The organism is Paenisporosarcina sp. TG-14, assembly GCF_000297555.1.
Classification (GTDB): domain Bacteria; phylum Bacillota; class Bacilli; order Bacillales_A; family Planococcaceae; genus Paenisporosarcina; species Paenisporosarcina antarctica.
This window is the reverse complement of the sequence record NZ_AMGD01000040.1, coordinates 1-115,343: the sequence shown is the minus strand read 5'-3', so window position 1 is coordinate 115,343 and position 115,343 is coordinate 1. Positions and strand designations below refer to the sequence as shown.

At 38.0% G+C, this 115,343-nt stretch carries 115 protein-coding genes, 2 riboswitches and 3 other annotated features (1 of these 120 running past the window's edge); of the genes, 32 read left to right on the top strand and 83 right to left on the bottom strand.

Annotated elements, in window-relative coordinates; all coding sequences use genetic code 11:
- The 26 genes from rpsL to C406_RS0112595 all read right to left on the bottom strand — a co-directional run.
- Positions 1 to 2, bottom strand: partial view of a 30S ribosomal protein S12 gene (rpsL, locus tag C406_RS0112720; RefSeq protein WP_017381018.1) — a 2-nt sliver only. It extends 421 nt beyond the left edge of the window; a 2-nt sliver of its 423-nt coding sequence is all that appears in the window; the start codon is cut by the window's left edge — 2 of its three bases fall inside, at positions 1 to 2; its stop codon lies beyond the left edge, outside the window.
- A gap of 101 nt (positions 3 to 103) precedes the next feature.
- Positions 104 to 352: a ribosomal L7Ae/L30e/S12e/Gadd45 family protein gene (locus C406_RS0112715; protein ID WP_017381017.1), complete on the bottom strand. Its 249-nt coding sequence runs from the start codon at positions 350 to 352 to the stop codon at positions 104 to 106.
- Positions 353 to 489: 137 nt separating this feature from the next.
- Positions 490 to 4,092 carry a DNA-directed RNA polymerase subunit beta' gene (gene rpoC / locus C406_RS0112710; protein ID WP_017381016.1) on the bottom strand — a complete coding sequence of 1,201 codons (3,603 nt, stop codon included), beginning with the start codon at positions 4,090 to 4,092 and terminating at the stop codon, positions 490 to 492.
- Between the two features lie 144 nt (positions 4,093 to 4,236).
- On the bottom strand, positions 4,237 to 7,788 hold the full coding sequence (rpoB, locus tag C406_RS0112705; RefSeq protein WP_017381015.1) for a DNA-directed RNA polymerase subunit beta: 3,552 nt from the start codon (positions 7,786 to 7,788) through the stop codon (positions 4,237 to 4,239).
- A 235-nt stretch (positions 7,789 to 8,023) separates the two neighbouring features.
- Positions 8,024 to 8,629: a class I SAM-dependent methyltransferase gene (locus C406_RS0112700; RefSeq protein WP_017381014.1), complete on the bottom strand. Its 606-nt coding sequence runs from the start codon at positions 8,627 to 8,629 to the stop codon at positions 8,024 to 8,026.
- An 84-nt stretch (positions 8,630 to 8,713) separates the two neighbouring features.
- A complete protein-coding gene (gene rplL, locus C406_RS0112695; RefSeq protein WP_017381013.1) occupies positions 8,714 to 9,076 on the bottom strand; it encodes a 50S ribosomal protein L7/L12 in 363 nt (120 codons plus the stop codon).
- A gap of 77 nt (positions 9,077 to 9,153) precedes the next feature.
- Complete coding sequence (gene rplJ / locus C406_RS0112690; protein ID WP_017381012.1) at positions 9,154 to 9,654, bottom strand: 50S ribosomal protein L10; 501 nt, start codon at positions 9,652 to 9,654, stop codon at positions 9,154 to 9,156.
- Between the two features lie 33 nt (positions 9,655 to 9,687).
- Positions 9,688 to 9,830, bottom strand: a sequence feature (ribosomal protein L10 leader region).
- 47 nt (positions 9,831 to 9,877) lie between these two features.
- A complete protein-coding gene (gene rplA / locus C406_RS0112685; protein ID WP_017381011.1) occupies positions 9,878 to 10,579 on the bottom strand; it encodes a 50S ribosomal protein L1 in 702 nt (233 codons plus the stop codon).
- Positions 10,580 to 10,692: 113 nt separating this feature from the next.
- The gene (gene rplK / locus C406_RS0112680) at positions 10,693 to 11,118 is read right to left on the bottom strand and encodes a 50S ribosomal protein L11 (RefSeq protein WP_036654645.1); all 426 of its coding nucleotides are present in this window, start codon (positions 11,116 to 11,118) and stop codon (positions 10,693 to 10,695) included.
- A 172-nt stretch (positions 11,119 to 11,290) separates the two neighbouring features.
- Positions 11,291 to 11,824 (bottom strand): transcription termination/antitermination protein NusG, encoded by a 534-nt coding sequence (gene nusG / locus C406_RS0112675; RefSeq protein WP_017381009.1) that lies wholly within the window; start codon positions 11,822 to 11,824, stop codon positions 11,291 to 11,293.
- A gap of 104 nt (positions 11,825 to 11,928) precedes the next feature.
- Positions 11,929 to 12,114: a preprotein translocase subunit SecE gene (gene secE, locus C406_RS0112670; protein ID WP_017381008.1), complete on the bottom strand. Its 186-nt coding sequence runs from the start codon at positions 12,112 to 12,114 to the stop codon at positions 11,929 to 11,931.
- Positions 12,115 to 12,387: 273 nt separating this feature from the next.
- Positions 12,388 to 13,035 (bottom strand): RNA polymerase sporulation sigma factor SigH, encoded by a 648-nt coding sequence (gene sigH, locus C406_RS0112665; RefSeq protein WP_017381007.1) that lies wholly within the window; start codon positions 13,033 to 13,035, stop codon positions 12,388 to 12,390.
- A 71-nt stretch (positions 13,036 to 13,106) separates the two neighbouring features.
- On the bottom strand, positions 13,107 to 13,616 hold the full coding sequence (locus C406_RS0112660) for an NYN domain-containing protein (protein ID WP_017381006.1): 510 nt from the start codon (positions 13,614 to 13,616) through the stop codon (positions 13,107 to 13,109).
- A gap of 1 nt (position 13,617) precedes the next feature.
- Positions 13,618 to 14,370 (bottom strand): 23S rRNA (guanosine(2251)-2'-O)-methyltransferase RlmB, encoded by a 753-nt coding sequence (rlmB, locus tag C406_RS0112655; RefSeq protein WP_017381005.1) that lies wholly within the window; start codon positions 14,368 to 14,370, stop codon positions 13,618 to 13,620.
- On the bottom strand, positions 14,367 to 14,798 hold the full coding sequence (locus tag C406_RS0112650) for a Mini-ribonuclease 3 (protein ID WP_017381004.1): 432 nt from the start codon (positions 14,796 to 14,798) through the stop codon (positions 14,367 to 14,369). The genes rlmB and C406_RS0112650 overlap by 4 nt, the downstream gene beginning before the upstream one ends.
- Complete coding sequence (cysS, locus tag C406_RS0112645) at positions 14,795 to 16,195, bottom strand: cysteine--tRNA ligase (protein WP_017381003.1); 1,401 nt, start codon at positions 16,193 to 16,195, stop codon at positions 14,795 to 14,797. The genes C406_RS0112650 and cysS overlap by 4 nt, the downstream gene beginning before the upstream one ends.
- Positions 16,192 to 16,854: a serine O-acetyltransferase gene (cysE, locus tag C406_RS0112640; protein ID WP_017381002.1), complete on the bottom strand. Its 663-nt coding sequence runs from the start codon at positions 16,852 to 16,854 to the stop codon at positions 16,192 to 16,194. Before cysE ends, cysS begins: the two co-directional genes overlap by 4 nt.
- A 234-nt stretch (positions 16,855 to 17,088) precedes the next feature.
- Positions 17,089 to 17,311 (bottom strand) — a binding site (T-box leader).
- A 65-nt stretch (positions 17,312 to 17,376) separates the two neighbouring features.
- Complete coding sequence (gene gltX, locus C406_RS0112635; protein WP_017381001.1) at positions 17,377 to 18,840, bottom strand: glutamate--tRNA ligase; 1,464 nt, start codon at positions 18,838 to 18,840, stop codon at positions 17,377 to 17,379.
- Positions 18,841 to 18,896: 56 nt separating this feature from the next.
- Positions 18,897 to 19,373 carry a 2-C-methyl-D-erythritol 2,4-cyclodiphosphate synthase gene (gene ispF, locus C406_RS0112630; RefSeq protein ID WP_017381000.1) on the bottom strand — a complete coding sequence of 159 codons (477 nt, stop codon included), beginning with the start codon at positions 19,371 to 19,373 and terminating at the stop codon, positions 18,897 to 18,899.
- Positions 19,374 to 20,069, bottom strand: a complete 696-nt coding sequence (gene ispD, locus C406_RS0112625) for a 2-C-methyl-D-erythritol 4-phosphate cytidylyltransferase (RefSeq protein ID WP_017380999.1) — start codon at positions 20,067 to 20,069, stop codon at positions 19,374 to 19,376.
- A gap of 84 nt (positions 20,070 to 20,153) precedes the next feature.
- A complete protein-coding gene (locus tag C406_RS0112620) occupies positions 20,154 to 21,233 on the bottom strand; it encodes a PIN/TRAM domain-containing protein (RefSeq protein ID WP_017380998.1) in 1,080 nt (359 codons plus the stop codon).
- A 168-nt stretch (positions 21,234 to 21,401) separates the two neighbouring features.
- The gene (gene radA / locus C406_RS0112615; RefSeq protein ID WP_017380997.1) at positions 21,402 to 22,778 is read right to left on the bottom strand and encodes a DNA repair protein RadA; all 1,377 of its coding nucleotides are present in this window, start codon (positions 22,776 to 22,778) and stop codon (positions 21,402 to 21,404) included.
- Positions 22,779 to 22,839: 61 nt separating this feature from the next.
- A complete protein-coding gene (locus tag C406_RS0112610; protein ID WP_017380996.1) occupies positions 22,840 to 25,290 on the bottom strand; it encodes an ATP-dependent Clp protease ATP-binding subunit in 2,451 nt (816 codons plus the stop codon).
- The gene (locus tag C406_RS0112605) at positions 25,280 to 26,380 is read right to left on the bottom strand and encodes a protein arginine kinase (protein ID WP_017380995.1); all 1,101 of its coding nucleotides are present in this window, start codon (positions 26,378 to 26,380) and stop codon (positions 25,280 to 25,282) included. The genes C406_RS0112610 and C406_RS0112605 overlap by 11 nt, the downstream gene beginning before the upstream one ends.
- Positions 26,370 to 26,912 carry a UvrB/UvrC motif-containing protein gene (locus C406_RS0112600; protein WP_017380994.1) on the bottom strand — a complete coding sequence of 181 codons (543 nt, stop codon included), beginning with the start codon at positions 26,910 to 26,912 and terminating at the stop codon, positions 26,370 to 26,372. Before C406_RS0112600 ends, C406_RS0112605 begins: the two co-directional genes overlap by 11 nt.
- An 11-nt stretch (positions 26,913 to 26,923) precedes the next feature.
- Positions 26,924 to 27,394 carry a CtsR family transcriptional regulator gene (locus C406_RS0112595; protein ID WP_017380993.1) on the bottom strand — a complete coding sequence of 157 codons (471 nt, stop codon included), beginning with the start codon at positions 27,392 to 27,394 and terminating at the stop codon, positions 26,924 to 26,926.
- Between the two features lie 551 nt (positions 27,395 to 27,945).
- Between C406_RS0112595 and C406_RS0112585 the strand changes: the two genes are divergently transcribed.
- Entirely contained in the window at positions 27,946 to 28,182 is a 237-nt protein-coding gene (locus C406_RS0112585) for a hypothetical protein (protein ID WP_017380991.1), read from the top strand.
- Positions 28,183 to 28,377: 195 nt separating this feature from the next.
- Here C406_RS0112585 and C406_RS0112580 read toward each other — a convergent pair whose 3' ends face one another.
- Complete coding sequence (locus tag C406_RS0112580) at positions 28,378 to 29,343, bottom strand: nuclease-related domain-containing protein (protein WP_017380990.1); 966 nt, start codon at positions 29,341 to 29,343, stop codon at positions 28,378 to 28,380.
- Positions 29,344 to 29,535: 192 nt separating this feature from the next.
- On the opposite strand from C406_RS0112580, the gene C406_RS21065 reads away from it, so the two are divergent.
- From C406_RS21065 to C406_RS0112570, 3 genes are all read left to right on the top strand, one after another.
- Positions 29,536 to 29,727, top strand: coding sequence for a hypothetical protein (locus C406_RS21065; RefSeq protein WP_237740559.1), 192 nt, complete (start codon positions 29,536 to 29,538; stop codon positions 29,725 to 29,727).
- Between the two features lie 408 nt (positions 29,728 to 30,135).
- Positions 30,136 to 30,636: a hypothetical protein gene (locus C406_RS0112575; protein WP_017380989.1), complete on the top strand. Its 501-nt coding sequence runs from the start codon at positions 30,136 to 30,138 to the stop codon at positions 30,634 to 30,636.
- Between the two features lie 138 nt (positions 30,637 to 30,774).
- On the top strand, positions 30,775 to 31,335 hold the full coding sequence (locus C406_RS0112570) for a hypothetical protein (protein ID WP_017380988.1): 561 nt from the start codon (positions 30,775 to 30,777) through the stop codon (positions 31,333 to 31,335).
- Positions 31,336 to 32,153: 818 nt separating this feature from the next.
- Here the strand turns inward: C406_RS0112570 and C406_RS0112565 are convergent.
- The 9 genes from C406_RS0112565 to C406_RS0112525 form a co-directional block, all read right to left on the bottom strand.
- Entirely contained in the window at positions 32,154 to 33,110 is a 957-nt protein-coding gene (locus tag C406_RS0112565) for an agmatinase family protein (RefSeq protein ID WP_017380987.1), read from the bottom strand.
- A complete protein-coding gene (gene hutI, locus C406_RS0112560; RefSeq protein ID WP_017380986.1) occupies positions 33,111 to 34,364 on the bottom strand; it encodes an imidazolonepropionase in 1,254 nt (417 codons plus the stop codon).
- Positions 34,361 to 36,034, bottom strand: coding sequence for a urocanate hydratase (gene hutU, locus C406_RS0112555; protein ID WP_017380985.1), 1,674 nt, complete (start codon positions 36,032 to 36,034; stop codon positions 34,361 to 34,363). The genes hutI and hutU overlap by 4 nt, the downstream gene beginning before the upstream one ends.
- 259 nt (positions 36,035 to 36,293) lie before the next feature.
- On the bottom strand, positions 36,294 to 36,488 hold the full coding sequence (locus tag C406_RS0112550; RefSeq protein ID WP_017380984.1) for a DUF378 domain-containing protein: 195 nt from the start codon (positions 36,486 to 36,488) through the stop codon (positions 36,294 to 36,296).
- A 546-nt stretch (positions 36,489 to 37,034) separates the two neighbouring features.
- The gene (locus tag C406_RS0112545; RefSeq protein WP_017380983.1) at positions 37,035 to 37,313 is read right to left on the bottom strand and encodes a hypothetical protein; all 279 of its coding nucleotides are present in this window, start codon (positions 37,311 to 37,313) and stop codon (positions 37,035 to 37,037) included.
- 210 nt (positions 37,314 to 37,523) lie between these two features.
- Positions 37,524 to 38,969, bottom strand: a complete 1,446-nt coding sequence (locus C406_RS0112540) for a response regulator transcription factor (protein ID WP_017380982.1) — start codon at positions 38,967 to 38,969, stop codon at positions 37,524 to 37,526.
- An 18-nt stretch (positions 38,970 to 38,987) separates the two neighbouring features.
- Entirely contained in the window at positions 38,988 to 39,368 is a 381-nt protein-coding gene (locus C406_RS0112535; RefSeq protein WP_017380981.1) for a hypothetical protein, read from the bottom strand.
- Positions 39,365 to 39,574 (bottom strand): helix-turn-helix transcriptional regulator, encoded by a 210-nt coding sequence (locus C406_RS0112530; protein ID WP_017380980.1) that lies wholly within the window; start codon positions 39,572 to 39,574, stop codon positions 39,365 to 39,367. The genes C406_RS0112535 and C406_RS0112530 overlap by 4 nt, the downstream gene beginning before the upstream one ends.
- Positions 39,575 to 39,666: 92 nt before the next feature.
- A complete protein-coding gene (locus tag C406_RS0112525; protein WP_017380979.1) occupies positions 39,667 to 40,389 on the bottom strand; it encodes a hypothetical protein in 723 nt (240 codons plus the stop codon).
- A gap of 425 nt (positions 40,390 to 40,814) precedes the next feature.
- Between C406_RS0112525 and istA the strand changes: the two genes are divergently transcribed.
- Positions 40,815 to 42,230, top strand: a complete 1,416-nt coding sequence (istA, locus tag C406_RS0112515) for an IS21 family transposase (RefSeq protein ID WP_026045696.1) — start codon at positions 40,815 to 40,817, stop codon at positions 42,228 to 42,230.
- Positions 42,227 to 42,955 carry an IS21-like element helper ATPase IstB gene (gene istB, locus C406_RS0112510; protein WP_017380976.1) on the top strand — a complete coding sequence of 243 codons (729 nt, stop codon included), beginning with the start codon at positions 42,227 to 42,229 and terminating at the stop codon, positions 42,953 to 42,955. Before istA ends, istB begins: the two co-directional genes overlap by 4 nt.
- Here the strand turns inward: istB and C406_RS0112505 are convergent.
- From C406_RS0112505 to C406_RS0112490, 4 genes are all read right to left on the bottom strand, one after another.
- Positions 42,941 to 43,507 (bottom strand): hypothetical protein, encoded by a 567-nt coding sequence (locus C406_RS0112505; protein WP_017380975.1) that lies wholly within the window; start codon positions 43,505 to 43,507, stop codon positions 42,941 to 42,943. The genes istB and C406_RS0112505 overlap by 15 nt on opposite strands.
- Complete coding sequence (locus C406_RS0112500; RefSeq protein ID WP_017380974.1) at positions 43,488 to 44,375, bottom strand: ATP-binding cassette domain-containing protein; 888 nt, start codon at positions 44,373 to 44,375, stop codon at positions 43,488 to 43,490. The genes C406_RS0112505 and C406_RS0112500 overlap by 20 nt, the downstream gene beginning before the upstream one ends.
- Entirely contained in the window at positions 44,375 to 44,761 is a 387-nt protein-coding gene (locus tag C406_RS0112495) for a GntR family transcriptional regulator (protein WP_017380973.1), read from the bottom strand. The genes C406_RS0112500 and C406_RS0112495 overlap by 1 nt, the downstream gene beginning before the upstream one ends.
- Before the next feature lie 119 nt (positions 44,762 to 44,880).
- A complete protein-coding gene (locus tag C406_RS0112490) occupies positions 44,881 to 45,384 on the bottom strand; it encodes a DinB family protein (protein ID WP_017380972.1) in 504 nt (167 codons plus the stop codon).
- Between the two features lie 412 nt (positions 45,385 to 45,796).
- On the opposite strand from C406_RS0112490, the gene C406_RS0112485 reads away from it, so the two are divergent.
- Positions 45,797 to 46,168 (top strand): hypothetical protein, encoded by a 372-nt coding sequence (locus C406_RS0112485; protein ID WP_017380971.1) that lies wholly within the window; start codon positions 45,797 to 45,799, stop codon positions 46,166 to 46,168.
- A gap of 614 nt (positions 46,169 to 46,782) precedes the next feature.
- Here the strand turns inward: C406_RS0112485 and C406_RS21265 are convergent.
- Entirely contained in the window at positions 46,783 to 46,911 is a 129-nt protein-coding gene (locus tag C406_RS21265; RefSeq protein ID WP_272943007.1) for a hypothetical protein, read from the bottom strand.
- Positions 46,912 to 46,915: 4 nt separating this feature from the next.
- Positions 46,916 to 47,245 carry a hypothetical protein gene (locus tag C406_RS0112470; RefSeq protein ID WP_017380968.1) on the bottom strand — a complete coding sequence of 110 codons (330 nt, stop codon included), beginning with the start codon at positions 47,243 to 47,245 and terminating at the stop codon, positions 46,916 to 46,918.
- Positions 47,246 to 47,587: 342 nt separating this feature from the next.
- On the opposite strand from C406_RS0112470, the gene C406_RS0112465 reads away from it, so the two are divergent.
- From C406_RS0112465 to C406_RS20885, 3 genes are all read left to right on the top strand, one after another.
- Positions 47,588 to 48,175 (top strand): hypothetical protein, encoded by a 588-nt coding sequence (locus C406_RS0112465; protein WP_017380967.1) that lies wholly within the window; start codon positions 47,588 to 47,590, stop codon positions 48,173 to 48,175.
- Between the two features lie 447 nt (positions 48,176 to 48,622).
- Positions 48,623 to 48,961, top strand: a complete 339-nt coding sequence (locus C406_RS20890; RefSeq protein ID WP_202802082.1) for an NAD(P)-binding protein — start codon at positions 48,623 to 48,625, stop codon at positions 48,959 to 48,961.
- 114 nt (positions 48,962 to 49,075) lie between these two features.
- Entirely contained in the window at positions 49,076 to 49,720 is a 645-nt protein-coding gene (locus C406_RS20885) for a hypothetical protein (RefSeq protein ID WP_202802081.1), read from the top strand.
- A 605-nt stretch (positions 49,721 to 50,325) separates the two neighbouring features.
- On the opposite strand, the gene C406_RS0112455 is transcribed toward C406_RS20885, so the two are convergent.
- The 3 genes from C406_RS0112455 to C406_RS0112445 all read right to left on the bottom strand — a co-directional run bounded on the left by C406_RS0112455 (position 50,326) and on the right by C406_RS0112445 (position 54,836).
- Positions 50,326 to 52,926: an MMPL family transporter gene (locus tag C406_RS0112455; RefSeq protein WP_017380966.1), complete on the bottom strand. Its 2,601-nt coding sequence runs from the start codon at positions 52,924 to 52,926 to the stop codon at positions 50,326 to 50,328.
- A 3-nt stretch (positions 52,927 to 52,929) separates the two neighbouring features.
- Positions 52,930 to 53,373, bottom strand: coding sequence for a MarR family winged helix-turn-helix transcriptional regulator (locus C406_RS0112450; protein ID WP_017380965.1), 444 nt, complete (start codon positions 53,371 to 53,373; stop codon positions 52,930 to 52,932).
- A gap of 218 nt (positions 53,374 to 53,591) precedes the next feature.
- Entirely contained in the window at positions 53,592 to 54,836 is a 1,245-nt protein-coding gene (locus tag C406_RS0112445; protein WP_017380964.1) for a GGDEF domain-containing protein, read from the bottom strand.
- A gap of 222 nt (positions 54,837 to 55,058) precedes the next feature.
- Between C406_RS0112445 and C406_RS20235 the strand changes: the two genes are divergently transcribed.
- Entirely contained in the window at positions 55,059 to 55,163 is a 105-nt protein-coding gene (locus tag C406_RS20235; RefSeq protein ID WP_017380963.1) for a YjcZ family sporulation protein, read from the top strand.
- A 39-nt stretch (positions 55,164 to 55,202) separates the two neighbouring features.
- Positions 55,203 to 55,325 carry a YjcZ family sporulation protein gene (locus C406_RS20230; RefSeq protein ID WP_017380962.1) on the top strand — a complete coding sequence of 41 codons (123 nt, stop codon included), beginning with the start codon at positions 55,203 to 55,205 and terminating at the stop codon, positions 55,323 to 55,325.
- Positions 55,326 to 55,407: 82 nt separating this feature from the next.
- On the opposite strand, the gene C406_RS0112430 is transcribed toward C406_RS20230, so the two are convergent.
- Complete coding sequence (locus C406_RS0112430; protein WP_017380961.1) at positions 55,408 to 56,124, bottom strand: YwaF family protein; 717 nt, start codon at positions 56,122 to 56,124, stop codon at positions 55,408 to 55,410.
- A 206-nt stretch (positions 56,125 to 56,330) separates the two neighbouring features.
- Here C406_RS0112430 and C406_RS0112425 point away from each other — a divergent pair, with 206 nt between their 5' ends.
- Positions 56,331 to 57,005, top strand: coding sequence for a DNA alkylation repair protein (locus C406_RS0112425; RefSeq protein ID WP_017380960.1), 675 nt, complete (start codon positions 56,331 to 56,333; stop codon positions 57,003 to 57,005).
- An 807-nt stretch (positions 57,006 to 57,812) separates the two neighbouring features.
- Here the strand turns inward: C406_RS0112425 and C406_RS0112415 are convergent.
- From C406_RS0112415 to C406_RS0112355, 13 genes are all read right to left on the bottom strand, one after another.
- Positions 57,813 to 58,370, bottom strand: coding sequence for a hypothetical protein (locus C406_RS0112415; RefSeq protein WP_017380959.1), 558 nt, complete (start codon positions 58,368 to 58,370; stop codon positions 57,813 to 57,815).
- A gap of 3 nt (positions 58,371 to 58,373) precedes the next feature.
- Positions 58,374 to 59,006: an SCO family protein gene (locus C406_RS0112410; protein WP_017380958.1), complete on the bottom strand. Its 633-nt coding sequence runs from the start codon at positions 59,004 to 59,006 to the stop codon at positions 58,374 to 58,376.
- Positions 59,007 to 59,108: 102 nt separating this feature from the next.
- The gene (locus C406_RS0112405) at positions 59,109 to 60,788 is read right to left on the bottom strand and encodes a cbb3-type cytochrome c oxidase subunit I (RefSeq protein ID WP_017380957.1); all 1,680 of its coding nucleotides are present in this window, start codon (positions 60,786 to 60,788) and stop codon (positions 59,109 to 59,111) included.
- A gap of 14 nt (positions 60,789 to 60,802) precedes the next feature.
- On the bottom strand, positions 60,803 to 61,270 hold the full coding sequence (locus tag C406_RS0112400; protein ID WP_017380956.1) for a cytochrome c oxidase subunit II: 468 nt from the start codon (positions 61,268 to 61,270) through the stop codon (positions 60,803 to 60,805).
- Positions 61,271 to 61,281: 11 nt separating this feature from the next.
- On the bottom strand, positions 61,282 to 61,416 hold the full coding sequence (locus C406_RS20530; RefSeq protein ID WP_155966740.1) for a cytochrome c oxidase subunit 2A: 135 nt from the start codon (positions 61,414 to 61,416) through the stop codon (positions 61,282 to 61,284).
- Between the two features lie 286 nt (positions 61,417 to 61,702).
- On the bottom strand, positions 61,703 to 62,620 hold the full coding sequence (locus C406_RS0112390) for a DUF4349 domain-containing protein (protein ID WP_237740558.1): 918 nt from the start codon (positions 62,618 to 62,620) through the stop codon (positions 61,703 to 61,705).
- Between the two features lie 182 nt (positions 62,621 to 62,802).
- Positions 62,803 to 63,240: an RDD family protein gene (locus C406_RS0112385; RefSeq protein ID WP_017380953.1), complete on the bottom strand. Its 438-nt coding sequence runs from the start codon at positions 63,238 to 63,240 to the stop codon at positions 62,803 to 62,805.
- A gap of 107 nt (positions 63,241 to 63,347) precedes the next feature.
- Positions 63,348 to 65,012: an arginine--tRNA ligase gene (gene argS, locus C406_RS0112380; protein ID WP_017380952.1), complete on the bottom strand. Its 1,665-nt coding sequence runs from the start codon at positions 65,010 to 65,012 to the stop codon at positions 63,348 to 63,350.
- Between the two features lie 55 nt (positions 65,013 to 65,067).
- Positions 65,068 to 65,274, bottom strand: a binding site (T-box leader).
- Positions 65,275 to 65,877: 603 nt separating this feature from the next.
- Positions 65,878 to 66,633, bottom strand: a complete 756-nt coding sequence (locus C406_RS0112375; protein WP_017380951.1) for a hypothetical protein — start codon at positions 66,631 to 66,633, stop codon at positions 65,878 to 65,880.
- Positions 66,634 to 66,840: 207 nt separating this feature from the next.
- Positions 66,841 to 67,113 carry a hypothetical protein gene (locus tag C406_RS0112370; protein WP_017380950.1) on the bottom strand — a complete coding sequence of 91 codons (273 nt, stop codon included), beginning with the start codon at positions 67,111 to 67,113 and terminating at the stop codon, positions 66,841 to 66,843.
- 12 nt (positions 67,114 to 67,125) lie between these two features.
- Complete coding sequence (locus C406_RS19585) at positions 67,126 to 67,320, bottom strand: GNAT family N-acetyltransferase (protein WP_051005505.1); 195 nt, start codon at positions 67,318 to 67,320, stop codon at positions 67,126 to 67,128.
- Between the two features lie 10 nt (positions 67,321 to 67,330).
- Positions 67,331 to 70,228, bottom strand: coding sequence for a DUF3427 domain-containing protein (locus C406_RS0112360; protein ID WP_017380949.1), 2,898 nt, complete (start codon positions 70,226 to 70,228; stop codon positions 67,331 to 67,333).
- 17 nt (positions 70,229 to 70,245) lie between these two features.
- On the bottom strand, positions 70,246 to 70,647 hold the full coding sequence (locus C406_RS0112355) for a (deoxy)nucleoside triphosphate pyrophosphohydrolase (RefSeq protein ID WP_017380948.1): 402 nt from the start codon (positions 70,645 to 70,647) through the stop codon (positions 70,246 to 70,248).
- A gap of 625 nt (positions 70,648 to 71,272) precedes the next feature.
- Here C406_RS0112355 and C406_RS0112350 point away from each other — a divergent pair.
- A complete protein-coding gene (locus tag C406_RS0112350) occupies positions 71,273 to 72,367 on the top strand; it encodes an HRDC domain-containing protein (protein ID WP_017380947.1) in 1,095 nt (364 codons plus the stop codon).
- A 420-nt stretch (positions 72,368 to 72,787) separates the two neighbouring features.
- Here the strand turns inward: C406_RS0112350 and C406_RS0112345 are convergent, their stop codons facing one another.
- The 12 genes from C406_RS0112345 to C406_RS0112285 all read right to left on the bottom strand — a co-directional run bounded on the left by C406_RS0112345 (position 72,788) and on the right by C406_RS0112285 (position 82,696).
- Entirely contained in the window at positions 72,788 to 73,222 is a 435-nt protein-coding gene (locus C406_RS0112345; RefSeq protein WP_017380946.1) for a hypothetical protein, read from the bottom strand.
- 279 nt (positions 73,223 to 73,501) lie between these two features.
- Positions 73,502 to 74,242, bottom strand: coding sequence for a class I SAM-dependent methyltransferase (locus C406_RS0112340; protein WP_026045692.1), 741 nt, complete (start codon positions 74,240 to 74,242; stop codon positions 73,502 to 73,504).
- Positions 74,243 to 74,293: 51 nt separating this feature from the next.
- The gene (locus C406_RS0112335) at positions 74,294 to 75,022 is read right to left on the bottom strand and encodes an alpha/beta fold hydrolase (protein WP_017380944.1); all 729 of its coding nucleotides are present in this window, start codon (positions 75,020 to 75,022) and stop codon (positions 74,294 to 74,296) included.
- A 341-nt stretch (positions 75,023 to 75,363) separates the two neighbouring features.
- Positions 75,364 to 76,020 carry a Type 1 glutamine amidotransferase-like domain-containing protein gene (locus tag C406_RS0112330; protein WP_026045691.1) on the bottom strand — a complete coding sequence of 219 codons (657 nt, stop codon included), beginning with the start codon at positions 76,018 to 76,020 and terminating at the stop codon, positions 75,364 to 75,366.
- Positions 76,021 to 76,393: 373 nt separating this feature from the next.
- Positions 76,394 to 77,041, bottom strand: a complete 648-nt coding sequence (locus C406_RS0112325) for a 3'-5' exonuclease (RefSeq protein WP_017380942.1) — start codon at positions 77,039 to 77,041, stop codon at positions 76,394 to 76,396.
- A 30-nt stretch (positions 77,042 to 77,071) separates the two neighbouring features.
- A complete protein-coding gene (locus tag C406_RS0112320; protein ID WP_017380941.1) occupies positions 77,072 to 78,976 on the bottom strand; it encodes a DUF294 nucleotidyltransferase-like domain-containing protein in 1,905 nt (634 codons plus the stop codon).
- Positions 78,948 to 80,624 carry a sodium:solute symporter family protein gene (locus C406_RS0112315; protein WP_017380940.1) on the bottom strand — a complete coding sequence of 559 codons (1,677 nt, stop codon included), beginning with the start codon at positions 80,622 to 80,624 and terminating at the stop codon, positions 78,948 to 78,950. The genes C406_RS0112320 and C406_RS0112315 overlap by 29 nt, the downstream gene beginning before the upstream one ends.
- A 45-nt stretch (positions 80,625 to 80,669) precedes the next feature.
- Positions 80,670 to 80,972: a DUF4212 domain-containing protein gene (locus C406_RS0112310; RefSeq protein WP_017380939.1), complete on the bottom strand. Its 303-nt coding sequence runs from the start codon at positions 80,970 to 80,972 to the stop codon at positions 80,670 to 80,672.
- A gap of 22 nt (positions 80,973 to 80,994) precedes the next feature.
- The gene (locus C406_RS0112305) at positions 80,995 to 81,180 is read right to left on the bottom strand and encodes a hypothetical protein (protein ID WP_017380938.1); all 186 of its coding nucleotides are present in this window, start codon (positions 81,178 to 81,180) and stop codon (positions 80,995 to 80,997) included.
- Between the two features lie 552 nt (positions 81,181 to 81,732).
- A complete protein-coding gene (locus C406_RS19925; RefSeq protein ID WP_017380936.1) occupies positions 81,733 to 82,089 on the bottom strand; it encodes a YolD-like family protein in 357 nt (118 codons plus the stop codon).
- Complete coding sequence (locus C406_RS0112290; protein ID WP_017380935.1) at positions 82,086 to 82,313, bottom strand: hypothetical protein; 228 nt, start codon at positions 82,311 to 82,313, stop codon at positions 82,086 to 82,088. Before C406_RS0112290 ends, C406_RS19925 begins: the two co-directional genes overlap by 4 nt.
- A 194-nt stretch (positions 82,314 to 82,507) precedes the next feature.
- A complete protein-coding gene (locus C406_RS0112285) occupies positions 82,508 to 82,696 on the bottom strand; it encodes a hypothetical protein (RefSeq protein ID WP_017380934.1) in 189 nt (62 codons plus the stop codon).
- Between the two features lie 1,475 nt (positions 82,697 to 84,171).
- Between C406_RS0112285 and C406_RS0112275 the strand changes: the two genes are divergently transcribed.
- Positions 84,172 to 85,674 carry a sensor domain-containing diguanylate cyclase gene (locus tag C406_RS0112275; RefSeq protein ID WP_017380932.1) on the top strand — a complete coding sequence of 501 codons (1,503 nt, stop codon included), beginning with the start codon at positions 84,172 to 84,174 and terminating at the stop codon, positions 85,672 to 85,674.
- A 1,191-nt stretch (positions 85,675 to 86,865) separates the two neighbouring features.
- On the opposite strand, the gene C406_RS0112270 is transcribed toward C406_RS0112275, so the two are convergent.
- From C406_RS0112270 to C406_RS19575, 6 genes are all read right to left on the bottom strand, one after another.
- Complete coding sequence (locus C406_RS0112270) at positions 86,866 to 88,263, bottom strand: LLM class flavin-dependent oxidoreductase (RefSeq protein ID WP_017380931.1); 1,398 nt, start codon at positions 88,261 to 88,263, stop codon at positions 86,866 to 86,868.
- Between the two features lie 142 nt (positions 88,264 to 88,405).
- Positions 88,406 to 89,239 carry a MetQ/NlpA family ABC transporter substrate-binding protein gene (locus C406_RS0112265; RefSeq protein WP_017380930.1) on the bottom strand — a complete coding sequence of 278 codons (834 nt, stop codon included), beginning with the start codon at positions 89,237 to 89,239 and terminating at the stop codon, positions 88,406 to 88,408.
- 23 nt (positions 89,240 to 89,262) lie between these two features.
- On the bottom strand, positions 89,263 to 90,462 hold the full coding sequence (locus C406_RS0112260; protein WP_036654654.1) for an acyl-CoA dehydrogenase family protein: 1,200 nt from the start codon (positions 90,460 to 90,462) through the stop codon (positions 89,263 to 89,265).
- 4 nt (positions 90,463 to 90,466) lie between these two features.
- Positions 90,467 to 92,476, bottom strand: a complete 2,010-nt coding sequence (locus C406_RS0112255; protein ID WP_017380928.1) for an AMP-binding protein — start codon at positions 92,474 to 92,476, stop codon at positions 90,467 to 90,469.
- A complete protein-coding gene (locus C406_RS21060; RefSeq protein ID WP_017380927.1) occupies positions 92,476 to 92,835 on the bottom strand; it encodes a hypothetical protein in 360 nt (119 codons plus the stop codon). The genes C406_RS0112255 and C406_RS21060 overlap by 1 nt, the downstream gene beginning before the upstream one ends.
- On the bottom strand, positions 92,808 to 93,641 hold the full coding sequence (locus C406_RS19575) for a thiolase family protein (RefSeq protein ID WP_017380926.1): 834 nt from the start codon (positions 93,639 to 93,641) through the stop codon (positions 92,808 to 92,810). The genes C406_RS21060 and C406_RS19575 overlap by 28 nt, the downstream gene beginning before the upstream one ends.
- Before the next feature lie 161 nt (positions 93,642 to 93,802).
- Positions 93,803 to 93,907, bottom strand: a riboswitch (SAM riboswitch).
- A 268-nt stretch (positions 93,908 to 94,175) separates the two neighbouring features.
- Between C406_RS19575 and C406_RS0112245 the strand changes: the two genes are divergently transcribed.
- From C406_RS0112245 to C406_RS0112235, 3 genes are read left to right on the top strand one after another with little or no spacing between them, the layout of a single operon-like run.
- The gene (locus C406_RS0112245; RefSeq protein ID WP_017380925.1) at positions 94,176 to 95,534 is read left to right on the top strand and encodes a HAMP domain-containing sensor histidine kinase; all 1,359 of its coding nucleotides are present in this window, start codon (positions 94,176 to 94,178) and stop codon (positions 95,532 to 95,534) included.
- Between the two features lie 16 nt (positions 95,535 to 95,550).
- On the top strand, positions 95,551 to 96,222 hold the full coding sequence (locus C406_RS0112240) for a response regulator transcription factor (RefSeq protein WP_017380924.1): 672 nt from the start codon (positions 95,551 to 95,553) through the stop codon (positions 96,220 to 96,222).
- An 11-nt stretch (positions 96,223 to 96,233) separates the two neighbouring features.
- Entirely contained in the window at positions 96,234 to 97,163 is a 930-nt protein-coding gene (locus C406_RS0112235; protein WP_026045689.1) for a F510_1955 family glycosylhydrolase, read from the top strand.
- Positions 97,164 to 98,384: 1,221 nt separating this feature from the next.
- Here C406_RS0112235 and C406_RS0112225 read toward each other — a convergent pair.
- On the bottom strand, positions 98,385 to 99,647 hold the full coding sequence (locus C406_RS0112225) for a hypothetical protein (RefSeq protein WP_017380921.1): 1,263 nt from the start codon (positions 99,645 to 99,647) through the stop codon (positions 98,385 to 98,387).
- A gap of 151 nt (positions 99,648 to 99,798) precedes the next feature.
- Between C406_RS0112225 and C406_RS0112220 the strand changes: the two genes are divergently transcribed.
- Positions 99,799 to 100,356: a TVP38/TMEM64 family protein gene (locus tag C406_RS0112220; protein WP_017380920.1), complete on the top strand. Its 558-nt coding sequence runs from the start codon at positions 99,799 to 99,801 to the stop codon at positions 100,354 to 100,356.
- Between the two features lie 157 nt (positions 100,357 to 100,513).
- On the top strand, positions 100,514 to 100,606 hold the full coding sequence (locus C406_RS20225; RefSeq protein WP_017380919.1) for a YjcZ family sporulation protein: 93 nt from the start codon (positions 100,514 to 100,516) through the stop codon (positions 100,604 to 100,606).
- A 122-nt stretch (positions 100,607 to 100,728) separates the two neighbouring features.
- Here the strand turns inward: C406_RS20225 and C406_RS0112210 are convergent, their stop codons facing one another.
- Positions 100,729 to 101,316: a TVP38/TMEM64 family protein gene (locus C406_RS0112210; protein WP_237740557.1), complete on the bottom strand. Its 588-nt coding sequence runs from the start codon at positions 101,314 to 101,316 to the stop codon at positions 100,729 to 100,731.
- 299 nt (positions 101,317 to 101,615) lie between these two features.
- Between C406_RS0112210 and C406_RS0112205 the strand changes: the two genes are divergently transcribed.
- The 8 genes from C406_RS0112205 (at position 101,616) to C406_RS0112170 (ending at position 109,489) form a co-directional block, all read left to right on the top strand.
- Positions 101,616 to 102,257 (top strand): plasmid pRiA4b ORF-3 family protein, encoded by a 642-nt coding sequence (locus C406_RS0112205; protein ID WP_017380917.1) that lies wholly within the window; start codon positions 101,616 to 101,618, stop codon positions 102,255 to 102,257.
- Between the two features lie 124 nt (positions 102,258 to 102,381).
- On the top strand, positions 102,382 to 102,492 hold the full coding sequence (locus C406_RS20220) for a YjcZ family sporulation protein (RefSeq protein WP_407670273.1): 111 nt from the start codon (positions 102,382 to 102,384) through the stop codon (positions 102,490 to 102,492).
- Positions 102,493 to 102,755: 263 nt separating this feature from the next.
- Positions 102,756 to 103,490, top strand: a complete 735-nt coding sequence (locus C406_RS0112195) for an SDR family NAD(P)-dependent oxidoreductase (protein WP_017380915.1) — start codon at positions 102,756 to 102,758, stop codon at positions 103,488 to 103,490.
- A 280-nt stretch (positions 103,491 to 103,770) separates the two neighbouring features.
- Positions 103,771 to 104,529 carry a carotenoid biosynthesis protein gene (locus C406_RS0112190; RefSeq protein WP_017380914.1) on the top strand — a complete coding sequence of 253 codons (759 nt, stop codon included), beginning with the start codon at positions 103,771 to 103,773 and terminating at the stop codon, positions 104,527 to 104,529.
- Positions 104,526 to 105,188 (top strand): lysophospholipid acyltransferase family protein, encoded by a 663-nt coding sequence (locus C406_RS0112185; protein WP_017380913.1) that lies wholly within the window; start codon positions 104,526 to 104,528, stop codon positions 105,186 to 105,188. Before C406_RS0112190 ends, C406_RS0112185 begins: the two co-directional genes overlap by 4 nt.
- A gap of 12 nt (positions 105,189 to 105,200) precedes the next feature.
- A complete protein-coding gene (locus C406_RS0112180; protein WP_017380912.1) occupies positions 105,201 to 106,304 on the top strand; it encodes a glycosyltransferase in 1,104 nt (367 codons plus the stop codon).
- The gene (locus tag C406_RS0112175) at positions 106,301 to 107,776 is read left to right on the top strand and encodes a phytoene desaturase family protein (protein WP_017380911.1); all 1,476 of its coding nucleotides are present in this window, start codon (positions 106,301 to 106,303) and stop codon (positions 107,774 to 107,776) included. Before C406_RS0112180 ends, C406_RS0112175 begins: the two co-directional genes overlap by 4 nt.
- 189 nt (positions 107,777 to 107,965) lie before the next feature.
- Positions 107,966 to 109,489, top strand: a complete 1,524-nt coding sequence (locus tag C406_RS0112170; protein WP_017380910.1) for a phytoene desaturase family protein — start codon at positions 107,966 to 107,968, stop codon at positions 109,487 to 109,489.
- A 64-nt stretch (positions 109,490 to 109,553) separates the two neighbouring features.
- Here C406_RS0112170 and C406_RS0112165 read toward each other — a convergent pair whose 3' ends face one another.
- Entirely contained in the window at positions 109,554 to 109,868 is a 315-nt protein-coding gene (locus C406_RS0112165; RefSeq protein ID WP_017380909.1) for a DMT family transporter, read from the bottom strand.
- The gene (locus tag C406_RS0112160; protein WP_017380908.1) at positions 109,868 to 110,203 is read right to left on the bottom strand and encodes a DMT family transporter; all 336 of its coding nucleotides are present in this window, start codon (positions 110,201 to 110,203) and stop codon (positions 109,868 to 109,870) included. The genes C406_RS0112165 and C406_RS0112160 overlap by 1 nt, the downstream gene beginning before the upstream one ends.
- Positions 110,204 to 110,258: 55 nt before the next feature.
- Positions 110,259 to 110,360: riboswitch (guanidine-I (ykkC/yxkD leader) on the bottom strand.
- A gap of 911 nt (positions 110,361 to 111,271) precedes the next feature.
- On the opposite strand from C406_RS0112160, the gene C406_RS0112155 reads away from it, so the two are divergent.
- The 3 genes from C406_RS0112155 to C406_RS0112145 all read left to right on the top strand — a co-directional run bounded on the left by C406_RS0112155 (position 111,272) and on the right by C406_RS0112145 (position 112,795).
- On the top strand, positions 111,272 to 111,478 hold the full coding sequence (locus tag C406_RS0112155; RefSeq protein ID WP_017380907.1) for a hypothetical protein: 207 nt from the start codon (positions 111,272 to 111,274) through the stop codon (positions 111,476 to 111,478).
- Between the two features lie 169 nt (positions 111,479 to 111,647).
- Positions 111,648 to 112,214, top strand: coding sequence for a hypothetical protein (locus tag C406_RS19920; protein ID WP_017380906.1), 567 nt, complete (start codon positions 111,648 to 111,650; stop codon positions 112,212 to 112,214).
- A gap of 149 nt (positions 112,215 to 112,363) precedes the next feature.
- A complete protein-coding gene (locus C406_RS0112145) occupies positions 112,364 to 112,795 on the top strand; it encodes a hypothetical protein (RefSeq protein WP_017380905.1) in 432 nt (143 codons plus the stop codon).
- A gap of 60 nt (positions 112,796 to 112,855) precedes the next feature.
- On the opposite strand, the gene C406_RS21260 is transcribed toward C406_RS0112145, so the two are convergent.
- On the bottom strand, positions 112,856 to 112,978 hold the full coding sequence (locus tag C406_RS21260) for a hypothetical protein (protein WP_017380904.1): 123 nt from the start codon (positions 112,976 to 112,978) through the stop codon (positions 112,856 to 112,858).
- Positions 112,979 to 113,202: 224 nt separating this feature from the next.
- Between C406_RS21260 and corA the strand changes: the two genes are divergently transcribed.
- Entirely contained in the window at positions 113,203 to 114,165 is a 963-nt protein-coding gene (corA, locus tag C406_RS0112135) for a magnesium/cobalt transporter CorA (RefSeq protein WP_017380903.1), read from the top strand.
- 490 nt (positions 114,166 to 114,655) lie between these two features.
- On the opposite strand, the gene C406_RS0112130 is transcribed toward corA, so the two are convergent.
- Positions 114,656 to 115,165: a hypothetical protein gene (locus C406_RS0112130; protein ID WP_017380902.1), complete on the bottom strand. Its 510-nt coding sequence runs from the start codon at positions 115,163 to 115,165 to the stop codon at positions 114,656 to 114,658.
- Positions 115,166 to 115,343 lie beyond the last annotated feature (178 nt).

Genomic DNA, 115,343 nt, shown 5'->3' with positions numbered 1-115,343 from the left:
ATCGATTATTCCTCCCTTCATCTTATCCTTGTAATACCACACATCCAGGTGGTTCATTTTTGGGTAAAAAACAAAGTTCCTGTGTTTATATACACAAAAACTGTTACATAGTAATTGCAACAACTGACGCACCCACTTGGAGTCCGCAGGCTTTACCGAGTTCTATTTTAGACTCTACATAATCAATCTTCACACCATTTTCTTTTGCTGCTAGAAGAGCTGGTTGGGTGATTCGATTGTCTGCATCACGAGCCACGAGAATTTCTAGTACATGGCCACCATGAATTGCTTTTACTGTTTGCTTAGTACCTATGACGGTTTTCTTCGCCTGATTTACTTTTTCATAAGACATTTACCATATCCTCCAAAGACCCAGACCTTCAACTATCAACCTTGAATATGTTAACATTCAAATGTTTTTCTGTCAACCCTCTTACAGAAAAAATACCGGTGGGCGTGGAATTAAAATCCCACCGGAATGATTTGAATTTATTCAGCGTTAACTGTTATTTTAGAATCATTTTTCTTTTGATCAACAATCTTAATCTGACGGTAACGTTGCATACCGGTACCAGCTGGAACTAGTTTACCAATAATTACGTTTTCTTTCAAGCCCAGTAGTTCATCACGTTTCCCTTTAATTGCCGCGTCTGTTAATACACGCGTAGTTTCTTGGAATGATGCTGCTGATAAGAATGATTCTGTTTCAAGAGATGCTTTCGTTATACCAAGAATGACAGGACGACATGTAGCAGGGATTTTCCCACTTAACACGGCTTCCTTATTCGCTTCTGCAAATTGGTGAATATCGAGTAATGAACCAGGTAATAGCTCAGTTTCACCCGCCTCGATAACACGCACTTTACGAAGCATTTGGCGAACCATTACTTCGATATGTTTGTCACCGATTTCAACACCCTGCATACGATATACTTTTTGAACTTCTTTCAATAAGTATACTTGTACAGTTAATACATCTTTGACTTTCAACAATTCTTTCGGATCAATTGAACCTTCTGTTAATACTTCACCACGTTTAATTGGGTCATTTAGTTCAACTTTCAAACGACCATTATACGGAGCGAGGTATTTACGCGTTTCAACATCACCTTGAACTGTGATTTCTTTTTGACCTTCACGAATTTCTTCAATTGCAGAGATAACTCCTGTAATTTCTGAAATAACCGCTTGGCCTTTAGGATTACGAGATTCGAAAATCTCTTGGATACGTGGAAGACCTTGTGTAATATCATCCCCGGCTACCCCACCTGTATGGAAAGTACGCATCGTTAACTGAGTACCTGGCTCACCGATCGATTGGGCAGCAATAATACCAACTGCTTCTCCAACTTCAACATTTTCACCAGTCGCTAAGTTTGTACCATAACATTTTTTACATACGCCGTGTTTCGTGTTACATGTGAATGCAGAACGAATTGTAAGCTCTGTGAATCCAACATCTAAAATAACGCGGGCTACGTCTTCTGTAATTAAACCATCTTTTTCTAAAATAACTTTTTTAGTTACTGGATGGTAAATTGTTTTGCGAGTATGACGACCAGCAATACGCTCGTCAAATCCTTCAATAACTTCTGTGCCGTCCATTAATGCGCCAATCAATAAGCCACGGTCCGTTCCGCATTCATCTTCACGAACAATAACATCTTGAGCAACGTCAACTAATCGACGTGTTAAGTAACCTGAGTCAGCTGTTTTAAGTGCTGTATCCGCAAGACCTTTACGAGCACCATGCGTAGAGATGAAGTATTCAAGAACCGTTAAACCTTCACGGAATGATGATTTAATTGGAAGCTCGATAATACGACCGGCCGGATTGGCCATCAAACCACGCATACCTGCAAGTTGAGTAAAGTTAGATGCGTTACCACGCGCTCCAGAGTCACTCATCATGAAGATAGGGTTTAAATTATCTAGAGATTTCATTAGTTTTGCCTGAATAACGTCCTTCGCAGCACTCCAGTAAGAAATAACACGATCATAACGCTCTTCTTCTGTAATTAAACCACGACGGAATTGCTTCAGTACTTTATCAACTTTATCTTGAGCCTCTTCCAAAACTTCACCTTTGTCTGGAAGTACCACGATATCAGAAATACCAATTGTAATACCAGCTCTAGTAGAGTATTTGAAACCTAGATTTTTCATGCGATCAAGCATTTTCGACGTTTCAGTAATATGGAAACGTTTAAACACTTCAGCGATGATGTTTCCAAGAATCGGCTTTTTGAACGGTGATACAAGTTCCATGCCAGTAATATGTTCTCGTACATTTGTCGTTGTTGGAACAAAATATTTAGACGGTGTTTCAACTTGAAGGTTGAAGTCCGTTGGTTCGTTAATATACGGGAATGATTCAGGTAAAATCTCATTGAAAATAACTTTTCCGACTGTAGTCAATAACAACATCTTGTTTTGTTCTGCAGTGAATGTTTGGTTGTTCAATGAACCTGCTAAAATCCCAATACGTGTATGCAAATGCGCATTACCGTTTTGATAAGCAATCAACACTTCATTTGGTCCGTAGAATGATGAACCTTCTCCTGTTGCACCTTTACGCTCAAGCGTTAAGTAATAGTTACCTAAAACCATATCTTGAGATGGTGTAACAACTGGCTTACCATCTTTCGGGTTTAAAATGTTTTGTGCAGCTAGCATAAGTAAACGAGCTTCAGCTTGCGCTTCTGCTGATAAAGGTACGTGAACAGCCATTTGATCACCATCAAAGTCAGCGTTATAAGCTGTACATACAAGAGGGTGAAGACGAATCGCACGACCTTCTACTAATGTAGGTTCGAATGCTTGAATACCTAGTCTATGAAGCGTCGGTGCACGGTTTAATAAAACCGGATGCTCCTTAATGACGTCTTCTAATACATCCCAAACTTCCGAATGCATACGTTCAATTTTACGTTTCGCACTCTTAATGTTGTGAGCTAAGCCACGTTCAACAAGTTCCTTCATAACAAATGGTTTGAATAATTCTATTGCCATTTCTTTTGGAAGTCCACATTGATACATTTTTAAGTTTGGACCTACAACGATAACCGAACGACCAGAGTAGTCAACACGTTTACCAAGTAAGTTTTGACGGAAACGACCTTGTTTCCCTTTTAACATATGTGACAGTGATTTCAATGGACGATTACCTGGTCCTGTAACTGGACGACCACGACGACCATTATCAATCAAAGCATCAACAGCTTCTTGTAACATACGTTTTTCGTTTTGAACGATGATACTTGGAGCACCAAGGTCAAGTAAACGTTTTAAACGGTTGTTACGGTTGATAACTCGACGATACAAATCATTTAGATCTGAAGTAGCAAAACGGCCACCATCTAATTGAACCATTGGACGTATTTCTGGAGGTATTACTGGAAGGACGTCTAAAACCATCCAATCAGGTTTATTACCAGAGTTACGGAATGACTCAACTACTTCTAAACGCTTAATCGCACGAGTACGTCGTTGACCAGCTGCAGTTTTAAGTTCTTCCTTCAGCACTTCTGTTTCTTTTTCAAGATCAAGATCTTGAAGAAGACGTTTGATTGCTTCAGCACCCATTGCTGCATAAAATTTCTTGCCATATTTTTCACGATAAGCACGATATTCTTTTTCAGACAAAAGTTGCTTACGCTCAAGTGGCGTATTTGCAGGATCTACTACTACATAAGATGCAAAGTAAATCACTTCTTCTAAAGAACGAGGAGACATATCTAAAATTAGTCCCATTCGACTTGGAATACCTTTGAAATACCAAATATGTGTTACAGGAGCCGCTAATTCAATGTGACCCATGCGTTCACGACGAACTTTTGAACGTGTAACCTCTACGCCACAACGATCACAAACAACGCCTTTATAACGAACACGCTTATACTTACCACAATGACATTCCCAGTCTTTTGTTGGACCGAAAATGCGCTCACAGAACAAACCATCTTTTTCAGGTTTAAGTGTGCGGTAGTTAATCGTTTCAGGCTTCTTTACTTCACCATAAGACCAAGAACGAATCTTGTCTGGAGATGCTAAACCAATCTTCATGTACTCAAAATTATTAACGTCTATCAAGGAGCCTACCTCCCTTAGTCTGGGTCTTTTAAAGACTTTATCCACTTAGCTCAGGCGGATAACTTTTTAAAAATGGAAATTCGGGCAGGTAAGAAGGCCTGCCCTTATTTCTTTACTTGCATTTATATATACCAGATAGGCAACCTACTCGGCTGAACCTACTGGTGATTTCTCTGTCATTGGTAGAATATTAAGCGCGTCAGCTGGTTGAAGATCGTCTTCTTCGTCCAAATCACGCAATTCTATTTCTTCGTCGTCAATTGATAGCATCTTAACGTCCATACCTAAACTTTGAAGTTCTTTAATTAATACTTTGAAAGATTCCGGAACGCCTGGTTCTGGTACACTCTCACCTTTAACGATTGCTTCGTATGTTTTCACACGACCCACAACATCATCGGATTTAACAGTCAAGATTTCTTGAAGTGTGTAAGCAGCACCATATGCTTCAAGTGCCCATACTTCCATCTCTCCGAAACGCTGTCCACCAAATTGTGCTTTACCACCAAGTGGTTGTTGCGTAACAAGAGAGTAAGGTCCAGTTGAACGTGCATGTAACTTATCGTCAACCATGTGGGCTAACTTAATCATATACATGATACCTACAGATACACGGTTGTCGAATGGTTCGCCTGAGCGGCCATCATACAATGTAGTTTTACCGTCACGATTCATACCAGCTTCTTCCATCGTACCCCAAACGTCTGCTTCATTGGCACCATCAAATACTGGTGACGCCATATGAATGCCAAGTTTTCTAGAAGCCATACCTAAGTGTAGTTCCAATACTTGACCGATGTTCATACGAGATGGAACCCCAAGAGGGTTAAGCATTACATCTACAGGTGTGCCGTCTGGCATAAATGGCATATCTTCTTCTGGAAGAATACGTGAGATAACACCTTTGTTACCATGACGTCCAGCCATTTTATCCCCTACAGAGATTTTACGTTTTTGAACGATGTATGCACGAACGAGTTGATTCACACCAGGTGGAAGCTCGTCGCCGTCTTCACGATTAAACACTTTAACGTCCAAGATAATTCCGCTTGCACCATGAGGTACACGAAGAGAGGTATCACGAACTTCACGCGCTTTTTCACCAAAGATTGCATGTAACAGTCTCTCTTCAGCCGTTAACTCAGTAACCCCTTTAGGCGTTACTTTACCTACTAAGATATCGCCATCGCGAACTTCAGCACCGATGCGGATGATTCCACGCTCATCTAAGTTACGAAGCGCTTCTTCTCCAACGTTCGGAATGTCACGTGTGATTTCTTCAGGTCCAAGTTTCGTATCACGAGATTCTGATTCATATTCTTCAATATGAACAGATGTGTAAACATCATCTTTTACAAGACGTTCACTCATGATTACTGCATCTTCATAGTTGTAGCCGTCCCACGTCATGAATGCAACAAGTACATTACGTCCAAGTGCCATCTCTCCACGTTCCATAGAAGGACCGTCTGCAAGAATGTCAAGAGGTTTTACGCGTTCTCCCACTTGTACAAGTGGTCGTTGGTTATAGCTAGTCCCTTGGTTTGATCGAAGGAATTTTTGTAATTTATATTTAGTTAAATCGCCTTTAACTTCTTTGCCATCGATTTCTTCAATTCGACGAACTCGAATTTCTCTTGCTTCTACATGTTCAACAATCCCGACATACTTAGCAATTACGGCAGCTCCAGAATCACGCGCATTTACATGTTCCATACCTGTTCCCACGAAAGGAGCTTCAGGATTTAACAACGGAACTGCTTGACGTTGCATGTTCGCACCCATAAGGGCACGGTTGGAGTCATCGTTTTCTAAGAATGGGATACATGCAGTTGCAGCAGAGACTACTTGTTTCGGCGAAACATCCATATAATCGATTAACGTACGTTTGAATACCGTGTTATCTCCACGGAAACGGCCAACAACTTCCTCATCGATAAATTCACCTGTGTCAGATAGACGTGTGTTAGCTTGCGCTACTACATAGTTGTCTTCTTCATCAGCTGTTAAATAGTCAATGCGAGTTGTTACAACACCCTTCTCATGATCAACACGACGGTAAGGTGTTTCAATAAATCCGAATTTGTTCACTTTCGCGAAACTTGAAAGTGAGTTAATCAATCCAATGTTTGGACCCTCGGGCGTTTCAATTGGACACATACGACCATAGTGAGAGTAATGAACGTCACGCACTTCAAAGCCTGCGCGTTCACGCGTTAAACCACCGGGTCCTAGTGCCGATAGACGACGTTTGTGTGTCAATTCAGCAAGTGGATTTGTTTGATCCATGAACTGAGACAACTGAGAGCTACCAAAGAACTCTTTCATTGAAGCAATAACCGGACGGATATTGATCAATTGTTGTGGCACGATTGATTGTGTGTCATTGATAGACATACGCTCACGTACAACACGTTCCATACGAGAAAGACCAATACGGAATTGGTTTTGTAATAATTCACCTACTGAACGTAAACGACGGTTACCAAGATGATCAATGTCATCTGTGAAGCCGACTTTGTAAAGTAGGTTAAAGAAGTAACCAACAGAAGAAATAATGTCAGCAGGTGTGATGTTTTTAATAGCATCTTCTATATAAGCATTGCTGATAACATTAATTTCTTGTTGTGATTCATTATTTGGAGCATATATTTTAATTGATTGCAACGTGATGTCGCCATCTAAAACGCCACCGACTTGAGATATTGTGCGGAATCCTATTCCATTCTCAAGATGTGGAATTAAACGGTCGAGTAAACGACGATCAATTACTGCACCTTTTTCAGCTAAGATTTCACCAGTTTCAGGATCAACCAGTGTTTCAGCAAGCGTTTGGTTAAGCAAACGGTTTTTGATGTGCAGTTTTTTGTTCATTTTATAGCGACCAACGTTTGCTAAATCATAGCGTTTTGGGTCGAAGAAACGTGAGTACAACAGACTTTTCGCACTTTCAACTGTTGGCGGCTCACCCGGACGAAGACGTTCATAAATTTCGAGCAACGCTTTATCCGCGCTCTCTGTATGATCTTTTTCAAGCGTATTTTGAAGGTATTCATTATCACCAATAAGGTCGATAATTTCTTGATCAGAATCAAAACCAAGTGCACGTATAAGTACCGTTACAGGCAATTTACGTGTGCGATCGATACGCACATAGACTACGTCTTTTGCATCAATTTCATATTCTAACCATGCGCCACGGTTTGGAATAACCGTTGCTCCAAAACCTTTTTTACCATTTTTATCTGTCTTATCGTGGAAATAAACACTTGGTGAACGAACTAACTGTGAAACGATTACGCGCTCAGCACCGTTAATAACGAAAGTACCTGTTTCAGTCATAAGTGGGAAATCGCCCATGAAGACATCTTGTTCTTTCACTTCTTCTGATTCTTTATTATGAAGACGTACTTTTACGCGAAGTGGTGCTGCGTAAGTTACATCACGTTCTTTAGACTCATCGACCGGATACTTAGGATCACCTAATGTATAATCAATGAATTCTAGTGAAAGATTACCTGTGAAGTCCGTAATTGGAGAAATGTCTCGGAACATTTCACGCAAACCTTCTTCAAGGAACCATTCATAAGATGCTGTTTGAATTTCTATTAAATTCGGAAGCTCCAGCACCTCTTTAATACGCGCAAAACTTCTACGCTGGCGGTGTTGTCCATACTGAACTAGTTGACCTGCCAACTCATTCACCCCTCAATAAAGCAATATTAGGACTTTTCGATACAGCATATTTAGTGTATGATGTCGAAAAGACAAAAATAAAACGAGATCCATAAGAGCTCATTTTCGGTTAACTACATTTATTCTTGGTAAGTATACCCACATATAAATTAACTTTATACAAAAGGACATACGACCGCAAAATAATATTTCTGCATTTTGTTATAATATCATAGCGATTTTGTCAAGTCAATAATCAGTTGACTTTCTCAGCCTTCATGATCCAGTAACCTCTTACCTTATTAACTACTTCAACTTGACCGAAAATCTCTTCTAATCGATCGAAAGTTGATGGAGCTCCTTGTTTCTTCTGAATGACAACCCACAATTCTCCACCCACACATAATTTCGCATAGGCATCTATATAAAAACGAAAAATCGTTTGTTTTCCAGCACGAATCGGCGGGTTTGTTAAAATTGCCGCAAAGTCAGTTTCCGTAACGTCGGTTAAACCATCACTTTCATAGATTCGTACATTTTGTACCCCGTTACCTTCCGCATTTTTGCGCGAAAGTTCTACTGCACGTTCATTAATGTCCACCATGTGAATTGTACGATTTGTTTCGGTTTTGGCAATGGATAACCCAATGGGTCCATACCCACAACCCACATCTAGTACAGGTCCATCAATTACTGGCGTCACAAACGTATCAATTAAAACACGGGAGCCAAAATCTACCTCGCTTTTGCTAAAAACCCCTGTATCAGTTTCAAAATGAAATAGCTCACCACGTAGTGTGGAACTCCATGATTTGGGTTTACTTTGTGCTTGAGGTTTTTTTGAATAATAATGCTCAGCCATCGGGACACCCTCCAACCTGTTACATAAATGAAGAAAAAGCCCGCCGGTATTAAGTGACGGGCTTTCCAATACTAATTGTTAAAATTACTTAACTTCTACTGTAGCGCCAACTTCAGCAAGTTTAGTTTTGATTTCTTCTGCTTCTTCTTTAGTTACAGCTTCTTTAATAGCTTTAGGAGCGTTATCTACAACTTCTTTAGCTTCTTTAAGACCTAAACCAGTGATTTCACGAACTGCTTTGATTACTTTGATTTTTGCATCGCCGATTGCAGTAAGGATTACATCAAATTCAGTTTGCTCTTCTTCAACAGCAGCACCGCCACCAGCAGCCATAGCCATTGGTGCAGCAGCTGTTACGCCAAATTCTTCTTCGATTGCTTTTACTAAGTCGTTTAATTCAAGAACTGTCATACCTTTGATTGCTTCAAGGATTTGAGTGTTGTTCATTGTATGTTCCTCCTAATAGGAATAATTTTTTTGTTTGGGTTAAACCCAGGGATTAAAAAGCTAAGCCGTGTAACGAATTACGCGCCTTGCTCTTCTTTTTGTTCTGCAACAGCTTTTGTTGCAAGCGCGAAGTTGCGCATTGGAGCTTGAAGAACGCTTAATAGCATTGACAACAAACCTTCGCGAGAAGGAAGTTCTGCAAGTGCTTTAATATCGTCAGCAGTAGCGACTAAACCTTCAATCACACCAGCTTTAATTTCAAGCTTTTCGTGCTTTTTAGCGAAATCGTTAAGGATTTTCGCTGGCGCTACTACGTCTTCTGTTGAAAACGCAATTGCGTTTGGACCTGTAAGACTATCATTCAAGCCTTCAAGACCTGCAGCTTCAACCGCACGGCGAGTCATTGTGTTTTTGTACACTTTGAACTCAACACCTGCTTCACGAAGTTGTTTACGAAGTTCCGTGATTTGAGTAACGTTTAATCCACGGTAGTTAACTACTACAGCAGTTGCAGCACCATTGAATTTTTCAGTAATCTCTTCAACGCGAACTTGTTTAGATTCCATAACTTTGCTCATCTTGACACCTCCTAATTAGAATGAGTCATTTATACCGCCAAAAGAAAAGCCCCCGGACTATTAAATAGACCAGGGGCTGAAACGTCATCTTTAAAAAGATTCTGAATGCATGTCCTCGGTAGGATCATTATGCGACAAGTCGCCCCTACTGTCTACGGTACAAATTACAAATAATTATTTACAACAAAATATATCTTAACAAATATATTTTAAACTGTCAATCTTATTTGCTAACTTTTACACTTGAAGAATCCACTTTTACAGATGGACCCATCGTCGTTGTAACATTAACAGACTTCATGTATGTTCCTTTAGCTGCAGCTGGTTTAGCTTTTTGAACAACATCAAATACTGCTAAGAAGTTTTCAACTAACTTGTCATCTTCGAAAGAAACTTTACCGATTGGCGCGTGGATGATACCAGCTTTGTCAGCACGGTACTCAACTTTACCAGCCTTGATTTCTCCGATTGCTTTCGTTACGTCGAAAGTTACAGTTCCTGTTTTAGGGTTCGGCATTAAGCCTTTTGGTCCTAAAACACGACCTAATTTACCAACTTCACCCATCATGTCTGGAGTAGCTACGATTACATCGAAGTCAAACCATCCTTGTTGAATTTTGTTGATGTACTCTGTATCGCCAAAATAGTCAGCGCCAGCAGCTTCTGCTTCTTTTAATTTTTCGCCTTTAGCGAAAACTAAAACACGTTGAGTATTACCAGTTCCGTTTGGAAGCACAACTGCTCCACGGATTTGTTGGTCATTTTTACGTGTGTCGATACCTAATTTGAATGCTACTTCAACTGTTGCATCAAAGTTAACACCACTAGTTTTTTTAGCAAGTTCAATTGCTTCTGTAGCTGTGTAAGCTTTTGTGCGATCTATTAATTTCGTTGCTTCTTGTAACTTTTTACCTTTTTTCGCCATTGTAAAATGACCTCCTTATGTGGTTTTAACGGAATTACCCTCCCACGAATAAGGGTTGCGTGTCTAAAAGACAATCGCAACCCTCCAAAACTAATGCAATACAAGTGAAGGGATTAGTCTTCGATTGTAATACCCATGCTACGCGCAGTACCTTCAACCATCAACATTGCTGCTTCAACTGATGCTGCGTTTAGATCTGGCATTTTTTGTTCAGCGATTTCGCGAACTTTATCACGCTTCACCGTTGCAACTTTTTTGCGGTTTGGTTCACCAGAACCTGACTGAATTCCAGCCGCCACTTTAAGTAATACTGCTGCAGGTGGAGTTTTTGTAATGAATGTAAATGAACGGTCTTCAAATACAGAAATTTCAACTGGGATAATTAGTCCGGCTTGATCAGCCGTACGTGCATTGAACTCTTTACAGAATCCCATAATATTAACACCTGCTTGACCCAATGCTGGACCAACCGGCGGTGCTGGATTTGCTTTACCAGCAGGTATTTGTAATTTTACTACCTTAGTAACTTTTTTAGCCACGAGACACACCTCCTTAAGTCCGTGATGTGGTAATAGGGTTGCCCCTCCCACTCAATATCTGTGTCAGCTAGTAGCTGAACGTAAGCTAAATTTTTTCAGACTTTCACAAAATCAGTCTGACCTTTGAAATAATACCATTTTTCTAAAATTTAATCAAGTAGCTATCGCAAATTTATATTTTGGTAACTTGATCGAAGTCAAGTTCCATTTTTGTTTCACGACCAAACATATCAACAGAAACTTTCAACTTGCCCTTCGTCTCATCAATTTCTTCCACTTTTCCTTGGAAGTTTGCAAATGGCCCTTCTAAAACTTCAACCAATTCGCCTATTGTGTATTGACCTTCAAGTCTACGTTCTGTCATACCCATTTGTTTTAAGATGAATTCTACTTCTTCGTCTAATAATGGTGTTGGCTTCGCGCCGCCACCTGAAGAACCGATAAATCCAGTAACACCTGGAGTATTACGTACTACGTACCAAGAATCGTCCGTCATTATAATCTCAACTAGAACATATCCAGGGAACGTTTTACGCATAACTGTGCGTTTTTTACCATCTTTAAAATCCGTTTCTTCTTCTTCCGGGATAATGACGCGGAAGATCAAATCTGACATGCCCATAGTTTCGACACGCTTTTCAAGATTTGCTTTTACTTTGTTCTCGTACCCAGAATATGTGTGTACAACATACCAATTCTTTTCCATAAGTAGCAGGACTGTTCGTCCGTCCCTCCCTTTCTTAGACAAATGAAAAAACCCGTTCTCAGTTTCTGACGGGCTATTTTCAACAAGTACTATCTGTTATCAAATTATAGTGCAAGGAACCAGCGAAGTACACTTGAAATTCCCAAGTCAATTACAGAGAAATATAATGCCATAACAACGACCGTCGTAAGAACGATGACTGTATAACGTGTCAATTCTTTACGTTTAGGCCAGCTAACTTTTCTCATTTCTGAGACAACTTTACCAAGGAAACCACCGATATTAGCCATTCTGTTTTAACCCTCCGAGTAAAAATATCTATGTTTATTCTAACAACGTTTGCTTAAGAACTCTTTGCGCTTTGCAACTTTCACAAAACTTTATCGTTCTAGAACGCTCACTAGACACTTCTTCCGAAGCAGGAACTATATATTTCGCGAACCACGTTGCAAACAACCTAAGATGACTATTTCAGCCATTTTATCTTATTTATAATTAACATTTGTCTTTTTAAAGACTATCATCTACTGTTTGGACTGTCAACAACAGCCAAAAGTATGCTCCTAATGAACGCCTCCAATTTCAATGTGATGCTCTAGTTTGCGCTTCACTCGTTGTAATGCATTATCAATTGATTTTACATGACGATTTAATTCTTCAGAAATTTCGTGATATGACTGTCCATCTAAATACAATGCGAGAACTTGACGTTCCAATTCACTCAATATTTCATCCATCTTTTCTTCCATGTTATTGAAATCTTCTCGATTAATTAAGAGTTTTTCAGGATCGTCAATGGTTGAATTGGTTATCATATCCATTAAAGTGCGGTCTGATTCTTCATCAAAAATTGGTTTATCCAAAGATACATAAGAATTTAGCGGAATATGCTTTTGACGTGTAGCCGTTTTGATAGCGGTAATAATTTGGCGTGTAATGCAAAGTTCTGCAAATGCACGAAATGATGAAAGTTTATCTCCTCTAAAATCCCGAATCGATTTGTAAAGACCAATCATTCCTTCTTGAATGATATCTTCTTTATCAGCTCCGATTAAAAAGTAAGACCTTGCTTTCATGCGTACAAATGAACGATATTTGGTTATTAAAAAATCCAGAGCGTCCGTATCCCCATTGTGAACCAGTTCAACAAGCTCGTCGTCTAGTAATTTGTCAAATTGCAGCTTAACGTGTACATGGTTACTTTTTATCAACAGTATCACCTCGGCCGGTTTGCTTAGTTTAGTCCCTAGTATACAGGAAGTGGAAAACGAGCGTCAACGGCTCATTTTATTCCTCTCCGCCATTTTTCGAAAATTTCCGCAATTTCATCAGGAAGATTTATTTTCGAATACGGTCGTTGTCCTTGAATAGACTTGATTTGTTTGGTGATATTCGCTTGTACCAATTCCATTTCAATTTCTAGTTCGCGGGCTGATATTCTTAGCGCACCATGTGCAAAGATGACCCATTGTTCAGTCATATCTGATGTTGCGACATGTATTTGATCACGTCGTGTCTTGAGCTGATTTGTTAATTTTTCAATACGTTCATCTGCTGTTTCATTTTTTCCTGTGAAAATCACTTCTACATCGTATTGTTTTTTCTTTTTTTCAATACCTGGGACGAGATGCGCATCAAATACCACGATGACTCTCCATCCCGTATATGCTTTGTACTCCGCCATCATTTCAATTAGTCGGTCTCTTGCGTCTATGAGCTTGTCCGTCTTCAAAGCACGTAGCTCTTTCCATGCGCCGATAATGTTATACCCATCGACGAGTAAAATATCCATCTTAGCTTACTGGCTGACGGTTGCGTAACACTTCATACATCAAGATGGCAGCTGCAACAGATGCATTTAATGACGTCACTTTCCCAACCATAGGCATGTGATAGAGGAAGTCGCATTTTTCTGTTAAGAGTCGACTCATCCCTTTCCCTTCACTTCCAATGATAATGGCAAGTGGTAATTTTGCATCCATACGACGATAATCAGCTGATCCTTTTGCATCTGTTCCCGCAATCCATAAGCCACGTTTTTTCAAGTCTTCAACGGTTTGCACTAAATTCCCAACACGTACAACCGGAATATGCTCAATCGCACCTGTAGATGTTTTAGCAACAACCGCCGTTAGTCCAACTGCACGGCGTTTTGGAATAATGACCCCATGAACACCTGTCGCATCCGCTGTTCGCAATATTGATCCTAGGTTATGAGGATCCTCTAATTCATCTAATATCAAAAAGAATGGATCTTCATTGCGTGCAGCTGCAAGTTCGAAAATCTCGTCAATTTCTGCATACCGGTAAGCAGCAACTGATGCTGCGATTCCCTGGTGAGTTGCTCCGTCTGTCAGTTGATCTATTTTATTTTTCGGCACAAACTGGACGATAATACCTGCTTCTTTTGCTAGTTGTAATATCTCATCAATCCCCGTTTTTTTAACGCCTTCCGCAATCCAAACTTTGTTCATATCACGACCAGAGCGAAGTGCTTCTAATACTGGGTTTTTTCCTGATAAAATTTCATTATTTAATTCAGTCACGATGTTGTTTCTCCTTTCGGTTCTTCAATAATAGTAATGGTTTTTTCAATGATTTCACGAACACGATCGAAGTCTCCCGACAAGTATAGACTACCAAGAACCGCTTCATATGCTGTGCTAAATTTATACGTTAGCACGTCTGTATTTTTGGGAGTGGAGCCAGACTTTGCATTACGCCCTCGTCTAAGCACCGCTTCCTCTTCTTCCGTCAAAAATTTTTCAGAAAGTAACACACGTACAACTGACGCTTGTGCTTTTGCAGATACATATTTGGTCGATTCTTTGTGTAATGTATTTGGTCTGACTCGCCCTGAACGAATTAAGTGTTCTCGAACCGCTTGTTCAAGAACCGCGTCGCCCATATACGCAAGTGCGAGTGCGTTTAATTGTTTTACATCTTCAACGCGCAGTGAATAGTCCTTGTTCATCCGCGTTTCCAACGTATACCTTGCGCCGTGTCTTCCAATATTATGTTCAGTTCTTTTAATTGATCTCGAATGGCATCTGCTCGGGCGAAGTCTTTGTCTTTTCTCGCTTGTATTCTTTCTTCAATCAGCACGTCAATTTCTGCGTCTAGAACTACTGATTTTACTTCTACTTCAATACCTAAAATAAACGCAAGTTCTTTTAATGTGTCCATGAATACTGAAAGTACGCTTGCTTCTGTATGTTTTTCGATTAAATATAGATTTGCTAAGCCTGCTAGTTCAAATAACGCAGCAATTCCGTTAGCTGTATTAAAATCATCGTCCATTGACGTTATAAACTGCTTACGAACTTCTTCGATTTTGTTTACCCATATATCTTTGTGGTCACCAAGTTCAGGTGATGTATCAAGTCGATGTGATAAATTTGCATACGACGTCCGAATACGCGCTAAACCATTTTCAGCATTTTCTACAAGCTCTTGTGAGAAATTAATCGGGTGACGGTATTGAACCGACAACATAAAGAATCGCAACACTTGTGGGTCAATTTGTTGACGAATGTCTTTCACTAACACAAAGTTACCTAACGACTTCGACATTTTTTCATTATCAATATTAATATAGCCATTATGCATCCAGTAACGAGCAAACTTCTTACCTGTATAGGCTTCTGACTGCGCAATTTCATTCTCATGATGAGGGAACGTTAAATCTTGGCCACCTGCATGAATGTCAATGGTGTCGCCTAGTAGTTCTCGAGCCATTACAGAACATTCGATATGCCAACCCGGACGCCCTTTGCCCCAAGGACTTTCCCAGGAAATCTCACCTGGTTTTGCATCTTTCCATAAAGCAAAATCAAGTGCATCGTCTTTCTTTTCTCCAGTTTCAATGCGCGCGCCAATCTTCAAATCATCTACAGATTGATGAGACAATTTGCCGTAGCCATCAAACTTTCGTGTACGGTAATAGACGTCGCCTTGCGATTCATACGCATAGCCTTTTTCAATTAGTACTCCTATAAATTCAATAATGTCATCCATATGTTCAGTTACGCGTGGATGTGAATCTGCTTTTTGGCAACCAAGTGCTCCTATATCTTCATGGTAAGCGGCGATAAAACGGTCAGTCAATTCAGATACTTCTTCACCAAGTTCGTTTGCAGTTCTAATTATTTTATCGTCGACGTCTGTGAAATTTGAAACAAAATTAACTTCATATCCACGGTACGTTAAATAACGACGCACGGTATCATAAACGATGACTGGTCTTGAATTCCCAATGTGAATGTAATTGTAAACGGTTGGTCCACACACATACATTTTTACCTTACCCTCTTCAAGCGGGATAAATGGTTCTTTTTGGCGAGTTAAAGTGTTGTAAATATGAATGCTCATTCTACGTTTCGCTCCTTTTTAATCTGTTGATTTAAATGCGCAACTTGGTCTTGCAAAATCGCGATTTTCTCTTCTAGCATATTACATTTATCGCCAACTGGATCCGGCATATCTTGGTGGTCCCAGTTTCGATTCACTTTTATTCCATCCTGTACAACGACCGTCCCCGGAATTCCTACAACGGTAGAATTAGGTGGTACATTTTTTAAAACAACCGAGCCACCGCCGACTTTGCTGTTCTCGCCTATAGTAATCGCCCCGAGTACTTTTGCTCCTGATGCAACTAACACATTATCGTGTAATGTAGGATGTCGTTTGCCTCGTTGTTTCCCGGTTCCTCCGAGTGTTACCCCTTGGAAAATCGTCACGTTATTTCCTATTTCACATGTTTCACCAATGACCACACCCATTCCGTGGTCAATAAAGAAGCGACGTCCAATCTTTGCACCTGGATGAATTTCAATTCCAGTGAAAAAACGACTGACTTGTGATACGAAGCGTGCAAGGAAAAAGAATTTCCGTTTAAAAAGTGCATGTGCAATTCTATGTGACCAAACTGCGTGTAAGCCTGAATACGTCAATACCACTTCAAGCGTACGTCTTGCTGCGGGATCTTGCTCAAAAACAACTGCTATATCTTCTTTCATTCGACCGAACATCATCAGTCCTCCTATAGTTTAATATAACTAACTTCTACTACTTACTTTGTTTATTGTTGATATTTCGCCTGTGAAATATTTATCGCTCAAACTGACGATTTATCACTCAAACACCTCTCACACTCTAGTTAACATGTTGAGTTGACATTCTTTCAAGCATTTACGGCATAGCTGTGCATTTAGGGTTCAATCTTATTTTCTTGCACAAAATAAAAAGCGCCCCTGTCAGTAACTGACAGAGACGCTATAATGGCGCGGTTCCACTCTGATTGGAAGGGTATGTTGCGAACCTTCCCACTTGGCGTCTATAACGTGACGATACGGCTCGCTTACTACTTGGTTCAGCTGAGCGCTCAGAGGTGCATTTCCATAGTGCTTTTGCTCAGACCACTTTCAGCCAGTGGTGGTCCTCTCTAAAGAGCGCGCCTTATGTACTTCTCCTCATCAAAGCTTTTGAATGTCTTGTATATGCTTGATCAAATGATAGATTAATTCTTACACCATCATGTTTGAAAGTCAAACTTATTGTTTCGTGTATTTCTCAACACGTGCAATTACTTTTGCTTTACCAATCAACGCAATGGCGTTCGGTAAATCTGGACCATGTGTTTGACCAGTTGCTACAACACGAATTGGCATGAACAAGTTTTTGCCTTTATGTCCTGTTTCTTTTTGAACGGCTTTAATTGCTGCTTTAATTAGATCAGGTTCAAACGCTTCTAATTGTTCTAATTGTGTTTTGAATGATGCCATGACTTCCGGAACTTGCTCACCAGCTAAAATAGCAGACGCTTCCTCATCATATGTCAGTTCTTCTTTAAAGAATAGGTCAGTTAGCTCAGTAATTTCAGCACCGAAACTCATTTGCTCATGGTAAAGGGCGATAACGCCAGTAGCCCATTGCTTTTCTTCTGCAGTCAACGTTGCTGGTAAACGACCTGCTTTTTGTAGATGAGGCAATGCAAGATCAACCACTTCTTCAAGTGAAAGTTGCTTCACATATTGGTTATTCGTCCACATTAACTTCTGCTTATCAAACATCGATGGCGATTTAGATAACCGGTTTACATCATACAGACGAATAAGATCTTCTTTCGAGAAAATCTCATCTTCCCCTTCAGGAGACCACCCAAGAAGTGCAAAGAAATTGAACATTGCTTCAGGAATGTATCCTAAATCTTTATATTGCGCAACGAATTGAATAATGGACTCATCACGTTTTGATAGTTTTTTACGGTCTTCATTAATGATTAACGTCATATGACCATAGTGAGGTGCTTCCCAACCAAATGCTTGGAATACCATTATTTGTTTTGGTGTATTTGATAAATGTTCTTCTCCACGGAAAACATGTGAGATCTTCATGAAATGGTCATCTAATACAACCGCGTAGTTGTACGTTGGAATACCACTTGCTTTTACAAGCACCCAATCACCCACGTCTTTTGATTCAAATGTTACCGAACCACGAACTAAATCTTTAAATGTATACGTCACGTCAGACGGAACGCGCATACGAATTGTATACGAAAGTCCTGCAGCTTCTTTTTCAGCAACTTCTTCTTTAGTTAAATTACGGCACGCGCCATTGTACATCGGCGCAGCGATACCTTTAGCTTTTTGTGCATCTTTAACCACTTCCAACTCTTCAGTTGTACAGAAACATTTATATGCATGGCCATTTTCAAGCATTTCTTGTGCATGTTTTTTGTATATATCAAGACGCTCCATTTGACGGTATGGTGCATATGGTCCGCCGATATCAACCGACTCATCATAGTCAATGCCTAGCCATTTCAAATTCTCAAGTTGCGATAGTTCGCCACCTTCAATATTACGTTCAATGTCCGTATCTTCAATACGCACGATAAATTTGCCGCCGTGATGGCGTGCATATAAATAGTTAAATAATGCGGTGCGTGCTCCGCCAATATGTAAATTTCCTGTTGGACTTGGTGCGTAGCGTACGCGAACTTCTTGTGTCATATGTGGTTCCTCCTCGAATATGTGCTAAACTTTGTCCAGTTTAACACAGGTCATTGCTATTTTTGAATGAGTAAAATTGTCGCTTGGGCCGCAATGCCTTCTCCACGCCCTGTAAATCCGAGTTTTTCAGTCGTTGTTGCTTTAACATTTACTTGAGACGGTTCAGCATGTAATAGCTGTGCAATACGGTCACGCATTTGACTAATGTAGGGTGCCATTTTTGGTGCTTGGGCAATAATCGTGCAATCAACATTGCCTAATTTGTAGCCTTTTTCTTCAACGATGTTCCAAATGTACGCGAGTAGCTTCGCTGAATCAGCATCTTTAAATTCAGGGTCTGTATCTGGAAAATGGCGACCAATATCACCTTCACCAATTGCACCCAGAGCAGCATCCGTCACGGTATGTAATAAAACATCGGCATCTGAATGACCGATTAAACCTTTTTCATATGGAATCGTAACGCCACCAATAATAAGTGGACGATCCTCTGCAAATTCATGTACATCAAACCCTTGTCCAACTCGAAACATTTAGTTTTCCTCCTGCTGTCTTTTTTGTAAGATGGCCTCACCAATTAGTAAATCCTCTTGTGTCGTCATTTTCACATTGTCATACGTACTTTCCACTACATGCACCGCAATGTTCAGTCGCTCGACAAGCATAGATTCATCGGTACCAAGGAAACCATCTCGCGCCGCTTGTTGCTGCGCTTTTATCAATATGCTAGCACGGAATGCTTGTGGTGTTTGGATCATCCATAATTGTTCACGGTCTATCGTTTCTTCGATAATGTGATTACGCACTCGTTTCATGGTATCTTTCGCTTTCACACCCGCTATGGCTGCACCGGTTTCATATGCTCTAAGTGTTAACTTAGTAATAACAGATGGTTCTATGAAAGGCCTTGCTGCATCGTGGACGAGTATTAATCCCGTCGTAGCATCAGCTGCTAGCACGCAGGCATACACACTATGCTGACGTTCATCGCCACCTGCAGGCATACCTTTTACTTTCGTAATGTGATAGTTCTGCAACATGTTCTGAATGATTGTGCGCTCTTCAGGTTTTACTGCGAGCCAAATGGCCATGCAATTAGGATCTTGTTCAAAGACATCGAGCGTATGAATTAAAATTGGTTTACCACGTAATGTTAGGAATAATTTATTATGCCCAGCCTTCATTCGCTTGCCGCTACCTGCAGCTGGTAATACAACGATATACTTCATTTAGGTATTCGCCTCTTTCGTTATTGAAAAGAAGACTGCCTCAACTGTCATACATTGATGACAGAAATGGCAGCCTCTATTCATTTACTTCCTTTTTGCAAAGATCATACGTCCTGCAGATGTCTGAAGAACACTTGTAACAACGACATCAATGGCTTGTCCAATATTGGCTCTGCCATCCTCTACGACAATCATCGTGCCATCATCTAAGTAGGCGACGCCCTGATTTTGTTCTTTGCCATCTTTAATGACTACAATATGCATATTTTCTCCCGGAATGACGATTGGCTTCACCGCATTCGCAAGATCGTTAATATTTAACACAGGTACTTGATGTAACGCACACACCTTATTTAAGTTAAAATCATTCGTTACAACCACGCCGCCCATCTTCTTGGCAAGGCGCATTAGTTTTAAATCCACTTCTTGAACTTCATCAAAATCTTCTTCCGTAATCAATAAAGCTGAAGCGCGTTCCGTTTGAAGTCGCTTTAATATATCAAGACCACGGCGCCCACGCGTACGTTTTAACGTATCAGAGGAATCGGCGATATGTTGCAATTCAGTCAAGACAAACTGAGGAACGACAAGCACGCCTTCAATAAATCCCGTTGCCGAAATATCCGAAATCCGGCCATCAATAATAACACTTGTATCTAGTAATTTATAAGATGATTGTTGAAGCTCTTGAGGATTATTATCGTCTTGTTTCTTCTTATCTACAATAGCTCTGCTCGCAGTAAACATTTGTGAAATCTCATCACGCTTTTTAAAGCCGACTTGAAAACCAAGATAACCTAAAATAATCGTTAATAATACGGGTAAAATAGAATTAATTACCGGTAGTTGAATCGAATCTACAGCAAAACTCAGGAGAAATGCGACACTGAGCCCAATAATCAGACCGAGTGTGCCAAACATTAAATCACCGATCGGCGCATTCAGTAATCGATCTTCCATCCATTTTAAAAACTCAATAAGGTAATCAGTCATCAACATTGCAAGGACAAACAAAAGAACGGCCCCTATTAAAACAGACACATAGGGATTGTTCAACCACGGGTTAGAGGATAAATTAATAAGTTCGTATAATTGCGGTAATAAAAGTAACCCGAGCGTTCCACCAATCAAGATAAATGTAATTCGAATAACCCACTTTAACACAAGCCCACCTCCTTTTTTTAATTATACATCTTTTCACTTATGAACACCTTTTTGACGTGGTCTAATATGGAAAAACTTTTGCAATAAGTGTGATGACATGCCTTTTTAGACACAATGCCCTTAATGGGTTTCTTAATATAAATAGAGGAAAAACTTTCCCACTCACGATTACGTGTTTGGGAAAGCTATTTTTAATGCATCGCTTACGTTTTCGACACCGACTACCTGAATACCTTCTGGATAGTCCCATCCACCTAGGTTGGATGCAGGAACAATTGCACGTTTGAAACCAAGTTTCGCTGCTTCTTGCACGCGTTGTTCAACTCGTGACACGCGACGTACTTCGCCCGTTAATCCCACTTCACCCATAAAACAGTCATAGGCGCTTACTGCTAGATCTTTGTAACTTGAAACAATTGTCGTTAATACAGCCAAATCAATGGCTGGCTCGTCTAACTTTACTCCACCTGCAACTTTGATGTAGGCATCTTGCGTTTGCAACAATAGGCCAACTCGCTTCTCCAATACAGCCATTAACAGTTGGACACGATTTTGATCAATACCACTTGCCATCCGTTTTGGGTAGTTAAAACTAGTCGGAGTGATTAATGCCTGAATTTCGACCAGTATCGGTCGGGTGCCTTCCATCGAAGCTACAACAGTGGACCCTGCTGCTCCTTGTGAACGTTCCTGCAAAAACAACTCAGAAGGATTTAGCACTTCTTTTAAGCCACCTTGTAACATTTCAAATATAGCAATTTCATTTGTTGAGCCAAAACGGTTTTTCTGTGAACGTAAAATTCGGTATGTATGGTGACGTTCACCTTCGAAGTAAAGGACTGTATCAACCATATGTTCAAGTATTCTCGGCCCTGCAATTTGACCTTCTTTTGTTACGTGTCCTACTAAGAAAATAGCAATATTTTTCGTTTTAGCGATGCGCATTAACTCCGCTGTACATTCACGCACCTGAGTAACGCTACCAGGGGCAGAAGTGACATCTGGATGATGCACCGTTTGGATAGAATCGATAACGACAAACTTCGGTTCAACTTGATCAATTGCTTCGTTTACCAATTCCAAGTTAGTTTCGGCATATATATATAATTCAGAAGAGTCAACACCTAGTCGCTCTGCACGGAGTTTCGTTTGGCGAATAGACTCCTCCCCAGACATGTACAACACGCGCTGCCCTTTATTGGCAAGTAACGCGGAAACTTGAAGCAATAACGTGGATTTTCCAATACCTGGATCTCCACCAATTAATATTAGTGAACCTGGCACGATGCCTCCACCGAGTACACGATCAAACTCAGAAAGATCAATTTTCACACGTGGTTCGTCATCTGTTTCTATCGCTGTAATAGGCAAAGCTTTTTGTGAACTATTTTCAGAATGTTGGAAAGTCCGGCGAGGTCCTTTTACGACTACCTCTACCTCTTCCACCATCGTATTCCACTCGCTACAGCCAGGGCATCGCCCCATCCATTTCGCAGATTCATAGCCACATGAGTTACACATAAATTTCGTTTTACGTTTAGCCATAGTTCCTCCTATGTAGAAAAAAGGGCATCCCGAACAGTCTCGCCGGAATGCCCAAATTGTATTATTCTGCTACTGTTACTGCCTCTGCCTCTTTTGAACGAATAAAGAATTCATTATCTTTTACATCAAAAACTACTTTGTATCCAGTTAAAACTGTGCCTTTTAAGAGTTCTTCTGACAAGCGATCTTCTACATGCTTTTGAAGTGCGCGACGAAGTGGACGTGCTCCGTACTCTGGATCGTAGCCTTCAACAGCTATTTTATCTTGTGCTGCTTCAGTTAACTCTAGCTCGATTTCTTGTTCTTTTAAGCGTGTTGTCAATTGACCTGTCATCAATGTCACAATTTCTTTTAAGTGCTCTTTTTCTAGTGCATGGAACACTATCATTTCATCTACACGGTTTAAGAACTCTGGACGGAATGCTTTTTTCAATTCTTCAAGCATTCTGCCCTTCATGTCTTTATATTTTTGCTCGCCGTCTTGCAAGTTGAAGCCGACGTATTTGTTTTTTCTCAAAGCTTCCGCCCCAACGTTAGAGGTCATGATGACAATGGTATTACGGAAGTCGACTGTTCGCCCTTTTGAATCAGTTAAGCGTCCATCTTCTAATACTTGTAATAAAATATTGAAGACATCTGGATGTGCCTTCTCAATTTCATCTAACAAAATAACAGAGTATGGTTTACGACGAACTTTCTCCGTCAACTGACCGCCTTCTTCATGACCTACATAGCCAGGAGGTGAACCGACAAGACGTGAAGTCGAGTGTCTCTCCATGTATTCGGACATGTCGACACGAATCATTGCTTCTTCATCACCGAACATGCTTTCAGCTAAGGCACGAGCAAGTTCTGTTTTACCAACACCTGTTGGTCCTAAGAAAATGAATGAACCGATTGGGCGTTTTGGATCTTTTAATCCAGCACGTGCACGACGAACTGCGCGAGAAATGGCAGTGACTGCTTCATTTTGACCAATTACACGTTTGTGTAATGTACTTTCTAAATCTAATAATTTCGCAGACTCTGTTTGTGCCAGTTTCGAAACTGGAATTCCCGTCCACATGGATACAACGGCTGCGATATCTTCTACTGTTACTTCAGACTCTGCTTTGCCTTGTTCTTCTTTCCATGTTTTCTTCGTACTTTCAAGCTCTTCTTTCAGCTTTTGTTCCGTATCACGGAAGGAAGCTGCTTTTTCAAACTCTTGACTTTGTACCGCTGCATTTTTCTCCGAACGAATCGCTTCTAAACGCAGTTCTAATTCTTTCAAATTTGGTGGTGTTGTATACGAACGTAAACGAACTTTTGAACCCGCTTCGTCAATTAAGTCAATTGCTTTATCTGGTAAGAAACGATCAGAAATGTAACGGTCCGACATTTTGGCTGCTGCAACAATTGCTTCATCCGTAATTTTCACACGGTGATGTGCTTCGTAACGATCACGCAGACCTTGAATGATTTGAATGGACTCTTCAACTGATGGCTCTTCTACACGTATTGGTTGGAAGCGACGTTCTAAAGCGGCATCTTTTTCAATGTATTTACGATACTCATCAAGCGTCGTTGCACCAATACACTGAAGTTCTCCACGGGCAAGTGATGGTTTCAAGATATTCGAAGCATCAATTGCTCCTTCAGCACCACCAGCACCAATTAACGTATGAAGCTCGTCAATGAAAAGAATAATATTTCCTGCTTGGCGAATTTCATCCATCACTTTCTTCAAGCGATCCTCAAACTCACCACGGTATTTCGTACCCGCTACAACCGTACCCATATCTAATGTCATAACGCGTCGATCTCTTAAAATTTCAGGTACTTCATTTGAAATAATTTGTTGCGCTAAACCTTCAGCAATTGCCGTTTTACCAACACCTGGTTCTCCAATAAGAACAGGATTGTTTTTCGTACGACGAGATAACACTTCAATAACACGCGTGATTTCTTTGCTTCGTCCAATGACTGGATCCAAGCTACCTTCACGTGCAATTTGAGTTAAATCACGTGCCAAGCTATCAAGCGTTGGTGTATTCGCTGCAGGATTGGCCCCACCACTTGCTTGAACATGGTCGTTACTTCCTAACAGTTGCAATACTTGTTGACGTGCTTTGTTTAAGCTAACTCCTGAATTGTTTAGGACACGAGCTGCCACACCTTCACCTTCGCGAATTAATGCTAACAACAAATGCTCTGTGCCGATGTATGAATGTCCCAGTTTACGTGATTCGTCTACTGATAATTCAATAACTTTCTTAGCACGCGGTGTGTAGTGAACGATTGGACCTACGTCCCCAGTTCCCATTCCCACAAGCTCTTCAATGTTTTCTTCAATCATTTTAGTGCTTACTTCGATTGCTTCCATTGCTTTTGCAGCAATCCCGCCACCTTCACGGATTAAACCTAATAATATATGTTCAGTTCCAATGGACTCGTGTTTCATACGGATGGCTTCTTCTTGAGCTAATTGGAGCACTTTTTGTGCGCGTTGTGTAAATCGATTAAACATCATGAATTTCCTCTCCTTCATCGTCTATATTATTATTTACTTGCAACCGTTCTCTAAACAACTTTGCTCGAAATATATCACGTTCTTCAAGTTGCAAGGGAACCCCTGCATACTTTTGCAAAAAACCTGGTTGCATAAACATCATGCATTCATTCAAAATTGCAACTTTGACTCCTTTAATCAAGCCAAGATCAATGCCAAGACGCACATCAGATAAACAACGTCCTGCTTCTTCTGTCGTTAAAAGTCGTGCATACGTTAACACGCCAAGTGACCGGTACAAGCGATCTTCCAATACATTCGGTCTGGTATGTATTAAAGCCGCCCTTGCTTCACGTTCTTTTTTAATTATTTGTTCAGTAACACTTTGCAGATCAGTTAAAATATCTTCCTCTGATTTCCCAAGTGTCGTTTGGTTGGACATTTGATATATATTACCAAGAGCTTCGCTACCTTCTCCGTATATCCCACGCACGACCATACCTAGTCGTGTAATAGCTGTTACAATGCGATTCATTTGATTGGTCATCGTCAGCGCTGGTAAATGCATCATGACTGATGCACGTAGGCCAGTTCCCGTATTTGTTGGGCAACTCGTTAAATAGCCAAACTCTTCATCAAATGCATACGGCAATTGTTTTTCAAGGATGTCATCAATTTTATCCGCTTGACGCCATGCTTCGTGAAACTGTAGTCCTGGGTATATACATTGTATGCGAATATGATCTTCTTCATTGATCATTACACTCACTGATTCATCATTTGATAATAAAACGGAACCCACTATTTCCGAATTAGCAAGCTTAGGGCTAATTAAATGCTTTTCCACCAAAACTTGTCGGTTCAGCGTAGATACCTCTTTTATATCTATATACGAAAAGGTCGACTCAAGTTCCGCTTCTGCATCAAGTAAAACCGAAGAAATTGCTTGATCTACTTGTAACGCTTCATTTTCTGTAAAAGAAAGTGGAAAACGGAACCCCGTTAAATTTCGAGCGAGTCGGATTCGCGTACTCATTACAATATCTGAATGCTCGCCCTCCCCAGCCATCCAACTCGTCGCGGAGTTATTTAGAAAACGTTCAATTGTCATCGCGGTTTTCACCTCCGCTTTGTAGCTGTTCCTCTAAAGCACGTGCTTCGTCTCGAAGTAGTGCGGCCTCTTCAAAATTTTCAATCTCTATTGCCGTTCGCATCAATGTGCGCACAGACTCAATTTGCCTTTTTAATTTAAGGGTTTGACCAAATGTACTTGGCGCTTTCCCAACATGTTTGACGTTTCCATTATGCAATTTCTTAAAAACTTCTGGCAATTGTTCGTGAAAACTCTCATAACAATGTGCACAACCAAACTTCCCTTGTTTTAAAAACTGCCGGAAAGTCCATTCACACGAACTACAGCTAGTTGCTTCAGTTTGCTGCTTTTGCTGTAGCTGTTGGTTTTCTGGAATACCGAACCAATTTGATAATAATTGATGTAGTGAAAGTGGATCTTGTAAATCTAAGTGAAACGGATGGAAATCCTGTGCACATACATCACAATAATGACGTTGCACTTGTTCCCCATTAAGTATCTGCGTGACGGTTACTTTCGTCGGTCGCTGTTTACAATTTTCACATATCATCTGCGCTAGCCTCACTTTAACTGTTCATACTTGAGTGTTAAGAGCATCGCTTGCATGATGCGCGAACGCACTTCATCACGATGCGGCAAAGGTAATTTGAGCGTTGTCCGATCAAGCGCGGCGAGTATCATCTTCGCTTCACGCCTGGTCACTACATCCTCATCGATTAAACGGAACACAATGTCTTCCGTCATTGTTTGAGACGCTCCAAGCTCTAAACTCACTAAAATTGTTTCAATTAACTCCGCTTTCGTGTGTGCACGTACGCGAACAATCCGAATATAGCCTCCGCCCCCCCGCTTACTTTCAACAAGGTAGCCTCGGTCTGCAGTAAAACGTGTGTTAATTACATAATTTATTTGCGAAGGCACGCATTGAAATTGTTCAGCAATTTCGCTTCGTTTAATCTCAATATGCCCCTTACCATCTAATTCGATAACTTTCTTTAAATATCCTTCAATAATATCCGAAATATTCCGCATACAATCACCTCCTAAAAGATTAGATCTGAGTGCGAGTCACGATTAATACCTACAGCCAACTTAAGAAAACCCTGACTTTGACTATCTTTGACTTTATTATATAAGGGGGGATAAGAGTGTGCAATTTATATGCTTTTCCAAGTGAAAATGTTTGAAATGATCCTAGTTAATAAGGGGATTTCTATAAAACTTAAAAAACCATATGAATTCTTCACTAACAGAAAAAAGCCATGGAGTGATTAGCGACCATTTAGGTTCGTTTTGTTTCCGCTACGCTCCTGTTGAAAGAAGAAATCACCAAGGAGTGTTTCATCAGCAAGTCGACTTGGCTAGTGAGGCGGTTTTTGATGGTCTCTTTCGATGGTGAAATATTTATCGGCCACTTTGGGGTGTTTATCGGCCAAACTAGGGGTTTTATCGGCCAAAATTGACGATTTATCGGTCAATGACGTCTCATGGCCTAGTTAACTTGGTATAACAACTTCTGATAAAGTGAGCGTTTCGTTATGTAACCTTATCCCACAGTAAACAGCCATGGAGCGATTAGCGGAATGGTAACCATTCAAGGGTTTCCACTCTGTTTCGCAGAAGAATTAAATGGTTTTGGTTCCGCTACGCTCCTATTGAAAGAAGAAATCGCCAAAGAGTGTTTCACCAGCAAGTCGACTTGGTTAGTGAGACGGTTTTTGATGGTCTCTTTCGATGGTGAAAAGTTTATCGGCCAAACTAGGGGGTTTATCGACCATATTCGAGATTTATCGGCCAATTATGTCTCGCCGCCTAGTTAACTTGTTGAAACAATTCCTGATAAATTAAAGATTTTGTTACGAAATCGTCTCCCTCAGAAAACAGCCATGTAACGATTAGCGAAATGGGAACCATTTAGTTTTCCACGCTGTTTTGCAGAAGGATTGAATAGTTTTGGTTCCGCTACGCTCCCGTTGAAAGAAGAAATCGCCTAGTTTTTTTTATTAGGTAGTTAACTAAATGGGATGAGTTTTATGGATTAGCCACTTTCTGTTTTTATTACCCCCTATTCTTTCTGAATTACTTGCTCTTAACATTCTTTTCGTTGTGGTTTCCGAATTCATCCCTGTAAATTTCATCCATTCGCTGGTCGTTAGTTCCTCACTAAAAAGAATGCTATATTCTTGAAGTGTTGTTAAATGTGATTTTTCACTTTTATATTGGCATATAGAACAACGCCAATATTTGTTTTTATAATTCAGTTTCGTCATGACACAATCGGGACATAGGACCCCCATTGTAAGATCAGAAAAAACCGTAGTTGGGATATGGGAAGGTTTATTGGGTGTGAGCACTGGCTCGTTGAGAACAAAAAGTTGATGTGCTTTGCGATGATCAAATTGGGGGGAGTGTTGATCCGCATATGATTGATGTAACTTTTCTAATGCTCGATATAATCCTGATACATGTATAGCTACACTATTGGGAAATGGCTTTTCTAATATGGAGGAAGGGTTTGAAAAAACAATTATGCCATGAACTGGTATTGACATAGAATGCCGCTTTAATAAAGTTTTGACGAATCTCTCGCTACGTCGCAGCTGATTTTCTGGATCACCCATACTTTCAAGCGGGTCATTTTCCTTGCGTCGAGTTAATTGATGCGTTTCCTCATCGTATGATAATAGGCCAGGAATATTTTTCACTTCAATAATTAAAATGAATTTTGAATAGATAACTAGTGAATCAATTTGACAATAAGATGATTCGTTCCCTACTAATAAATTTTTCATTACGATGTACGAATCGAAAAACTTGCCTTCACTCAACTCACGATCAACCCGGAGTTCACCAGCATATCCTCCACCTTCTTTTCTTAACATTTTCTGAACAGTGGTCCAGAATGGATGGACTTTTGACAACCGTCTATCAAGCGCTTCATAGAATAAATATTTGTCCGATTTATTTCTATTATTGTTCAAACGAAACCTCCACTAAGTGACATATTTTCACTTTAATAGACTCGCTCACTTTAATCAAGAATATTCTGTTATTAGTGATTGGAATGGTAGATTTTTGTTACGCAATTTTATTAGTGAAACAATCCCTAATAAAGTGAGGGTTTCGTAACGAAACCTTCTCCCACAGAAAACAGCCATGCCGCGATTAGCGGAATGGTAACCATTCAAGGGTTTCCACTCTGTTTCGCAGAAGAATTAGATGGTTTTGGTTCCGCTAAGCTCCTATTGAAAGAAGAAATGGCTGAGACGGTTTTTGATGGTCTCTTTCGATGGCAAAAAGTTTATCGGCCACTTTGGGGTGTTTATCGGCCAATGACGTCTCATGGCCTATTTAACTTGGTGTAACAACTTCTGATAAAGTGAGCGTTTCGTTATGCAACCTTATCCCACAGTAAACAGCCATGGAGCGATTATGGATAGATACATTTTTCCAACAAAATAAAAAAAATAACATTTTTTATTATTTTTTTGTAGTGGATTTATTCATCGGATGGGAAAAGCGAAACCGCCAGAAGCCCGTCAACTCAACGATGTATATTTACTGTATAAAAGAGAATCGAACGAAAAGGCGAAGAAGTAAGGGCCTGTAAGGGATTGGGTGTGAGGAATAACTTCCTATTCGTGGTGTTATGTCAACCAAGGGTGTATACGTGATACATGCCGGTTAGCGCTTGGAATCCCCAGCCGGAAAATTCAAAACAATTAATTATATGGTAAAATGTTCTAAATGAATTAATTTTAAGGGGGAAAACAGTGAAAAGTTTTATTTTATTGATCACTTCTTTATTTATATTATCAAGTTGTTCAAATGAAAAAGTAAAAATAGATGAAACTGTAAAAGTAAATGAAGAAAATTGGGAAGAAAGTGCAACGTTGGTTAGAGAAGTTGTTGTCACAGATGATGGGCAAATAGGTGATTTTATCTTTCATATTGGAAATAATGGAAGACTTGGTTTTGGGGAGTATGGACCATTCATTGCAGGTGAAACACAGAAGTATATGTGGCATTTTTGGGATAATAAAGCTTCTTTAACAAAACCATTTAAAGTAATCGGAGTAAGTAAGGAAACAGGAGAAGAAATAATGGTTATTAAAAAACCAGCTAATAGTAATCTTTCACCTAAAACTGGACCGGACAATCCCCATCTTGTACCTTCATCAATGAAGTTACCTACTCCTGGATTATGGAGGTTGGAAGTTTATTTTGGTGAAGAAATTTTTGGGAATGTTGTTGTTAATGTAGAAGACAAATAGTCTTCTTCAATTGATCACTTCCTAGTCCGGTTGTTATGTCAACCTAGGATGTGTACGTGATACATCCAGTTGAGTAAGGCGGATCATTTGGTTTCTTGTTCAACTACCATGAAAATTAATCTGAATAGGAGGGAAGAATTGAAAAAACAATATTTTGTTCAATACTCCGATGATAGTACAATTAATTACTTTGCCATTCCAAAAGATATTTTCACATTTATTGATATTGGAATTAGAGATATAGGAACTGATTTTATTTCCACGTTGGTTCAAAATATGTTCAGCTTTCCAATTTTCTTTGTTTTGGAATCCGATATTTTTGAAAACGGGAAAAGTGTCATTTCGGAAAGGAATATCCCTGCCTATAAATTTTCTTCTGACGGTTTTATTATTAAAATCAACTCGGTTGATACATTGGAAGCAATCTGTGATATATCGGTTGATTTAGCTTTGAATGGAATAAGCGTATTTATTTTCTATGGAGAAGGGCTTTATGAGGAGGATTTAGTTCCATCGAGGCAATGGAATAAACCTGTTGAATTTAAAAATCTTGATTTTCAAAAGGTCGAAACCTTTATTGATGTGAGCGAGATTGGACTTATCTTATCTAGCAAAAACAATAAATTCAACTCCCCCAGAAAAGTTTCACACTTTATATCCGCTGCCTATTCACTTGATGTAGAGAACAGCGATATGTAACCAAACTTAGTTTAGTGTACGTAATTGAACATAGATTGTTGAACGAGTTCTTGAACATTAAAGAAAGAGTTAAACCTCAGAAAACACTGTACATATGGGGTGTTCATTAACTCCTAAGTTTTGTTACTCTTTAAAATAAAATTTTTATGTCAAATATTTTGTTTGAAAAGGGCATAGCAATCACGTCTGATAGCCTAGTTAACTTGGTGAAACAACTCCTGATAGAATGAGGGTTTCGTTAAGTAACCTTCTCTCACAGAAAACAGCATTGTAGCGATTAGCGAAATGGTAACCATTCAGGGTTTTCCACTCTGTTTCGCAGAGGGATTAAATAGTTTTTTTTTCGCTACGCTCCTATTGTAAGAAGAAATCGCCAGGGTTCATTTCATCAGCAAGTCGACCTAGTGAGATGGTTTTTGATGGTCTCTTTCGATGGCGAAAATTTTATCGGCCACTTTGGCGTGTTTATCGGCCAAACTAGGGGTTTTATCGGCCATATTCGAGATTTATCGGCCAAAACTGACGATTTATCGACCAAACACGTCTCTAAGCCTAGTTAACTTGGTGAAACAACTCCCGATAGAATGAGGGTTTCGTAACGAAACCCTCAAAAACAGAAAACAGCCTTGTAGCGATTAGCGGAATGGTAACCATTTAGGTTATTCACGCTGTTTCGCAGAAGGATTGAATAGGTTTGTTTCCGCTTCGCTCTAGTTGATAGAAGAATCTCTAAAATTTGTTTTACTAGGTAGGTAACTTGTTGTAACAACTCAAAAAAGCGCCACTTCTTATGAGCAGCGCTTCCTAACGATATTATTTTATAATTTCTCCCTTAAAACTCTCCCCGTGATAAATTCCAACCATGCATAAACGCCTGTTTTAACAGTGGCATTTGACGCAGCATCTCGCGTTGGATCTAGGCACACGAAATCGATGTGTCGAACGGCGTTATGTTGGCCGATGCGCAGTAAACTTTGGAACAATTCTTCTGCACTCATGCCCCCGGGTGTTGAAGCCGGTACACCCGGTGCAACCGCTATATCTAGCACATCCATATCGATTGTTACATACACTCTATCAACTTTTTCTGCCAATAGAGATAGTTTATTCATTACGCACTGAGCCACCCCTAGCTCACGTGCTTTTCGCAAAGTTACCATACGAATGCCTTGCTCTCTTGCATAAGCAACTAATGGCTTTGCATTAAAATATCCGTGTAATCCAATATTCACAACGTCTTCACCTCGAACAGTCCCACCATCAATGAGTTGACGAATCGGCGTGCCATTCGCTGGTCCTAATTCAACCGGATCACGTACGTCTAAATGTGTGTCGAGTTGCAAAATGCCTATGCGTTCAGTTGGAAAAGCACGTTTTACTCCTCTAACTGCACATGCGGTAACCGAATGATCTCCACCGATTAAACACGTGGTTGCCGTGTCAAATGCACTCACCAATTCACGAGTTGTTTCTTCAATTCGCTCATGTGAGAGTAAAATATCCGTTGTATGCATGGCGATATCTCCAGCATCACGAACAGCATACCCTGACAAATCCAAGTCCTCGTCCAAATTATAGCTAGAGAACCCTTTCCACATCTTGCGGAATTCCAGTGGATATAAGGAAGCCCCTGACACGCTAATAGAAGAGCGTGAAAGCGGCGCGCCATAAAGCACCATGTCTGCTGCATCTTCACCCAGTGGTTTAACCCATTGATGCACGAAATCTCCAGAAGCAGCACGCCAAGACAATTCAGGTTGCTGTAAATGTTTCATTTAACCCACCACCTGAACGCCTTTTTTCCATACACAACTAACGTGATTGACGCCGAATAAATATTGCAATTCTTGATAATTTGATACTTTCCACATCACGAGGTCCGCTTGCTTTCCTACTTCCAAAGAACCGACACGGTCTTGCATACCAATAGCACAAGCGGCATTCATAGTTGCTGCAACTAAAGCTTCTGCTGGTGTTAAACGCATGGAAATACATGCTAAGTTCATGACAAGTGGCATCGAAGTTGTTGGAGAAGATCCTGGGTTGCAATCCGTCGAAATGGCCACGGCAACTCCTGCATCAATCATGGCACGACCTTGCGCCGCTTCTTCTCTCAAATACAACGCTGTTGCAGGCAATAAACACGCGATAACGCCCGCTTCCGCCATTAAACGAATACCTTCGTCAGAGGCTTTTAGTAAATGCTCCGCTGAAATTGCACCAACTTTAGCAGCGAGTTCTGCACCACCATATGACTTAATTTCATCGGCGTGAATTTTCGGAATCAAGCCGAGTTTCTTTCCTGCCTCTAAAATTCTTTCAGATTGCTCGGGTGTGAATACGCCAACTTCACAAAATACATCATTAAAAACAGCGAGTCCCTCTTGCGCCACACGTGGCAACATCTCATTGACCAATACATCAATATATTCTTCTTCACGGCCTTTATATTCGACAGGTACTGCATGGCCACCCATAAACGTCGGCACTAAATCAATCGGGTGACTTTCATTCAGCCGCTTCATAACGCGAAGCTGTTTTAATTCCGTTTCTAAATCTAAGCCGTAGCCACTTTTACCCTCAACCGTTGTGACACCGTGTTGCAAGAAAGAGTCAAGGCGTCGCGTTGTTTGCCCCACCAATTCATCTTCTGTTGCTTCGCGAGTCATCCGTGAGGTCGCATGAATTCCGCCACCTGCATTCATGATTTCCATATAAGTTGAGCCTTCAAGACGCATTTCGAATTCACGTTCTCGGCTTCCACCGTAAGCAACATGCGTATGTGGATCAACTAAACCTGGCGTCACTAAACGCCCCGTTGCATCCACTACTTCTGCTTCATGAACACGTGCACCAAACAACGCTTCAATCTCTGAAGATGTACCCATAGCGATAATCTCTCCATTTTCGACCCACACACTGCCGTTTTCAATAATTCCAAGTTCCGACATTTCTTTTTTACGTCGAGGTCCATTTTCACCAGCTACCGTAACAAGTTGCGCGGCGTTCTTTATCCAAAGTGGTCTCATACTTTAGCGTCCTTTAGCATAGGAATATTTACGCCTTTTTCTCGCGCCGTCTCAATTGCCAAGTCATAACCTGCATCTACGTGACGAACGACACCCATACCTGGATCCGTTGTTAAGACACGCTCAATACGCGCTTCCGCTTCTTTTGTTCCATCTGCTAAAATAACCATTCCCGCGTGGATAGAGTAACCCATCCCAACGCCTCCGCCATGATGTACGGAAACCCATGTAGCGCCTCCAACAGCATTGACCATTGCGTTCAAAATCGGCCAATCTGCTACGACATCTGAGCCGTCTTTCATTGATTCTGTTTCACGGTTTGGTGAAGCAACAGAACCTGAATCTAAATGGTCACGTCCGATAACAATCGGTGCACTTAACTCACCACTTGCGACCATGTCGTTAATGATTTTCCCGAAACGAGCACGTTCGCCATATCCTAACCAACAAATACGTGAAGGTAGGCCTTGGAAATGAATTCTTTCTTGCGCCATTTTAATCCAGTTACATAAATGCTTGTTGTCACTAAACTCTCGTAAAATCACTTCGTCTGTTTTGAGAATATCTGCAGGATCACCAGACAGCGCTACCCAACGGAATGGTCCTTTTCCTTCGCAGAACTGAGGACGAATATAAGCAGGTACAAATCCAGGGAAATCAAACGCACGTTCAACCCCTTCATCTTTTGCGACCTGGCGAATGTTGTTTCCATAATCAAAAGTAACGGCACCTTTATCCATCATCTCAACCATTGCCGATACATGTGTTGCCATAGATGCTTTAGACAATTTCACGTATTCAACTGGATCTGCTTCGCGAAGTTTCGCTGCATCTTGTAATGACATCCCAGACGGTATATAGCCATTTAACGGGTCATGTGCTGACGTTTGATCTGTTAATACGTCCGGAATAAAGCCCCTAGCAATCATTTGTGGCAGGACATCAGATGCATTTCCAAGCAAGCCAATTGATAACGCTTTGCCTGCAGCCTTTGCTTCTTCAGCTAATCGAATCGCTTCATCTAAAGAATCAGTTTTGACATCTGTGTAACGTGTTTCAATGCGTCGGTCAATTCGCGTCTCATCCACTTCAATCCCGATACACACACCACCAACCATAGATACTGCTAACGGTTGAGCTCCACCCATCCCGCCAAGTCCAGCAGTTAACGTAATTGTGCCTTTTAGCGACTCGCCAAAATGTTGTTTTGCTAATTCTGCAAATGTTTCATACGTCCCTTGCACGATTCCTTGTGAACCAATGTAAATCCAGCTTCCTGCCGTCATTTGTCCATACATCATTAAACCCTTTTTATCTAACTCATGGAATGTTTCCCAGTTTGCATAGGCAGGAACAATATTGGAATTGGCAATTAACACACGTGGTGCATCCAAATGCGTTTTGAAAATAGCCACTGGTTTTCCAGATTGAACGAGCAACGTCTCGTCATTTTCTAACTCTTTCAAAGAACGCACAATCGCGTCAAAGCATTCCCAGTTACGCGCCGCTTTGCCGATTCCACCATAAACAACTAAATCCTCAGGACGCTCCGCCACATCTGGGTCTAAGTTATTCATAAGCATGCGAAGTGCCGCCTCTTGCTGCCATCCTTTTGTATTCAACGCTGTACCTCTATAACGGAATACTCGACCCTGTGTATTTGATTTCATTTTCAGTCATCCCCTTTATCAATATCTTTATTTATAACTTCATTGTAACTTGAAATTTCAGTTTATTAATTATAACTTAATTCATTATTTATGTTTTATTGACTTTTTTATTTATTTTATAAACTTTTTTATCATTTAGTTCATTTAATTAGTAGGATTACAATTAAATTAGAATTCTATATTTTTCACACAAAAAGAAGACCGATTAATTTCGCCGGTCTCCTTAAACTACTACTTATTAACTTAATTAGTTTACAATTTATGTTACTTTTTTGAACAATGTCAAAGAGTAGATTGCAGCAATTCCGACTAGTACATAAACTATACGAGCGAAAGCACTATCCATGCCGCCAAAAAGTCCGCCTACCAGATCCCATTGGAATAAACCAAATAGCAACCAGTTTAATCCACCAATAATGATTAATAAAAGTGCAATGGTATTTAAATTTTTCAACTTCTACAACTCCTTCTGTTTAATAGTTATCCTATTTTTTATAACTTTAAAGCTACTTTTATATCTAATTAATAACAACCATTAGTATGAGTCATTTGAAATAATTTATGCATCATAAGGACATCTTATGATTAATTGCTACAATAAACTCTTTTATGTCTTTTTAACTCATCATTTGACGACACTTTTTCTGCATGCATTAAAAAAAGACCGATTTTTTCGGTCTTTAAGGAATTTATTTATTTACCTTTTTTGCCTGTACATGTTCAAAAAGGACTATTCGTTTTGTTGCCACTGAAAAACTTCTCGTGAGTATATAAAATTTAAGAGAATGCGTAGAATATTTTAGAAAAGCATAGAAAATAGAATTACTATTTCAGCAGCTTCGATGGATATTGCTTGGTATTTCAATGAAATTTTCGGTGAGCGTTTGCTCAGTTGGAAATTTAGAGGTTCAAGTTGGAAAAATCACGCTCCAAGTTATAATAGATAACATTTGGAAATTAGAATGAAAAGGAAGGAAATTCTAGAGCAGTGACAAAAAAACTAAAATTTTAAAATAAATGGGAAAAGAATCCACAAAACAGCAAATCCAAAATTAATTAAGTAGAACTTTTTATCTACTTTTTGAAGATATGCTTCAAACCCGTCTACAAATGAAGATATCCCAGCTGCAATAAAAAGCCACTTTATGAAAAAGAAATCCATATCGTTGGTTATTGCCAAAATCAACAGAATGACCATTGTTACCACTATTAAAGCCCTGAAAACAGTAACTTTTTTTGAACTAGTCAATTTAGGAACTTTTTCAAAAAATATCCCCATTAATATAACACCACCTGCATATTATTTAATTTGTATAATCCATTACCGGATTGTACACTCACAAATTTCTACTATTCTTATTTCCACGCTATTTCCTATTTTACCATTAAATCTCTTATAATTGGGTTCTTTACCCAATTATAAGAGATTTCAAATAAGTATGCTGACACTTTTTTGAACGCCCTTTCAATATACTTTTCTGTATTCCATTTAATCAAATCGATACATAGAAGGTGTAATCCCTGTTGCAACTTTAAATTTCGCATTGAAATATGTTTGATGGGAGTAGCCAGCTAATCGCGAGACTTCTTCAAGAGATGCTGTCGTTTCTTTTAGTAATCGTTTAGCTTCTCGAATACGAATTTCTTGAAGAGTATCTCGAAATTTCTTTCCAGTATTATGAGAGAACTTACGACTCAGCGTGCTTTTATTCATTTGGAGTGTTTGCGCACAAGTCGCTAAATTCCATGAAGAATCCCAATAATTCGATTCCATCATCATACGGACTTTCTCTGAAAAATTGGAAGTTCCTTCTTCGGGAATACTCGTTTCTTTCATTAATTTGGAAGTGAAGTCACCTAACTTTTGAATAATAAGATACATGACAGGCTCACGAATAATGTCTTGAAATAAACGATGGTATTGTTGTTCGATTGACTCATTGCCAATTGACTTTGCCTTCATATATCTTCGCATTTGCGCAAGTACACTCGTTAAGCGAATACGTACCATTTCTGGATCTGGATACGGTGCCTCGAGCGTTAGAAAGTCTTGCTCAAACCAATTACGAATCGCATTCACATCTTGCTTTTCTAACATTTCAATCCATATGCGTTGCTCAAGTGGAGACAAGAATGGATCGAGGTCTCTCCATGTTAAGTCGGTCAATTCGAGCGACAAAATATCATATCCGTCATAAAAAATTCGCTCTTGGAAACGACGCATTTTTTGATACAATATTCGAGTACTTTTACCCTCCACAGATTCGTACAGATAAATGGATAGTAGCGCATCGGACTGACGTTTCCATGATGCAAAAAATGACCGGTAGGCATCTTGAAGGTCTTCCTGTTGAGATAATCGATGGACAACTAGAACAAACTGCGAGAAAGGGAACACGTCAAAAGTTGTCGGAAACGGGAACTCTTCTAATGCTCTTACTAGCTGCGACCCTTGTTCTCTATCGGAAGGCACAATCGCACTCATTAATAGTGGATAATTGGGGTACGTCTCAGCTAATAGCAAATCCTCATATGTAAGGATTGTTTCATGTACTGAATCGAGTTGAGTAGTGCTCTGCTTTTCATTACGAAAACGAAAGCGTGCTTGTTGCACATGCTTAACGAGATGTTCTGGTTGAAAAGGTCTGAATAACACATCTTCCGCTTTAAGTGTCAGCGCTCGGTAGGCTGTTTGAAACGTTCTCTCAGAAGAAATCCCAAGCCACTGAATATGTTGTGGCAGAAATGATTGCTCCTGTGATGACCATAAATCAAGATCCACAATTAAGAAATCACTGGCATGGTCTTTAATATGTTTTGAGAACTGTTGTACATCGTCCACTATATCCACATGGAGATCTCGGAGTTGTGAAGTGATGATCCACTTTAGTCCTTGTCCCTCCAGTGGGTCTTTTGTGAGAATCAAGATATTCATCGCAGCGACCTTCCTTTCTTAAAGCTTTCGGGCAATAAAAGAACCTAGAGTTAGTACCGCGAAGGCAATAGAGAAAAAGATAGCCAACATACCCACTTCAATCGACTCATAACCAAACATATAAAAAACGAAAATGATAAACCCAATAAAAAATAACAGCATGGTTGATCCATAGGCAAAGAAATTTCGCGTATTGTGGCTGGTACGTTCATCACTATCTGGCATTTTCGTACGACCCATGAAATATAAATAGATGCCCAAAAAGATCCCGTATGCGATATAACCTATTGCCACAGGCAAAACCGGCATTCCTTCTATTGAATAAACGATACCTATTCCAATCACCGCACCTACCATTAATGCGATCCACGACCACACTTTCAATCTTGTCTTATTCACTTGTCTTCCTCCTTCAATTCAAAAATTTCATCAATGGAGACATTAAAATATTTCACAAGCTTTAATGCCAACTCTAAACTTGGATTGTATTTATTATTTTCAATAGCTGTGATGGTTTGTCGCGTAATCTGCAAATCGATAGCCATTTGGACTTGTGTAAGTCCTCTCGCTGTTCGCATATATTTTATTTGATTTAGTACTGGCAACGTTCGCCCTCCTCATGTAAAGAGTTCTTTACATATATCATAATAAAAAACCCGATGCATGTAAAGGGTTCTTTACATGCATCGGGTTTCAATTATTCACTAATATAGGTCACAAATTTTTGATCCACATACAGTATGATTGATTTTGGCACTTCTAAATATAAGACTGGTGAATTTTGACTAAATTCACCGTAGCCAAAGTCGTCTTTCATGATTTTTTGAGTTATTGGTTCGTAATCATGAAATTTTAGATTGAGGTTCGTTATCTCTGGAGACTTGTTCCCAATTTCTAGCGTATCATTCTGCCATTCTACGTTAACTTGATCTAGGTTCGTCTGAATTTCGAATTGATTATACAGAACCATGCTTTGGTAGAGAGAAGCTTTAACGACCGATTCATTATCATCTGTCCTTTTAATAACGAGATTCAGTGGCATTTCTTCAGAACTTTTTGACGTAATTTTAAAAACTCCATCATTTATTGGATGTAACCATTCTTTAATGATACTGCTGTCATCCATTCCTTTAGCATTACCTGTAGTAAGTAAGCGATGATAATCTTGTTTCTTGTCAGTCATTTCTTTACTTGATAACGCCGTGACACTTTCAGAGGAGAACGGGAAAGCCCATGACCAAACTGTTGAGGCAAGTAAAACCATGACATAAATCATTAGTAACCGAATACTCACGCTTGATGATAGTATAGTTTTTCTAGTTTTCACGTTTGTATTATTAACACGTAGAACGGCGAATACAATGGAACCTAGTATTAATATTGGTATTAAAGAAGATAAAATAATAGCTACAATACTCATAAATGCACCTCCTGATTTTTATTCAAGAACCAAGATGCACTAAACGTAAGAATGCAAATGCTCGCTATTTTAATTATAAAAATTGGTATGGATTCTTCTGCTAAAATAAATTTGCCTATAGAATAAAAAAGATTCACTTGACTGTAACTATTAAATACTGCAATTAAAGCTACGATTGCTATCATTCCGAAGACAGTAAATACCTTATTAAATTGGAGGACAGACCCAATGAAGTAAGCTAAAATTCCCGACAATAAAATATATGTGTAATGCAGAATAGAAGTACAGAACTTTGCAACGAATTTGTACAGAGTTCTGCATGAGATTCTCATGTAAATAAAAAAGGACTTGCTAGCCACCCAAGTCAACCTCTACTGTTAAAGTGCGAACTCAAAACAGGTGGAGGTTAGAAAGGAATGCTAACAATGTCCGATATCAATTGTATCAAACACTTACGAAATGAAAAAGGTCTGGCGATCGACAAAATTGCTAATACGTTAAATATTAATTGGAGAACAGCTAAAAAGTATGCAGATGAAAGTGAACTCCCTTCATCAATCATCAAACCACGAAAAGGAATGATGTACGAAGAAAAATGGGGTACGATGGTTTCCGATTGGTTGTTCGAGGATGCGAAAGAAAAGAAAAAATTAAGAAGAACCAATCTGCAGCTTTTCAAAGAATTACAGATACATGATTTTCCTGGGTCCTATCGAACGTGTTGTAATTTTATCCAGGAATGGAGAATCCAACATGATAGTGAAGATCAAGACCGGGGAGCTGAACGATTGGAACACCCTGCGGGCGAAGCACAAGTGGACTTTGGCGTAATGGAAGCCGTAGAAGAAGGAAAATCACGGGACATTCGTTTACTTATCATGTCTTTCCCATTCAGTAATGTCGCCTTCTATGAACCAATGCCCTCTGAGAATCAAGAATGCTTCTTAGAAGGCCTGAAAAAGTTGTTTGACAAAGCCGGGATTATCCCCCGAAAAATCAGAATCGATAACTTGACGCCAGCCGTCAAAAAGACCCGAAGTAAAACGGAAGAAGCGCAATTAACCGATGAATTTTTAAGGTTCCAACTGTTTTACGGTTTCGAAACTCAGGTGTGCAATGTGCGCAAAGGAAATGAAAAAGGACATGTCGAGAAAAAAGTCGGTTATATCCGATACAATTTCTTTAGTGTCCCACCCGTTATTACGGGTTTGGAAGACCTTTCTGAAAAGCTATTGGCGTTCTCAATCGAAGACCAGTATCGGAAGCACTATCGGAAAGAAGTTGAAATACAAGCACTTTGGGAGGAAGAGAAGCTTACCTTAAAGAATATCCCGAATCCTGGATATCCAGTACGGAAAGAAGCGTTAATCAAAGTGAATGCTTACAACGAAATCAAATTGGATGACACGATCTTACATATTCCGAAAGGAAAGAATCACATCCAGCTGTTCCTGGTCTCAACATGGGAAAAATATCAAGTGATCACCCCTGACGGAGAAATTATTGCCGAAGGTCCACGACCTTATATGAACAAGAGGAAGGTGCTTCCTTGGAAAGAAACCTTCAAATCTTGGCTTTTAAAACCAAGAGTCGTCGAATACTCCAGATATCGTCAATATCTTCCAGGAAGAATAAAAGATTATCTCGATATTCCTTCTAATCACTTGCGAAAACAGCGGATTGAACAAGTGTTGGCCTTACTGACACGTTATCCATTAGAAGAAATTAATGAAGATTTTTACCAGCATATGATGGAAGATCAGCCTCTTGAACAAAATCATCCTTTCGATGTGAATTGGAACCATTATGACCAATTAGGGCATCAAGGAGGGATTGAATGATGACAGAGAACCTACGCGATTTGTGTAAGCAACTAAGACTAGCCTATGTGGCAGATTCGTTTGAAAACGCTGATTTTTCAACCCCTGAAGTTTTTCTAACAAATGTGTTGATACAGGAAATCGAGATGCGTGAGGTGGCGAAGGTTGAAAGGAATTTGAAGAAGGCGCGGTTTTTAGAAAACAAGTCGTTGGAATCTTATCATTGGGGAACTTCGATCCGTCTACCCCAAACTGTGACAAAAGACCAACTTGAAAACTTAGACTTTATCAGGGACCATCAGAATCTAGTGCTCGTCGGAGCACCTGGAACAGGTAAAACGCATTTGGCTTCTGCATTGGGAAGAAAAGCTTGTGAAAAGGGCTATGAAGTGAGGTTTTACCGAGTGTCTCATTTAGTAGAAGAGCTTGAAATCGCCCAACGAAATGGGAAATTAAGTGCCTTTCGAAAGAAATTTGATGGCATCCAGCTTTTAATTTTGGATGAAATGGGCTATGTGCCGTTCAGTAAAGAAAGTGCAGAGATTTTATTTCAGTTAATAACAGAGTTTTACGAGAAGAAGAGTTTGATAGTCACTTCGAATTTGGAATTCAGTCAATGGAACCGAATCTTCATTGATAGCAGGTTAACCGCAGCGTTAGTAGATCGACTTATTCATCACGCTCATGTCATTACCTATAGCGGAGAGAGTTATCGATTAACCAATGCATTATCACGTCTCAAGTGAATAAAATCTTTGGTGGCAACACTCTGTAAAAACTGTTGCAATTATCTGCACTTTTCTCTTGCAAAATACAATATATCCAAATATAGTAACCAGGCTAGCAAAATGTTCCATATAGGTGAAATTCATATCATACATTACTTCTATTAGAAGTGCTTGGTAAACAACCTTTATTACGTTAATTCCCATATAAGAAGTCAACGTGCCCAAGATTGCAAGAAATCCAATATAAACTCCATTTGCCAAATGTCTGCTCCATCTAGTAGACACGAATGTAAAATCATCATTTTTATATGCTGTTGTTGATATTAAAATACTATTCGTTATTATCCACAAAATGGTCATCACCATGATAGCTGTTCCACTAAAAAAAGTAATCGTATAGTTTAAGGTACCTGCGCTTCCACTCATCATTCCAGACCCCCCGCTCGCAACTAAAAATATCCCTATAATTTGGAGGACCATTAACGACTGTAGTATTCCTGTATACGATTTAACTTTATAAACAAACTGTTTCCTTACTACTTCATACAAACTAACATTCTGTAAAGACACGATCAATCCCTCCTTCTGATGGAGCAGTTAAGTTCACGAAAGCTTCGTTTGCTGAAAGATTCGTAAATGTTAAGTTGGGGTGTTTACTTTGGTGTACGTTCCCACTCATTTTGACGACAGCCATCACAAAACCTGGCATCGTTTCAGTGTATGAAAGTTTATCATGCATCAACATAAAGCTATCGACTGCATCTTTAGGTCCTTTAACTCCTATCACGCTTTCTTTCAAATCAGAAACAGTCATGTGCAAAAATGCATGCTGTTCATTAATAATCAGCACATCTTCAAGTAAGTCTTCAATTTCCTCTAAGTGGTGACTCGATAGTAAAATCGTTCTCGGAAAAGCTAGGTAATCTTTCAATAAAGCTCGATAAAAATCTTTGCGAACGGCTGCATCCATCCCTGTTGTAGGTTCATCATATATGGTCAATGGACATCTAGCAGCAAAGCCAATGATGGCATGAAATGTACTTCGCATTCCTTTTGATAAGTTCTGAATATACGTTTTCTGCGGCAGCTTAAAATACGTCATCAGTTCTTTGGCTAAAGGCTTATTCCAATTAGGATAAAACATAGCAAAAGAATCGAGTAGTTCCTCTAAATTTAATGATGTTGGAAAGCTCATTTGATCATCTATGAAAATCGTATTAGCGGATACCTTTAAACTAGTGAAAGGATTTTCCTTCATCACTTGAATTTCCCCAGTCGTTTTCTTTAAATATCCGGCAATTAATTTCATAAAGGTCGTCTTCCCTGCACCGTTTCTCCCTATTACACCTGTAATTGTATTTTCTTTAATAACGCAACTTAGGTTCGACAAAGCACTTGTAGAACGATACTTCTTCGATAAATCTTCGCATTTAATCACTAGACTTTCCCCCCTTCAGTCTTTAATTTCTCCCGCTTCAACATGTCGATTAATTCTTCAAGAGGCACTTCTAAACGCTCCGCTTCATCGACGATTCCCTTGACGAGAATCGATAATTTTTCGCTTTTTCGCCTGAATAAAATCGTACTTCGTGCAATTGAAGTAACGAACATGCCAAGCCCTCTTTTCTTATATAGAATGTCGTTGTCTAGTAAAATGGAAAGCCCTTTTCCGGCAGTTGCAGGATTTATGGTAAATAAATCAGCTAGCTGATACTGGGAATACATTTTGTCATCTGGCTTAAACTGGCCACGTAATATTTCATTTTCAAGCCATTCCGCTACTTGGATGTAAATAGGAAGATCTGAGTCATCATAGAACTTCACATAAGTGCCTCCTTCCCTTACCATTTTATAGTGCATTACTGTTGTAATGTACTATATTACATATTTTGAATTTTTGCAACAAAAAAACAACTTCTTTTTGGAAGTTGTTTTTTAAGTATTCATTTAGGTATTTCTCCACCATAGGAAGCCCATTCTTCACGCGATGGACCATAAACGCCAATCATTGGAAGTCCCGCTAGACGCATGAGCAACGTTAATTGACCACGATGATGTATTTGGTGTTTGACTAACACATTGAGTGTTGTAGCACTCGACCACATGTCGCCATACATATCGTGTTCATCAGAAAGATTGGCATCCTTCCATTGTGTGCGAATGGCTTCTGTAAAAGCCTGATTCGCTTTGCGATAGCCTCGAGCAATTTCGCTTGCTGCCGTTGGTAATTCTGCATCGTGGTGAGGTGCGGCAAATTCGAGACCGGCACGGGACATCATTTCATGCACAGAGACGACGATATGCCATGCTAAGAAACCTAACGAACGTTCTCCTTCTTTGACTCTTGTCCCTAACGAATCATCGTTTAATAAGTCCAATATTTGTTGAGTAGAGTCACTTTCGTAAGTCCATTCGGCTAAAAACTCTTCAATGGTATGGTACATCATCTTATGCCCCCTTAGAATAATTCACTCTCTATTTACTTTTCGCTAAAACGTTTGTAATCCCTGCTTAAGCTTAGATCAATGTTTCCTCTTTTCTTTAATTTTTGTAATTAAAACTCCCTATTCTAACTAACTCATGCATGACCTTTTCCACTTCGTTCACAATGTAAGATTGATTAGGATAGTCGTTTTCCGGGTATATAGTTGGGTGAACAGATTTTGTCGTAGCTAAACATTGATGACTAAATTATTGAGATGATGACCATATCTATCACTCCCTTGGCCAAGGAGCTACTCGAAGAAATTTCATTAATATTTATTTTGGGAATACAGTGAATTATTGGAACTTTCTATGAGATTATAGAGTCTAATGAATATGAGAATAAATTGTGTTTTGAACGGGGTGGTTTGAAAAGTGAAAAAGTGGATAATACCGATTGCTATATTATTAATTCTTTGCGTAAATCTCGTGCTTTCAACTAAAGTACATTACCCTGAACTTCCATTTACTAATAAAACTAAACTTGAAGTGGCAAACCTTGCTACGACTTCTAATTTGCCCCTTTCAAAAGTAACGCAAGAAGATGGCTATGTATGGTTTGTAACAAATGACCCTGAAGATGTTGCTCTGCAATCACTGAAGCAACGAATGACACAGAATGGCTGGGAATATGTAGAGGCAAACGGGTCTGGTTTCTTTTTTGAAAAGGATGAAGAAAAGGTCATGATCAAAAGTCAAAAATGGACGAACAACTATCTACTATTCCAATTGCCACTTGGATTATGAAAATAGTTACACTAAAATGGGCAGCATTAATATAGAACCTATTGATCAAATAGCTAGTATGTGACTCCGGAATTGTTCCGGGGTTATTTTTTTGGGTTATATTGATTACACTTAATCCGTTAATTCAATAATTAAAGCGCCCTGTATTGATATCCGGTTATTTGAGATACACAATTTTAAGTTCTATCGTCCTATTATCAAGGATTTACGTGAGACAAAGCCTCCACTTTGATTACAAACTAATAGTGTAATTCACATACACACCACCCTAAATCCATACTAAATAAGTCAGCCGTTTTAGTTGTTCTCATTGTTAAAATCTTGAGCAAAGTTCATATTCTACTCATTCTTTTTCACTTTTCTATATTCATTCCTTGATGAAAAGAAAAGGAGCGACATACCTATCAGTAAATAAATTGGTTGCATATCAAAAACATCTTTTATTAAGAGATTCTTCACAAAAACAAAGCCACCGTATACCATCCAGAAAGCCGTAAACCATATTGCTATAAACCAAATTTTTTTATAGAAGATATTATTCATGATATCCCTCTATTCTAAATTTCAATAATGATATTCGCTTATTCTTTCTATGATGAAATCTCTATTTTGTGTTATCTAATTAATATTGTATTAATCTCTTCCTCAGTATCTTTATTTATTAATTTTATTTCTCTTCCATCAAATCCTGTATCACTTTCAAAATACCAAATGTTCAAATCCTCTAATTGATGTTCTTTCACAACGCTAGGATCCAACATTATTTCTAAATTTAGTATAATAGTTTCGTTTATTCCCTATTGAGCTCCAAGTAAGCATTCCTGTCTTCCACCCAAAAATTCCTTCTTTAACAAACGTAGCTCCTAAATGATTCTTATCCTTAATGAAAAAGAAAAGAGCATCACCATTTATTTTATTGCCTGGAATTAACAGTAAATCTTTATCAAATGCTAATAAAGCCTCTTGAGGTTCTGAATAGGAATCCGATTTCTCAGGAATAAACCAAATAAGGAATATAAATATTAAAATGCCTATGAATACTGTTAGTGAAATTTTAGATATTGATCTTGTTTTCATTTATTCACCCACTTTAAATATATTTTGATGGGAAACTTGGTATACTGATGTACCTATACAGACAACCAGAACATCCTATTATGTTATGAAAACCATAATTGAATAAACCTATATTTACCATTTTACTAATAGTAAGCGCAACAAGCAAATTAATTTCAACGCCGCCGAACGTGATGGTATACCGCATACACTAGCAGTTCAAAAGACCAGTCCTAGAAAGTAATAGATGCATATATTTGATTTTGGACGCAACACACATTACCTAGGGGGATTAGTATGCATTATAAACAAATAAAAAAATTAGGAGGCATCTATTTTTTGATTAGCTAGTGTTTTCTGTTTGTGGGTTGTTCGGAAATAAAGCCTGAACTTCAAGAAGAAATGGTGGTTTCTACAGAAGATAAAAATCAAGAAGCTATTCGTGCTGTTCTTGAATCGGAATTCACAGTTCCTAATGAAGAATATTTGCTCATTGTAAAAAACATCGATAAAAAAATGGATGAAATAGGAAGCAGCACACCTGAAGCTAATGAAGTGAATGGAGTCGAAGAGACAGGGGTCTCAGATGAATGGCGTGCCTACGAGGACTTAGTGAAAAAAACATATGGACCTTACTTTATGGACGATGCTTATGATACCCTGATTCCTAAAGCTATTGCTTTTAATTACCACTATGGATATTTAGGATTTTACGAAAATGTTCGGTATGAAATGAAAGTTAACGATATACAAGTGACTCAAAGTAAAAACGTGTCGTCACCTAAGAATTATGACTTTATCGCTCAGGTAGAATATACAAACAACGCTGGGAAAGTTACACAACACGAAGTAAAAGGCATAACAATTCTTTCTGAACCAGGAAAAATTGGAAAGTTTGAAATACGGGAGGATGCTGGCTTAGGAGAAAAAGTATCGGTGGATCGACAATAACAATAAAATATTGTGATTTTGCACTGCCTTCGGGTGGTGCATTTTTAGATTCCAGTGAAAAAGCACCACTAAATGCGGGTCCTAATTTATTACTAAATGATATGCCATAACGGAGGTTATTTAGTTTTTTGTACCTCTAAAGAGAACCCGTTACCAGTTGACTTCTCTTTTTTTATTCTTTTTTGTTCTTCTTGTTTTAGGATGGGAGGAACTGAGTTGCAAAAGTAAACGCCATTTTTCGATGTATATGGATGTGATTTTACATGTATTAGAGGAATGTGGTGTTACCCATTATAACCTATTCAGATATTTAGAAAAAAATCCAAAAAAATATCTTCTTGAACTAAACTGTCGCAATTTATGCACTTTAACTTTCTTCACAAACTCAAATACTCATGTATAAACATATAACTGACGCACACACTATATGTTTAGGAGGTGAGTTACATGAAAGTCGCCATTATGGGAGCAGGAATTTCTGGACTTTGTTGCGCTATAACATTAGAGAGATATGGAATTACCCCAACAATTTTTGAAAATAGAAATAGTGTTGGGGATAGGTTTGTTAATGCAGAAGCCATATTCAGTATCTTTAATCGACCTAATAAAGACTCTTTATCTTACTTAGCAGAGAATTTCCATATAAATTTAAAACCTACCGCTGAAGTGGATAAATTATTTATTCATTCTAAAAATGAGGTTGGTTCAATTGATGGGAAAATTGGATACACGAATGTAAGAGGTAGACATGAGAATTCATATGAAGTCAATTGGAGAAACAAGTAAAATCTAAAATTAATTTTAACTCCACCTACGAATACGAAAAGTTATGTAAGGATTTTGAGTGTGTAGTATTAGCAACGGGAGATGGAGAATATGCTTCTCATTTAGGGAACTTTATTGAGTGACCTTACTTGTACGATAAAGGGAGCAACTGTTCAAGGAGATTTTGTAACGAGTAATCCTCATGTATGGTTTAATTACGAAATAATACCCAAAGGATATGCTTGGCTTATTCCTTTTTCAGAAAAAGAAGCAAATTTAGTTATTGGTTATCCAGATTATCCAGACAATATAAAATTAGATTTACATGATATGTGGGATAAATTCTATAATTTAGCCTGTGCGAAATTAGATCAAAATCTTAAAATAACCGATAACTTCGAAATTACAAGATATATGATGGGAGTATGTGGTAAACCTAAAATTGATAATACATATTTTGTTGGAAATTGTTTTGGGGGTATGACTCCAGGTCTTGGATTTGGCCAATATTCATCCATTTTATCAGGTGTTTTTTCGGGACTTGATATTTGTAAAGAAGGAAATTATGAAGAACTTACTAAACCTTTATTTGAAAATTATAACCATTCTCTTGCTTTAAGAAGATTTTTAGAGAATTTAACTGATGATCAAATTGATTTTGCCGTTAAAAATCTAGATAAGCAAATCATGAGTAAAGTTGCTAGTAAGATATTTAGTAAAAGTAGCAGTATAGATTTACTGAAATTATCAACTCCATTTATGAAATTATGGAGTAAGTAGCATGATCTTTTGCTCTTTGTTATACTTATCCATAGATTTAAACCTTCATTTACAGATGTACTGACTAATTGAATAAATGGTTCATCATCGCCAGTCGAGTGTGCGAGATCTAAAGTATCATCATATAGAGCGCGATCAGTGCATTTTTATTTCGGAGGGTAATCTAGCTGGATTCATCACCGTCAGAAATACCTTTCTTCACAAGGATTATTTCAATATCTTTTTATCAGCAAAACGTATTATTATTTACCATGTTTTACCTATTAAAACTTGGGACGTGATTCTTCCAACTTAGCCTCCCTTTTTTCCAACTTGGACACCAAATTTTCCAACTGAGCATTAACTCACACAAATATTCATTGAAAATCCCTCAATTACACGCAGCGCTACTGAATAAGCAACGCTATTTTAATCATTTCTCGCGTATAACACTTAAATAGCCTTTGCAATTACTTGAAAATGATATATTTTTGGTTCACAAGAAGGTTGTTACCGAATCTCGTATTAGTTTCGTCTGTCCTTGCTTCTTCTAGCAAGCTAACTTATTTACTAACAAAATAGAGGCTACCCATCAGCTAAATACTGATGGATAGCCTCTTTCTCAACTATTTTTTCTTTTTCATGCCGAATGGCCACCATACACCACGGTCAAACGATACCGTGATAGCTGGGATCAGCAATGGCAAGACAATTAATCCATAAAGCAGTAATCCAATTACGACGATTGATGCAATTTGCATTAAACTTAATACGCCTGAAGGCAACATTGCCCCAAATGTACCCGCTAAAATAATAGCGGCTGTGATGATGACAGTGCCCATTTTCTCCATCGAAATACGCATGGCTTCGCGCACAGTTATTCCTCTTGCCGCTTCTTCTCGGAAACGATCGAGTAAGAATATGGAGTAATCTACACCAAGCGCTACTAACATGACGAATCCAAAGAATGGTACTGCCCAGCTAATGCCGTCATAGCCTAATAGATTCACAAAAATTAACTCTGCTATTGCGATTGACGTAAAGTACGTTAATAACAACGAGCCAATCATGAATAATGGCATAATTATTGAACGGAACATAATCGCTAATACCACAAACAAACTAATCAACATAATCGTTACAGTACTCTTGAAATCACTTGAAGAAATGTCAGCTAAATCACTGTTGATACTTGAAATTCCGCCAAATGCAATATCGGCGTCTTCAAAAGGTGTTCCTTTTACTTCAGACGCCGCCGCTTCTTTCAAACGGTGAACCGTGTCGATGGCTTGAGGTGAATACGGATCATCGGATAAAACAACTTCCATTTTTATGCCGTTGCCATCTGCAAATGTGTAACGCTCTAACACTTGAGCGAAATCTTCATTTTCAAGCGTACCTGTTGGAATGAACAATCCTGTAGCACGCATACTGTCACTTTCACTCATCGCAGTCATCATGTCGCTAACTTCCGTTAAACCATCTGCAATTTGTGTAAGTCCTTCGCTTGATGCTGATAGTCCATCAGTTACTTGTGATAAACCTTCACCATCTCCACCTGCACTTGCAAGACCTTGTTGAATTAGACCAAGTTGTTCGTTAATTGCGGACAAGGCACCAACAGTTTGTTGTACATTGCCAGTTTGTTGCAACCCTTGAGTCGTTAGTGTTAATTGTTCATTTAATTGACCAAGACCTGCAGCTACTTCACCAAGTCCACCACTTTCACCAGCACTAGCTAAACCACCTTGAATTTGCTCTAATCCCGCTCCAATTTCAGTTAATCCTTCGCGAGCCTCGGTTAAACCATCTGCCATCAACCCAAGTTGACGATCAACATATAGATCATCAATGATTTCACCTGTTGGACGTGTAACGGTGCGGATCTTATCAACACCTTCAATTTGTTCAAAGCGCTGACTCAATCGTTCTACATATGGAATCATTTCTTCATTTGCTAGCTGTTCATCTGACTTGATAATTACTTGAACAGGCAATGAATTGCCTTTTCCAAAGCCATTCTCAATGGCACGTAATCCTTGAACTGATTCATAGTCATCCCCAATTTCATCCACCGTGTTAAACGATAATGAGTTGTTATATGTTAACAATAACGGCACCGTTATAACGGCCACTACTAGTATCGATACGACTGGGCGATTGACGGATAATTTACTCATCCAGCTCCATAATTTGCTATCATGATGCGCTGCTGATTTTTTTGATGGCCAAAATAGTTTCTCTTTTAACACCAACATTAACACAGGCACAATGGTAAACAGCACAAGCAATAACACCGCTATGCCGACTGCTACCGCTACCGCTGATTTAAATATCGGGAAATCGGCAAAACCAATGGCGAAAAATCCAATAAAGACGGCAAGACCACTAATGAACAAGGTGCGTCCCGCTGTTTTGTAGGTATTCACAATGGCATCTTCGACTGCGTGACCTGCCGATAATTCTTCTTTGTAGCGGCTCAACAGTAAAATACAATAATCCGTTCCAATCCCGAATAAAATGGCTACTAAGAAAATTTGAGTGTAGTTCGATACTGGGAAGCCAAACCAATCGATGAAAAATGCCACCAATGATTGGCTAAGTAAATACGTAATCCCCACTGCCACTAAAGGAACGAAGGGTGTTACAATGGAGCGAAAAACCGCAAGTAATAAACCGAAAATCAAAACGACTGTAATAATTTCCGTACGCTTTAAGCCATCTTGTGCGCTTTTATTGACGTCATTATTAATGATTGCTTCACCCGTTACATAAGCGATCATATCAGACGGAATCACAGTTTCACGAATGTCTTCCGCAACTTGATTTACTTCTTCATCGGTGCCATCTACAGTAATGGGAATGAGCACCGTTTGTTGATTTTCAGAAACGAGCTGACTTTCTAGCTCTTTGCTTTCCACCGGGTTTAATACACTTGTCACGGTGTCTGAAAGCGCTACGATATCCTTTGCCATAGTACTTAATTGGTCACGGACATCATCCGTTAATGCTTGATCAAGTTCCACTACGACGGAAATCGTTTGATCACTATCCCCTGCGTTCGCAAGCATTTGAGCGGCTTGTTGTGAAGATGCATCATCGGACAGTTGGAATGAGCCCGCTTCCTCAGCTTGTTTCGTTAAATCAGGTGCCATTAAAAATAAAGCAATCGTTACAATCAGTAAGGCAATCGTAATTGGCCATTTCAGTTTTAATATCGTACGCATTCTTTAAACTCCATTCATTTTCAAGATTTCTTTTAACTTGCGAAATGTCACTAAAAACTGTTCAATTTCCTGATCATCCACTTTATTAGTCATCAATTTTCCAATGTATTCGTGCAATACTGCGTCAGATTGTTTGATAACCGTTTCCCCTAGTGCAGTCAGAACAAGAATTTTCTCTCTCTTATCACCTGAAGGTTTAATACTAATGACTTCTTTTTCGATCAGTTTCTTTAAGCGATTGGAAATGGCACTCTTATGTACGCCTTGCAAAATGGCAAGTCTACCTGATGTAATTTCGCCTTCTTTATAAATCAGTTTCAACACTTGCATTTGTTCGGGTGAATATTCTCTCCATAGTGGATCATCCACGCTGCGAATCACACGTTCGGTACCGTATATTAGTACTTCTTCAAATAGTGAAACAGCTTCTTGTATTCTCTTATCCAAAATAGTTCACCCCCTAAACCAATAACGTTAGTTTAGGGGGTGAACTATTAAAAGTCAACCATTAATGTTCGTCAATATGTTGTCGTAATGGACACTGTAATTCATTTCATATCACACAAGTGACAAGTTACTTCTACTGTATGTTCATTTGAAATCAATCATACTATTAATTACAATAACAACAAAAAATCTCCTCAACAATGTCGAGGAGATGGTTATTATGAATAGACAAGTGATTGTTGGCCATTTCTGACTACCAGACGATCACGTCCGAGCTCTTTTGCTTCAAATAACAGTTGGTCTGCGTAATTATACGCACGCTCCATTGGTAAGTCTTCTGTCATTTTATTGAAATACAAGCCAAATGATGCACTATAGGAGATCGATGTTTCCTCTCCATTAAACTCAACCTCAACCGGATGGTCACTTACATTCAGACGCAGAGACTCAAGCAATTCCACGCATTCTTCATAACCACGACCTCGCAGGAAAAGTGTAAATTCTTCTCCTCCACTTCGAAAGACTAAATCTTCATCACTTGTACGAGATTTCAACATTCCGCCGAAATGTTGAATAACACAGTCACCAACGGAATGATTATAGTTGTCATTGATACGTTTAAATTTATCGATATCCGCAACCACAATACCTAGCAATTCACCCGTACCATTAATCTCACCCATTTGTTTATCCATCATCGCTCGATTTGACAAGCCCGTCATGAAATCGGTATAGGCCATTTCGCGGAAACGGTCACGTTCCAATTCATTTTTAACGCTTTCTTGTTTCGAAACAAATGACCTGCTTACAATATAATTTAAAGTAAACAAAATAATTAACATTTCCCACTGGTTTTCCATAACGAAATAATATAAAAGTCCATTCGTCAAAGCGACTTTTCCAATATCGAGTATACTTCTATTTTTAATGAATAAGACAACTTCATTCCAAGAGTGTAAATTTCCACTTAAATATAAAGAAAAGAGTAAAAGAGCATTAGCTTGTAGCATGATAATCAAGGCTGTAAAAAAGAATAAAATGGAATAACCAAAAGGAATCATTTGAAAGTAAGGATATAACACGATAAAGAAAATAAAGCCAACCGTATTATACAATGTGAAAGATCCAATATTATATAATGTATCGGTAAATTCATCTTCATCGGCCGTTTTCGCAACTTTCCGTTGAAAATAGATAGTAAAGCGATAGATAATTTCATAAATTAAAAGTCCAAATGGTCCAGCAAATAAAGCAAAAGATTGACTGTAGGAAACACCATAATCAAAGCTCCCAGTACCATTTCCTTGTGAAATTCTTAGATTAGAATAAATAGCAGAGAAAACAAGGTAAATAGATACCACGATTAAAAATTTCTTAACATCCACCTCTATAGGTGCAAACGATAATCCGACAATTATACTGGCCACAAACAGAAAAACATCAAAAATCTTGTGCTTCTTCATTTCGTGCACCTACTTAACTCTGAGTATTCAAATTATAGCACAGCAAAGAAAAATTGAATGTAAAATTTTGATAAATTTGCTATAACTTCAAAGATTAAAATAGGGTTACATTTAGAGAACCCATGCTGTAATTAAAATTCTTATTAAATATTGTGATAATGTCCCAAATCGTCAACTTTAACCTACATATACTAGTACTTAAGGCGATATGGAGGTGTTGGTATGAGTGGTGAAGCAGGATATGGTCATGATGCTGGTGGAGGATTTGCTTTAATTGTCGTGTTATTTATCCTACTTATTATTGTAGGAGCTGCTTTTGTTTGTTAATAAAGTAAAATAAAAATAAGTAATGTTAGGAGGATTTATATGTATGGTCCTGGGTATGGTGCTGCACCAGTTGCTGGTGTAGGACATGACGCTGGCAGTTCGTTTGTGTTAATCGTCGTATTATTTATACTGCTTATTATTGTCGGTGCCGCTTGGTGCTAAGTAATAAATAAAAAAAATTTAAAAACTAGAGGGTACTTAAGGTCGGATCAAAACGACTTAAGTCCCTCTTTTTTTATTCCATTTACCTCGTTTCAATCGGTACTTTCTTTTTTCTAAATAGTAACCACAAACATACGAAAATAATAAATGTCACGATTTCCAGTGATACTATGTACCACGGATAAGGACCTAACAAATCAAGTAGGCTTCCTTGTGTGGGCTTAGTTCGTAAAAACATATAGTTTCCCTGAATAACAACATTTATAGCAAATACAATGGGAAGCAATACGTTTAATGCAACCATTGTTTTAATGATTCCTTTAAAGGTAGGGCGGTATCCTTTCACCCAAGTAAAATAAAGAGCCGTGGAAATTATTCCAAAATGTGTATAAAAAAAGTGGAAGTATCTGAAGTGAGGAAAACTGAGATCTAAAACAGGTGTCGCTATAGCTTGAAGAGCTCCACCAATTCCTGCATAAAAGACGAAATCATAGACATGTTTATTGCCAGTCCAAAGAAGCACAATCGTCATAGCCAAACTAATACTGCATAATTCAAGCGGCAACGAGTTACTTAAGTTCCACCTGTCTGTTTGAAAGAGCCACACATAATAAATAGTATCTATGATTAATAACGTCAACGCAAAAAGACGTTCGTTTAACCGTTTGTTCTTCGGTTGAATGGACGACCATTTCTTTCTTACTATGAATAGCAGAAAGATGATTATGCATAACGCTACTACTGCGCCCATATGTGCTGTTGAAAACATAACAAAAGAGGGTCCGTCTTTTTCTATCATTTTTATCCCTCATTTCACATTCAACTCTATTATTTACTATTCGTTTTCTTGATACATAATTCCTTTTTATTTGAATTGATTTGAGTAGATTAATGATTGATCACACTTTAATATAACCCTTTTTTGAAAAAAAAAGGATGCGACTAGCTATTTGTCGAATAATAAATAGAGATCTAAAAATAGACAGATTGTGAGGTCATATCCAAATGAACACGACACTAGAGAAAGTCATGTCTCAACTCGAGGAACTCGGATCAGAGAATAGTAGAGCTAGTTACGAAAAGCTTGGAGCTGGCACGAAGCAATTTGGCGTCGGCGCTGTCAAAACAAGAGCGATTGCGAAGAAAATCAAAAAAGATCATCCACTAGCGTTGGAACTTTGGCAAACTGGAAATAGCGATGCACAGTTTTTAGCAGCGCTCATTATGAACCCAAGTGAGCTATCAAAACATCAAACCGAACAATTGGTGGATGAGATTTCCTACAGCAAACTACTAGATGAGGTTGTCGGCAAAGTCGTTATGAATACACCCTACGCAAAAGACTTTGCAAAGGAATGGATGAACGCACCAGAAGTATTCAAAGCACGTGCAGGTTGGCATATTCACATGATGTATGCGGTAAGAGTGAATCTGTCCAATGAGGAAATTGATTCACTACTTTATACCATCGAATCCGAAATGAAAGACGCACCACCATATAAACAAGAGACGATGAACAAATGCCTCGTTGAGATTGCTCTGCATCACGATTCATATACAGCTCGTTGCCTAGAAATTGGTGAAAGACTTGGTCAGTTAAGTGATAGAAAGGTCCACAAAGGGTGTACGTCTCCATACGCACCTGAATGGATTGCTGCTGTTTTAGCGAAGAGGTTATAGAGAGATTTCACAAGGTGCAAGGTGAAAATAGATGTATATGAAAAACCGGGCAAAGTACGCCCAGTCCTTTAAGAAAAGACCGCTGATTTAAGTATCAGTTTAAAGTGATATTCTATACAGTATCAACTTTGATTTCCATATCGCTTTGGACGGTAAACCTACTACACTATTACCTGACGAATAAGATTGCCTTCTATCTAAATATAGCGATTTTCGTTTCAGGCGGACGCGTTCCGCGGGGCGAGCAGACAAGCCTCCTCGTCCGCTATTCGCTCCCTGCGGGGTCTCGTCTGTCTCGCTTTTCCCGCTGGAGTCGCCGCCTTCCACTACAATCAATTACCTGCTTTATAAATCAACAGTGATAATAATAATTATAAAAAATCGTCCTATCTTGTAAAATGGAAACACCCATTCTCATATTTAGATAGGATGATTTTTTATGTGCAATCTAAATATTACTAAACAAGAATATATCATTTAACAAAATTCACTTAATCTGAGAGAAAACTTACGTTTCTAAAAAAGGAAATCACAACCTGAACACCGGGTTCTTAACACATCAATTTTATATACTTTCTTGTGTTTTAAAAAAAGGAGCTTCATATGCAAGCTGCTTTTTTGCGTTCATTTTTTTATGAGGACCTGGCTTCTTTTACTACACCGTATTTTAAAGAACTGCATATTTTCCATTTACGTTTTATGAAAAATAACTAGATTTTAAATTACAACTATTCTATCAGCTTTTTTTGTGAGAGTATTTTTCAATAAGCCAGAGGCACGTCTAGATTTAGACGTGTTTTTTAAAATCTATTCATATTTAGAACTGTCAGTAAAAGAGAGGTATATTAAGTAGAGACACATGCATATGGCTGTCGTTAGAAATCCCCAGCCAAGTGTTATTTGCTCAATGATTAAATAATTGTTACATAATTGTACAGGTGAAAATATATATAACCATCCAATACCAAAAAACATGATGATATAGCTACTAAAAATAACAGCTTTGCCGAATTTACTAAGTTTTTTCCAACTATCTCGTAAGGATATGCCAGCTAAAAATGGTAAACTAAAAAATTTAAATAATTCTACACTCTGTTCGGATAATGCTTCATCCATTGCCCTTGGTAACATCCAATATACTGATACAATGACAAATAAAATGATTCCTGGTACACCATTCCTATTCCACTTTTCGAAAAAGCGAGGAAATCGCATTTGTAAAAACCGTGCCATTAAACATCCCGATACAACTAACAAAGGCATTTGCATATGCATATGAATAATCATGATTGATTCCAATAAATTTGAAACAGGGGGAAGAATCAAGACAAGAAACAACAGTAAGCCATAAATGGATTGTTTCATAAATTAATCCCCCTCTTCATTTTCAAGAACTCTTACAATCTTTTGAGCAGCTTCATTAATCTCGGTATAGTCCATGACATCAACTAAACTACCCTTTGGATCAACTAAATAAAATGCTGAGTTATGGGTAAAATTTCCGTTTGTATCAGGAATAACAATGACACCAAACGCTTCTAACAACGCACTTAGTTCAGCTTGATTCGAAATTCTTGCCATCCTCCATGTTTCCCCATCACTATTAAAATAGTCTTTATACTTATCTAATGTAGCCGGGTCATCTTTAGTCGGATCAAAACTTATGCTTAAAAACATAATTTCTTCTCCAATATATTTACTTGGTAACAAATCATAAACTTCAGACATGTTCATTTCTAATTGAGGGCAAACAGTTGTACAGGATGTATAAATAAATGTAATCAATACATATTTACCTTTAAACTCAGAAATAGAATATGTTTGACTGTTACTATCCTCCAATGTAACGTCAGGGAATTGCGGCTTATTTTCCATAAGTTTATTCACCCTCGCAGTTTCTGCAGTAACTGAACTGAATCCATCGGTTCCTATATAGAACAATGCACACCCAAAGATTAAAACAAGAAAAAGCGAAAGTGTATTATACCAATTTTTAATCACGTGAATCACCTCCTAAACCTTATTTATTCAAGTTGTGATGTCCTTAAATAGACTAAAAAAGATAGCTCTAACGAAGAGCTATCTCCTTCTCTACTAAATTAATTACCATGTTTTGAATGGTGGTGATCCAGGTGGTGCATTCACTATAAATTCTACTAACGGGATAACATATCCCATTGCAACAAGCAGTAGCATTAATATAATCCAACGTCCCCAATGTTCTGTCCAATATGGCGTTTTAGTGGCATCATCTTCTGTTTCGGCAATAGGAAATTCGGTCTCTCCTTTTGGAGCAAAAAACATTAAATGGATGACTGCATACACTTGAATAATAACGCCGATCATTAATAGTGTTCCTCCAATAGCTATGAACATCAAGTATGGATCCCAACCTAATGCTGTTTCACTATCAAAGTAAGTTGTGTAAGAGGTTCTTCTAGGTGCACCTAGCAATCCAAGCCAATGCATAGCCCCAGACATAAATAACATACCCACTGTCCAAATAATAGTTTGAATAATGCCTATTTTATTCATTCTCGGTGTCAATACGCGTTTAGATAAATGTGGAACTAACCAATAACTTATACCGAAAAATGTAAGAATTACAGATGTACCTACTGTTAAATGGAAATGGCCTACAATCCATAAAGTATTATGGACCACTTGGTTTAATTGGTTTGTACTTTGAACAATCCCACCTGCACCAGCTGGGATAAAAGCAATCATTGCAATCATCGGAGCTAGAAAACGAACATCACCCCATGGCAGTTTTTTATACCAACCGAGTAATCCTTTTCCACCATTCTTTCTTGAGGTACGCTCAAATACTGCAAACATTGCGAACGCGGTCATTAACGAAGGGAATGCAATTGATAAACTCATAAACGCGTGTATAAATTTAACTTGTTCAGCAATTCCAGGATCGACAATTTGATGGTGAAAACCACCAGGAATATTAATAATAACTAATACAATTACAACTACTCGGGTTAACGTATCACTCCAACGTCTTCCGCCGATAACTTTCGGTACAATTACATACCATGCAGAAATTGCTGTTAAGTACCAAATATTTACTAAAGTATGTCCAAAAGCCCAAAATAACGTGCGGCTCACCATAACATTTATCGTATCAGTCCAACCGAATGACCAAGGAATAATGATAAAGACTTCAATCGCAACAGGGATACTACCGAAAAATAATAGAACAAATACACCAGTAGCAAAGAAAGATAGTATCGGTACATGCTGTCCTGGATTTTTCTTTCTCCAATTAGCGACATTTATAAATGCGCCAAATGCACACATCCAAATGCCCACTATGATTAATACTAAACCAATATAAAAATAGGGTGACGCTGCCATTGGTGGATAAAATGTATACATAACAGATGCTTCATTCATTAGGATTGGTACAACTGCAAATACGAATCCTACTATTTTTAATCCAAATCCAATCCATGCCATCTTTCTTACGATTGGAAGAAGTCCACCTAATGTATATGAAAGTGCCGCGTAAAAATAACCAATGGTAAAGAAGGCCGTTAACACTAGAACTAACAGCACACCATGTGCGGTTAATACTTGATAATAATTAAACCATGATGGTAATTCTAAAATTCCTGCACGACTTAATCCTTGCAACAACCCCAGAATTCCACCAAGAAGTAATGCTATAAATGCCACAAATAAATAGGTTTTCGATAATCTAGCATCTTCTATACTTATACCAAACGCTTTATTCGCTCTTTCTTTAAATGTTTGTGGTGTTACTGTTTCCACTTGAGCTTCCCCCCTTATTTAACAGTAATTGTTGTACTCATTAACTGGTGACCAGCACCACAATATTCATTACATAGAACTAAATATTCACCTGGTTTATCAAATTTCTGTTTGACCTTTTGAATATAGCCTGGCATAACCATGGCATTTAAATTTGTCCCTGCCACTTGGAATCCGTGTGTAATATCTTTTGAAGTCATCGTAAAATGTACAGTTGATCCAACTGGTACTTCAATATTATTTGGAGTAAAGCTAAATATTTCTAAAATCATGACAACTTCATATTCTTTTTCTCCAATTTTTGTAATACCTGGATTATCAAACGGTGCAGTTTCATTCACTTTTTGTGGATCTATTGTTTCTTTGTGACTTGGTGGTCCCATATCCAAGGCAAATGTTTGATAACCCGTTACAAGAAAAAATGTCATAATCATACCGAAACTTAAGATAAGCCATATTTTTTCATCACGATGCATGTTCATATCTTTCCCCCCTATACTCTAGCCATATATAGACCAAATACGATAATATACACAATAAGAATGACTGCTCCAACCACCCCTACGGAAATCCATGTTCCTATTAATGATGTTTCATTCTCTTTATCTAGCTTTTTAGATTTCATCAAAAACATCCTCCTTATATTTTTCTTTCAAAGTTTCAAATTATTATATAAAGGAAAGAATTTTAGGTTTATCAAGCCAACAAATTATAGTTGTATATTTTTTCCTTTTTAATTACCGTAGCTTAACCCCTTAGTAACCATACTTATGTCGCTGTTGTATTAGAACAAGCTTCTTCAACATCTTCAGCATATGTGGGCTTTTATTTCTATCGTCCAACTTACATGAGATGAAATTCATAGGAAATACAAAAAAGCAGCTCTTCAAGAGAGCTGCTTTTACATTCACTTATTATTTCTGATCAGGGCGAAACCTTCTTTTAATAAACATAAATACAATAGCTCCAATAACCGCCAAAATCAATAGTACTGGTAAATTCCCAATGAAAAATACGATTAATGCGGAGCCAGCTGCTAATATCGAGTTTGTGCTTGTAGCCAGTTGTTTTTTTGTTTTTTCCCATGTATTCAACTCTTTGCTATCTATCGCTGGAACAACCACACGATTTTCATACATCGTTAGTTCAATCGTCGAGAAAGACGTTTGGTTTTCAAGAAATTTCATATTGCCTACCATGACTTCAATTTCTTCTTGAACTTTTGCTAAATCTGCTGAGATTTTCAACAGATCCTCCGTTTTTTGTGCATTGCTCATAAACTCAAGCAAGCGTTCCTCTACTGCTCGTTTGGATTTCACGCGTGATTGCAAATCCACAAATTGTTCCGTGACATCCTGACCAGTCACATTGCGTTCTACTACATCAGCCGCTTCCCCTTCAGCATCTAACAGGAATGCTTGAAAATGTTTCTCAGGAATCCGAACAATCATCTTCCCACTGCTGGTATCATCATTTTCTTTATAGACACTTGATTCAACAATATAACCTTCATATTGCGCGACCTTTTTTTCAATATTACTCTGTGCTTTTTTTAACTCTTTTACGTTTACACTCATGCTCGCTTTGTGAATAATCATTCTCTCCGTTGTTGCTCCCGGAGATTTCTGTTCCACTTCATCTCGCTCTTCACTCACTACTTCACTTTCTTCTTCTTCTGCTGATTCATCAGAGTCTCCTGTCGCTTCATTCGAACTCGGTGCAACAGCTTTGTCTTCTGTAGTGTCATAAGAAGACTCGGAATCACCTGCACTACATGCTGCCAGGAGTATAAATAAACTTGAAAGTAGTAAAACAAAAATGATCTTTTTCATCATCGAATGTCCCCCTGTCTCTATACCTATTTATGACGAATGGAGGAGGAAAAATGTTACAGTTCGTTACATTATATTTTTGAAATAGATAATTAGGTAATATTTCTTAGTTAGAGTTCTTCTTTTAACTTGATATGATAAAACCCCCATGCAGCTTTCACATGGGGATTTACTAAATCTATTTATCGATATTCATTTACAACAAAGTCTTGCTCATCACCTGGAGGGTTATATGTAACGTATGTTCCTGCAATGAGATCATGTAAACCTCGTTTATCCTGTCTTAGACCGACCATAAACGCGGTGACAATCGCTCCGATTCCAAGAGTAACGATATAAATCAACGCTGCTACAACAACACGCATTAACATAGCTCCAATACCTAATTTACTGCCATCGACTTTAACAATTCGAATATTCATAATTCGTTTACCCACTGTATAACCGTACCAAAAAATAGGTACTATAATAGAATATAGCGTGATTAGAAGAGATGAAAAATTTTCATCTTCCCAATTGCCCGTTAAGAAGTAAAAGATAATGCCTAACGGTAAACTAATAATCAAACCATCCAATATAGCCGCTAAAAATCGTACCCAAAAACCTGCTGGATTTGTCATGATGTTCCTCTTTTCATATTGTACATATTAACTATATTACCAAATCAATCTTGATAAAGAACTAGTAATTCTATTTTTTTATTAAATCGCACGATAATTTTAGACAGTCACATTTCCTTTGGAGCTTTCATGCCTAGAAGTCTTAATGCTTGTTCTAACACAATAACCACACTCTGTACTAAAGAAACTCGGTACTCCATCAAACTAGAGTTAGTGACAATTTGAACGTTTCCGTAAAATGAATTGAATGCCTGTGCTAATTCCACCGCATATTTTGCCATTAAAGAAGGATCTAGCTCAGTTGTAGCTCGGTTGACGACAGCTGGGAATTGTTCTAGGTATTTGATTACTTCCCACTCATGATTATTGACTTCTTCAACGCTAAACTCACCCACCACTCCCGCTTTTCTCAAAATCGAGCATGCTCTAGCATATGTGTATTGCACATAAGGGCCAGTTTCACCTTCTGTTTGTAGCATTTTCTTCAAATCGAATTCGATGTCATGTTTTCGATGCTGTTTTAAATCACTGAAAATAATGGCACCTACTCCGATTGCTTTTGCTACTTCTTTTTTATTCAACAGGGAAGGATTCTTTTCGTCAATAGTGTCCTCAGCTAATTGAATGGCTTCTTTTAACACTTCTTCTAATAAAATAATTTTCCCTTTACGCGTCGATAATTTTTTTCCATCCTTCAAAATTAACCCAAATGGAATATGTTGAAGCGTATCCGCCCACTTATAGCCCATTTGGTGTAGTACCGACTTCAGCTGTACAAAATGCAAGCTCTGTTCATTTCCCACTACGTACAGTGATTTCACGAACTCGTGAGTGTTATGTCGATCTATTGCAGCCGTAATATCTCTCGTTGCATACAATGTCGCACCATCAGACTTTTTGATGATACAAGGGGGCATATGCTCTCCTACATTTACAACAAGTGCACCATCGGATTCGACTAACAAGTTCTTTTGTTGTAACTCTTCAACAATTGGATCCATTTTATCATTGTAATAGGCTTCACCTTTATACGAATCAAAGGTCACTCCTAACACATCATAAATTTTTTGAAATTCTTTTAAGGATTCTGTTCGAAACCATTTCCATAGTGCTAAGGCCTCCAGATCACCATCCTCCAAAGATTTAAAAGCAGCTCTCCCTTGGTCATTTAAAGAATCATCAAGTTCTGCTTCCTTGTGAAAACGAATGTAAAGTGCCAATAACGTTTGGATTGGCGCTTTCTGCACTTGTTGTTCATTGCCCCATAATCGATAAGCCACCAGTAACTTCCCAAACTGAGTTCCCCAGTCCCCAATATAGTTAATCTTCACTGGTTGATACCCACTCTTTTCAAGCAATAACGCAATGCAATTCCCAATGACTGTCGATCGCAAATGCCCCATTGAAAAAGGCTTCGCAATATTCGGGGAAGACATATCAATGGTTACTACGCCGCCTCCGCCGACGTTTGAAGAACCATAGTGGTTTACTTCATATAAAATTGTATTCATAATCGACTGCGTAAATCCCGTTCTCTTCATAAAAATATTTACATACCCATTAAGCGCTTCGACTTTTTCAATGGTCGCATCCTGAATGTTGCCTGCTATTTCTTCAGCAATCAACGTAGGAGACTTTTTCATTTTTTTCGCAAACTGAAAACAGGGCAGTGTAAAATCTCCTAGACGTGCATAAGCAGGTACGTCAATCATCTGTTTTTCAATTAACTCCGTTGTGTGTTTTTGAAGAATGTCTACAACTTTCTGTTTCATATGAACTCCTCCGATATGATAAAAATATATAAAAAAAGCCCTCGTCTCATCAAACACATGAGACGAAAGCTTAACTTCCGCGGTACCACTCAAATTACCCCATATAGGGCCACTTTCTCATAACGGTGAGTCACCGGCTTTTTCTACATTATTCGAAAAAGCATCTCCGAAGTGCGCTTCACAAATCTTCACAACCAGGCTCACACCATCCCCAGCTCGCTTGATGTTCAGTATTTGGTACTCTCTTCGTCTTGGATATTGTATTTGAATTTATCAAAATGAAAAGAGGAAGTCAAGTTATTATAGTAAAGGTTGATTTCCGTTTCAGACGGACGCTTTCCGCGGGCATGGCCTCAGTCTCCTCGTCGAGCAAGCTCTCCTGTGGGGTCTTCGGCTCATGCTAATTCCGCTGGAGTCGCCGTCTTCCACTACAATCACTAAAACGAACAGGATATATAGTAATATGGTGCAAAACAGCTTCGGCAACTGTTGTTACTCGTCGTTGGAAAGATTGCTCCTGTTGCTGTTTCTTCAATGCTTTGATGTCATATATCCAACAAATATAAATTGCATAGATAATTGACTACAGGCTTCACGTATAGGCATGGATATAATATTTCTTTTTGAATATTGATTATGTTGTTTAAAGCTCAGTATTCCCAAAGGTAAATCGGAAGAACATTTAAATCTCAAGTTGAAAAGATGATTGGTTACTGTACACATGGTAATTTTATCGATGAGAGAAAATCACCGACTTAAAAAAGAATAAACAACACTCAGCCATCTCTGAAAGGTGGTGGCTCGCTTCCTTGGTACGCAAGTGTCCCTCAAAATTAAGGCTACTCACTAAATGCATATAACGGAACTATCGATCCATGGCATCGTTAAATAAAGCCGTCACATATAAACGCTTTGTGGCACTTAAAATTGCTGCATATAACACACCAAATATATTCTTAACTCGCCCTCGTTTATAGGCATTGACCACGGATAGAATCGCGTTAATATAGTCTTCTTCATACTCCTCAAACGTCATAGATCGGTCTATTTTCGCTTTCGCTCGTAACATAATCCCATACACTTTATACATCGTATTCATGTCAAAGAAAGCACCCAAAATGCGTCCGATTCTTTCTGGTAATTTGGTAATTAATCCCTTCTTAATCGCATCCTCTGTATCATATGTATCTTGTATAAGATTATTAGAAAGAGCGGTTTGTTTCTCGATTTCAGGAGATTGAACGCTTACAGGCGTAACACTTTCGGTAGAACTGCGAGTGATCATAGTCGACTTGTCTTCAAAGGGTAAAATACGAAGAATGTTCGCACCATAGCCTTTTGAGACGCGACGGATAAACGATATTTTTTCGATAATTTGTAACTTCGCCAACTTACGAATAGCACGACGAATCGTCGCATCTGACTTCGATAATGCCTTCATGATCGTTTCTACTTTCAAATGAGCAGCACCTGGAAATTTACAAGAGTAGCGACTAAGTAATGATAGGACGTCTCGATCCGTTTGGATTAACTTATGATAATGGGCATTGGTATGCTGCTGAACATGCTTATCCATTTCTTTGACGCTAGTAAATGTTTGATACTCTGATAAATAATACATAGTCTGCTCCGATCGCCACTCTCTATTTGTTAAGTAGTGGGCGTTTATTTGTATGTTTGGATATTCAGGTATTTTGCCTTTATAGTCCTTACATAGAACAAACTGATCAGTGAGGAGACAATTTTTTTAAAAAGATTTTAAGATGAAAAAAACGCCTACTTTTTACGAATGATCGTAAAAGTAGGCGTTAATTTTTTCTATGTACTATTAAGTAAATTTCCGACGCGACTTTCGTAGCCTGCGAAACTGTGCAATTTCTTTAAATAAAAACTGCCAATAGGCAAAAGAGAACAGTAATAAAAATGCAATCTTAAAGCCCTGTCTCCATTCATTGAAATATACATAATAGCTAATCGCTGCGAACGCAGTCGTGTAGAAAATAATTCCCCATAAAAGCGACTCGCGTTTAATGTAGAATTTGATCACAAATAGCAACACACAAACGCCTAACAACACCCACTTTAATGTATCGAAATCCATATATTTCTCCCCTTACAATCCAGATTGTTTCCTATAATTCCTTAGATTCATTTCATGTGCCTGTTGCATCCCAAGCTTTTCATAATACCCTTGCAACTCTTCATCACACATTAAATCTATCATATACATATCACTCAGCAAATCCAACATTTTTTTCAACAGCTGCTGGCCTATACCATGTCCTTGATAAGTGGGGAGCACTTCCAAAGTGAATATATTAAACTATTGATTCAGATCTCAAATAATGATAAAGCTTATTATCTACTGGATGTTCAAATTGCATATTCATAGTTACAACTGGCAGGACTTTTCCATTCTTATCAGTCATTGTATCCTGAGCTATACTATTTGGATCCAGCGTCACTTCCCCTAAGTAGTAAAAATCATTGCCTTCACCATTATCTTTTTTCACAAATAAATGAATTTTTATATTGTCTTTTTCTGCGTTAATAATTTTATTTACTTCTTGTGAATGTAGAGTACGATTACTTCGTGTGTACCACTTAAACAAGTTTTGATCAATAAATTCATCACCGTAAGCTACACTCGATTCTACTTCATCATGTTTATGATAGGTAATAAATATAGGACATGTTTGATGCTTTATTTTATATCCATACATCGTTGAAGACTCATCTTGATCCCAATTCAACAGTTTACATGCGTCTTTTCTAGAGTATTTTTTAAACAATGTAAGTTTTTCTTGGCAGTCATAAATATGACTCTTTTCTAACCCACTATTAACAATATCAATCATTAACTGCTTAAAAAAGTTATTGGTAAATAAACTATTTCGAATATCCTTATTAAATATAATACTGTCATTCTCAATAGTGATTAATGGAATTGATCCATATTTCTTTGTATTCCCGCTAGTGTAAAATGATAAATCCAAAACACGATAAACAGATTTCAAAGTTTCATCATCATTATTACATTTATTTTGTAATAAGATTTTTTCGTAATTATCTATTGTTAAGTTCTCGTTTTTAATAAGCGCTTGAACTAATAATATTTCGTGCTTACGCTTCCCATTTAATACTTCTTGAGACAGCATTGTAAGGACTTGACCTTCATAGTTATTAATTTGTGGAACTTCTTGTTTAATCCTTTTAAGAAAAGCAAAATAATTATCATGTTGTGAAATAATTGCGACAGGATCCAAGGAATTGTTAATAACAAAATCGTGCAAATAAGGAACACGACCGATTCTGTTTTTCAAATTTTCGAATGCCTCTTTAAGTAAAACAAGATTTGTAAGGTTAGTATTATTAATAGATTTATATATTTGCTCTCTTGCAATCCCTTCGAAAATCACTGTAGAAACACCTTTTATATAGCTAGTGTCATTTAGTTTTCTTCGAATATTATCTTTGTTTTGCGATTGATCACCTGATAGAGCTACTGGAATGAGATAATTATTTTTATAGTTCCCGATAAAGTCGATAATAGCTACAAAATCCTTAGAATTATGTTTCCGCAAACCACGACCAAGCTGTTGAATAAATATAATACTCGATTGAGTTTGTCTTAGCATTACTACTTGATTAACACTAGGAATATCAATTCCTTCATTAAAAATATCTACTGTAAGAATATAATCAAGTTCACCTGCTTCAAGTTGCTCTACTCTTTTGATACGTTCTTCCTGAGTATTGTCTCCTGTTAAAGCTACGGTTCTATACCCTTTTTCATTTAATCGTTTAGACAGTTCTTTTGCCTCTTCTTTTCTACTACAGAACATCAATCCTCGAACCTTGCTTCCAGAATATCCGTAGTATTCAATTTTTTCGATAATGTGAGCTACTCTTTCATCAGTTACCAATCTCGAAAATTGCGCAGTATCATCAATTAAAACTCCGTCTATTTCTAGATCTGTCACACCAAAGTAATGAAAGGGACATAGCATGTCTTCCTCCAAAGCTTTTTGAAGTCTTATTTCGTAAGCAATATTAAAATCAAACAGCTCATAGATATTGAATGAGTCTGTTCTTTCAGGAGTTGCTGTCATTCCCATCAAAAATTTCGGCTTAAAGTGATTTATTACTTTGCGATAGGAAGCTGCACCTGCTTTATGGACTTCGTCAATCAGTATGTAATCGAATTCTTCTGGATCAAACTGAGATAAAGTATTATCTTTTGATAACGATTGGATTGTTGCAAATAAATATTTAGCACTATTTTCTCTTATAGTACCCGACAAAATTCCATATTCGTCGTCGTAGCCACCAAGTATTGTTTTGAAATCAGATTTTGCTTTTTGTAAAATCTGTTCTCTGTGCACAATAAATAGCATCTTTTTCGGAGCATATCTTCTAACGTCAAATGCAGATAAATAAGTCTTCCCTGTACCAGTTGCCGAAATAATTAATCCCTTATCCTTTTCATTTCGAAGAATCTCAATATTTTGTAGTGCTTCAACTTGCATCTTATTTGGTATTATCTGAAGTGCTTTTTCAATGTTATTAGTTTGATACTCACTAAAACCCTCTATCACTTTCTCCATCTTTTTCTTTTCAGCAGTTTCAACATATATTTTTTCGTATTCAGTTATCCATTCAAGTGATAACTCATGGGATTTCCCCCAGACATCTTCAAATTGATTCTTAAAATGGTGAATAATTTCTCCATTTTCATGAGTAGTTAGTTTTACATTCCACTCATAATTTACTTTTAGGGCATGGGAAGTTAGATTCGAACTCCCTACAATTAAAGAGTAATGTGTTGAGTGTTGGAAGATATAACCTTTTGAATGAAAACCTTTAATATCTGTTAGCCGAACTTTTACATTCTCAATTTTCAAAAGCTCTTTAAAAACTTTTGGCTGGTTAAATTGCAAGAAGGTAGATGTTAATATGCGTCCTTTGATACCTTTTAATTTCAAATCATGAAAATGAGCTTTTAACGTAGCAAGACCACTTTCAGTCACAAAAGCAACTGAAAATAAAAATGTTTCACAATGTTCTAGTTCATCTAATAAAGTTGATAATACCGTTTCATTTTCTGCAGTATTATTTACTAACAATTGTGGTTTATAAGAACCTGGTGTATTTAATTCTTTATTAATAAATCCTTTATGTAATGAATCTTCTAAATTACGAAGAAAATCCCCCATTTTACACCCGCTTCACTCTATATATTTTGTAAGTTCTTAATAGTTAGGACTGCAGGAATATCCGCAGGAGCCCACTCTAGATCTTTTAGTTTATCGATAGTTACCCATCTCAATTCTGCATGCTCAGTTGCTTTCATTTCACCAGAATTAATAGAAGCAAAATAAGAAGTAAGCTGAATGGTAAAATTCTCATATTCGAAGTAAGTATCTTCTACATTTTCACCAACTTCTATCTCGATATTAAGTTCTTCTTGGATCTCTCTAATTAAAGCTGTTTCATGACTTTCTCCTTCTTCAATTTTCCCACCCGGAAATTCCCATAAGTTCGGAAGTGCCATTACTGGGGAACGAAGCGCACATAGTATTTCATTTTGTTCATTATGTATTACTGCTGCTACAACATTTAAGTGTTTCTTCATTTATTGAGCTCCTTATACGCATATATTAAAACTTCTTCAGTTAATTTTCTTTTCACTTGGCCTCTGGTCTAAAAATATAAAATTTATGATTTTACCTTTATTGATTCACTAGCATGCAAATCATTCCGCTCTCATATTCTGGTAGATTTAGTATAACTGATCTCGTTCATAAGATCTCTATTTGCGAGAAAATTCCCACTATATATCAGAATATTAAAAGCGATATGATCACCATGATTTAAGACTTACCTATAGTTGGAGAGAATTATCAAACCTATTGCGAAAGAAAGAAAAAAACGACCGAAATTGCATCTTCGGTCGTTCCCTTTACAGAATACAAGGTGAAGATCTTTAGTAACCAAAAAATGCAGTTTAAAATGGATGCATAAAATTAAACTGCATCAAGTGAAATTGGCGCGATGGACAAAAAATAGTACCTGGACTGCCTGTTTATAAACTAGTAGTAATAAGATACCTGTGCACTTATTGTGAACAGGTATCTTATTTCTTTATACTATTTATATAAAATACTTACACAAAATCCATTATTATCTAGTATATCCGAGTTATTAGGCTATAATTATCTTATTAAATTATTTACGACAATCCAATTCGGAGGTAATACATGTCTTTTATCAGAAAAATAGTGAACAAAATAATGGATACCGAGGACCTCAAGAATCCTGTTACGTTACAGAATCGTACTGAAGAATCAACACTAATAAAAGAATTAGAATTACTTAAAAGCTTATCTGATCAAAGTTTAGATAGTAGACTTATAGATGAGCATTTAAAACTTGCTCGGATTGGTTTATCAGGAGAAAAGAATGTCATGTATGAGCTAAAACATTCATTTATACCAATGATCATTCTCCATGATGTTGAAATAAGTGTTGATGACTATCATGCACAATATGATTTTATTATACTTACACATCAGTTTATATTTGTTTTAGAAGTTAAGAAGTTTATTGGAAACATTATCGTTTCTGATAGTGGAGATTTTACACGTGTTGTAAAAAAGGGTACCCGTACGGTCTTTAGAGAAGGTGTTTATAGCCCCTTAAGACAAGCAAAAAGGCAACGAGATATATTAAATAAGTTCTTGAGAGAACATAATTTGATTAATAAGACCGAAATTATTAGTGGTGTGACATTTGCGAATGAACGAAACGAAATTGATTTGACTAATGCTCCTGAAGAAGTGAAATCAATGATCTGCAAAATTGATGGTCTTGTGTCTTTATTGGAAAAAGAACAAAGGAAATTACCAGACCGAAATGTATTACCTGCTTATTTATTCAAAACGGCACATTTTATTCTAAGTCACCAAACTCGCAAACCCTTTAGTAAACAGCGATATTTGGTTAAAACCGAGATTAATTCTAATATCAACACCAACACCAACACCAATGCCAATACCTATGCCAGTGCCAATTCCAGAACCAGTGCCAATGCCAATGCCAATGCTAATGCTAATACACCTATTAAAAGAACTCTCGCTAGTATTGAACTTATTGAACAAAAGCTGAGAGAGTTCAGAAAAAAAATTGCGAAAGAAAAAGGATATAAAGCATTTCACATATTTAGTGATGCCACTTTAAATGAACTCTTATTACATAGACCTGCTAACAAGGCAGAATTAATCAAGATAAAAGGAATTGGCAATCAGAAAGTAGACGATTTTGGAGATGAACTTTTAAATATTATTAACCTCTAGTATTAGAGTCTTATAAGTTCAAGTTGAGATAAGATATCAAGCTATCTCCGGTATCAACTTAGGATTACTTGTGAAAGAAAGAAAAAAACGACCGAAATTGTAGCTTCGGTCGTTCCCTTTATAGAATACAAGGTGACGATTCTTTAGTAACCAAAAAATGCAGTTTAAAATGGATGAATAAAAGTAAACTGCTTTAAGTGAAGTTGTACCCTGGACAAAAAATAGTATCTGGATGCCCTGTTTAAAAACTAGTAGTAATAAGATACCTGTGCGCAAAACCGCACAGGTATCTTATTTTTTCGTACTTATAAACAGGCAATGGCTAACCTATTTAAAGTCCTAAGTGCAACTGAAACTTAACGAAGCTGTCCCTTGTTTAAATTGTGGATGGACTGGTGAATACATTAACTCAACAAACATTTAGCTTTCTTTATTAAAAAAGCTCTTTAATTGATTTTCACTAGGCATCTGTATTGGGTAGTTAAGATTGATATCTCCCATATTTACAATATACGGACTCGTTGCTTCGATCACTTTGAATTTCCAATGAGGCGATTTTGATTTACTACTTGCCTGAGAACCATTAATCATCATTTGCTTTTGAAATGCTTGTAATTTAGCCATGAGAAACTTATCTTGGAATCGTATCAGTAAATAACCTTCTTGATTCTCCGGATCAAAGTTTTCCATCACTGATTCACTCACATCAAACCAATTCTTCTTATTTTGAACGGATGGTGAAATAATGAAGAATTCATCTTTTTGAAAAAGCGTTGTGTTTCTAACTTGATTTAAACCTAAATCATTTTTTAAAAAGGCTAAATTCACCTTAGACGATTCACTAGCAATAGACATGTAAATCAACCCTCTCATTATATGGTATATTCATTATACCGAAAATTTATCATTAAATACTAATTTGAGGGAAAATTCCCACTATATAATTACATATTTATACGAAAGCGAAGACCCTCCGGTATGCACTCTTATCAAGATACGATTAAACTCGTACAAATATGCCGGTTGGTGATTTCTCCCGCTTCATTGCGCAAAGGAATCGTCCATCGTCATCATCTAACAGGTTGGAATACTATTCCCGCCGTTACCCTTGATAAAAATTAAAATTTTTTAAGTCTATATTACACACTCAAATACATGAAATGAACTGCCTTCTCCGTATCCGTTAATAACTTCATGGAGAATAATTTCATCAAAGCCATTAGTTTTTAGAATATTTTCAAATTCGCCAGATTCATAAAGGCGAATAGGGAAATCCATTATTTCTGATTTCTCTATTTGCCCATCTTTAACTAATTGATATTTCAATTTTGTATTTAACGTCTTACTAGCTTGGTCATAATTTATTTTCTTATATTCAACAATCTCGTTGTTATCAAGGTAATGTCTATTCGTTTGAATCCAATCAGGAATATCTTCAACTGTACCTGTGTTTGTCATAACAGTTAAAAGTAATTTCCCATCTTCTTTTAAAATAGTTTTCATGTTAGCAAGACTTTCTTTCGCTAATTCATCTGGCAAAAGTGAAAAAGAACCAAACGGTATCATTATTAAATCATAATTTTTATCGCCTTTAAATTCTTCTATTCTGCCATAAGAAACATTTGGTTTAAGGTTTAATTTCTGACCTTTTAATTTACATACTCGCAACATTTCTTCTGAAATATCAAATCCCTCAATATCGATTCCTTTTTCCATAAAAGGAATCAGCATTCTACCGTTTCCACACATAGGTTCTAACACTTTTATCTTTTTGTCTTTGACAAAAGATAGAAAAAACTCAAGTTCTTTTCCATCTGCAATAGATTTATCTTTTTCGTATATCTGTGTGCAAAGTTCTCCATAATATTCATTCAACATAACATAATCCTCCCATGCTATTAGTTCTACAGTTGAATAAGATATATGTTAGGATTTTATTGTTTTAAAGAATAACTCGACTGTATTAATAAATTTTTCAAAGTTAGGTTCGAAAATATTATGGTCCGATTCTTCAAATACAACTAAATTTACATTTGGGATTTTCTCCAAATATTTTTTTCCATCATCTATTGATAATGCCGCCCCTTGTTTACCTCCACGGATAACAAGAACAGGACACTGTATAGAACTTAATTTATCCCAAAACAAAACCTGCTTAGAATCTGTTTGTAGTTCATTTAACACATGTGGTTTCATTCTTTCAGACAATGATTTTCCACGCCAAGGCGGTAAAGAGGAAAAAAATTCAACCCACTCAGAAGGAAGTTGCGAATGATAGGCTGGATAATCCCCCAATATCAAACCTTTAATTGAATCAGAATTGTTAAGAGCATAACCAATCGAATAGGTAACACCTCTCGAAAAACCCATGAGTATAAATTGATTTAATCCAAGATGTTTAATAACCACCTCAATATCGCTTATATGATCTTCCAATGTATAGCCCTTCTGGGGAGCATCGCTATTTCCTCTTCCACGGAGCGTTAATGCGATACAACGTCGAGGTAATGTCTTCAATAGAGGTAAATAATCCTCAGCAGATTCAGATAGTCCAGGGATTATTACTAAGGGTAATTCTTGCTTAGCGTCAAAATTACTGTCAATAAAGTGAATATTGGTGCCATTATTGTCTACCCAAACATTTTTATACTCCATTTTTCACCTCAACCTTCACTTCCCCACATTGCTTATTTGTTGTAAGTAACTTAACATTCATAACCGAATGCCTCCATAACTGTGATAAGAATATGTATTCGACTCTTTATCTTAATTTCCTTTTTAAATAAGTGATCTGTTCTTATTGAACTGAACTGCCGCTTTAGTTCAAGAAGAAAAAAGAGAGGCATATTCAACACTCGCGCCAGATTGCAGTAGACCGTTCTGCACATCTATGCTTTCCGGACAATCCTATTTTACCTAGTTCTCCTTCACTAAATTTAAAATAGAGGCCTTGCATAAAGAAATTAATTCAATTAAGAAATAGCCATTCACTACAACTAGAGCGTCTCATCCAATTTTTGAATCTTTGAGTGGGAAATTAAAAAAACATTGCCAAAAACGTCGATTTTGTCTCCCTTTACACGTACAGCGCAATCTTTGTTCGACGCATAAATATTTATTTCTTCCGATAGGAGAGATAGTTCGCTTTGCACCAGTGCAAAGTTATTTTCAAGATCAAAATGAGACAAGACGGAAAAATTGTCAAGACCGATTCCGTCGTAAACAGAGCTCATTTCAACTTTATATCCAAAGTTTTTCGAGCATAACCATTTAGCTGACATGTTAATTGCACCAGCGCTTGCTCCCATCACAACAGCGCTGCTTTTTTTAATCGAATCCGATAATTCATATTCCATCAAAAAAACATTTTGTTTAAGAGTATTCCCACCCAACAAGAAAATGACTGAAGCATTTTGAATTATCGTTTGGGCATCTTCCTTCTGTAAGCGATAATTTATTAAATGATATTCATCAAATATAATGCCAGCCTGGTCAAGCCACGAGCGTTCAATAGCACCATCATCTTCATAAATAGATGGATTCGACCTAATCATAGCAAGCGATTTTCTATCAGTTATATCCTCCTGTAACACCCTGCCCAGATTCTCTGGAAATAAATTGTTAAACCAACCTAAATAATAGTGAGTTTTCATAAGTACCCCCGTAGCAAAGTGTAAATTATATTTATTCCTTGCGTCACTCATTCTGTTTTCTTGTCACCAACAAAATACTCTCAATATGGCCCGATTGTTGAACACAAGTTAAACAACGCTCTTCAACTAACCTGCGGCATTAGTTCATTTAAAAAATCTCTTTTATTTATTATACTAACAATATCCATTTTACTTTTTAAAAATAAAACTTTCCGTTAATTATAAAAGCACCTCGAAATGAGGTGCTAATTTGGGTTATATTTTGCTGTTTTATTCAGAAAAAGTGATCCAAAATGGAACGGGTTAAGAAGCAATTTCGGTCGTTTTCTTTATGGAAAACAAGTATTCATTTTTGGACCATAACGGTTTCCTTCTATCTAACAGGACTAAGAGCTAGAAGGTCCCCCCATGTGTGCTTGCCTCGTTCTTTAACTCGCTCACATAGCTCACAAAACAAATAAGCAGTGGTTAACGCGTCTCCAAGAGCACTATGCCGTTCAAATATTCGTGTTTCAAACACAACAGCATAATATTCAAGGTCTTTTAATTCCCAGGTCGGCACTAAATAAGACAGCAAATCAAGCGTATCGACTGAAGGCGGTGGTTGAAATTTGATATCTGCACGACGAAGTTCATGTTTAAGCACTTGCATATCAAATGTTAGATAATGCCCAACCATGCTATGAGCACCATGCTCTTCGGCAAATGCAAATAAATCTTCAATCACTTGGAGTGAGTCAGGTGCATTCTCTACATCCTCATTTTTAATCGATGTCAAATCGGTAATAATTTCAGGAATCTCACGTTTAGGGTTCACATACGATTGAAAGGTTTTATTCTCGAGAACTTTTAAACCTACAATCGGCACAGCCCCAACTTCAATTAGTCGATCGTCCTTGCCAACTGCAAATCCTGTCGTCTCCGTATCTACAACCAGAAAACTCAACTCATCAAGTGGTGTTGAAAGGGGAATTTCACGGTTTATGCCATCTTGAAATACCCTCTTTGACCAAATTGCCATTCGTTCTCCCCCTCTTCACGTACCCAACTCCTATACACCCATATCTCGTAACACCGTCATCTGAAACTCGCGCAACACGGTCAAGGCTCTCGATAGTAATGCTTTTTCTCTTGATGTTAGCTTGTCAATTAGTACTTTAGAATTCCCTACTGCTAGTTTTTGTTGAAGGGTCACCATTAACACATAATCTGCGCTTTCCTTTAACTCTTCTAACGTACTATCATCAAAACGATTTAATTCACGCAGCGATTCAAGTTTTTCAAAGGTAGATCCATCCACAATTTTATTTTTCAAGCATATCAACTGAAGGGAGTGATGGAATGGGAATAATACGCGTAGCTTTAGATCAATTTCCTTTCCTTCTCGTAAAATAAAGGAAAGGATACGATGATCTAATGAAGGGATCATGGTCCCTTTAAGTTCTCTAGCCATTTGCAATAAAAGAATTCCCGACCGTTCAAGTTCCTCGTTAATCGCATTCATAAAGTCGTGATGTAGTGAGCGATCCCCGCTCACCCACCTCATCGCAAAGAAATTATAAGCGTACAATGTATTTTGTGTAGTGGTATTAATGGTCCAACGATGGATACGTTGTTGCCAGTCTGCAAGCGAACCTCTCCAAATTTTATTGCTAGCCATCATATCTCCATCACAACGTTTGAACCCGACCATTTCTAATAGGCGAACTATTTCATCTGCAAGTTTCTTGAAATAGTCGTCTATTGCCTTGGTTGATTTTTCATAGACTAAAAAATGATCCTGGTCCGTCATAAGAAGTTGTTCCCCACGGCCTGCGCTTCCCATTTGATAAAAAACAAATTCACAAGGTGTTGTGAGACCATTTTCTTTTAAAAGACGTTGTTGAGCGAGTTCGATACTTTTTTTAACAATTTCATCGTAGATCGGTGTCATTGTAGAAACAATTAATCGTATACTCTCTCTTTCTTCTAAAAGTTGACTACTCACTTGTTTTACTTTTTTTGATACTTCTTCTACCGATGACTCGTCCAAGTGATCGATATTTGCCATCACTTGTTGTATGGAGCGATGTCGCTGCTTTAGTACATCAGAAAGTGTCAGCATCCCAACTGGTGCTTCCATTTCATCTACAACGATTACATGTCGTAAAGTTGGATTCTTTTGAAAGATGGTTAACGCTTCATAATAATATGCGGAACGTTTGATTGTGATGCTTTCTTTACCGACAATCTCTAAAAGTTTCGTTGTCATAGGTTTATCTTGTGCAATCGCAGAGATGATTTCCCTCATCGATACGACCAGCGATTGTGAGGAAGAAGAGTCTAGACAAACGACAGCACTGAGTCCCTCTTTATACATAAATTGAATACCATCTAACATTGAACTTGATGGTGGCAGCATGAGCAAAGGGGAAGACATCATGTCTTGCACCCTTTGAAATACTTTTTTCTGACTATCCATCCAACTAGATTGCTGCAGCTGCTCAGTAAATGATTGATAGACATCTTGAAGTCTAAACACCACTTTTTCTAAAAAATAACGTTGAATTTCTGGTTCTTCCAACATTTCCTTGACTACATCGTAAGGAAGAAACAGCCCAAGCGTTGTTTCTAAGGCTTGAATTTCTACTGTATTTGGCGGCTTTTGCTGAATTTTCAACATATTACTCAAACTAGCTAATCCAATAATTCCACCTGGACCAGCTAATTCGAGCACTTCCCGTTCGTGTTGATAGCCTGCTGCATATACTTCCGCTAAACCTGAAGTGACGAGTAGTATTCCCTCTCTCTTCTTTCTAGCGTTCGCTATCAACACACCTTTATCATACTGACGCTCTTCACAACGACCATACAGCTGATCAAACTCTAGCTGATTTCGTCCTTTAAAAAGCGGCGTGTTTTTCACAAAATCTTTAATCGATTTTCCGTTACTTGGTTGGCGGAACGTCTTCTCCATTATCCAACCACACCTCTCCATCTCTATACGTCATCTGTTCTGGATAACGTAAATCCTGTACTTCTTCTTGGATTTTCTTAGATGGTGGCTTAGTAGCAAGAGACACGACAATATTTGTTATTAATGCTGCAGCTGTTCCAAAGACACCAGCTCCTGTATCAATAATTCCTAAAATCGTAAATCCGCCATATTTTGCAGCGAAAATGTATGTGAGTGTCACCGTTAAACCTACGAGCATACCCGAAATGACACCAGCTGCATTCGAACGCTTCCACCAAACTCCTAGTAGTAAAGCCGGGAAGAAGGATGAAGCGGCTAAAGCAAATGCCCATGCGACTATTTGTGTAATCGCGCCAGGTGGGTTAAGTGCTACAACACCTGCAACTAGAGAAGCGATAATAATTGACCAACGACCCACTGACAAACGTTTTTTATCTGTCGCTTGTGGATTGATTGAACGGAAATAAATATCATGTGATAACGAAGAAGAGATGGCCATCATTAGTCCACCAGCAGTAGACAATGCAGCAGCCATTGCTCCAGCCGCCATCAATCCAATAACAAAGATTCCTAAATTCGCAATTTCTGGTGTTGCCATAACTACGATATCATTTGAGATTTGTAATTCTGTCCATTGTAAAATTCCATCACCATTTGTATCCGCAACCAGAAGCTTGCCTGTATCTACCCAGGATTTTGTCCATTCAGGCAACGCATTTATTGGAGAATTCGCTACTTTCGTCATCAAGATGAAACGAGAAAATGCAGCGTATGCAGGTGCTGAAAGGTAAAGAAGTCCAATAAATAGAAGTGCCCATGCGCCACTCCATCGAGCAGCTTTCATTGTTGCAACCGTAAAGAATCTTACAATTACGTGAGGCAATCCAGCTGTACCAGCCATAAGAGTAAACATTAGAGCCATGAATTGCCACTTGGTCCCATTGGTGAATGGGGTTAAGTAATCCGAGATTCCGAGATCCGCGTCGAGAATTTTCATTTGTTCTAACACTTCACCATAAGATACCCATGGAAGTGGGTTATTTGTTAATTGAAGAGACATGAAAATTACGGGTATTAAATAGGCAGTGATCAACACAACATATTGAGCAACCTGAGTCCATGTAATCCCTTTCATCCCACCTAGAGAAGCATAGATCGCGATTAATACTGCCCCAATAATCGTACCAAGACGATAATCAATTTCTAGTAATCTACCAATAACAATACCTGAACCTGACATTTGACCAATCGAGTATGTAAAACTGATGATAATTGTTGCAACAGCAGCAATTAATCTAGCTACATTACTATCATAGCGATCTCCTATAAATTCTGGCACTGTGTATCGACCGTATTTTCGCAGTTGAGGAGCTAACAGGAATGTTAGTAATAAGTAACCGCCTGTCCAACCCATAATGTAACCAAGTCCGTCATAGCCCAAAATCATAACGGTACCGGCTAAACCAATGAAAGAAGCAGCACTCATCCAGTCTGCCCCGATGGCCATCCCGTTATAAATCGCTGGAACGCCTCGACCGGCAACATAGAAATCAGAAGCAACCTTTGCTTTATTGAAAATAGCGATCCCTACGTATAATCCAAATGTTGCTAGTATGAATGCAAATGACACAATAAATTGTGTTTCCATAGTATTTCCCTCCTTTAATCGATCTCTTTCTACAGTTACAATATTTTAGTGATCCATCGGTTTACCTTTACCAATTGTTTCATTTCGTGAATCATCAATGCCGTATTTTTTATCGATACGATCACTAATAATGGCGTTTAAAAATAATAAGATGATAAACGTTACGATTGCACCTTGTGCTCCCATGTAATAGTGAATTGGGATTCCCATAAACGTAACTTCAGTTAAAGATTCAGCGAACAATACAACACCAAATGACACAATAACTCCTATCCCCAAAAAGCTCATAATTAAAGTCGTACGTGTTTTAAAATAAGCATCTGCCACTTTTTTATCAATTCTCTTCACCGCATGTTCTCCCCTTTCATTTCTAGCCTTTTAAATCAAAGATAAATTGAATCGTTTCCCATAATGGTAAGGGAACTTTTATTATTTCTACTAAAAGCAAACTACCAACTGCTAATAGCGGTAATGCAAATAACCACTTTTTCTTTAGCTTTAATGCCAGAAACACAGAAACGATTGTAATAATTGCAAATACCCATACCGGAATCATTTTACCCCTCCGAACTTTAAGTGTTAGTTAAAAAGAATAGAATATAATGAAAATTCTAACTTTTCCTTATTATTCCTGTAATATCGCTTCCTGTCAACATTAAATTTCCATAGATTAGTAGGATAAATAACCTATTATCTTAAAAAGTTATCTACTCTACCACGATGTAAAAGCGCTCAAGCTCTGAATAATCTATAACAGTAATGATCCCTCTTGGGTATTACTACCCGTAACAGAAAAATATTTTGATTATTATAAATATGTACATTTTGTATCAATTTAAAGAAAAATGACCAAATTCCCAACTAAAAAAGGATTTTCCATACACTTTATCGACATAAACTTCCAAGTCGCTTCGGATTGCAAAGCTTTTCAAAAATAAAAGACGACGTGAAAGTGACTTTGTCACTTCCACGTCGTCTTTCATATAGGCATCTTGCGGTTACTCGTCGTATAGGTACACAGTGTTTTGAGTTTGGTATACGAAAAATAGAAACAGAATTTTTAGAAGCCGGCAGTTGAAGGTTAAATTTCGATCTTTACTAAAGAAAGTTACGTAAGGATCATCACACCGACGAGTTCTTCGAGTGGTAGTTGATGGATGCCGACTGGGTCTTCGTAGCGAAGATAGTGGTTGTTTGCTTCTTTGATGATGCCCTGATGATAGCAAAGTTTGTCTTTCTTCCATGAGGTGAGACGTGTTTCCATTCGGCTGATGAGTGCTCGCTCAATTTCTTCTTGCATGGTATCGTAATCAAATTCATCGAGTACAGGCTTTTTAACTTTATCTTGATCCTCTTGCCATTTGCGGAGTTCCATCACATGTTCTGGCAGCATCATGGCCGTCCATTTGATGTTTCCTCGATCTTTAAGGTCACCTTGGACTTTTAGGCCTCGGTTAATTTTCATGAAATGACGTCCTCCCTTTCTTTTCGAATGACAGGAACCACTGCGAGAACATGATCAAAGTAAAAAGTTCGCTTTGCCTGCTTTGTAAAACAGTACGCTTGAAACGTGTCTTCGTAGGCCTTGACGACTTTCACACGACGTTTTGTGATGTTCCCATTCTGTGCAAGATAAATCATTTCCACAATGTTTTGTCGCTTCATATATTTAATAATGGTGTCTTTCATTCGTGTTATCTCCTTTCCTTTTATTATATGCGAACATTTGTTCTTTTATCAAGAAATAATTGAAGGGTATATTTGGAAGCTGTCATGAGGGTGATCTATCTTTTTTCGAGGGGCTTTCAATGTACTTATTTAAAGAAAAATAAAAAAACAGCTCCAATAATAAATGAGCCGTTTCCTTTATCGTTTATTTTGGGCTAATAAAACATGTGTTTACTGTTTCTGCTCTTAAGATTTCTGTTCACTTCTTTTAATTGCTGGATTCTTCTTTCTAAATCATTCTTAGGCTTTGAATTTTTGGAAAAAACCACTACGATAATACCAATGATTAGCGCTGCTGTTACTATGAAAAGTAAGATCGGTAATAATCCAATAAGAGTATCCATATAATTTCCTCCTCTTCCTTATTGCATTTCCTCAAAATAAGCTTCTTAATTTGGATATTCCCACTTTCATAGTGAACATCTTCGGCATATGAGGGATTATTCTTTGCTCCTGCTTTTTTTAAGATTTCTGTTCTCTTCCTCTAATTCCTGAATTCTTCTTTGTGAATCATTCTTGGATTTTGAACTTTTTGAAAAAATCATTACGATAATACCAATAATCACTGCAACTACTATCAAAAAAAGTATGATTACTGTTAAACCCATAATAGAACTCGAACTAATTTCCTCCTTTTTCTTATTTTATCTAAAAATTCTAAATAATCCAGTAATATTTATAATTTTATATAATTATTTTTCTCATGACCTTCTCAAATGGCCTAATTGGATAGTTAACTTGGTTAACAAGAAGGTTCGAAATGGTGCTGAATGGATCTGTTTTCGCTACGCTCCTGTTTGAAAGAAGAAATCATCTGAGGTTCATCTCAACTTGTTTTATTGAGACACTATTTCAGCCATTTTTCGATTGCTAAAAATTTATCGGCCATTTTGTGGTGTTTATCGGCCACTTTGGAGATTTATCGGCCACTTCTGGAGTTTTATCGGCCAATCTCAGGATTTATCGGCCAAACTCATCTCACAGCCTAGTTAACTTGCTGAAACAACTACTAATATTTTATGAAGAAACCCTCACCAACAGAAATGGACATGTAGCTTAGCGAAATGGCTACCATTCAGGAGTTTCCAGTTTGATTCGACAAGTGCAGCTGAACGGATCTGTTTTCGCTACGCTCCTGTTTAAAAGAAGAAATCATCTGATGTTCATTTCAATTTGAAGTCAACTTGTTTTATTGAGACATTATTTCAGCCATTCTTCGATTGCTAAAAATTTATCGGCCATTTTCGGGTGTTTATCGGCCACTTCTGGAGTATTATCGGCCACTCTCAGGATTTATCGGCCAAACTCATCTCACAGCCTAGTTAACTTGCTGAAACATTCATTAAAGAAGGGTTCTTATCATCGCATCTTTTTCTCATTTAGTCTTATAAGTATTTATACATTTATTATGCGGATGATAATAATATTCGGTAGCTTTCCTCAATACAAGTTATACTTCACCATCTTTTTACTTTGCACTATTCACACTTTCTTCTTATTATAACTACCTCTTTATTTTTCTCTAATATCCTCAAAGCGGATTTAATCCAATCATGGTCAACAAAGAAGCCATTATTGAATTTCAATTAAATTATTTCAAATGAAATTAACGTTAAATTATTATTTCACTATGTAAAAATCCACCTAAATAATAGATTTCCAGATTTCGACTACATAATTGAAACATGGTTTCAAAACCCTTTTATGGAGGCATTTAGAAGTAATTATAAAATTATAATAACTTGGTTAGTTCTCTATTTTAATACCATGATTAGCAGTATACTATTATTAAGGTAATATTATACTGGAGTGAATCCACATGAAATTGAAAGTACAGACATTGTTCATTATTGGTATATCCATGGTTCTCTTTCTAGCTTTTCTAATGTTAGTCACCCGTCCACTATTAATTCGTGATGGAGATCACTTGGACCGTGAGCGATTAGAACTAAACCTGGACATGGTACATAATTATTTTGAATCCGAAAAAGAAGATTTGAACAGGATCTCCTTGGATTGGGCAATCTGGGACGATACCTTTGAGTTTATTGAAGGCAATGGTAGAAACTATGTCGAACGAAATTTAATGGATGCGACATTTGATAATCTAGAAATTACGTATATGCTATTTTACGATATGAATAATGAATATATAAACAGCTCAGGGATTGAACCCATCGATTCTTCTATGAAACAAACGATGCAAACCTTAATCGATAACACCAAACCTCAAGAACTCCCTTTTCTAGCAAGCACACCAAAAGGACTCGCTTTGATCGATATTGAAAAGGTTTACCCAAGTAATGGTAAGGGGCAATCGAACGGAAAAATGGTTATGATTCGTTTTATTGATCAATCATTTATTGAAACGTTAGAAATGAATTTATCCTTACAGCTAGAGAGCTTCACCCAAGTCACGAAACAGTCAGCACAGCTTAAGGACATTCAGATCATTAGTAATAAACAACTTCTAGGAACGCTTTATATAGAAGAGATAACCGATGGAAAGTACATTGAAGTTTCCATGTTGCAGAATCGGGACTACTTCATTCAAAAACTAGATAGTATAAATAACTTATTCATTACATTCATCGTGATGATTTTGATGATCGTTTTATTAATTTATATCTTGCTTGACCGACTTATTGTTTCACGCGTTACAACCTTGTCGGGACAACTACGTGATATTCAAGAATCAAAAGATGGGTCAACTCGTCTTGGGTACAGCCGAAAAAACAAAGACGAAATTTATGTCTTGGAACATACGGTCAACGACATGATGCAATCCCTTGAAGAATCCCATGAAGAAATTAAACGGCTCGCCTATCTCGATTTTTTAACAGGTCTTCCTAACCGTTTCCGCTTGCAGCGAGATTTTGAATCATTTGCTCAATCTTCAGAGCGACTAGGGACTCTATTCCTTGATTTGGATGGTTTCAAAGCAATAAACGATGTATATGGGCATGCAGCGGGAGATTCTCTTCTTCAAGCAGTCGCGTTCCGTTTAACAACCTTAATGCAAGATACTCCAGGCATGGTAGCTCGTATAGGTGGGGATGAATTCATTATTTTGGTGCAACATCAACAACAAGAAGAACTTGGCTCATTTGCCCGATTAATTACTGAAGCGATTAGCGAACCTTACGAAATACAAGGAAATTTAGTGCACATTACTTCAAGTTTGGGAATAAGTCAGCTACCAAAAGATGGTCATAAATTTTATGAATTGCTTAATCATGCAGACACAGCTATGTATATATCAAAGAAAAAAGGTAAAAATCAATTTACCTTCTATGAAAACAACTCAGAAAATTTGTCATGATACTTTTCATATTAATGTGCCTGGCACAAATACATTTTTCACCTATTAACTAAATTTCAGCGTTACGCTATTCAGAACGTAGTCCATAAAAAAACCAGTAGCCCTTGAGGTTACTGGTTTTTCCCGTTATAACGGTCTCATTGATAAAGTTTACTTGGTTAACGAGACCGTTCGAAGGGGGTGATACTTAGTAAAATTAAATTATCGATCATTATTACAGAGATTTATCAGTCAAACTCGTCTCACATACTAGGTAACTTGATGACACGCATCTTGATAAATTGAAAACTTTTTCAACAAACCTCACCAACAGAAAATGGCCATGTAGCCTAGCGAAATGGCTACCATTCAGGGCTTTCCAACTTGATTTGAAGTGAGCTGAATGGCTTTTTTTCCGCTCCTCTCCTGTTTGAAAGAAGAAATAGCCTGAGGTTCATCTCAATTTGAAGTCAACTTGTTTTATTGAGACACTGTTTCAGCCATTCTTTGATTACGAAATATTTATCGGCCATTTTGGGGTGTTTATCGGTCACTTTGGAAGATTTATCGGCCACTTCTGGAGTTTTATCGGCCACTCTCAGGATTTATCGGCCAAACTCATCTCACAGCCTAGTTAACTTGCTGAAACACCTAGTAATAAATTGAGACTTTTATGAAGAAACCGTCACCAACAAAAATGGCCATGTAGCTTAGCGAAATGGCTACCATTCAGAGGTTTCCAACTTGATTCGAAGTTGAGCTGAATGGCTCTTTTTCCGCTACGCTCCTGTTTGAAAGCTTAGTGACGCAATCTTTCTTTTCAATTTTGGAGGAATACAATACTATAAAAAAAGTAAGAAGCTGCCGAAATTGCATCTTCGGCCGCATGTTTTCTATGTAGTAAGTGCCTATTCTCTAGTAAACCAAAATCAAAGAACTGTGCACGTAATGGTTGTAGGCGAGCGACGGACGCACACCTGCCGCAAGATTGCCTTTGAAAAAGAAGAATTGCGATGTGACAACGTCACATCGCAATTCTTTTTACTCTATAGGTTATGGTGCTGCTAGTGTGCGGTCCATAGCGAACCGGAAACCATAGTCGATACAGAATGAAAGTCCTTTCGCTAAGGATTTCTAGTGTTAAAAGCACCCTTGAAGTGAATATCTCCACTCCAAGGATGCGCCTCAATTGTTTTTAAAGATCATTGTGATCTAAGCCCACACACTAATTGGTTTAGGTTTTCTATATTTGCTGCCAGGATGACTCTCTGGCAATAGGCTACTTTCATGGTCAAACAATTTTTCTCTTAATGTTCCTTCTTTATACTCCGTTTTGTAAAGTCCTCTTTCTTGTAAAACTGGAACGACTAAATCAATAAAGTCTTCCAAACTCGCCGGCGTCACCAAGTGGTTAAGATTAAATCCATCCACTCCTGATGCTTCAAATTGATATTGAATGGCATCTGCTACTTCGCTTGGATTGCCCACAATAATTGTTTCTCTGTCTAATTTCTCAAGTCGCTGTATTGCTTCTTTAATAGACAATTTTTTCTTGTAATCTGTAGTTAATGAAGCTGCTTTATAGTGGCCATGTTCTGTAGGCTTAAATTCAAAAGGCTGCTCCTGGTCTACTTCATCAAACTCAGCTAAGTCGTATCCACTTGCTCCGCCAAATTGAGCCATGGCAGCATCAGGACTCCACAGACTGTTGAACTCTTGGAATTTCAACTCCGCTAATTCTGTTGTTTCTGCCACTATGACAGTTAAGAATGAAAAAATCTTAATATGGTCTGGATTTCGACCAAATTGTTCGGCCCGACTTTTAATATCCTCTGTATAGTACTTGATTTTTTCAGGCGTCGGTCCACCCACAAAAACACATTCCGCATGCTTCGCAGCTAAAGCTCTTCCTTTTTCAGAAGTTCCTGCTTGGTAAATGACAGGTGTACGCTGTAAGGACGGCTCAGTTAAATGAGGACCTTCAACACTGAAATATTTACCAGAGTGATTGATTTCATGTACCTTTGAAGAGTCTATTAAAATATTATTCTCGGCATCGTCGATAACCGCTCCATCATCCCAGCTAGATTCCCAAAGCTTATACGAGACTTCGAGAAATTCTTCAGCAATATCATAGCGTTCATCATGCTTAATCATCTCATGAAGGCCAAAATTCTTCGCTGCATTCGGTAAATAGGAAGTGACTACATTCCAAGCCACTCGTCCTTTCGTTAAATGGTCTAGAGTGGAAAAACGTCTTGCAGTTCCGAAAGGCTGTTCGTATGTTGTGCTGACGGTAAAGGCAAAAGAAAGGTTTTCCGTCACACTTGCCATTACAGGAATAATTAATGCCGCGTCTAGTAAAGGTACTTGTAGACCATCACGGATAGATGGTTCCTTACTTTGTTTGAATGTATCATAGACGCCAAGTACATCAGCAAAGAAGATGGCATCGATCTTTCCTCGCTCCAAAAGTTTGGCCATTTTAATCCAATAATCCAGATCTTTATAGTTGCGTTGTCTCTTGCTATCCTTATGCTTCCACAATCCATGAGAATTGTGCATAGCACTAGCCATATCAAATGCATTTATTATAATTTGTTTAGTCATTGCTTAACCCCATTCCAATAGTTTCTGTTAGTTCCACAGGTCAGGCTGCAGGTCCCCTTCATAGGGCCAGAAAGGGGGAAAGTTCTCCTTTTCCCCTTCTAACGCCGATGTCAGGCTAACAAGGTTTACTGATTTTCTCTTTTTATTTCATCCAATCGGGCCAAACATAGCCTTGGTATTTCTCATTTTCTTCATTTAATTTCTTGAACTCCTCTGATTGGTAAGCCTCTATCAGGTCTTTTCCTAGTTGGCTGTCCTCATCTTCTCCTCTTAACGTAACCCCGATCATGTAAGAAGGCGGCGTTTTTTCTAATTCAACGGCTTCTGATAATTTTAAACCGGAAGATATGGCAAAGTTGCCATTAACAAATGCATAATCTACGCTTTCAAGTGCTCTTGGCGTTTGTGCAGGATCAAGTGGTTCAATTACTATTTTCTTTATATACTCAGCAATATCTTTTTCAGATGCTTTTGTTGGTTCAATTCCTTCTTTCAATTTGACCCAGCCAATCTGTTCAAGCATGATCAGTGCACGTGCTTGGTTTACTGGATCATTTGATGTAGCTACTGTATGACCATCTTCGACATCATCGATAGATTTGTGCTTTTTAGAATAAATACCAATTGGTGCTGTTGGTACCTTTATCAATTCAATCATGTCCATATCTCTTTCTTCAGCAAAATTCTTCAAATAATTAAAATTTTGGAATACATTGGCATCAATGTCCCCTTCGTTCAGTGCAACATTAGGCTGGATATAATCGTTGAATTCAACGACTTCTACTTCGTATCCTTTTTTCTCAAGATAGGGCTTGATGCCTTCGTTTAGCTGGTCCCCATAAGGTCCTGCGGTTGCACCAATTTTGATTTTCTTGTTGTCGGATTGAGCATTCGTTTTTTCAGTAGCTGAACATGCGGATAACATCGCCGATAGGATCAGAATGATAGTTATAGATATTATTTTATAAAATTTCAATAGTTTTTCCTCCTTGGTAGTGTTTATTTATAAGATTCAAAAGCCTGTCTCGCTAATAGTGAAATGACAACATCGTCCATTGGTGGGTTATGAAGACCCGCCCTCACATCTCGGTAATATCTCTGCAGTGGATTTGATCTTTGAAGGCTTTTTGCCCCTACGATCCTCATGGCTAAATCAACCACTACGTTGGCACTGTTTACTGCAACATGTTTTGCTGCTGCTAACTCTGCTGACATCTCTGAACGTTTAGACGGCTCTTCGTCCCATCGTTGTGCAATCGAGTAAAGAACATGCCTTGCCTTTAAAAGCTCTAGCTCCATTTCGCCAATTTTCCTCTGTACTTCGGGTACATCCTTAATTGGTCCTGGCAGGCTGTTCGGTTTATACTCTGAAGCAAATGAAACGGCATAATTTCTGGCAGCAATCGCCACTCCAAGATAACAAGCTGGAACATGTAGTAGCCAAGCCCTTGGTTGATTGTTTAAGTTTCCTGTTTCCGTTTCTACTAGAGCATCTAGAGCAAGTTCCACCTTACTTAAAACTAGATCATCACTTCTGGTACCACGCATTCCAACCATATCCCAGTTTTCCTCGACACTTACTCCTTGAAGTTTGTGATCAACTAAAAAGACACCAATTTCTCCCGTTTCCTCAATCGTTGCGGTTACCAGTGAATAATCGAGAGCAGGAGCCATCGAGGTAAAAGATTTTCTACCTGTAAGCGACCATTTACCATTGGTATTTACGGCAGTGGTTTGAGGCTTACCTCCCCTAGTCGGACTTCCTGTCGCTGGCTCAGTAGCCGCCCGATTAATTAACACCTGATTTTGAACCACTTCGTTGCATAGTTGTTCAAACTGTTTTTCCTTCCAGTTGCGCTTCTCACGAAGATCAAAAATTACGCCAACATGCCAACCAATACATAAGGCAGTAGAAGGATCCCCTTGACTGAGTCGTTCCTGCAACAGAAGAAATTCATATAATGAAATTTCCTTACCCCCATATTCTTTTGGAACAGATAGAGAAATATAGTGAGAATCTTTTAATTCTTGAAAGTTTTCAAATGCAAAGCGACCCGTTTCATCTATTTCAGCAGCTCTTGTACTGAAGCGATCTGCTAATACTGCAGTTTGTTGAAATAGTGTTTTGTGCTGTTCCGTTTTGAAAAATGGTCTTGATAAATCCTCGGACAACTTGGCGTGTTTAGTTTCATATTCCATAAACTCAGCCTCCTGTGGATTCACTTTTTTCTCTAAAAGTAGTTTCACTTTCCTGACCTCTTTCCTTTATTTCCTTCAGAACGGCGGTGTTCCTTAATGTCGATACATCTCCTGGATCCTCACCAAGATACAGAGCCTTAATCACGCGCCGGGCAATCTTCCCGCTTTGGGTATATGGAATATCGGAAACGATCATGACTCGTTGCGGTTTAAGTGCTTTTCCGAGTGAACGTTCAGCATGTTTCTGTAAATCGCTCTCTAACGGAACTACCTTTGCGTCATGCAAGACAGCGAAGACTACAGGCACCTCCCCTTTTACTTTATGGGGAATACCGATTGCCGCAGATTCCTTCACCAAGTCATGAGAAGTAACCGCTGCTTCAATCTCTGACGGGCCAATTCGTTTGCCCGCAACCTTCATTGTGTCATCGGACCGACCGAGTAAATACCAGAAACCGTGTTTGTCGATAGCAGCAAAGTCTCCATGTGCCCAAATTCCTTCCCACTTCGACCAGTAGGCACTTACATACCGTTCATCGTCATTCCAAAACGATTTTGTCATGCCAATAAACGGAACTGAAATGGTCAAATCACCAATGGAATTCTCAACTTTTTGTCCATTTTCATTAACGATTGTGGCTGCCATTCCTGGAATTGGCCCATGAAAACCACATGGCTTTATCGGAATAGTCGGGTATGTGCCAAGAATTCCCCCTGACACTTCAGTTCCTCCCGAATAATTTATGATCGGGCATCTGCCTTTTCCTACATGATCTAAAAACCAAAACCATGCTTCCGCGTTCCATGGTTCTCCTGTTGACCCTAGTATCCTTAAGGATGGAAGTTGTGGTACTTGCGCTTCTTTCGTCATGAGCGAACGGATTAAGGTAGGCGAAACTCCGAAAGTCGTAATTTGATGGCGTTCAATGAGTTCCCATAATCGACCTTCATGAGGAAAATCAGGGCTACCTTCGTAAAAAACAACCGTCGTACCGTGAACCGCTGCGCCTAAGAATAGCCAAGGCCCCATCATCCAACCAAAGTCCGACAGCCAAAAGATTCGGTCGTCTTTTTTTATATCAAAACAGAAGTAAAGGTCAATTGCGCTTTTTAAAGGAAATCCTGTATGAGTATGGACAGTACCCTTTGGTTTGCCAGTCGTGCCAGAGGTATACATAATCATGAATGGATCATCTGCACGCAGTCTCTCTGTCTCCACAGTTTGATCTACATGTTTGTCAGTCAAGTCATGTAACCAAATATCTATGTCTTGATTCCAGTTAATATCTTGGTTTGTGCGATTAGCTACCACGACATGCTCAATAGTCGGCGCAAGTTTAACTGCACGATCTGCTTCAGCTTTCGTGTTTATCACTTTTCCACGACGATAAAAACCGTCAGCTGTAATCAACATTTTCGCCTGACTATCGTTTAACCGTAACGCCACAGATTCCGACCCGTAACCTGAAAACACAGGGATCACTATCGCACCAATCTTTGCGCAGGCGAATAATGAAATAGGCGCTTCTGGTATTGGCGGCAAATAAATACCAATTCGGTCGCCCTTTACAATTCCTAATGATATAAGGCCAGCCGCTAGCTCATTAACTTTTTTATTAAGTTCGTTAAAGGTATAAGAAACAGTGCTTCCATCTTCACCTTCCCAAATAAAAGCAAGATGATCGCCTCTGCCGTTGATAATTTGTTTCTCAATCGTATAGTGGACAAGATTTGTTTTTCCCTTACTGAACCACTCCGGAAAAGCTATCCCATTTTGCGTATTCAGCAACTCGGTATAAGGCTCGTGCCACGTTACATCGAGTTCATTAAGCAGACTTTCATAAAACCATTGCGGATCGCTAATTGATTTCTTATGAAGTTCTTCAATATCAGCTAATCCGTGTTTACTATTGAATAAAGTGATGTTCGCATTGTTAATGAGCGTGTCATCTGGATACCATGCAAGCTCCTGATTATTTAATGTATTGAATGCTTCTTTTACGTTCATTGTCATTATTGCCACCCCTTAGGTACTTCCACTAAAACTGCGGTGCCTTGACCGCCTCCTCCACATAGGGTTGCGATTCCTTTTCCGCCTCCACGTCTTTTCAACTCATGGATAAGCGTTAGTAGCAAGCGAAATCCTGTGCCACCTAAAGGATGACCGAGTTCAATTGCCCCTCCGTTAATATTCACTTTTTCAAAGGGGATTTTTAGTTTCTTACAGCTTGCAATGGCAACACTCGCAAATGCTTCGTTTATTTCAAAGAGGTCAATTTCAGCTAGTGTGTGACCCGTTTTCTCAAGTACTTTTTCAATGGCTTGTGCTGGCTTTAAATGTAGGCTTACATCTGGACTGCAATATCTGCCCAACCAATGATTTTAGCAAGTGGCGTCTGGCCGATTTTGTTAGCAAACGACTCACTCGCAACAATCCCCACACTTGCTCCATCAGACATTTGAGAAGCATTGCCAGCTGTAATCGTTCCATCTTCAAGAAAAACGGGTCTTAATCTTGATAATGATTCAAAAGAAGAATTTGGGCGAATCCCTTCGTCTTCGGTTACAATTCCTGTTTTTGTTGTTACTGGTATGATCTCGTTTTCAAAATACCCTTTAGTCACCGCTTTATATGCACGCTGTTGTGAGGCAAGTGCATACTCATCTTGCTCGTAGCGCGTAATCCCTAACTCCTTGTTAATGGTATCTGTCAGAACGCCCATCGATTCATCAGACAAAGAGCACCACAGTCCATCGTCAAGCGTGTCGCTAAATACTTCTTTTCCAAGCGTGATGTTTTTCCGTAAATTGGCGACGTGTGGGGCATTGGTCATCGAATCATACCCGCCCACAATGTACAACTGCCCTTCGTGTAAGGCGATTCGTCTGGCTGCATCCGATACCGAAACCAAGCCTGCTAGACACACATTATTTAGCGTGATAGCTGGTACGGATAAATCTACTCCGGCATCCACCGCTACCTTTCTCGCAGGATTCTGACCTTGCCCCGCCTGAATAACCTGAGCAAGTATAACGCCATCTGCATTTCTCGATTGTGGAACCCTTCTTAGTAGTTCCTCAACAGCCGCAGTTCCCAACTGTTTTGCTGTGATGCCTGAAAGACTCCCTTTAAATTTCCCAAATGGTGTTCGAACTCCTTCTAAAATAACAACAGACATATTCTTTTCCCCTTTCAATTTTCACAAGTTACTCTTCACTTTCATTTATCGACTGACACGGAATCACCAGGTTAGGATTGACATTAATATCATACAGACCCTCTTTTTGGGTACAAAAAAGCCCCTTTCACTTTGAAAGAGGCTACGGTTTCTAATAAATCGCCTTATCTTCCAGAATGACATCATTCTGCAGGATTTAGCACCGTTCCATATAGGAGGTTGCTGGACTTCACAGGGCCTGTTCCCTCAGTCGCTCTTGATAAGTTTCTATTAAATTGGTTAAATATTCTTTGTAGTTAGAATATTAAATCGCTTAGGTGTTAATGTCAATCCTTGTTTTTACAGTTTTTACATTAGTAAACGCTTACATCATTGACACTACTGTAAAGAAATTATTTTCTACTTATTTATTCCTGCCAGCACTAAACTCGAAAGTTAACTCTTACATTTATAGGGAAATCAAGTGTGTTCTGCACAGTTTTTTCATATTTATCGTGTACAATTAAACGCAGTTAGTTGAGGATGGTGTAAGAGATGAATCGTATTTCGATGAAGTTAGCGGCGTATTTTTTGTTAGCTGTGTTGATCTTAGAGGGATTAATGATGATTTACTTGCATCGCACGATTGTTCATGCACAAGAAGATGCCCAGTTTTCGCAGTTGCTTGAACGTGGGGCGAACCATCGCGATGTGTTGCAAGATTCTTATTCACAAGAAACATTGATGCATATTGAGCTGATGGAGTCGAGTCCAGAACGGCAAGTTGCAATTTTAGATTTGGATCGTCAGTGGACTGCAGGTTCAGATAGTTCGAAGGCTTTAGTCGATAATTTCCAACAAAATTTAACAGTCGCTCCTGCTCGTGATTCAGTTATCATTAATGATTGGCAACAGTACAACTACATTGTTACGTTACATCCATTTGAAGCGGAAAATGGTCAACGAGGTTCAGTTGTCATGTTTGAATCAAGTGAGTCACTTCATTCCCTTATGGAAAGATTAAATATACACTTTAGAATTGCAGGCTTGGCTAGTTTACTCATTTTGTTTGTGGTGTACGTAGGATTATCTCGTATTATTACTCGACCACTTATTCGTATGAAAGAAGCGACGGAACGACTAAGTACCGGAGATTTCCGAGTCAAGTTAACTCACCAAAGTCGAGATGAACTAGGTGAATTGTCAAAGTCGATTCAAAAATTAGCGGATGATTTAGAGCATACCAAAAAAGAACGTATGGAGTTTCTTGCAGCTATTTCACATGAATTACGAACTCCTCTCACCTATTTATCGGGATATTCTTCTGTCTTAAAGCGAGATGACCTATCCGCACAAGACCGACAGCGCTATGTGTCGATTTTAGAAGAAGAATCGACTCGTTTGACTGAACTCGTAAAAAATTTATTTGACCTGGCACAAATGGGCGAAACAACATTCACCATTTCAAAAGAAAGCGTCCAATCAAGCCCCTTTTTCTCTAATGTATTGCAACGTGTCGAACCTTCTTTTCAATTAGAAGAAAAGTATTTGCAGCTGTCGATTCGAGAAGAATTTGAGATGTTTGTAGACCCGGTTCGTGTCGAACAAATCGTCATAAATTTGCTGGATAATGCCCGTAAATATTCGCCTATAGGATCGACCACAAGGATGGATGTCTTTTTGCAAGATGGACAAACGGTCATTCGAATAGAAGACGAAGGGATAGGCATCCATCCACATAATTTTGAATTGATTTTTGAAAAACTTGTTCGGGTAGAGAAGTCTCGTTCTAGAGAATATGGTGGCGCTGGTCTTGGGCTAGCTATTGTCAAAGAGCTCGTTGACGCACATGGAGGACGTATTGAAGTGATTAGTGATGTAGGGAAAGGCAGTGTTTTCACTGTCATTTTGTAAGAAATCAGGTGAGTGAATGACAACGATTCTGTGTATCGATGATGAAAAGAGAATGTTGGAATTACTAGATTTATTCTTAACACCAAACGGCTTTCAATGTCTGATTAGCAATGATGGGCAAAAAGGATTACAGCTCCTCGATCTACATTCAGTTGATTTAGTCCTTCTTGATGTGATGATGCCTTTTATGAATGGTTGGCAAGTGTGTGAAGCCATTCGTCAAAAGTCTGATGTGCCCATTATTATGTTGACAGCTAGATCCGACAAGAGTGACGTAGTAAAAGGATTGCAAGCAGGCGCTGATGACTATATTATTAAACCGTTCGATGAACAAGAGCTCGTGGCACGTATAAATGCTGTACTAAGACGTTCTTCTTCTACAGACTCACCCATCTTGATTCGAGATGGTTTCATTTTGGATTTAGCTGCGTATACTTTTCGTATAAACGACCAAACGCTTACGCTAACCTTAAAAGAATTTCAATTGTTGGAGACATTTATGACGCATCCCACTAGAACCTATACGCGCGAACAATTACTTGCTGTCGTGTGGCCTGACCGGTCTCTCACAGAATTGCGTACAGTCGATTCACATATTCGGAATTTGCGTGATAAACTTAAAACAGCTGGGTTTCCAACGTCAGACTACATCGTGACAGTTTGGGGAATTGGCTACAAATGGAAGTAAAGGTGGATTATATGCAGAAAAAATTGAAATTTTTAGTCATCCTTTTTGTACTATTTCTGATCAGTGCATGTTCGAAAGAAGAAACATCTAATTTTACTTATGAAGCTATCGATGATTCCAATGTAATTGATCATATTCATGGTATCGGGTATCCAGCAAATGGAGATATATTACTTGTCGCTACTCATCAAGGACCCATCACATTTGATGGTGATACTTGGAAAAAATCAAATTCACAGAAAAATGACTACATGGGTTTTCAAGCGGTCAGTAAAGGATTTTATTCTAGTGGTCATCCTGAACCCGATTCTTCGCTAGAAGATCCCCTCGGTTTAGTGAAGAGTACTGATTTGGGAGAGAATATTGAGCAACTCGCATTTTATGGCGAGATTGACTTTCATTATTTAGCTGCTGGTTATGATACAAATCGAGTATACGTAATTAATCCTATGCCTGTTAAAGGATTAGAACCAGGTTTACATTATACAGATGACGATGGTGAATCCTTTGTTCAAAAAGCGATGAACGGGTTTGACTCACAAAAAGCGTCGAACTTAGCTGCACATCCTGAGGATAAGGACTTGGTTATGATTGGGTCAGACACTGGTCTGTCCGTGTCAACAAATGCTGGAGAAGATTTTTCTTCTAAATTAGTCGGTTCTTATGTCACCTATGTGACTATAGGAAAAGAAGTTGGCTATGTATCGAGAATTGAAGAAGAAAAAGTTGAGCTTGTGGCATTTGATTTAGATAATTATGAGGAAAACATACTTTCATTGCCTGAAATAGAGGGTGACAATCCAATCACCTTTATCACTGTTCACCCAATGGATGAGCAGGAACTGTCCATTGTTACGTTGCAAAATGATATTTATGTAACAAAGGATGGCGGCAAATCATGGACAGCTATCATGGAAAAAGGCAAAGTGGTTCAACCGTAATATTGGCAGAGTATAAAGCCGTGACAAGCGTTATAACGGCGCTACGAAAACACAATTGAGGTAAGGTGCTAATACTGTCCTATTAAGAAAAACCGGGCAAACCACACTATAACCTGATGAATAAGACAGTCTTCTATATTAATCTAGTGATTTCCGTTACAGGCGGACGCTTTCCGCGGGGCGAGCGCCAAGCCTCCTCGTCCGCTTGCGCTACCTGCGGGGTCTCGTCTGTCTCGCTTTTCCCGCCGGAGTCGCCGCCTTTCACTACAATCATTCACCTTTTAAAAATAAACAGTGATAGCCATATAGTTTTAAAAATAAATATAAAAAAGCGTCCTATTTTAAAATGAAAGTACCCACACCCATATTTAGATAGGACGATTTATTATGTGCAATCAAGATTACTAAACAGAATATATCACTGAACAAAATTCACTTCACTTCCGCTGAGAGAAAACTTACGTTTCTAAAAAAAGAAATCACGACTTCACATTGATCGAATTAACGAGAGTCACATCAAAGAAATTCCGATTTAGCATGTTAGTCTACATATACTAGAAACACCATGAACACTGGTACTTTAAAGAAATTTTCAACTTTAAAAATAATTCTCCATACACTAATGTACTTGGGTTCCTATCACTATGTCTCGCAAAACTGCTGCACCATAACCTCAAGAATAAAAGACACCGATTGAAGTGACAGAGTCACTTTCAATCGGTGTCTTTCGTATAGGACTCCTGCGGCATGTGTCGTCACTCGCTTGCTTTAAAGTATGTGCAATTCCATTTTCTACAGACCTAGATAGCAGGGTTTTAGGTAGCGTAGCGAAAAAAAAACCATTTAACTCCTTCTGTAAAACAGAGTTGAAACACCTAATTGGTAGCCATTTCGCTAGCGCTACATGGCTTTTTTTCTGTGGGTGATTCTTTAAGAGCTTCAAGTTAACATGAATAACTTCCATAATTTTACTATTACAACGTGGATCACGATTTTTACAACGTGGAGGTCTTTTTTTACAACGTGAAAGCCAATAATTACAACTGAGCCACCGCTCGACATTAAATCCATATCTTTTTGGCGATTCGAGACACGTTATCGTGTGGCAAACCCCGTAAAGGAAAAAGACTAGCAATGTGACGCTGTCACATTGCTAGTCTTTTCCTTCTATAGGTTATGTAACCTCATTTTGTACTTTCATATTTTAGTTTCCGTTGCACCTCAGTGACCATTACCATCTTCTGGGACAATTTCAAGTTTCTCATCTAAGATTCCTTGTGTTTGATAAGAGATTGTCGCTTCGGAGCCAATCAAAAAACCATGATTATAAGGTCCTTTAGACGGTTCTTTTTTAAACGTAGGCTTAATAGTTGCAAGAAATTCATACATGTCAGCATTCACTTCCCCATCTTCTAGGAAAAGTAAGGGTGCATGTTTCCCTAAATGGGAGAAGGGTGCAGCACCAAGTGCCAGTTCAGGCGTTTTGGTTGAAATGAACGAAATACCATGTCCTGGTTCCGTTAATCCCCATCCAAAGCCTGTTTTTTTATCTTTAAATTGAGCAAATGCAATGCTATTTTCGGTAGGTGTTTCACCGCTAATACGCGTGACTTTTCCGTAATTTTTAAGTTCTTTTTCTACTTCAACTGAAATTACAGATTCCGGGCCAACTATGTAAACATGTGCATCTTTTCTTTTTGCTAGTGCTTGAGAAGTTGCTTCCGGTATTTCATCTTTAGCAACAAACAACACTGGTTCAGGCATATGTGCAATCCAGTTCACAGCAGGGAGCGAATAAAGTTGTGACTCATCTTCTAGTGCCGCAACGATTACACTTTGCGAATACTCTCCATCTGAAACATTAGCATAAGCTTCATCCACAAATGCTGCAAATACAGCGGGTTGTGTCGTGGCTATCTGGTCTACTTTATATTCAGCTAACTGAGATTTCATAGACTCACTGTACTCACCCATGACTAGGATTTGCGTTCCATCGACATTGCCGTTCGGGTTTAGACGATTAATTTCGTTTAAAACTTGTTGTGTCAATTGTCCTTGTTGTGTGAAAAGAATCGGTCCGTTATTTGGATGATGAATGAGATTTGCACTTGCCATTGTTAATTGCCAGTTTTCTACTGGAGCTAATATGACAGTCCCTGGTTGATTTTCTTTGTGTGTAGCTGGCCAAATCATCTGGGCAACCATTATAGAAGTATCAATAGGTACATCACTTATTAAACGTGTAACATTTTTAGTGTTTAGTGTAATTAAACCTTCACTCGCCTGACTATTGAATACCGTAGGGGCTTGTACATATGACTCCTTGTTACTAGAGGTCTTGCTATTATTGTTGTCATTTGAGTTACCGTGGTCCATTTCTTCCATATCATCGTCATCTTTATAATTGTTGTCGTCATTTGAACACCCCGCTACTAGTAGCAAAGATAATATGGTATACGCTGTTACTTTATGCCATTTATTCATGTAAATACCCTCCTGGACTTCTTTCATACTTTCAAGTATACCCAGTAATTATGGAATAACTATACAAAGGGCTTGTATTAAAAGAAATGTCGGTAAAGAGGAGGATTTTATGTTTTAATAAGAGGAAACCTGTTTAAGGAGCTTACTATAAATGGATGCTTTATTACTTTATTTACATACAATCCCACTTTCACTAGCGATAATGCTAAGTATTTGTCTAAATATAGGTATCGCAATTGTCGGTATCATTCCAAGTGTCTTTTTAACGGCTATAAATGTAACGGTTTTTGGTTTTTGGGGAGGCTTTTATGTATCTCTGATCGGAGAAGCAATCGGAAGTTTCGTTGCATTTTGGTTGTACAGAAAAGGATTTCGGAAATTTGTTGATCATAGATCCAAACATGCTCCCCGTCTGCAGAAGTTGCTGTATGCTTCTCCAAGGGAAGCGTTCCTATTTGTAATTGGCTTGCGCATGATGCCTTTTGTTCCGTCTGGATTAGTTACTCTTTATGCTTCAGTGGGTACAATGAGTTTTGGGTCGTTTGTAGTGGCCAGTAGCATAGGAAAAGTTCCAGCTTTATTAATGGAAGTTTCTTCAACTTACGCTATCGTGAAATGGACAAGCGCTGCACAATTTTTTGTCTTTGCATTAGCGATTGCTTTACTCATTTTTGTCTGGATAAAGGTGAAAAATCGCAAAAATGATTGAGTATTATTACATACACTAAACATTTACTAAGCAATTTAACCTAGGCAAAAGTATGTACAATTCTATTAGCTGTACTAGTATTGCGAACCATTTCCCCATTTGTAACATGTTGAATTGCATATAATACAACATCTTACTATAGAAGGTGGTGTTAGCTATGGGATACGAACATAAAGGTGGATCTTCTTTTGCTTTACTCGTGGTTCTTTTCATTTTATTGATTATTGTTGGAGCAGCTTTTCTTTACTAAAAAATAATCAAGAGGAAAAGAAAGCCACTCCTTCAGCACACTGGGGGCGCTTATTTGCGCTCTCTTCTTTATTTTAAATTTGTTAACAGCTTTTTTTATGAGCAAGCTCGTTTCTTAGCGTTTTAGGTAGACGAACTACGTTTTTTTACAATAAGTTTAATCAAATAGTACACCAATATAGCACCGACTAATATAACCCAAATGAAGGTTTCATTTATGGTATCCGATAATAGTCCTGCTGGAATAAGGGCAAGAACAAAAAAATAAATAAAGTTTCCGATAGTTGTTGCAAGTAAAAACGGCCAAAAGCGAACTGTGCTTAATCCTGCTAATATATTGACTAAACTTGTTGGAACCAGAGGGAATATCCTAGCTTGAAAGACATATGAAAAACCATTCGCATCGACTTTTTCAATTAACTTTTTTTTGAATTTTTCAATTAATCTTTCTTGAAATAAATAACGAACACTATAAAAAACGATAGTTGCCGCAATTAAACTTGAAATCCAGCTCCATAAGAATCCATTGATGAATCCAAACAACGTAATATTTATGGTAATCACGAGAAGTAAAGGAAATACCGTAAATGTATTTTGAATTATCATGATTACTAGCATAAATACATATGCATATAACAAATTCTCGATCAAAAACTCTCGAATAGCCAAAACGTCTCCATTTACAAGGTATGTAAGAATTTGACGATTCAATAGTAAAAACATGAACAATACAAAAAAGCTGCTCCAGATTAACCAATTCCTATATGTAACTTTCTTAATGATGTCTTTCATTTGTCACCTGCTCAACTTTTTTTAATACCTAGACATTAAATACCATGAAATTTCATTTATCATATCATGTTATCTAGGTGCATACTTCTAAAGTCTTTTCTTTCAAATATGTTGCTGTGACAATAACGTGACATTTAAGCCCTCTCTTAACATCGAACTAAGGAAAGATTAATGCTCCTATGTTATGATGAAAAAAACTCTATAGATGAGGTGGATATATGAAAGGCTATCAATTTTTAATTACGTTAAATTACGTTAAACCAAAAGTATGGCGCCGTATTGTGGTACCTGTAACACTAGATTTTTATGATTTACATTCCGTTATTCAAACGTCTACTGGTTGGACAAACAGTCATTTGTTTAATTTCTTCATTGAGGATTCAACAAACAACAAAACGATTGAGCTAGTTGGAGATGAAGAATCAGTTACAGAAAATTTTGGAATGGCTCAACACTATATGAAGAACCCGCCTGAAAAAGGGTCGTTTGCAGACGAGATGTATCAAAGATTCATCCGCGTTCAATTATTACTCGCTCGAGATGTGGATTTGACTCAATATGTAATTGACTCACCGGAATTCCGCTACATGTATGACTTTGGTGACGGCTGGGAACATGAAGTCATAATGGAAAAAGTCGTGGAAGATTACGAGTACGATTATCCTCAAGTACTTGAAGGCAAAGGGACTTGTCCTCCTGAAGACGTTGGGGGCCCACCCGGTTATGATGAATTTAAACGTGTCATGAAAGATAAAGAAGATCCCGAACACTCACATATGAAAGAATGGGCAAAAGAACAAGGATATATGAAGTTTAATTTATCAAAAGTGAATGAATATTTAAAAGAAGAATGGGTCTAAGAAAAACTAAAAGCACCGTCTAGTTCAATACTTAATGGATTCCCAAAGTTCTTATGAGTGAACAATGCTTTTTCCCGTGTCAGCTCAAAAAAAGTGCATATGCTAAAACATCCTTCTATATAAGGTGGTGTTTAGCATGGGATACGAATATAGTTCTGGCGGTGGTTCTACATTTACATTAATCGTTGTTCTCTTCATCTTATTAATTATCGTAGGTGCGAGTTTTCTATACTAATTAATTTTGGTCCTCAAACCCCATTATGATGCTCGACCCTTTCCCCCCATAACCGTGCAACATAACACACAAAAAACCTGACTTTTATAAGGCGGTCAGGTTTTTTTGTGTTTTTCCGGCATCCATAGTACCTTTCCCCAAACGATTAGACAGAAACTCTAGTATCATCTACATAATCTTTACAAATCTAATAATTGACTGATAGTTTGACAATACCTTACGATAGAGTGGAACAAAAATCCAATTTACTGGAGGTCTATTATTTGAGATTACATGACAAAGTAGCAATTGTTACAGGCGGAGCAAGTGGTATTGGCGAATTTACCGTACGTGAAATGGTCAATCAAGGTGCAAAAGTGGTTATTGCCGATTTTGATGATAGTCGTGGTCTAAACCTTGCTGAAGAACTCGGTGAACAGGTCTCTTTTATACATGTTGATGTTTCACAGGAAGACGAAGTAGAGGCAATGGTCAATCACACGGTTGAGACGTTTGGAAAAGTGGATATCTTATTTAGTAATGCTGGTGTCGGTTCAATTGGTTCTACTCATGAGTTAACACTTGAAGATTGGAATAAAACAATATCCATTAACTTATCTGGCGTATTTTTATGTGCCAAATATGCTTTAATTGAGATGGTCAAGCAAGGCAGTGGCAGCATTATTAATTGTGCTTCAATTTTAGGTCACGTTGGACAAGCTTCGACCGCTTCTTACACAGCTGCAAAAGGTGGCGTGGTCAATTTGACGAGAGCACTTGCCTTGGAATATGCTGCTCAAGGTATTCGTGTAAACGCTGTTTGTCCTGGATATATCAAAACCCCGTTGCTTGATCAATTGGAAGATGCCATGTTGCAACACTTGGAGTCACTACATCCACTAGGTCGTTTAGGTGAATCGCATGAAGTCGCAAACGCTGTCGTATTCCTTGCTTCAGACGAAGCTAGTTTTATCACAGGCGCGAACTTGATGGTTGATGGTGGATACACAGCTCAATAATAGCTGTTTCTTTCGTTTTTTCTTGTAAGTTATGATTAAACAATATCGCTAAGAGCCCACATCATGTGAGCTCTTTTTAAATGCGCTTCAATCTACTTCTTCGTTTACACTTCCATAACATGTCGTCACGGCGTGCATCAAACATTTATAAAATTAACAATCCCATTATTAATTTCCCTAAAAATTTAAGATAACTCTATTAATACAGTTTAAAAAGGAAAATTTACTACATTCGTTTTATACTTTGTATAATTCGACAAATAAGGATGTCTTGAGGTGCATGAAAATGAAAGTAGAGAATCTGTTATTTAAATTCTTTATTATTTGGTATATTTGTGGCGTGATTTTACTTAGTTTTGACTTGTTGCCCCCATGGCTTGAGTGGTCCAATGTGATGTTTCTCATTCTTGCAGGGTTATTGGCTTGTATCTACTTTCTCAAGCTTTTTGGCTGGAAATTTGGTATTGCGATTTGTAGCGTGATTTTTGTGTTTTCATTCTCAATTGAATATCTTGGCGCAGCTTTTGGTGTGTTGTTTGGCGACTATAGTTATACAGATCGATTTACGCCTAATTTATTCGATGTTCCAATTGCCATTGGTTTTGCGTGGCTTATGGTTATGGGAACCTCTCATGCAATCGCCACCAGAATCGTGCCAAAAGGAAACTTACTTCGCATAATTATCGGAGCTAGCATTGCTGTCGTAATTGATCTCATCATTGATCCGGTTGCTTTTAAAGTGAAACAATATTGGATTTGGGATGGTCCGGGAATGTATTACGATATTCCTTTTAGTAATTTTGTCGGTTGGTTTATTGTTGCCTTCATCCTTCATGTTGTCATTTTCCTTATTCAAAAACGGACTGGGAATATTCGTACAAACCCTATATGGGAAGGACGAATGATTTTGTTATTCGGGCTTATCGTTGCGATGTTTGTATTATTAGGTATAATCGGAAAACTTTGGCTTGCTAGTTCGCTCACTTCTTTACTAACCGTTGTGATTCTTATCATGGTGTACAAAAGGAGAATCATATGATTCCAGCTAAAAAAAATAAATACTTTGATTTTGTCTTTACGATTTATCTTAAGCGCATTTTAAAATCTTCTTTCGATAAAGTCTATTGGCATTCTAAAATTGATATTCCTTCTAGTCCTGTACTTTTTATCGCCAATCATAGTTCTTGGTGGGATGGACTTCTTTTTCACCACTTGAGTAGAACTGTATTTAAACATGACTTATATATGATGATGCACGAATCCGGATTAAAACAATATCCTTTTTTTAGAAGGTTAGGCGCATTTTCAGTCAATCGTTCTCATCCAAAAGACATTCTGCGATCTCTTCAATACGCGGAACAACTATTACAGGATGGGGAAACCGTTTGTTTATTTCCACAAGGCGATGAGTTCCATATAGAAAAGCGTCCCCTTCAATTTCAAACGGGTGCTGCGTATTTGGTCGAGCACCATCCTGAAATACCCATCGTACCATTAAGCTTCTATTATTCATTTGGCCATAACAAAAAGCCTGAAGTATGGATTCAAGCGGGTCGTCCACTTTACAACGCGGATTTATTCGGAAATCAACGCAAGGACAAAACACAATCACTTGAACAAATTTGTACATTGCAGTTAGACGAATTAAAAGGGCGAGTTGTTCATGAACAGCATGCCTTGTTTTCCAACTTAATTTAAAGGGGTCTTAATATGATAGCAGCGATTATTATTTGTTTACTTGTCTTTTTCCTGTGGACCATCATTAACTCCATGTTTCTTCCGAGTTTACCGAAAGAAGCTAAGCTTAACGCTTACCCTCTCATATCGGTATTGGTGCCGATGCGCAATGAAATGCGCAATGCACAAGCTTTTATTCACAATATACAGCAATTAACTTACCCCAACATGGAGGTAATTGTGTTAGACGATCAATCAACAGACCATACCAAATCCATCTTGTACAAATCCATTGGACTAGATCGTCGTTTTCGCATGATTTCTGGTAAACCACTCCCAGACGGTTGGGTTGGAAAAGTTCATGCTTGCGACCAACTGCAAAAACTGGCGAATGGAGACTATTTGCTGTTTATTGATGCGGATGTTCGTTTACAACCTCAAACAATAGAAAAGTCTCTGATGCTCCTTCAAACGAAACGGGCAAAACTATTAAGTGGGTTCCCTGCTTTTGAAGTTCCGACTCTTTTAAGTAAACTGCTTGTACCGATGCAACATTTTGTCGTGATGCTACACTTACCCATTGCGCTGGCTAATTGGACAATAACGCCAGCAACGACTGCCGTAAACGGTGCTTTTATGTTTTTTGAGCACGCTGCTTATCGGAAAATGGGTACTCATCGAGCCGTCCATTCATCATTAGTCGAGGATGTTCACATTGCACGAAAAATGAAGGAACAAGGCTATCGCGTGTTGCTTGCCAATATTACAAAAAACGTGTCGTGTCGAATGTATGCAACCAATGGAGAAACCTGGGAAGGGTTTTTAAAAAATATATTTGTTGGTGTAGGACGTTCGATACCCATCGTCATTTTTTTAACTATTTTTTATAGTGTTTTTTATATCCTTCCTATGTTTTTACTAGTTTATGGAGTTTTCACCTTTCAACCATTTTACGTGCTGCCTTATGTAATTTTGACGTTACAAAAAGCCTTTGTAGATTGGAAATCAAATCAGCAATTATATATATCCTGTTTGATGCCTTTATCCGCTACCGCACTTGTAGCTGTGCTATGGGGTTCAACTTGGAAAGCATGGAAAAAGCAGCCCTATAACTGGAAAGGAAGAAACTATTTATGAAAAAAGTTGTGATCATTGGAGGTGGATTAGGCGGATTATCTGCAGCCATCACACTCGCAAATGAAGGGTTTCATGTGGAATTGTTTGAAAAAAACAGTCATTTTGGTGGCAAACTTATGCCCGTCCAGCTCGGCGAGTACAATTTCGACTTTGGTCCTAATACCATTACGATGCCTTATGTCTTTCAACAAGTGATTGAACAAACGGGTGAACGTGCTGATCACTATTTCGACATGGTTAAACTACCTACTCATACCCAAAATATTTTTACAGATGGCACTCATCTTAATTTTTCTAGCGATCAACAGTATATGATTGAGCAACTTGAAACACTCGACCCTATGGGAGCTCGTAATTATCCTGCTTTTATCAAAGAAATTAGTCGTTTATTCGATTTATCCGAGCGCCATTTTCTACCTAAAACGTTTCAATCTTGGCGTGATTATGCATCGCCTACATTAGGCTCTGCTATGTTACAGGTACGCCCGTGGCAATCCTTACACAAATTTTTCTCCTCCTATTTTACAAATTCTAATATGCTAGATTCGTATAATCGGTATGCGACTTATATCGGTTCTTCCCCTTTCCAAGCCCCTGCAACGTTTGCTATGATCGCCTATTTAGAAATGGTCGAAGGCGTTTACTATGTTAAAGGAGGAAATAGTAAAATTGCAGAAGCGTTTACCACTTTAGCCCGAAAGTTAGGAGTTCGACTTCATCCAGAAACGGCAGTGAAGAAAATACTTGTGACTCATAAAAAAGCAACAGGTGTTGAATTACAAAATGGGGAAAGAATTGATGCCGATTATGTCATCATGAATGCCGACTTGTTAAAGGCATATCCTGAACTCGTCTCTGAAGATGAGCGACCTTCATTTAGTAATAAGAAAGTTCAACAGTTTGAGCCGTCAATTTCCGCATTCGTCATTTTAGCAGGTGTCAAAAAACGATTTTCTCAATTAAAACATCATAATGTCTTTTTTTCAGAGAATTATCAACAAGAGTTTACGGATTTATTTACTCATCAAACTTACAGCCATCACCCCACGATTTATGTGAGTAATTCTTCTTATACCGACCCAGCTTGTTCTCCAAGTGGGGATAATTTATTTATTTTAGTTAATGCACCAGCCTTGCTTCAAAATGGGGAGATGCAAGTAAATCCTTCAAGTTATAAAGACCAAATATACCAAATGCTTTCTTCTCATGGTCTGGATATTCAGGAGCATCTTGAAGTCGAGAAAACGTTCACTCCTATTGACATAAGTGAAAAATTTGGTGCCTATCGAGGAGCACTATACGGATTATCCGCAAATCGCAAAATAGATGCCTTCCTTCGACCACGTAATCGTAGTAGAGACATCCACAACTTGTTCTTTGTAGGAGGAAGTACACATCCTGGAGGTGGTTCTCCAATGGTCACACTTAGTGGACAAAATGTCGCAAAATTGATTATTTCACTCAATAAATAGCAGGAATGAATATGTATATTTGATTGAACGATTCACACTTTGAAAATCAAAGTGTGTTTTTTTATTACCTATTTTTTTGTTCACAAAACATTTTTATTAATTAGAACTAAAGTATTGGATTTATTTAAATATTTTTGTATAATACTTGTATAACCTTTGTACAGTAAAAAATTAAAGGAGTCGTTCAATATGTCGAAGCGTATGATTGTAATTGGGGCAGGTCCGGGAGGGTTAGCATCTGCCATGTTGTTAGCAAGTAAGGGGTACGATGTTACCGTATATGAAAAGCAGTCTTATATTGGGGGTAGAAATTCAGAAATTAGTTTAGGTGATTACAAGTTTGATATGGGCCCCACCTTTTTAAATATGCTCTATGTTATTGAAGAAGTCTTTCAAGCAGCGAAAAGAAACTTGCATGACTACGTGAAAGTGGTCGAGTTAGATCCTATGTATGAACTGATTTTTGAGGATAAAAAGTTTGTAATGACACGCGACAAAGAAAAAATGATTGAACAAATTGAAATACTATACCCTGGTAATGGAGATGGATATGAACGGTTTATGGAGGATACATCTAAAAAAATGGACGCCATTGCTCCACTTTTACAAACGAAGATGAATCGTTTTATCGACTTGTTTCAGCCAAAGGTTTTGAAAGCTATACCAGAGTTAGAAATCTCAAAATCTCTTGTACAAGTTTTGTCGAAGTATTTTAAAGAAGAAGAACTACAGCTTGCCTTTACATTCCAAGCGAAGTATTTAGGTATGTCTCCGTGGGAGTGCCCAGGTGCCTTTTCTATTTTGTCTTATATGGAACATGCGTATGGAGTTTACCATGTTGAAGGCGGCTTAAACAGATTATCGCAAGCGATGGGGAAAGTCGTTGAAGAACACGGCGGAAAAATCCATACAAGTACAGGTGTGAAAAAGCTATGGCTTGAAGGCAGAAAAGTAAAAGGCGTTTATTTAGAAAACGGGGAACGCGTAGAAGCGGATGAAGTCATTATTAATGGTGATTTTGGTCATGCTATGACAAACCTAGTAGATAAAGGTGTATTAAAAAAATATTCACCAGCAAAACTTGAAAAGAAAAAATATTCTTGTTCAACCTTTATGTTGTATTTAGGCCTCAATAAACGTTTTGATCTTCCTCACCATACCATCGTCTTCTCTAACGATTACAGAAAAAATGTAGAAGAAATTTCAAAAACGAAATTATTGTCTGAAGACCCATCCATATATATACAAAATGCCGTTGTGACTGACTCAACACTAGCACCAGAAGGCAAATCAACCCTCTATATTTTAGCACCAGTACCAAATAACTTTAGTGGCGTTGATTGGGAAAACGATCATCAAAAATTCCGAGAAGTGATTTTAAAAATAATTGAAGAAAAAACAGGCTTTAAAAATATCGAAGAACATATTGAAGTAGAAAAAATGATTACACCGCAAAATTGGGAAGAAGACATCTTTGTCTACAAAGGGGCAACGTTTAATCTAGGCCATCAATTGTCACAAATGATGATTTTTAGACCGCATAACCAGTTTGAAGAGCTTGATAATTGTTGGCTTGTTGGTGGAGGAACACATCCAGGTAGCGGCCTTCCAACCATATTCGAATCCGCTCGTATTACGGTAAATGGAATATTAGAACAAAATAATCATGATACCGTTCCAATTCGACCGCTACCTAGATTACAAGAAGTATAAACTTCAACGTAGAAAAGCATTTCTTAACGTTATAACGTAAAGAAATGCTTTTTTAATGATGATTTTAAGATACCAACTTTAATCCAACCGCAGCGCCTAGAACCATCAATATGAATACAATACGCAAAATGGTTTTTGATTCGCCGTAAAATAACATGCCCAGAATGGCACCACCAGAAGCGCCAATCCCTGTCCATACGGCATAAGCCGTTCCCATTGGCAATGTTTCCATAGCGAAAGCAAGGAATATAAAGCTCGCACCAAAGCTTGAGAACAATGCAGTGATCGATTTCCAATTACGATTTTTATGTACTTGGTTAATCATTACAACGCCTGTCATTTCAAATAGTCCCGCTATGATTAAAAATAACCATGCCATTATGATGCCACCTCTCCCTCTTCTTTTGTCACGAGCTTAAGTCCCAACACGCCCCCAAGTAACAATAGTATTAATCCGATTTTAATCAAGCTAAAATCTTCACCAAAAAACATACTATCAGCAAGGACTGTCCCTGCCGTACCGAGTCCCACAAACACTGCGTATACCGTACCAACCGGTAACGTTTTACCTGCCATTATCATTAAATAAAAACTAACCGCAATAGCAAGTGCCGTACCGATCCACGTCCAAACATCATCTGCATGTTTTAAACCGATAACCCAAAACACTTCAAAAAATGCAGCAATGACGACTTTGACCCATTCTCTATTCATCTTTTTCAACCTCCTTCAACAAAAATAAGCCTGAGAAATTAACGTAAAATACGTTATCTCCCAGGCTTTTATCCTTCCGTGTATCTTTGCATACGCAAAGCGTTTTCTCTTGGACCAGACCAAACCAGTTGTTTGCGGAACCCTAGAAAACTTGATCGTCATATGACTAAATGACGCTTTATGAAATTATCGTGTAACGCTAGATTATTATACAATAGACCATGAGTCAATAGAGGTGCTCATACCCATAATAGAAAATTAAAAATCAACTCTTGTATTTTATACCAACAAATGACATCATTAAATAAATATTCTGACAAGTATTTTAGTCATCAGCAATTAACCACTTAAGAAAAACAAGGCAAAGTACGCCCAGTCCTTTAAGAAAAGACAGCTGATTTAAGTATCAGTTTAAAGGGATATTCCATACAGTATCAACTTTGATTTCCGTTTCAGGCGGACGCGTTCCGCGGGGCGAGCGCCAAGCCTCCTCGTCCGCTATTCGCTCCCTGCGGGGTCTCGTCTGTCTCGCTTTTCCCGCCGGAGTCGCCGCCTTTCACTACAATCAATTACCTAATTAATATAGTTTTAAAAATGAATATAAAAAATCGTCCTATCTTGAGTAATCCAAAGATTACTAATCAAGAATAGACCACTGAACAAAATTCACTTCCGCTGAGAGAAAACTTACGTTTTAAAAAAGGAAATCACAACTTCACATTAATCGAATTAAAGAGTGTCACATCAAAGAAATTCCGATTTAGCACGTTAGTCTCCATATACTAAAAACACCATGAACACTGGGTTCTTAATGTGTTTTAAGAAAAACAGAAAGCGCCTTCTAGCTCATCACATGCGCTGAATACAACCGATTCATAAACTTGTTTTCGCATGATGGTCTAAAAGGCTAAATACGCAACTTCGTGTTGCTCCTGCGGTTACTCGTCGCAAAATACAGTGTCACCAGCTTTTGTAATGCCATTATGACCCATTTCAGCTTAGGTGTGAGTTAGACATAACAACTCTAAGTAAGAAGGCATTGCTCGAAAAATCTAAGGGGGTATCAAATTGAAATTCATTACCAATAAGATTATTATTCTTGTCATATCTGTCGTTATTTTTATTGGGTTTTTCCAGCTATTTGGATTCTTTAGTAATCTATATATGCCTACTTCATCCCTTGGGTCAATGATTAGCATGATTATCCTATTTATACTCATTCCGCTATCGTATTTGTCAGCTTATGGAGTTGTGAAAATCATTAAAGCTATGTAAAGAGACGCTCATAGTTTGGGCAACGTTTTCCCAAGCTCTATTAAACAACTGGATTGGCTATTAAACTAGACTGTTACAGCGTCATAACGCTTGAATAAATGAACAACTTCGCTACTTTTACGTCTATAATAAAAAGAGATTGAAAATATGAGTGTACGGAGGAGAAATTATGGCATCTTATAGTCCATCAGAGATTTCAGAATTGGTCGATGTAAAAGAATCCACATTAAGAAAGTACTCGTTACTCTTAGAAGGGTCTGGATATATATTTGATCGTAATGAGCAAAAACAACGCTGGTATAGCGATAAAGACGTGATAGCATTTCAAAAATTTATAGCATTAAAACAACACGCTGATATGACATTAAAATCATCTGCTGATGCTGTTTATTTGTGGTCAATAGGAGCTGAAAACGCAGAGGTTGCTAGCGGTACTCACAATGTAAAAGAACGATACAACAACGATATGACGCAGGAAATTCATGAGGAGTTGGTCAATTTGAGAGAATTGATAAGCATGCAGCATGATCAAATTAAATCCTTGCATGATCATCTTGAAAACGAAAAATACTATCAAGAAAAGCGTGATCAAGTACTCCTTGATAGCATCGGGCAATTACGACTTGATATTCAACTGCAACGGGAAAGACAAAAAGCAATGGAAGAACAGATTATGCTGCAAGCGCCTGAGGAAGGAAAACCTACTTTATGGAATCGATTATTTAAGAGTGAATAGCTTGAAAGAAAGTATCCTTTTACTAGCTGAATGCATACATTATTTGAGTTGGTTTTATTTCTCATACTTGATCAAACATCATAATGGGTATACAACGGTTTCAAATTAATCTCAGATTAGTAAGATTTACAATGGCAAGGGGTGATTAAATGATTGAAATAATTTATGACGTTGCTACCCTCGAAGACAGTTGTTATATTGAAATACTGCCAGATAAGTATAAAGATGAGTGTTGGAATACGTCTTCCATTTATTTTACCGAAGAAAACTTCTGTTATATTATGCCTACTTTTAGAAAGTGCTATAAAAAATTCGATTACTTTTCTTACAATGAAATAGAAGTTGATACTTGGAAGTTAATTTTGAAGGAATTGGAGAAAGTGAAGAATTATCTAACTAATAATCCTATCCCAGATACATTGAAGGATATTATAGGATTTCCATTCACCAATTCTGAGAAAGACTTTATGGAATACTATGATACAAACCTCAAGCAACTGATCTTGATGATTGACGACTTTCAAGTGTGGATTGAGGCAAAAAAAATCTCAACTAAGTATATTACTGTATTAGGGATGTAAATAGTAATTTCTATTCATTATTTCCACGCTGCAAATGAAAAATTTATTTTAACTAACCTTTTATCTTGCTTTCATCGGTATAGGTATACTAGATCGTTTCTGTACTGGGAATGCTACAAAGGTTCCTCCGATTGCAATAAATGAACAGATAGCAATAGAAAAATATTTCTTCTTTCTACTCATGTGAGACCTCCTCTAATTTGAACTTGCAAGTTTATTGTAGTGAATGAGTATGAAGAGGGTATGAACGACATGTTAAGATATTATTTAGAAGAATTATCCACATACCTCCCCTCTACTGACAAATTTCTCCCACTCGATGTGAACATGATCGACTACTTTGAAAGCGTGGTTTAGTTTCGTGGTACACTACATATAGATTTTTGACGTTGAAACGAGGGTTTACTATGATTCGAACATTTGGCGTTACCGATGACAGTCAATTAATAATTGATTTTCCTTTAGAAGACCTTCAAAAAAAACCGTTTGACTGGTATTGGGTTGATTTTGATAAACCCACTCCTGATGAATTGTCATTACTCGATTCTTTCTTTCATTTCCATCCTCTTTCTATTGAGGATTGTTTAGATCGTTTGCAGCGACCTAAAATTGATTATTACGATGGCTATCAATTTTTCGTTGTTCATACGATGAATGAGCAGACGTTAGAAGCTGAGGAACTAGATATATTCGTTGGCAAAAATTTTGTCGTTACGTTTCACCATTCTTCAGTAGAAGAGTTAGATGTAGTTCGCGAAAAACTACAACGTGATGCTTCATTTTGGGAACGTGGTGCCATTTACGCGACGTATCAAATTATTGATAAAGTGGTCGATTCTTATTTCCCTATTGTTCACAAGATTGAAGATCATCTAAATGAAATTGAAGAACAGATGACATTTGATATGAAGCACTTTTCAATGGATAAAGTATTTGAAATGCGTAGTGACTTGTTGTGGTTACGTCGAACGATTATGCCAATGCGTGATTTAATGTACCGCGTTTTGAATTCGAGTCGTTTTGACCTTCAACCGCACGAGCATACATACTTTGCGGATATTTCTGATCATCTTGTGAAACTGACGGAAATTGTCGAGTCAAACCGAGAACTTACTGCGGATATTCGCGACAGCTACACGGCAATGAACTCAAACCGTATGAACCGCATCATGATGATTTTAACGATTGTGTCTTCAATTTTCATTCCACTCACATTTATCGCAGGAGTTTACGGAATGAATTTTGAATACATGCCTGAACTTGAGATGAAATATGGTTACTTTATTGCGCTAGGTGCAATGATATTAATTGGTTTGTCCATGTTAGCTTGGTTCAAACACAAAGGCTGGATGAATTTATTTAAGCAATAATAATAGACAAAAGACCACCATCTGCACTTGCAGTTGCTGGTCTTTTCCTTTAATTTACTTATAATATGGAAATGTCTTTTACTATTCACTTCATCTCTTTTGCCATTGTTAATAGCTTGTTGATTGTTTTCCAGCGCGCGGCTGGTCTAACAGGGAATGTATATGTTAAATAGCCAGCTCCGTCAAAACCAGCTCGTTAAGCAAATAATGAATTTGTATTAAACCACAAGGTACTACCTACTTTTACTGTAGCTGAACACATGCAATCTAGATTGACATAATGCAACAAAACTTAGGAGTTAATGAACACCCCATATTTGCAGTGTTTTCTGAGGGTTAATTCCTTCATTAATGTTCAAGAACTCGTTCAATATTCTAAGTTCAGTAACCTGTACGAAATTAAGTATAGGTACACGGTTAAAATCTAGGCAAAAAGAAAAGCCGCCTTGTAAAGGCAGCCGGTTCTTCAAGCACCAGTTAGTTGAATTAACTATTTACAGTATTTAATACTGTTTGTTAGAACACTTGGTCCTAACTTATTTGTTTTGGAATTTGAGAGACGCACCTGAACTTCGACATTCTTCATTTCTGCTGTAATTAAATCAAATCGTCCAGCCCAACTTGGACCATTATCCTCTGGGGTTGGATAAAGCTTAAAACGCCAACTTATTTCTTCGGGAATAGACGCAAAGCCTTCATAGCTATCGAAGTCTCCATAAGAAGATGGTTCAGGAAGATGAACAGCAAGAATACTTATATTAGTTCTTGCAAAACTTGGTGGGTTTAATTGCACTTTATAGATTAATGCTACACCTTTTGCATTCGTCAGACTTTTATCAACAGATTCCAACGTTAGACTACAGGGCTCTGAAATCGCTTCTAATAATTGTTCACTTTCTTCATTTATTGCCTTTACTTTTGGTGATTTTTCCCAAGTTAGATATAACACCGTTGTTAGACTTAACAGCAATAGTAAAAATATTAATGATATTTTTTTCATCTAATCACCTACCTAATTTAAGGTAGTATTTCCTTCTGATAAGACAATATTCTTATTGAGCTGAATTTCCCAGTTAGTTGAACAAGAAACTGGATGATCCGTCCGTAAAACCTCGATTTAAGTACGTAACTGGCATAACACATACACATTAGGTTGACAATCGAGTAGGAGGGAGTGA

Bases quoted from the DNA above. Each gene is read 5' to 3' on its own strand.
- C406_RS0112245 (WP_017380925.1), top strand. From the start codon at position 94,176: ATGAATCGTATTTCGATGAAGTTAGCGGCGTATTTTTTGTTAGCTGTG.
- C406_RS0112335 (WP_017380944.1), bottom strand. From the start codon at position 75,022: ATGGAGTATAAAAATGTTTGGGTAGACAATAATGGCACCAATATTCAC.
- C406_RS0112490 (WP_017380972.1), bottom strand. From the start codon at position 45,384: ATGATGTACCATACCATTGAAGAGTTTTTAGCCGAATGGACTTACGAA.
- C406_RS0112545 (WP_017380983.1), bottom strand. From the start codon at position 37,313: ATGGGGATATTTTTTGAAAAAGTTCCTAAATTGACTAGTTCAAAAAAA.
- rplL (WP_017381013.1), bottom strand. From the start codon at position 9,076: ATGAACAACACTCAAATCCTTGAAGCAATCAAAGGTATGACAGTTCTT.
- C406_RS0112190 (WP_017380914.1), top strand. From the start codon at position 103,771: ATGAAAATGAAAGTAGAGAATCTGTTATTTAAATTCTTTATTATTTGG.
- C406_RS0112585 (WP_017380991.1), top strand. From the start codon at position 27,946: ATGGTAACCATTCAAGGGTTTCCACTCTGTTTCGCAGAAGAATTAAAT.
- C406_RS0112285 (WP_017380934.1), bottom strand. From the start codon at position 82,696: ATGGATACTCTTATTGGATTATTACCGATCTTACTTTTCATAGTAACA.
- ispF (WP_017381000.1), bottom strand. From the start codon at position 19,373: ATGTTTCGAGTTGGACAAGGGTTTGATGTACATGAATTTGCAGAGGAT.
- C406_RS0112565 (WP_017380987.1), bottom strand. From the start codon at position 33,110: ATGAAACATTTACAGCAACCTGAATTGTCTTGGCGTGCTGCTTCTGGA.
- corA (WP_017380903.1), top strand. From the start codon at position 113,203: ATGATTCGAACATTTGGCGTTACCGATGACAGTCAATTAATAATTGAT.
- C406_RS0112400 (WP_017380956.1), bottom strand. From the start codon at position 61,270: ATGAACATGCATCGTGATGAAAAAATATGGCTTATCTTAAGTTTCGGT.
- C406_RS0112595 (WP_017380993.1), bottom strand. From the start codon at position 27,394: ATGCGGAATATTTCGGATATTATTGAAGGATATTTAAAGAAAGTTATC.
- C406_RS0112205 (WP_017380917.1), top strand. From the start codon at position 101,616: ATGAAAGGCTATCAATTTTTAATTACGTTAAATTACGTTAAACCAAAA.
- argS (WP_017380952.1), bottom strand. From the start codon at position 65,012: ATGAAACAGAAAGTTGTAGACATTCTTCAAAAACACACAACGGAGTTA.
- radA (WP_017380997.1), bottom strand. From the start codon at position 22,778: ATGGCTAAACGTAAAACGAAATTTATGTGTAACTCATGTGGCTATGAA.
- hutI (WP_017380986.1), bottom strand. From the start codon at position 34,364: ATGAGACCACTTTGGATAAAGAACGCCGCGCAACTTGTTACGGTAGCT.
- C406_RS0112345 (WP_017380946.1), bottom strand. From the start codon at position 73,222: ATGTCTATTGCTAGTGAATCGTCTAAGGTGAATTTAGCCTTTTTAAAA.
- C406_RS0112165 (WP_017380909.1), bottom strand. From the start codon at position 109,868: ATGGCATGGTTATTTTTAATCATAGCGGGACTATTTGAAATGACAGGC.
- C406_RS0112525 (WP_017380979.1), bottom strand. From the start codon at position 40,389: ATGAGTATTGTAGCTATTATTTTATCTTCTTTAATACCAATATTAATA.
- C406_RS21260 (WP_017380904.1), bottom strand. From the start codon at position 112,978: ATGAGTAGAAAGAAGAAATATTTTTCTATTGCTATCTGTTCATTTATT.
- C406_RS21065 (WP_237740559.1), top strand. From the start codon at position 29,536: ATGGTAACCATTCAAGGGTTTCCACTCTGTTTCGCAGAAGAATTAGAT.
- cysS (WP_017381003.1), bottom strand. From the start codon at position 16,195: ATGAGCATTCATATTTACAACACTTTAACTCGCCAAAAAGAACCATTT.
- C406_RS0112130 (WP_017380902.1), bottom strand. From the start codon at position 115,165: ATGAAAAAAATATCATTAATATTTTTACTATTGCTGTTAAGTCTAACA.
- gltX (WP_017381001.1), bottom strand. From the start codon at position 18,840: ATGACACAAGAAGTTCGCGTACGCTACGCACCAAGTCCAACAGGAAAT.
- C406_RS0112320 (WP_017380941.1), bottom strand. From the start codon at position 78,976: ATGGAGAAGACGTTCCGCCAACCAAGTAACGGAAAATCGATTAAAGAT.
- C406_RS0112270 (WP_017380931.1), bottom strand. From the start codon at position 88,263: ATGACTAAACAAATTATAATAAATGCATTTGATATGGCTAGTGCTATG.
- ispD (WP_017380999.1), bottom strand. From the start codon at position 20,069: ATGAAGTATATCGTTGTATTACCAGCTGCAGGTAGCGGCAAGCGAATG.
- C406_RS19920 (WP_017380906.1), top strand. From the start codon at position 111,648: ATGGCATCTTATAGTCCATCAGAGATTTCAGAATTGGTCGATGTAAAA.
- C406_RS0112370 (WP_017380950.1), bottom strand. From the start codon at position 67,113: ATGGATTTCGATACATTAAAGTGGGTGTTGTTAGGCGTTTGTGTGTTG.
- C406_RS0112610 (WP_017380996.1), bottom strand. From the start codon at position 25,290: ATGATGTTTAATCGATTTACACAACGCGCACAAAAAGTGCTCCAATTA.
- C406_RS0112715 (WP_017381017.1), bottom strand. From the start codon at position 352: ATGTCTTATGAAAAAGTAAATCAGGCGAAGAAAACCGTCATAGGTACT.
- C406_RS0112455 (WP_017380966.1), bottom strand. From the start codon at position 52,926: ATGCGTACGATATTAAAACTGAAATGGCCAATTACGATTGCCTTACTG.
- istA (WP_026045696.1), top strand. From the start codon at position 40,815: ATGTCCGATATCAATTGTATCAAACACTTACGAAATGAAAAAGGTCTG.
- C406_RS0112290 (WP_017380935.1), bottom strand. From the start codon at position 82,313: ATGAAAGACACCATTATTAAATATATGAAGCGACAAAACATTGTGGAA.
- C406_RS0112360 (WP_017380949.1), bottom strand. From the start codon at position 70,228: ATGGGGGATTTTCTTCGTAATTTAGAAGATTCATTACATAAAGGATTT.
- istB (WP_017380976.1), top strand. From the start codon at position 42,227: ATGATGACAGAGAACCTACGCGATTTGTGTAAGCAACTAAGACTAGCC.
- secE (WP_017381008.1), bottom strand. From the start codon at position 12,114: ATGGCTAATATCGGTGGTTTCCTTGGTAAAGTTGTCTCAGAAATGAGA.
- C406_RS0112540 (WP_017380982.1), bottom strand. From the start codon at position 38,969: ATGAATATCTTGATTCTCACAAAAGACCCACTGGAGGGACAAGGACTA.
- C406_RS20225 (WP_017380919.1), top strand. From the start codon at position 100,514: ATGGGATACGAACATAAAGGTGGATCTTCTTTTGCTTTACTCGTGGTT.
- C406_RS0112375 (WP_017380951.1), bottom strand. From the start codon at position 66,633: ATGTATTATTTATCAGAGTATCAAACATTTACTAGCGTCAAAGAAATG.
- C406_RS0112180 (WP_017380912.1), top strand. From the start codon at position 105,201: ATGATAGCAGCGATTATTATTTGTTTACTTGTCTTTTTCCTGTGGACC.
- C406_RS0112700 (WP_017381014.1), bottom strand. From the start codon at position 8,629: ATGGCTGAGCATTATTATTCAAAAAAACCTCAAGCACAAAGTAAACCC.
- cysE (WP_017381002.1), bottom strand. From the start codon at position 16,854: ATGTTCGGTCGAATGAAAGAAGATATAGCAGTTGTTTTTGAGCAAGAT.
- C406_RS0112445 (WP_017380964.1), bottom strand. From the start codon at position 54,836: ATGAAGAAGCACAAGATTTTTGATGTTTTTCTGTTTGTGGCCAGTATA.
- C406_RS0112390 (WP_237740558.1), bottom strand. From the start codon at position 62,620: ATGAAAAAGATCATTTTTGTTTTACTACTTTCAAGTTTATTTATACTC.
- rplA (WP_017381011.1), bottom strand. From the start codon at position 10,579: ATGGCGAAAAAAGGTAAAAAGTTACAAGAAGCAACGAAATTAATAGAT.
- C406_RS0112240 (WP_017380924.1), top strand. From the start codon at position 95,551: ATGACAACGATTCTGTGTATCGATGATGAAAAGAGAATGTTGGAATTA.
- nusG (WP_017381009.1), bottom strand. From the start codon at position 11,824: ATGGAAAAGAATTGGTATGTTGTACACACATATTCTGGGTACGAGAAC.
- rplJ (WP_017381012.1), bottom strand. From the start codon at position 9,654: ATGAGCAAAGTTATGGAATCTAAACAAGTTCGCGTTGAAGAGATTACT.
- C406_RS19575 (WP_017380926.1), bottom strand. From the start codon at position 93,641: ATGTCTGTTGTTATTTTAGAAGGAGTTCGAACACCATTTGGGAAATTT.
- hutU (WP_017380985.1), bottom strand. From the start codon at position 36,034: ATGAAATCAAATACACAGGGTCGAGTATTCCGTTATAGAGGTACAGCG.
- C406_RS0112170 (WP_017380910.1), top strand. From the start codon at position 107,966: ATGTCGAAGCGTATGATTGTAATTGGGGCAGGTCCGGGAGGGTTAGCA.
- C406_RS20890 (WP_202802082.1), top strand. From the start codon at position 48,623: ATGAAAGTCGCCATTATGGGAGCAGGAATTTCTGGACTTTGTTGCGCT.
- C406_RS0112430 (WP_017380961.1), bottom strand. From the start codon at position 56,124: ATGATAGAAAAAGACGGACCCTCTTTTGTTATGTTTTCAACAGCACAT.
- C406_RS0112660 (WP_017381006.1), bottom strand. From the start codon at position 13,616: ATGGATATTTTACTCGTCGATGGGTATAACATTATCGGCGCATGGAAA.
- C406_RS0112415 (WP_017380959.1), bottom strand. From the start codon at position 58,370: ATGAAACAATCCATTTATGGCTTACTGTTGTTTCTTGTCTTGATTCTT.
- C406_RS0112425 (WP_017380960.1), top strand. From the start codon at position 56,331: ATGAACACGACACTAGAGAAAGTCATGTCTCAACTCGAGGAACTCGGA.
- C406_RS0112225 (WP_017380921.1), bottom strand. From the start codon at position 99,647: ATGAATAAATGGCATAAAGTAACAGCGTATACCATATTATCTTTGCTA.
- C406_RS0112350 (WP_017380947.1), top strand. From the start codon at position 71,273: ATGTCTTTTATCAGAAAAATAGTGAACAAAATAATGGATACCGAGGAC.
- C406_RS0112605 (WP_017380995.1), bottom strand. From the start codon at position 26,380: ATGACAATTGAACGTTTTCTAAATAACTCCGCGACGAGTTGGATGGCT.
- C406_RS0112220 (WP_017380920.1), top strand. From the start codon at position 99,799: ATGGATGCTTTATTACTTTATTTACATACAATCCCACTTTCACTAGCG.
- C406_RS20235 (WP_017380963.1), top strand. From the start codon at position 55,059: ATGAGTGGTGAAGCAGGATATGGTCATGATGCTGGTGGAGGATTTGCT.
- C406_RS0112470 (WP_017380968.1), bottom strand. From the start codon at position 47,245: ATGAAAACAAGATCAATATCTAAAATTTCACTAACAGTATTCATAGGC.
- C406_RS0112185 (WP_017380913.1), top strand. From the start codon at position 104,526: ATGATTCCAGCTAAAAAAAATAAATACTTTGATTTTGTCTTTACGATT.
- C406_RS0112160 (WP_017380908.1), bottom strand. From the start codon at position 110,203: ATGAATAGAGAATGGGTCAAAGTCGTCATTGCTGCATTTTTTGAAGTG.
- C406_RS0112355 (WP_017380948.1), bottom strand. From the start codon at position 70,647: ATGAAGAAACACTTAAATGTTGTAGCAGCAGTAATACATAATGAACAA.
- C406_RS0112145 (WP_017380905.1), top strand. From the start codon at position 112,364: ATGATTGAAATAATTTATGACGTTGCTACCCTCGAAGACAGTTGTTAT.
- C406_RS20230 (WP_017380962.1), top strand. From the start codon at position 55,203: ATGTATGGTCCTGGGTATGGTGCTGCACCAGTTGCTGGTGTAGGACAT.
- C406_RS0112650 (WP_017381004.1), bottom strand. From the start codon at position 14,798: ATGAACAAGGACTATTCACTGCGCGTTGAAGATGTAAAACAATTAAAC.
- C406_RS0112260 (WP_036654654.1), bottom strand. From the start codon at position 90,462: ATGGAATATGAAACTAAACACGCCAAGTTGTCCGAGGATTTATCAAGA.
- C406_RS0112330 (WP_026045691.1), bottom strand. From the start codon at position 76,020: ATGAAAACTCACTATTATTTAGGTTGGTTTAACAATTTATTTCCAGAG.
- C406_RS0112325 (WP_017380942.1), bottom strand. From the start codon at position 77,041: ATGGCAATTTGGTCAAAGAGGGTATTTCAAGATGGCATAAACCGTGAA.
- C406_RS0112175 (WP_017380911.1), top strand. From the start codon at position 106,301: ATGAAAAAAGTTGTGATCATTGGAGGTGGATTAGGCGGATTATCTGCA.
- C406_RS0112235 (WP_026045689.1), top strand. From the start codon at position 96,234: ATGCAGAAAAAATTGAAATTTTTAGTCATCCTTTTTGTACTATTTCTG.
- C406_RS0112255 (WP_017380928.1), bottom strand. From the start codon at position 92,476: ATGACAATGAACGTAAAAGAAGCATTCAATACATTAAATAATCAGGAG.
- C406_RS0112600 (WP_017380994.1), bottom strand. From the start codon at position 26,912: ATGATATGTGAAAATTGTAAACAGCGACCGACGAAAGTAACCGTCACG.
- C406_RS19925 (WP_017380936.1), bottom strand. From the start codon at position 82,089: ATGAAAATTAACCGAGGCCTAAAAGTCCAAGGTGACCTTAAAGATCGA.
- C406_RS0112315 (WP_017380940.1), bottom strand. From the start codon at position 80,624: ATGGAAACACAATTTATTGTGTCATTTGCATTCATACTAGCAACATTT.
- C406_RS0112385 (WP_017380953.1), bottom strand. From the start codon at position 63,240: ATGACAAATCCAGCAGGTTTTTGGGTACGATTTTTAGCGGCTATATTG.
- C406_RS0112305 (WP_017380938.1), bottom strand. From the start codon at position 81,180: ATGATTCCGGTATGGGTATTTGCAATTATTACAATCGTTTCTGTGTTT.
- C406_RS0112275 (WP_017380932.1), top strand. From the start codon at position 84,172: ATGAAATTGAAAGTACAGACATTGTTCATTATTGGTATATCCATGGTT.